Below are 109,599 nucleotides of genomic sequence, written 5' to 3'. Positions count from 1 at the left end.
CGATCAGGATCAGCCCGCCGGCCATGCCGAACAGCCCCGACAAGAACGCGGTGCCGACCATCAGCAATCCAAGGGCAGCGATCATGATGGATGTCACGAGGGGGTTCTCCGGTCGGCAAGTCAGGGACGAAGGCTGTTTCACTCCCTCGCCCCGCTTGCGGGGAGAGGCGAAGGGCACCGCCTCCGCTTCAACAAATCAACTTGGAATTACTCTCATTCTTGTGCCCCGCTTGCCCCACACGCGCAAACTGAGTTATCTTGCCCTGGCATCAGCTTTCCTGAGGGTGGGACATTTGCGGCGGCTGCTGTTTCTCAACGGCATCAAGGCATTCGAGGCGGCGGCGCGGACCGGCAGCTTTGCCGCGGCCGGGCTCGAGCTCAGCGTGTCGGCGGCCGCCGTCAGCCGCATGGTGCATCTGCTGGAAGAGCGGCTCGGCGTCGCGCTGTTCGAGCGCAAGGCCAACAAGCTCGTGTTGACGCAGGCCGGCCGCGCCTATCAGAGCGGGCTGACCCCGATCTTCGATGCGCTGGCGAGCCTCACCGCTCAAGTGACGGCACCCTCCGGCGTCCGCGTACTCACCATCGGCGTCGGACATACGTTTGCGATGCGCTGGCTGATCCCGCGGCTGTCGGAGTTTCGCAGCGAGGAGCCCGACATCGAGGTGCGCTTCACCACCGGCGGCGCGTCGGTGCCGTTCGGCGAGGACTGGAGCTGCGGCATCAAGCTCGGCACCGGCGACTGGCCCGGCCTCGTCGCCGAGCCCCTGTTCGCCGGCGACCTCACGCCGGTCTGCGTGCCCCGCCTCGCCGCCTCGTTGAAGCGCCCGGCCGACCTCAAAGGCCCAAGCCTGATCCGCGTCGAACATTCGCCCGAGGACTGGCCGATCTGGCTGAAGGCGGCGAACCTCCCGCGCATCAATCCGCGCGGGCCCGAGTTCCAGTTCTACGGCCAGGCGCTCCAGGCAGCCGCCGACGGGCTTGGCGTCGCCATGGGCATCCGGCCCTACATCGACGACGATCTCGCCGCCGGGCGGCTGGTTGCCCCGTTCGACCTATCGGTACCCAAGGGCATGCGCTGGTACCTGCTCTATCGCAGTTTTCAGACCGAGCAGCGCGATTTTGCCGCGTTCCGCCGCTGGATCATGCGTGCGGCCTCCGGGCCCGCCGCCCGGCCGGTGAAGCGGACCGGCCGTTCCTCGCCGCGGAACTGAGGGCCAAGAGCCAAAAAAGCCGGCCGCTTGTGAACGGCTTCACATCCAAAAGTCCGCAAACATGGTCCCCTGACCCTCCAACAAGGCGCTCGAGCAAGACACTCGACCAATCCACTCTGGGGACTACCAATGACGACCCTTTACGACGGCTTTGACATCGAATCCTTCGAAGCAGGCAAGGGGCTGTGGCACGCCCGCATCCGGCGCGCCGATTTCAGCCTGGTTGCCATCGACGGCGTGCTGTTTCCGGCCATGGAAGTCGGCTTCGCCTGGCCCGATCCCGACGCCGCGATCGCGGACGCCAAGCACCACATCGATCGCTTCCGGCGGCGGGCGGACGACAGCGACGACGAATAGGCGGATTTCAAACGCACCAGGGACGGCGCGGCGCAAAGGGGAACCGGTCATGTCAGTCATCGAAATCGAAGACACAGCGCGGCCGAGGATTTACGCCCGCACTGTGCTGTCGCAATGCCCGGAATGCGACGGCGATCTCACGGTGCTCCGTGTAATCGGCGGCCGCGCCGGCTGCGAGTACTGGACCATGCGATGCACCGATTGCGGCGGCATCCATCTCGACATCCTCACGCCGCGCGGGACGGCCGAGGACGACGAGGGGCCGCTGCCGGCGGCGTGATGGACGGTGCGAACCGGCGGCTCTACGCCAGATCGAAATTCATGAACCTGGCGAGCGAGGCGAATTCGGTCGCAATCGCAAACCGGCTGCTCTGCGGATCGTCGGCCACCACGCCGCTGTGGATGCCGACGCACAGATTTTGTCCGGCCGTTTGCGTCAGCCAGAGCTTGCCGGAATCGCCGGGCAGGCCGGGTGTGTTGCCGTCCGAACTCTTCACGGTGAAGTTGGCCACCCTCTGCATGCCCGTCGAAGATTGCTGATAGACATAATAAACGTGGGAGATCGTCCCCGTCCGCAGACCCGACTTCCAGGAAAACGACGAGACCTCGAGGCCCATCAGTGAATTGACATAGGCCTTCGTGCTCGACATCGCCGGCTGGAACATCCCCGAGGGTACGCCGAGATTGGGAATGTCCGGACTGAAACGATCCTGGATCGCTTGCGCAATATCGACGAGGGCGCAGTCGACGTCGATATAGGATTGCGGCTGATCGAACACGGGAAGGAAAGTCTCATCGGCCACGAAGCCCACGCTCTTCGATGTCGTTCCCGCGACCGCATCGCTGCTCTGGAAATCGGGGATGGCAAGGACTGTCCCGGGATCGAGCGCGATGTGCCGGTTGGTCAGCAGCGACAGACCGGATCCGTCCCTCCGCCGCACCAGGCACCCGATGGTTCCGGTAAGCTGGAGGTTCGAGACCCGGCCCCCCGCATGATTCACCTGCACCTCCGGCGCTGGATCCGCGACGTCGCCTTCAGCATGACCGCCGACGACCACCACGTCGGTGGCCACCTTCTCGCCCTGAAACTCGATCAGCTTCGGCAGGCGCCTGCGCCCGTCGGCCAGTGTTCGTCGCGCTCCCTTGCGCGCGAGCTTCTTCTTGACGAAGAAGCTCACGGACAGGGGATTGTTGCAGGTTTTCCCAGCCACCTCCTTCGGCCCGAACGCCACGCCAACGATTCCTGACGTCGCCTTGAACCGCTCAAACGCCCTGACAAGCGCGGCGGGGGTCATCCAATACATCCCTTGGAACGGCCCGAAAGACGATCCTGCGTGATGCGCATGGTCACGGGGTCGTAGATGACCATGTAGGTCTCCTGCCCGATCAGCGTCTTGGAAACGCCGCCTGCGGCCCCGTCTCCTTGCTTCTCGAGGAATTTGTCGAGGGTATCGAGGGCACGGCCGAGGGTCTTGTCGTCAACATCCGAGGTCAGCTCGCTCGGATACTGGCCGTTCATCTTCATCGTCGTCTTGGCAGTGCCATAGGCCGGTCGCTTGATATCGAGATTGACGAGTTTGCTCTCCCCAAGTGGGATAGGCGTCTTGTCCACGCTGAATTCGGTCGAATCCGTTGCGACAATGACGGGCTTGTTATCGACCATCCTCGACGTCTCGACCCGATAGCAACTCTTCGTCGCCATGAAGCCGAGCTTTTGCGGCACCGTGACCACGATCGGCACACCCGCAATGGTTTTTGTCGTGAGGTGCCCAGCCTCATCCGTGCCCATATACGTTGTCTCGTAGCTTGAGCACGCAATCACGGACAAACAAATCGCAATGATAAATAGAATACGCATTTGACTCCCCCAAAACGCAACATGTCGGCCCGCTTCGCGCGGCCAACCGAGGGCTCAAATCATCAAAAGTCTTTTTGCGGCAGAACCACCGATTAGAAAAATAAATATCCCAAAGTCGCCCCCGGAACGGAGCGTAGGTTTTACGGTTCCATTTGGCAATCTCAAATTGAAGCAACCAAACCAGACCATGTGCCGCAGGCTGAAGGGCGCGTCCCGCGCCGGCACGGGTGTCCGTTCGCCTGCTGCCAACCTACTGTCAGCAGCCTGAGCATGGACGTACCTTCGCCCTTTTCTGAGGCGCGGACTCGTCCCATATTCGGGGCATGGCGAAGAAATCTGCTCCCCCCAAATCCCCCAAAATCAAGACGCCGAATTCCAAGGCACATCGGCCTGACGTGCAGCCGATCGGGCCGGCGCTGGCTGAACTTCTGAATCCCGCGATCAATCGTGGCGATGCCGGACTCGGATCGGGCACCGGCCTGCAACCGCCGCCGGACAATTCTCGCGACCGCCGCTCCGGGGGCGAGGCCGCCGCGCATCGTGCGCGGGCCTCGACGCCGAAGGAGTTTCCACAAGATAACGCCAAGAATTCGATCACCCCGCCGCTGCGGCCCAATCCGCAGCCGCCGGGGGCGCGGGAGAGCGGCGGCTTCGACGAGGCGCCGCAGGCCAATTACGGCACCGCGGCCACAATCCCGTTCCTCGATCCGGAACTGGCGAAACAGCTTGGGATGCCCACCGAAGAGGACGACGCGGAAGCCCTCGCTCGCCCACCGCGCAACAAGATGGAGGCGCTCGGCGTCAAGGCGACCGCCGACGCCCTGGAATCGCTGATCCGCGAGGGCCGGCCGGAGTTCCGCAAGGACGACGGCTCCACCAAGGTGTGGGCCCCGCACCGGCCGCCGCGCCCGGAAAAGTCCGAAGGCGGCGTGCGCTTCGAGCTCAAGTCCCACTATGAGCCGCGCGGCGACCAGCCGACCGCGATCAAGGAACTGGTCGAGGGCATCCAGCGCAACGACCGCTCGCAGGTGCTGCTCGGCGTCACCGGTTCGGGCAAGACCTACACGATGGCGCAGGTGATCGAGAAGACGCAGCGGCCCGCCATCATCCTGGCGCCGAACAAGACGCTCGCCGCCCAGCTTTATGGCGAGTTCAAGAGCTTCTTCCCCGACAACGCGGTCGAGTATTTCGTCTCGTACTACGATTATTACCAGCCGGAAGCGTATGTCCCGCGCACGGACACCTATATCGAGAAAGACTCCTCGATCAACGAGCAGATCGACCGCATGCGCCACTCGGCGACGCGCGCGCTGCTCGAACGCGACGACGTCATCATCGTCGCGTCGGTGTCCTGCATCTACGGTATCGGTTCGGTCGAGACCTACACCGCGATGACCTTCGCGCTGAAGAAAGGCGAGCGCATCGACCAGCGCCAGCTGATCGCCGACCTCGTCGCGCTCCAGTACAAGCGCACCCAGGCCGATTTTACCCGCGGCACTTTCCGGGTCAGAGGCGACGTCATCGACATCTTCCCGGCGCACTATGAGGACCGGGCCTGGCGCGTGAATTTGTTCGGCGACACCATCGAGACCATCGAGGAATTCGATCCGCTCACCGGCCACAAGCAGGATGAGCTCGAATTCATCAAGATGTACGCCAACTCGCACTATGTGACGCCGCGCCCGACGCTGGTGCAGGCGATCAAGTCGATCAAATCCGAATTGAAGATGCGGCTCGACCAGCTCCACGACCAGGGGCGCCTGCTGGAAGCGCAGCGGCTGGAGCAGCGCACCACCTTCGATCTCGAGATGATGGAGGCCACGGGAAGCTGCGCCGGCATCGAGAACTATTCGCGCTATCTCACCGGGCGCCTGCCCGGCGAGCCGCCGCCGACGCTGTTCGAATACGTCCCCGACAATGCGCTGGTGTTCGCGGACGAAAGCCACGTCACGGTGCCGCAGATCGGCGGCATGTTCCGCGGCGACTTCCGGCGCAAGGCGACGCTGGCCGAATATGGCTTCCGTCTGCCGTCGTGCATGGACAACCGTCCGCTCCGCTTCGAGGAATGGGACATGATGCGGCCGCAGACGGTCGCGGTGTCGGCCACGCCGAGTGCCTGGGAACTGAACGAGAGCGGCGGCGTGTTCGTCGAGCAGGTCATCAGGCCCACCGGACTGATCGATCCGCCCGTCAACATCCGCCCGGCCCGCACCCAGGTCGACGATCTCGTCGGCGAGGTCCGTGCCACAGCCCAAGCCGGCTATCGCTCGCTGATCACGGTGCTGACAAAACGCATGGCGGAGGACCTCACCGAATATCTGCACGAGCAGGGCATCCGCGTCCGCTACATGCACTCTGATATCGACACCATCGAGCGCATCGAGATCATCCGCGACCTCCGTCTCGGCGCCTTCGACGCGCTGGTCGGCATCAATTTGCTGCGCGAAGGCCTCGACATTCCCGAATGCGCGCTCGTCGCCATTCTCGACGCCGACAAGGAAGGCTTTTTGCGCAGCGAGACCTCGCTGATCCAGACCATCGGCCGCGCCGCGCGCAACGTCGACGGCAAGGTAATCCTCTACGCCGACCAGATGACGGGCTCGATGGAGCGCGCCATCGCCGAGACCAACCGCCGCCGCGAAAAGCAGGTCGAGTACAACACCGAGCACGGCATCACGCCGGAGAGCGTGAAGAAGTCGATCGGCGACATCCTCAACTCCGTCTACGAGCGCGACCACGTGCTGGTCGAAATCGGCGGCCACGACATGACCGACGACATCATCTCGATCGGTCACAATTTCGAAGCCGTGCTCGCCGATCTCGAGACAAGGATGCGCGAAGCCGCAGCAGACCTGAACTTCGAGGAAGCCGCCCGCCTCCGCGACGAAGTCAAACGCCTGCGCGCCACCGAGCTCGCGGTCGTCGACGACCCCACCGTCAAGCAGCGCACGGTGCAGGGCAAGGCCGGCGCCTACGCCGGCACCAAGAAGTACGGCGACGCCGCGAATTTGCCGGTCAGCGCCATGAAGAAGAAAACCGTGAGCTCCGCGCTGAAGGCGAGCGGCGGCGGCACCGGCTCGAAGGTGCACAAGCCGCATCTCGACGAGATGCACGGCCCGGAATCCCTGCCCTATCGTGAGAGCACAAGCCTGCCGGCAAAGCCGTTCGGCAGCACCAGCCGGATCATCCAGCCGACGGATTCAAAGCAGTCGGGCCCGGAGTTCGGGCCGTCGCCACGGTCGAGCGGAGGGGCGCCGGGACATCGGGGTGGGTGGAAGAAGAGGTAGGCGACGGAGTATCATCCGCGCTCGTCGTGGCTATGGAGTCCGGGCTCGCCGCTTTGCGGCGCCCCGGAATGACGAAGATTTGTCGTCTACCCCACACTCACCGCCAGCAGCGACAGCAGCAGCACCGACGCCATGAGCTGCATCGATGTCGCGGGCTTGGCGCGCCAGCGGGCGATCTTTTCGGAGAAGGACAGGGTGGCGTTGAAGAACTGGGCCTCGTAGGCATTCCCCGCGACTTTCGGGAATGTCGAGCCGGCCCAGATGGCGAGCAGGCTATAGAAGATCGTCGCCAGACTTACTGTGAGCACGTGGCTGCCCCCGCGAGAGTCGCCCAGCAGCTTCACCATCAGCGAGGCGGCGGCGAAGATCGGTAAGCCTTGCAGGATCGCGGTGAGCGCAAAGCCTTCGAGCCAGTTGAGCGTGCTGGATTTCGGCGCGGTGATCGAGGTCATGGCGCCCTCACCCCACGCTCGCCGTCACCACGGCCATCACCGACAGCAGCAGCACGATGGTCATGAGCTGCAGCGAGGCGACCGGCTGGGTGCGCCATGCCGTGATCTTGTCGGACAGCGACAAATGCGCCTCGAAGAATTTTGGTTCGTAGACGGTCTTGAAGATTGCGGGGAAGCTCGGGCCGACGGTCACCGCGAGCATCGCGTGGGCGAGCGAAGCGACCGCGACGAAGATGGCGACGCCGGGGTCGCCGACGAGGTCCGTGTTGCCGCACAGCTTGAGCAGGAAGGCGGCGGCGGCGAAGGTCGGGAAGCTCTGCATCGTCGTGGTCAGCGCGAGGCCTTCGATCGCGTTGTGCAGGCGGGACTTTCTTGCGGCGGCGATGGAGGTCACGGCACGTCTCCCTGATGGCATGCGAATGAATTTATCCGCGTCGGGAGAGGTGCGATGTGAGCTGGGTCACGTGAATTTCAGTCGGTGGAACAACGGGCGAGATGGGTTCCGTGTCCGCGCTGTCGCGCCCCCAGTTTGACTGCGGGCTCCCCACCGTAAGCCGGTGAGACCGCCTCGCGTGGTGCCCCGCGCGCCACAATTGCACACACGCTTGTGAACCGGCCTTGTGACCTGCCAGCTTGCCGCTGCGGCCGACTTCTCCTAACGATTCAGCATTCAATCAAGAGTTGCTGGGGTGGATATTTTAGAGGAGTGATAGTCATGGCAATCGCAGTGAAACGTGGTGCAATTCCGAGCCCGCGACACGAATTGGCGGCGGCTATGCCGCATGTAGCGCTGGCTCACGTCCCGGACCATCATCTGTTCTTCCCCAAGAAGCTGTCGATCTGGCACAACGACGTCCACGGCGACTGTGTGACCGCCGAGGAAGCTTTCGCCAAGGCCTGCCACAAGCCGGAAATCTTCATCAGTGATGCCGAGGTCGAGAAATGGGCCAAAGCTCACCACGTCTACGAAGGTGCGGTGCTCATCGACGTACTGAAGGCGATGCAGAAGGAAGGCTTCGCTCAGAATGACCACAGCTATGACGACGGCTCGCACACCACGGTCGACTGGACCAACCCGGCCGTGCTGAAGAGCGCGCTTTATAACGGACCGGTCAAGATCGGCGTCGCCGCCGACCAGCTTGAGACCACCTGCCGCGCACACAACTTCAAGACCGGCTGGTTCGCCACCGGCTACAAGCCGGACGCGAATGAAGACCACTGCGTCAGTCTGTGCGGCTACGGTACCATCACTTGGCTCGCGCATCAGCTCGACACGTCCGTGCCGGCAGGCATCGACGGCGCCCAGCCCGGCTATGCAGTGTTCACATGGGGCAGCATCGGCATCATCGACCCATCATCGATGGTGGCAATCACCCACGAAGCCTGGCTGCGAACGCCGACCACGGTCGTCGTCTGATCTGGACCAGACAAATAGCGGCGAAAATTTAGTGACCTGCCAGAGTGGCAGGCCACTAAATAATGCCCGCCGCGGGTTCGATCTGCGGACGCCAGGCAGACAGCAGCAAAGGCGAGGTGTCGAGCCTCACTACAACTTCCCCTGCCCGTTCACCTGGCTCTGCTGCTGCTTTTCCTGCTGCATTTGCTGCTCTTTGGCTTGATGCCGGCCGTAGAGGCAGCCGGCGGCGGCGCCTAATACGCCGTGATGGCCGGCATAGTGGCCGGCGACGCCGCCGACGACGGCGCCCTTGATGCAGCCTTTGGCGTTGGCGGCGGAGGTGGCGCCGAGCATGAGAAGCGCGGCAGTGGCAGCAAGAAGCGGGGATTTCATGGAATGTCTCCGGATGCGGTGTCGGGATATCAACGAGCGCAGGCAGTCCGGGTTCCCTGGCGCGGAGCTTGGCAAGGCGCGCTTGCCGATAGGCACGCAGCGTCATCGCGTGATGCAAAGGCCGCTCGAATTCTTGCAGGCGAACGGGCGCGCAACCCGCAATTGCACCCCATGAACCCGGCATTGCATTCGCGCGTCATACCCTGCAATCACCCTTTGTTTTTGCGGATTGATGGATCCGCACGCCGCACGATAGCGTTTGCAATCCACGGCCAATGAGGGCGGGAGCAGCATGAGTGTCGAATCGCTGAACAGGCAACGCGTGCTGCATCTGCTCGACGCCTTTGCGCGCGGCGATATCGAGGCTGCGCTGTCTTACTGCACCGACGACGTCGACTTCCTCACCCACGCACCGATCGACGTGCTGCCGCATATGGTGCCGCGCCACGGCAAGGCCGAATTGCGGAAACTCTGGCTGACGATCTGGTCGCGCTATTCGGAAGTTCGCTACAAGGCGCCGCACATCGTCGCCGAGGGCGACGCGGTCGCGACCTACATGCACGCCTATTTCAAGAAACGCAGCAACGACCGCATCGTGCAGTTCGACATGGCCGTGTTCTACACCTTCCGCGGCGGGCTGGTGGCTGAGATCCGCGAGATCATCGATTCCTACGACCTGGTGCAGCAGGTGCTGGAACGGGAGATCGGGCCGTTGATTACGGGGGCAAGGGTGGACGGGGGTTAGCCCGGGAGCCGGCAGAATCCCGGGAGACTACGGGGGTCTGTTGTAAATCTCACAAATCGCCATCAATTGTGCATTGCGAAAACGTGAATTGCGTTTTGGCCGAAATCACCTATCTTGTTTGCATACAAATGAGTTGAGCGGCCCCGGGGCACATTGCAGTGCATGGGGTTGTTTTCCGTTTTTTCCGCAAGCCAGCGTCAGGACTGCCCAAAATGACAGAGCACAGCCTCTGGCGTTTCTCGCGCGCGTTGCACCGCGCGATCAACGACCGGCATTTCGAGGATATCGAGGCCCTGATCGACGAGGACGTCGAGTGGGCGCTCTACGGCCCGATCGACATGTTCCCCTTCCTCGGCGCGCGCCAGGGCAAGGAGGCGGTGCTCGACGTCATCCGCCAGCTCGCCGACAATTTTAGGGTCCGCCGCTTCGAACGCGAGAGCATCATGCTGGGCGTCGATTCCGCCGCCTCGATGCTGCGCTATTCGCTGACGGCGCTGGATTCCAACAAGCCGATCAGCTTGCGGGTCGCACAGTTCGCCCAGTTCAGGGCGGGCAAGCTGATCAGCATGCGGGTTCTGATCGACACCTTCGACCTGGTCGAGCAGGCACTCGGCCGCGCCATTCATCTGCCAAAGATGACCAGCGCCGGCTGAGGGGGACACCAACGGGCTCCGCAATTCGGGACCGATCGATTGATGCTCCCGCGACGCGTTCTGGCCGCCAGCCCCGCCGGATGCCGTCGTGGAGATGCTCGTCATCGGGCGCGCGCCTTGCGCGCGGCCCGTTGGTTCGTCATTCTGGGCGCGGCAAGCGCCACAATTTTGCAACGATAGTTCCGCATCCTGGGCGCGAACTGGGCTCGCGGGCAGGGTAATGGAAATCTCGACAGGTTTTGGCTGGACCAGGCTGCCGCTGGCGGTCGCGTTCATCTTCGGCTCGGTGCTGGCGGCCCCGGCGCAGATCATTCCGCCCTTCTCCCCCGCCCCTGCCACAGCAGCAGTGCCCGACGACGAGGCCGAGGAGGCAGCGGAGGCCCCCGACGTCAATGATCCCGACGTGATGAAGGGCATCGACGTCGACAAGCTCGACTGGGGCCAGCTCGCCATCGACGCCGGCACGCTCAACGACATCATCGCCGCCAAGAAGCGCGCCCAGGCCGCTGCCAACAACGGGATGAACTGGTCGTCGAACGCCAACACCAATGGCTCCTCGGCCGTGACGGTGAAGCAGTCAGTCTCCTCGTTCTGGGACGCCCGGATCGGCGCCGACATGACGGTCGCGAACGAGCCGCGGACGATGTCCGAGCTGCTGGCGCAGAAGGCCGCCAATGGCGGCAACCTGCCGCAATCCTCCGGCAGCGCCTGGGCGGCGGCGACCGCGCCGGGCGCGGGCCAGATCTGGGACAAGACCGCGGTCGAAGCCCGCGTCGATCCCGGCTCTGAACAGAGCAAGCTCGGGGCGTCGCTGAGCAAGTCGGTGCCGCTGTCGGGCGACACCTCGCTGACGCTCCAGAACGGCTACAGCGTCAACCAGCAGGGCACGACCGCCGTCCCCGGCGTCGGCGGGCGCATCATCGCGCGCAATTACGAGACCGACCAGACCGCCAAGGTCACCATCACCGACACCGGCACCAGCGTCACCGCCGGCCAGACGATGTCGACCACGGACGACAAATGGCTGCGCAAGGTCGGCGCCGAGCAGAAGCTGTTCGACAACGTCACCGTCTCCGGCTCGGTCGGCGAGACCTCGCAGGGCGCGATCAACAAGAGCGTGACGGCGGGCTTCAAGAAGAGCTGGTAGTTCTTCGCCTCTCCCCACATGCGGGCGAGGGAGACGAACACCGGCGACGGCGTTTACACTCTCCTAACCATACGCCACTGCAAAGCCCCCAATTGGTCCGCCCTTGCCGCAGCTCTGCCAAGTTGCGGTCAAAATCGCACGCCCAGATGCTAAGGCCTTACAGACGTCGTCGTGCGGGGGACACTCGCGCTGCGCTCAACGCGAACAGGGGAACAACGATGAACGCCATGCGTCCGGAAAAGATCGAAGCCACCGAGACCGAGACGGTCGATACCAACCTCGCCGCGGTCACCGAGGTTGAAGCCGGCATCCGCGATTTCGTCCGCAACGACATCGCCTATCTGCGCCGCCCGGCGGCGGGGAGCACCACCGACGCGCCGCCGCTCGATCCGAGCGCGGAAGCCACCGTCAACAACGTCAACTCGCTGATCCAGCGCGTCGCCGGCACCTCGCTCGCCGAGATCGAGAATCTGATCTCCGAGCTCGAGAGCCTGCGCGACCTGCTCCACGCCGAAGGCCAGCGCGTCCAGCGCGAGATCTCCGGCTACGCCCAGCTCAGCCAGGCCGCGATGAAGTCAACCCGCATGATCGCCGACAACGTCTCGCAGTGGAAGCGCGCCGCCGACGGCCTGCGGAATAGCTGATCGCTGGCAAGCATCACCGGCCGCCGCGTTCCGAAAGGGGCGCGGCGGTTTTGATTCTTGCTGGTCTCGTTCCCGGGCACGGTGCGGTGGGTCCCGGCTCTGCGCAGCAGCGTTACACGCTGCAGCGCGTGTCCTGGACCCGAGAGTGCGCTTTGAACCCTCCGCCCCTCCCCGGCGACCAATGCCTAGCGCCCGTCGGTGTTGCGACGGGCCTGGGGACATTTCAGATGGAAAGCATTCGGCCCGACACCACGGACCCGATACCGATGCGGCCCGCGCCGAACCAGTTCGGCACGATCATGCTGCGCTTTGTCGGATTGCTGGCGGTTGCGATCGCGGTGCTGGCGTTCGTCTATAGCCGCTGAGGCTGGACCGGAGGCGGCGCCCCAAGACGTTAACGAATTCTTACCGGGCGGCTTCCACGGTCGAGGCTTCCAGGGTGTAGGCGCCATCGGCATAGCCCTTCACCACCATGCCGGCGACCAGCATCACGGCCAGCGTCGCGGTAGCAAAGATAAATCCAACCAGCTTGAGTGCGCCGCGGTCTGCCATGGTCCTCGTCCCCTGTCCTCTGCCCAGTTCGTTCAAATAGACAGCGACAGGTTCATAATTGGTTAGCAACTCGATGGTTCCGCCAACTGCTTCGCGGGTCAACCATGCTGAGCAGGCTTATGGCAGCCGCCCGGAATCGCGTCCATAGCGCGCGGGCAACACTCGCGCGCTCATTTACCCCGTTCATCCTGGAACAGGTCTAAGCCTTCGCGCGCGTCGGCACAAAGGCTGAGGCGGTGATGGAATAGACCTCTTCGCCGCGCTGATTGGTGCCGGTGGTACGGGCCGTCAGAATGCCCCAGCCGGGGCGCGAGGCGGAGGTGCGCTTGTCAGTGACGACATTGACGTAAGCGACGGTGTCGCCGGCGAGCACCGGCCTGATCCAGCGCAAATCGCGAAAGCCCGGCGACGGGCCCCACACCGCGACCTCCTCGCCGCGCGCTGCGGCCTCACGCGCCAGACGTTGGCCGTCCGCGACAAGCAGGCTCATGCAGGCCGAGCCGACATGCCAGCCCGAAGCCGCGAGCCCGCCGAACAGCGAATTCTTGCCTTCCTCCTCGTCGAGATGAAAGCGCTGCGGATCGAACTTTGCGGCAAAAGTCTTGATCGCTTCCGCCGTGAAATTGTAGGCGCCGATCTCGCGGCGCTGGCCGATCTCGATGTCGTCGAAGAAACGCATCAGGCCGCTCCCTCGCGCCGCTTGATCAGGATCGGCGAGGTCATCTCGCCCAGCGCCTGCCCCGCCGCGTTGCGCACGGTGCATTTGAACTTGACGATGCCAAGCTCAGGCCGGCTCTTCGAGGCGCGCGCTTCCAACACGTCGACATCGAGTGTCAGGTCGTCGCCCGGCCTGAGCGGCGACAGCCAGCGCACCTCGTCGACGCCGGGAGATCCGAGTGACGCGGCGCGGGTGATAAAGCCGTCGGCCATCATCCGCATCATCAGCGAGCAGAGGTGCCAGCCGGAGCCGGACAGGCCCCGCAGCATGCTTTTGCTGGCGGCGTCCTCGTCCAGGTGCATCGGCTGCGGATCGAACTCGGCGGCAAAAGCCAAAATCTCGTCGCGGGTGACATGGCGCGGGCCGAATGTTCCGAAACGGCCGGGCGGGAAATCTTCGAAGGTCAGGGTCATCTTGGGAAAGCTTTGAGGGAATGACAGATTGTGGCCGCAGTTTGCGGCAATCTCAACCCGCCGGCCCGCATGGCTCGTGCTACATTTGGCGAGTCGGGCCCAGCCTCATCGTCAAATTGACGCAGCCGGCGGGCGATTTGCCCGGGGGAGAGCAATGTTTTCATTCAGAGACCTGTTTCAGTGGGACCGCTTCATCACGCCGACGATCATCAAGACCTTCTACTGGCTGGTGATCGCGCTGATCTGCCTGTTCGGCCTCTCCGGCATCTTCTCCGGCCTCGCCGCGATGGCGATCAGCCCGTTCGGCGGTTTCCTGGTGCTGCTGTCGTCGATCGCGAGCGTCGTGGTCGGCATCGTGTTCTCGCGCATCATCGCGGAGCTGATCCTGATCATCTTCCGCATCAACGAGCATCTCGGCGCGATCCGGGATCAGGGCGGCGGGATGCGGTGATCTTCCGTCATTGCGAGGAGCGAAGCGACGAAGCAATCCAGACTGTCACCGCGGAGACAGTCTGGATTGCTTCGCTTCGCTCGCAATGACGAGGAGAAAAGAACTTACGTATTAAACCGGAAATGCATCACGTCGCCGTCGGCGACGACGTATTCCTTGCCTTCGAGACGGAGCTTGCCGGCATCGCGGGCGCCGGCTTCGCCGTTCAGCGCGACGTAGTCCTCATAGGCGATGGTCTCGGCGCGGATAAAACCCTTTTCGAAATCGGTGTGGATCACACCGGCCGCGCCCGGCGCCTTGGTGCCGCGATAGATGGTCCAGGCGCGCGCTTCCTTCGGACCCACCGTGAAATAGGTGATGAGGTCGAGCAGCGTGTAGCCGGCGCGGATCAGGCGATCGAGGCCCGCTTCTTCCAGACCCAGCGTCTCCAGGAAGTCGGCGCGTTCATCGCGCGAGATGGTGGCGATCTCGGATTCGATCTTGGCGGAGATGACGACGGCAATCGCGCCTTCCTTGGCGGCCTGGTCCTGCACCGCCTTCGAGAACGAATTGCCTGTCGCGGCCGAGCTTTCCTCGACGTTACAGACGTAGAGCACGGGCTTCGACGACAACAGGCCGAGCATCCCGAAGGCACGCTCCTCCTCGGCCTTGCGCTCGACGAGGCGCGCGGGCTTGCCCTCGCGCAGCAGCACCAGCGTGCGGTTGACGAGGTCGAGCTGCTCCTTGGCGTCCTTGTCGTTGCCCTTGGCCTTCTTGGTGAGGTTGTCGACGCGCTTCTCGAGGCTGTCGAGGTCGGCGAGCATCAGCTCGGTCTCGATGGTCTCGATGTCGGCGAGCGGGGCGATCTTGCCTTCGACATGGGTGATGTCGGAATCTTCAAAGCAGCGCACGACATGCGCGATGGCGTCGGTCTCGCGGATGTTGGCGAGGAACTGGTTGCCGAGGCCTTCACCCTTGGAGGCGCCGCGCACGAGGCCGGCGATATCGACGAAGGTCAGCCGGGTCGGAATGATCTGCAACGACTTGGCGATCGCACACAGCTTGTCGAGCCGCGGATCGGGCACGGCAACCTCGCCGACATTCGGCTCGATGGTGCAGAACGGATAGTTCGCCGCTTGTGCGGCGGCCGTCTCGGTCAGCGCATTGAACAAGGTCGACTTGCCGACATTGGGCAATCCGACGATCCCGCATTTGAATCCCACGAGCGTTATTCCTTGCCGTTGTCGTCCTTGGTCAAAAATCCCTTCGCCTGCATGGCGAGGTGCACCCTGTTGGCGAAGGTCGCGTCCGTGCCCTTGGCAACCAATGCCGCGTGCTCGGCAACGGCGTCGCAGAGCGTTGCCACCCAGTCGTTGTCGGCCTTGGCAAAGTCCGACAGCACGTGGCCATGCACCAGCTCCTTGACGCCGGGATGACCGATACCGAGCCGCACCCGGCGATACTCGTTGCCGATATGCGCAGAGATCGAGCGCAGGCCGTTGTGGCCGGCGATGCCGCCGCCGATCTTCACCCGCACCTTGCCCGGCGGCAGCTCGAGCTCGTCATGGAACACGGTGACGTCGCCAGCTGCGATCTTGAAGAAGCTTGCGGCGTCCTGAACGCTGCGGCCGGAATCGTTCATGTAGGTCGTGGGCTTGAGCAGGATCACGCGCTCAGTGCCGAGCGTGCCTTCCGAGGTCTCGCCCTGAAAACGACGGCGCCACGGTGCGAAACCATGACGCCGCGCGATCTCGTCCACGGCCATGAAGCCGATATTGTGCCGGTTACGTGCGTATTTCGCGCCGGGATTGCCGAGCCCAACAAACAGTCGCATGACGCGGCGCGCCCCTCGCTCGGCGCGCGATCAAAGACCGCGCGCCAGCTTTGAGAGATTACTTCTTCTTGTCGCCGCCGGGAGCCTTGGCAGCCGCTGCCGGAGCCTTCGCACCCGCCGCCGGAGCCGCAGCACCTGCTGCAGGCGCAGCCGCGCCAGCCGCCGGAGCGGCAGCAGCACCCGGAGCCGCAGCACCAGCCGCAGCAGCCTTCTGCTCTTCAGCGTAACCGGAGGGCGGCACGATGGTGACGAGGGTCGCTTCCGCGGAAGTCAGCGCCTTGACGCCGGCCGGCAGCTTGATGTCCGACAGATGCAGCGAGTGACCGATTTCGAGCGCGCTGACGTCAGCCTCGATGAACTGCGGGATGTTCTCGACACCGCATTCGAGGTCGATCGCGTGGGCGACGATGTTGACGGCGCCGCCGCGCTTCACGCCGGGCGAGCCTTCCGCCTTCACGACATGCAAGGGAACGCTGATGCGGATGGTGGCGCCTTCGCCCAGTCGCATGAAGTCGACATGGATCGGGAAGTCCTTGACCGGATCGAGATGGTAGTCGCGCGGAATCACGCGGTGCTTCTTGCCGTCGAGCTCGACGTCGACCAGCGTGGTCAGGAACCGGCCGGCGAGAATGCGCGTGCGCAGTTCGCGATCGTCAACCGAGATCGGGAGCGGGGGAAGGTTGTTACCATAGATCACTCCGGGCACTCTCCCGGCGCGACGCTCAGCCCGGGCGGCCCCCTTGCCGCTCTTCGGACGTGCGGTCGCCTTCAATTCCTTGACGGTCGTCGCCATGTCGTTAAGTCCTTGTTTTTGCAAAAGTTAATGGGCCGCAACGCGGCCCATCGTGTACGCCGCAGCAAGCCTCCAGGGGTGCGGGGGCCGCGGACGTGGCGGGCTTTTACCCGGAAGATGCGGAAATGACAAGGAAATGCGGGGATTTTTTGCGGGAACCACCGCCATCCTCCCGGCGCCGTCATGGCCGGGCTTGTCCCGGCCATCCACGTGCTGGGCGTCAAAGATAGGCGTGGATGCCCGGGACAAGCCCGGGCATGACGACCTTAATTGGACGCCCCGCCGAGCTTCGCCTCCAGCGCCGTAATCCGCGCCTTCAGCGCCTCGTTCTCCTCGCGCGCCAGGCGGGCCATGTCCTTGACCGCCTCGAACTCCTCGCGCTTGACCAGGTCCATGTCACGCAGGAATTTCTCGGCCTGGGTGCGCAGCACCGTGTCGACCTCGCGCTTGACGCCCTGGGCGGCACCGGCGGCGTCGTTCATCAGGCGGCCGATCTCGTCGAAAAACCGGTTGTTGGTCTGGGTCATGTCGGTCTCCTGGCGGCCTCAGATAAACTTTGCGCGAACACTCCAAAAGACAATGGCAATCCGAGCCGAACGGTTCAAGTGCTGATCGGCGGTATCCTTGTCATGCCCCGGTTTCCTTGCAATCGTATTCAACGTCCCTGCATAACAAGAATCAGAAAGCGCATGAGATGATCGACCAGCAGATCGCGATCCCGACCAAGGATGGCCACACCGCAACGTTCATCACCCACCCCGAACGCGGCGGGCCGTTTCCGGTCGTCCTGTTCTACATGGATGCGCCGGCGATCCGCGAAGAGCTGCGCGACATGGCGCGCCGGCTCGCGACCTCGGGCTATTACGTGATGCTGCCGAACCTCTATTACCGTTCCGGGGTGATGGAGCTCGGCGCGCTGCCGGCCGATCCGAATGCGCCCGAGCGCAAGCGCATGTTCGCACTGATGGGCTCGCTCACGATTTCCATGATCATGGACGACACCAGGGCGCTGCTCGCCTATGCCGAGGGCCAAGCCGCCGCGAACACAAAAATCGTCGGCACCGTCGGCTACTGCATGAGCGGTCGCTACGCCGTCAACGCCGCCACGCATTTCCCCGATCGCGTCAAGGCCGCCGCCTCGGTCTACGGCACGCAGCTCGCAACCGATCAGGACGACAGCCCGCATCTCGCCGCCGCCAAAACCAAGGCCGAGCTCTATTTCGCCTGCGCCGAGACCGACATCTATGCGCCGACCGAGATCGTCGAAAAGGTCAAGCAGGGCATGAGCGGTGCGAAGGCCGAAGTCGAGATCTATCCCGGCACCCATCACGGCTTCGCCTTCCCCAAGCGCCCGGTCTACGATCGCGACGCCGCCGAGCGGCATTGGGAGCGGCTGCTGGCGCTCTATCGCCGCAATCTCGTCTAAACATAGAAGGCCTGATGCCCTTTCTGCTCATCGACTTTCCCGCCTTCAAACCGATCGCGATCGAGATCGGTCCGTTCGCGATCCGCTGGTACGCGCTGGCCTATATCAGCGGCATCGTGTTCGGCTGGCTCTATGCGCGCTCGCTGCTGAAGAAAGAGCGCCTGTGGAGTGGGCCGGCGCCGATGTCGCTGGTGCAGATCGACGACTTCATCCTGTGGGTGACGCTCGGCATCATCCTGGGCGGCCGCACCGGCTACGTGCTGTTCTACAATCTGCCCTTCTTCATCGAGCATCCCGCCGCGATCTTCAAATTGTGGGAGGGCGGCATGTCCTTCCATGGCGGCTTCCTCGGCTGCGTCGTCGCGGTGATGTGGTTTGCCTATCGCAACGGCATTTCGATCCTGTCGCTCGGCGATATCACCACCGCGGTCGCGCCGGTCGGGCTGCTGCTCGGGCGGATCGCGAATTTCATCAATGGCGAATTGTGGGGCCGCGCCACCGACCCGGAATTGCCCTGGGCGATGATCTTCCCCAACGATCCCACCCAGCTGCCGCGCCATCCGAGCCAGCTCTATGAGGCCGGCATGGAGGGCATTTTTCTGTTCACCGTGCTTGCGATCATGATCCGCTTCGGCGCACTGAAGCGGCCGGGCATGATCCTCGGCGCCTTCATCCTGATCTATGGTTTGGCCCGGATCGCCAGCGAGCATTTCCGCGAACCGGACGTCCAGCTCGGCTTCCTCTGGGGCGGATTAACCATGGGCATGTTGTTGTCGATACCGATGCTTATTGTCGGCGGCACACTTATTGTATTGGCGGTGAGGCGCGGTGCGCCGAAGCCGACCGAGGCTATTCGTTAGTTCATTTCGAGAAAGCACGCCGTGACCGAGCAGTCGCTACTCAACGAGATCAAGGCGCTGATCAAATCCTCAGGCCCGATGCCGGTCTGGCGGTACATGGAACTGTGCCTACTGCACCCGCGCTATGGCTATTACGTCTCGCGCGATCCGCTTGGACGCGAAGGCGATTTCACTACCGCGCCCGAGGTCAGCCAGATGTTCGGCGAGCTCTTGGGCTTGTGGACCGCCTCAGTGTGGAAGCAGATGGGCTCGCCGCAATTTTTGCGGCTGATCGAGCTCGGCCCCGGCCGCGGCACCATGATGGCGGATGCGCTGCGTGCGCTGCGCGTGCTGCCGCCGCTCTACCAGGCGCTTCACATCCACCTGGTCGAGGTCAATCCTGTCCTGCGCGAACGCCAGAGTGCGACGCTGTCTGGCGTGCGCAACATCGCCTGGCACGACAGCATCGACGACGTGCCGGAAGGGCCGAGCATCATCCTCGCCAACGAATATTTCGACGTGCTGCCGATCCACCAGATGGTGAAGCGCGAGAACGGCTGGCACGAGCGCGTGATCGAGATCGATCCCAACGGCAAGCTTCAATTCGGCGCGGCTGCCGAGCCGACGCCGCGCTTCGACGTGCTGCTGCCGTCCCTGGTGCGCGCAGCGCCCGTCGGCGCCGTGTTCGAATGGCGGCCGGACAGCGAGATCATGAAGCTCGCCACGCGCGTGCGCGACCAGGACGGCGCCGCGCTCATCGTCGATTACGGCCATCTGCGCAGCGATGCCGGCGACACATTTCAGGCGATCGCGCGTCACACCTTCACCGATCCCCTGAAGGCCCCTGGCCAGGCCGACGTCACCGCCCATGTCGATTTCCAGGCACTCGCGCGTGCGGCCGAGGATGTCGGCGCACACGTGCACGGCCCGGTGACGCAGGGCGATTTCCTCAAGCGCGTCGGCATCGACACGCGTGCTGCCGCCCTGATGCAGAAGGCGACGCCGGAGGTTGCCACCGACATTTCGGTGGCGTTGAAGCGCCTGACCGATACCGGGCGCAGCGGCATGGGCTCGATGTTCAAGGTGCTCGGCATCTCCGAGCCGCGGCTGACCGGCCTTGCCGGCCTCAGCGACCTCGACCGAGCCGGAGGGAATTGATGACCGTCGCTTCCTCGCTGCTGTCGGCGGTGCCCGGCCTGCGCCATTCGTTCTTCACGCGCGAAGGCGGCGTCTCCAATGGCATCTACTCGGCGCTGAATGGCGGACTCGGCTCCAGCGACGATCAGGCTCTCGTCGCCGAAAACCGACGCCGCATGGCCGAGCATGTCGGCGTCGCGCCGGGGCGCTTCCTCAGCCTGCACCAGATCCATTCGCCCGACGTGCTCGTCGCAGATCGCGCATGGCCGAGCGGACCGCGACCTAAGGGCGATGCGCTGGTCACGAGGACGCCCGGCATCGCGCTCGGCGTCTCCACTGCCGATTGCGGGCCGGTGCTGTTCGTCGATCCCAATGCGCGCGTGATCGGCGGCGCCCATGCCGGCTGGAAGGGCGCGCTCACGGGCGTGCTGGAGTCGACGATTTCAGCGATGGAAAAGCTCGGCGCCTCGCGTAGCGGCATTATTGCTGCGATCGGCCCCTTGATCCGGCAGGACAGCTACGAGGTCGGCAACGAGTTCGTGGCCCGCTTCATCGAGGCGGATGCGGAGAACGCGATGTTCTTCATCCCGTCGGTGCGCGAGGGCCACGCGATGTTCGACCTCGCCGGTTTCATCCGCAAACGGCTTGAGGCCGCCGGCATCCTGATAATCGACGACCTTGGTCTGGACACCTACGCCGACGAGCGCTTCTTCAGCTACCGCCGCTCGGTGCATCGCAAGGAGCCGGATTACGGCCGGCACGTGCACGCGATCGCGCTGGAGGCGTGAGCGTCAACAACCGGTTGTACCTGCTGCGCAGATTTTATACACTTAATAGTTGAACTGGATATTAGAACTCTTTCCAATTATGGGATTAGACGACCCATGTCTTCGCCCGCCGACAAGGCGCCAGATTCCCGCGAGTTCTTGAAACTCGTCGAGGCGTGGAAGCGAACGATCGCCTCGCTCGGAACAACGATTGCGAGCGCTGGCGGATCGTTCTTCAAAATTCCGGAACCCGCAAATCAAATCGCTGCGTTTTTGATCGCCGGTGTGGGTCTTTTGATTTCGTTCCTGATCTATCGTCGAGATGCCCGCCAGCATACAGCGGCGAAGCAGAAAAAGACCGAGACATCGACAGCCGCAGGGGCCTTTCGAGGACTACGGCGCTTTCTGAGAGGCGATGAACTCCCGGGATCCGTACGCCGCGTCCAGGCAATACACTTGGCCCGCGAAATCGAACGCCCGGACTTCAAGATTGCTCTGGTTACCGGTGACAGCGGAGTAGGCAAGAGCTCATTGCTTGAATGCGCGCTGGTCAAAAAGCTCGAAGAATTGGGACACTCTGTCGCGATGATATCCAACTCGGCAGAGTTGGGCTTGTCTCACGCCGCCGCGCCCGATCACGTTCCCAGGATTGAAGACGCCATCGCCGAGATCGGCGACAGAATGTCCAACTTCAAACACGACAAGAAGAAGCCGACCATTGTCATTCTGGATCAATTCGAAGAGCTGCTCTCACGATTTCGAAATGCAAGCGACCGAAAACTGCTCAGCGACGGGCTCTGGAAAATCGTAGGTGAAGGCAATCGCATAATTGTCGGCATCCGGAAAGAATACCTTATCGACTTCAAGACCATCTCGCTTGGTCCCGATTACATCGTTTCCTTTAAAGACACGTTCCTGGTGGAGAACCTCGAGACGAACGAGGCTGAAGAGATTATCCGGGAGTGTGCGAAGCAGGATCATCTCGAATTCGATCAGGACTTACCGGAATTGATCGCGAATGACCTTGCGATCGAAGGGAAAGTGAGGCCAGCCGACCTGCAGATCGTATGCACGGCCCTCTCGGGCGACCTCACCGTCGAGCGTTATCGCAGCGCAGGCCGTGCCGCCGGACTGCGCTCGAAGTTCGTGAAAGGCGTTATCGACATCACCGGCGACGCGATTCTGGCGCGGGCCGTATTGCGTCAACTATGCGACATCCCGAACAACAAGAAGGCCGAACCTGCGCGCGCCGAGGAAATCACTGAGAAGGCGAAAGCCGGGGCGGCCGGGGAGCGCGCGACCCTGAAGGCGATCAACTCCATTCTACGCGAGATGGAGCAGGCTCGCGTCCTGACGAGAATCGACAACAAGAATACCGACGACCTTCGCTGGTCGCTGATTCACGACTATCTGGTCGAGCCGATCAAGATCGCGACCGAAGAGCAAAACACGCGTAGCGAGACCGCAGCCGCTCGCCTCGATTACTTCGTGACAAGGGCAAAGATCGCGGGCGGTGTCATCCCTCGACCGGACCTGCATCTCATTCGCCGAGACGCACCTCCGGCGGCGCTGCAGCAGCCTGACGCGCGTATACTCATCCGGCGAAGCCTGATCGTGGGATATGGGGTCCCGGTTGCAGCAATAGGAGGAGCGATCTTTCTGGGCGTCGTCATGGTCATTGCTGCGGCGACCACCCGGGTTTGGCAGATCGTTGATGAAAACAATCATTTCGACCGATCGGCGGCAACGGCAGACTCCTTCCGCTATGTCAAGACGACGACCGCCAATGTCGCCACGCGGCCTGACAGGCGAACAGTTCTTGTTTCGGGCACCGGGATGGAAAGCAGCAGGGTCACTGCCTGGGATTTCAACACCGGCGCCTTTCTTGGCTCAGGCTTCGGCTTCGTTACCGATGACTCGATCTGGAACTACGATCCGGCTACGGGCCACTTGACCCGCCTCAACATCGACGGAACTGCAAGTCTCGACATCACCACCCCGCAAGAAAGCCGGCCCAACAAGACCACGAAGATCTCATCCTTCAAAAACCCATTCGTGAATTTCGAGACGTTCGAAACGTTTGCGATTCTCTTCGACACGAAGAACAAGAAATGGATTTCGATAGACTATGATAACGTGTCTCCGAGCCGTTCAGTCGATACGGAGCGGAGCGATTCCGCTTTCTTAACAGTGGTAACCGGACAGGACAGCGAAACGTCGCGAGTGACTTTGTGGACGACAGGCTTCGGTCAGCGGCTCCTGGACCAGAGATTCAACAGCCCGGTGCGAGATACGCGTCTCATCGAACTCGGAACTCGTACTATTCTGTCGTTCGCTCGCGAGAAAAGCCTCAACACGATAGTCATCGATCGGGCGGCTCCAGGCAACGGCGCGAGCTTCTCCGTCGGTGAAGCGAGGGAGACTCCCTTGCCTGCTGATATGCCCCCAGGACTGTTGAATCAGCCTGCCGAATCACGCGCCCAGACGGTCGTGTTCGGTGATCGAATGATCTTCCCGGACTTGTCACCGACACGCACGATCTTCTGGATCTTCAATCTTCGGACCCTTCAATTCGAGCCTCCCGAGATTGCCGCTCAGACCGCTCGCATTGAAGGCCCCATGGAGGGCTACGCATGGATGCCCGAAGACAGCAAGGGACAGGCCAGGATTTGGGTCGAACAAGACAACGCGCCTCGCCGGATCGAAGGATTGCAGATCCGCTTTAACGATCGGATCCTGATCTCGCGGGATCGACAACGACTGATAGTCATATCCAAAGAAGGTAGTGTCGATTTGTGGAGCATCGATCTTGACGCGCGGAAAGCCCGAATGCTTGCGCGCTTGGAAGGTATCGACAACAGTGATTGGCTCTTTAGCGAGGACGATCATCTGATGATACGGCGCAGACCGGGCGGTATCCATGAGCTTTGGGGAACGAACGGCACCTCGCTTGGACAGTTGGGTCCCTTGGGCAGCCAGATCCAGACGTCGTCATATCAGGCCGACTGCAGGCAGACTTTCGTGTGGACAACGGAAGGCCAGCGCCTCGAATTCCGCAGGGGCTTCAACATACCGCTGATTGGATTTGTCCCCGAGCGAGACTGCCCACTCAAATCGTCCAGTTTGCAGAACGGTCTGGCGAAGATGTTCGCCTATGTCGTCGACTGACGGGTCGCAGGACCCTGATCGAAAATACGGCCGAGGGGTTCTTGATACGTTCAACTTTCCGTTTCTGCCCGCCCTAGACGTTAATGCGTTTTAACGATATCGCTGCCCTCCATAATGAGGGACGCGTCATTCATCCTGGGCCGCGCGGGTTCGCGCGTGCTGGCGGTCATGCTGCTGGCGGCGGCGGCCGCGCTTGGCGGCTGCGCCGGTGGCGGCAATGTCGCCAACTCCTATGCGATGGCGCCGAGCGCCGGCTCCGGGGCAACGATTGCCTTCGAATCGATCGACGGCCCCCCGCCGCAAGTGTTCGACCGCATGGTCGGCGTGCTCGACAGCGAATCCAAGCTGCGCAGCCTGTCCGTGGTCTCCCGCGAGGGAACGGCTGCCTATCGCGTGCGCAGCTATCTCTCCGCCCAGGTGGTCCGCGGCAAGACCGTGATCGCCTGGGTCTGGGACGTCTACGACGCCAACCAGCAGCGGGCGCTGCGCCTCTCCGGCGAGGAACCGACCGCGGCCAAGGGTGGCCGCGACGCGACGCGTGATCCTTGGGCCGCCGCCGACGATTTGGTGCTGCGAAAGATCGCCCAGGCCGGATTCAGCGGCCTTTCCAACATGATCAATGGGACGCCGGACGCGCCAGGAGCTGTTCCGGGCCTGCGGGGACCGGCGGTGGCGAGCGTGATATTGGACGCCCCGGCGCCCGGCATGCCGGCCTCCGCGCTCGGCTATGCCGAGCGATAACCACCGCTAAACCACGGCCCCAACTACCGGCCAAGCCGTTGGCCAGACTCAGGATTTCAGAGGGAAAACGTAGCATCCCGGGTTGCCATCGCAGGCCCCGGCCTGATATTTCCTCGCCCGTCGTAACCGTGCTGTCAGTGGGTATTTTCTGATGTTGAACGTCGTATCCAGCAAAGCGCGGGAGGAAGCGTCCATGTCGGCCAAGAACGGCTCCATCAAGCTCGTCGCCGGCAACTCCAATCCGGCGCTCGCCCAGGCCATCGCGCAGGGCCTCGACCTGCCGCTGACCAAGGCGGTGGTACGGCGCTTCGCCGACATGGAGATCTTCGTCGAGATCCAGGAGAACGTCCGCGGCTCGGATGCCTTCATCATCCAGTCGACCTCGTTCCCGGCCAACGACCATCTGATGGAATTGCTGATCATCACCGACGCGCTGCGCCGCTCCTCCGCGCGCCGCATCACGGCGGTGCTGCCCTATTTCGGCTACGCCCGGCAGGACCGCAAGTCGGGCTCGCGCACGCCGATCTCGGCAAAGCTCGTCGCCAATCTGATCACCCAGGCCGGCGTCGACCGCGTCATGACGCTCGACCTGCACGCCGGCCAGATCCAGGGCTTCTTCGACATCCCGACCGACAATCTCTACGCGGCCCCGCTGATGGTGCGCGACATCAAGGACAAGTTCGACCTCTCCAAGACGATGGTGATCTCGCCCGACGTCGGCGGCGTCGCCCGCGCGCGCGGCCTCGCCAAGCGCATCAACACCCCGCTCGCAATCGTCGACAAGCGCCGCGAACGTGCCGGTGAATCCGAGGTCATGAACGTGATCGGCGACGTCGCCGGCTACACCTGTATCCTGATCGACGACATCGTCGACTCCGGCGGCACGCTGGTGAACGCAGCCGATGCGCTGATCGCCAAGGGCGCCAAGGACGTCTACGCCTACATCACCCACGGCGTGCTCTCCGGCGGCGCGGCCGCCCGTATCGCCGGCTCGAAACTGAAAGAGCTCGTGATCACCGACTCGATCCTGCCGACCGAAGCCGTGACCAAGGCGCCGAACATCCGCACGCTGCCGATCGCCAGCCTGATCTCGGATGCAATCGCGCGCACCGCGGCGGAAGAGTCGGTGTCGAGCCTGTTCGACTGAACACGCTGACTTCGTAGGGTGGGTCAGCCCTGCGGACTGCGCAAAGCGTAGGCCGCTGGGTGTAACCCACCTCTTTTGTTTCCGCGGAGACAGACAGTGGTGGGTTACGCCTTCGGGCTAACCCACCCTGCGATCTCGCATTCTGACGCGCCGCAGCACGCCTCGCATACCCCGCGGGTTGTTGCCGGCTGCCGCCCATGACATCATCCCGATACCCGAGTCATCTCCACCCTCTGGATGCCTAATGCCACGCCGGAAATTTGCCTGGGAGAAGCTGTCGGACGACGAGTTGCTCAAGCAGCGCCTCTCCAGCCTGAGGGTTACGGTCGAAGGCACCTGGCTGGAGGATTGCGTCGGCACGCTCCACGAGGAGCTCGAGGAGCGCGGCATCCGGCTGCGGCCGCACACCTGGATCTCGAGCGAATGGTTTAGCCCGGCAGATGTGCCCGGCATCGCGATTCCCTTCTATCTCGCCCATCCCCGCCTGATGAAGCTCGAGAAGAAGATGATGTTCGACGTCGAGGGCGGAACCTGGCGCGAGTGCATGGCCATCCTCCGTCACGAGGCAGGCCATGCCGTGCAGCACGGCTATCAGTTACAACGCCGCCGGCGCTGGCAGCAGCTGTTCGGCCCGTCGTCGAAACACTACCCGCGCTACTACCGGCCCAATCCGGCCAGCCGGCGTTACGTCCAGCATCTCCGCCTCTGGTACGCGCAGAGCCATCCGGATGAAGACTTCGCCGAAACTTTTGCGGTGTGGCTGCGGCCGCGTTCGAACTGGCGGACGCGATATGCCGGCTGGCCGGCGCTGAAGAAGCTCGAATATGTCGACGAGCTGATGAGCGAGATCGCGGGAGAGCGGGCGCTGATCACGACGCGGGAGCGTGTCGACCCACTGGGCAAGCTCAGCCAGACGCTCGAAGACCACTACAAGAAGAAGCAGGCGTTCTACGCCTTCACGCCACCGAAGACCTACGACCGCGACCTCTCCAGGCTCTTCTCCGCCGATCCACGGCATCACCGATCAAAGCCGGCTTCGGCCCTGATCCGGCGGCACCGCGCCCAGATCAGGCAATTGGTCGCGCGATGGACGGGCGAAAATCAACTCACGCTCGATGCCGTGCTCGACGAGATGATCTCCCGCTGCCGCGAGCTCGATCTGCGCGCCGTCGGCCCCGAGCAGAAGCTCGTTCTCGATTTCACCGTCCTCGTGACCGCCAAGACGATGCACACGATGTTCGGCCCGTCGCGGCGGAAATGGATCGCACTATGAGACGACTCCGTATTCTCGTGCTGATGCATCCGGACTTCCTGCCTCCGGACTCCTCCGACGGATACACCGCGCAGGAAATCAACAACTGGAAAACGGAATACGACGTCGTGAGCACCTTGCGCGCGGCGGGCCATGAGGTTCGCGCCCTCGGCGCGCAGGAGGAAATCAGGCCCATCCGAGAAGCGATCGAGGAGTTCAAGCCGCACGTGGTTTTCACGCTGCTGGAGGAATTCCACAACAACGTCGCCTACGACCAGCACATCGCCAGCTATCTCGAGCTGATGAAGGTGCCTTATACCGGGTGCAATCCGCGCGGCCTGATCCTGGCGCGCGGCAAGGATTTGTCCAAGACGCTGGTGCATCATCGCCGGATCGCGGTGCCGGCCTTCGCCGTTTTCCCGATGCGACGCAAGGTGAAACGTCCGACGCGTCTTGCACTGCCGCTGATCGTCAAGAGCCTGAACATGGATGGATCTGCCGGCATTTCTCAGGCCTCCATCGTCGATACCGACGAAAAGCTCGCAGAGCGCGTCGCCTTCATTCACGATCGGAGCGAAACCGCCGCCATCGCCGAGCAGTTCATCGAGGGGCGAGAGCTTTACGTCGGCGTGCTCGGCAACAACCGCCTGCGCGTTCTGCCGGTTTGGGAGTTGAAATTCGGCAGCATGGGCGGGCGCAGGTCACGCCACATCGCCACGGAGAAGGCCAAGCACGACACCGACTATCAGGAGAAGGTCGGCATCGTCGATGGGCACGCGAAGGATCTCGCGCCCGAAGTCACCGCGCGCATTCAGCGCGCCGCGAAACGCATCTACCGGGCGCTCGGCCTCGATGGATACGCGCGCATCGACTTTCGTCTGGCCGCCGACGGCACGCCGTATTTCATCGAAGCCAACCCCAACCCGGAAATCGCCAAGAGCCAGGAGTTCGCCACCGCGGCTCAGCATGACGGGCTCAAATATCCCGATCTCCTGCAGCGCATCCTGACCCTCGGGATCAGCCGTGCGAAGGCGGGTGTGTCGCTAGGCTGAGGCCTTCGCGCTCGCCACCTCCGCAAACGACTTGAAGAACTCTCCCGCGAGCTTGGTCGCGGTCGAGTTGATCAGCCGCGCGCCGAGCTGGGCGAGCTTGCCGCCGATCTGGGCGTCGACCTCGTAGTGCAGCACCGTAACTTCAGCACTCTCGGATTCCAGCCGCACCAGGGCGCCGCCCTTGGCAAAGCCGGCGACGCCGCCGGAGCCCTCGCCAGAGATGCGGTAGCTGTTGGGCGGGTCGAAATCTGACAACGTTACCTTGCCGCTGAATGTCGCCTTCACCGGACCGACCTTGAAGACCACGGTCGCGGTCATCTCATTCGGTGCAGTCACCTCGAGCGACTGACAGCCGGGGATGCATTGCTTCAGCACAGCGGGATCGTTCAGCGCCGCCCACACCTGTTCGCGCGAGGCCGGGATACGCTGGCTGTCGTTCATCTGCATGGTCGGTGTCTCACTCTCTGCTTGCGACTTGGGTCGCGGCGCGCTGGCCGCGCCGTCGTTCCCTGGTGATCTCGGCGAGGATCGACATCGCGATCTCCTCCGGCGTGATGGCGCCGAGGTCGAGACCGGCCGGCGCCTTGAAATCGTCGATCGCAGCGGCATTGGCGCCTTCCGCAAGAAGCTTGGCGCGCAGCGAGGCCATCTTGCGGCGGCTGCCGACAAAGGCGTGATAGTCGGCCTTGATCGCCACCGCCGCGCGCAGGGCAGCTTCATCACCCTTGCCTTGCGTCGAGACCACGACGAAGCGCTTGGCGTTGCTGAGCTCGCCGAGCAGGTAACCGTCGATCATCGCGTCAGCATCCGGCTGCGCCGTAAGATCGGTCGCGGGCGCCGCGAGCGTGACGTGATAGCCGAGCACGCGCGCTTGCGCCGCAAGCGACAGCGCCACCGGGCTTGCCCCGAGAACAACGAGCGAGGGATGCGGCAGAACCGGCTCCACAAAGATGTCCATCGTGCCCTTGCTCGGGCACATGTTGCTGGCAAAGCGAACGCCGTCGCGGCTCTCGCCCGCGCTGACGCCGAGCTCGGCGAGCAGATTTTCCGGTTGCACCGAGACCATGCGCGGCTCGCCATCGGCCAGCGCTTCGCGCGCCGCCTTCAGCACCGCGCCCTTGGCGCAGCCGCCGCCGATCCATCCTGCGACGATGGTTCCGTCGGCCGCGATGATCGCCTTGGCGCCGGCCTTGGCCGCAGTGACCGAGACCGTACGCACCACCGTCGCCAGCACGAAGGCGCGCTCGGCGGCCTTCATCTGCGCCACGAGATCCAGCACTTCGACATGAGCGGTCATTGGTGCCTCCTCTAGAGCTTCGCCAGATAGGGTTCGAGCGCGCGCAGGCTTTGCAGCGAATTCGCCGGCGCATAGAGATCGACATGCGGCAATGCGGCCTTGATGCCCCTCGCCTCCGGCGTATATCCCTCCCACGCCATCATCGGATTGAGCCAGACGATGCGGCGACAACGCCGGTGTAGCGCCGCCATTTCGCGGCCGAGCAACGCGGCATCACCGGTCTCGTAGCCGTCGGAGACGATCATCACGCAGCTGCGCGAATGGATCACGCGCGCGGCATGCCAGCGATTGAAGGTTTGTAAGGACTCGCCGATCTTCGTGCCGCCGCCCGCGCCCTGCGCCATGATCGAGAGCCGGTCGAGTGCGCGGCCGGCGTCCTTCTCCTTCATCGCATCGGAGACATAGGCGAGGCGCGTGTGAAACAGAAACGCCTCGGCCTCGCGGAACTGGTCCAGCACGCCGTGGATGAAGCGCAGGAATACGGCGGTGTACATGCTCATCGAGCCCGAGGCATCGAGCAGCACGACCAGCCGCAGCGGCTTGTCCTTGCGCTGACGCTGGACCAGGCTGATCGGCACACCGCCATGGCTGATGTTGCGATGGATGGTACGCCGGAGGTCGAGCCGGTAGCCGCGCCGGCGCGCCAGATCCCGCCGGGTCAGCCGCGTGCGCATCGCCCGCGCGAGCTGTGCGGCGGCTTCATGGGCCTGCGCAACCTGATCGGGATCGCTGAGCTTTCGGAAATCGACCTCAGCAAAATTGTCCGCGCGCGAGGCGCCCTCCATACGCCCCTCGCCGGAGCGTGCCTCCGGCGGATCGTCGGAGGACGGAAGCTGGTCGGTGACCGACTGGCCACCGCCCTGCTCTGCCGTTGCATCCTGCAAGGTCTTCAGGGACGGGTTGCTGGCACCGGGCGCCGAGCCGATCGTACGAGAACGCGAACGCAAGCGCTTGCCGAGCCAGAACGCATCGAACAGCCCGTCGAACTTGTCCCAGTCGGACTTGCGCGTGGAAAACAGATGCTTGAACGCCGCGCGCAGCAGGCCCGGCCGCCCCGCATAACCTGATGACATCAACGTCGCGGCATCCTGCCCTTCGGCCAGCCCAACGCGAAAGCCGGCGTCGCGCAGGGTGCGCAGGAACGCCGCGAGCTTCGCAGACACGAGGCGGGAGACCTCATGGAGATCGTCATATCCGGGACTGGAGCCGCAGCAGCTCATGCGACCTTCCCCAGCATGCGCTGCGTCACCTCGGGCGTGACGCGGGCGCGGTCCTCATGGGTCTTCAAGAGACAGATCAGCGTCTCATGCACGGTCTCAGGCGCGTCGTGGAGATCGCTGACGTCGAGGCCGACGAGCGCGGCTGCCCAGTCCAGCGTCTCGGCGACACCAGGCACCTTTCGCAATTCCTCTTTGCGCACGCCCTCGACCATCCGCGCGATCTGGAGCGAGAGCGACGGGCTCGCACCGGTGACACGCGCCAGGATGATTCGGGTCTCACGATCGACATCGGGATAATCGACATAGTGATAGAGACAGCGGCGGCGCAGTGCGTCGGACAGCTCGCGCGTGCCGTTGGAGGTCAGCACCACATGCGGGATCGTGACGGCCGATATTGTCCCAAGTTCGGGGATCGATATCTGGAAATCGGAGAGCAGCTCCAGCAGGAACGCTTCGAACTCGTCATCGGCGCGGTCGATCTCGTCGATCAGCAGCACCGGCGCCTTCGGGCGGCGGATCGCAGCGAGCAAGGGACGCTCCAGCAGGTATTTTTCCGAGAACACCTGATCCTCGATGCTGTCGGTGCCACGATGCGCCTGGATCGCCAGCAATTGGCGCTGGTAGTTCCACTCGTAGAGTGCGGAAGACTGATCGAGCCCCTCGTAGCATTGCAGCCGGATCAGTTCGGTCGCGTGCACTTTTGCCAGCGCCTTCGCCACCTCTGTCTTGCCGACGCCCGCCTCGCCTTCCAGCAATAGCGGACGCCGTAACAATTGCATCAGCGAGATCGCGGTCGCGAGGTCCGCATCCGCGATGTAGCCGGATGCGGCCAGTGCTTGCGCGATTTCGTCACGATTCTTCATTGGTCCTCGACTGAATGCCGTACGTTCCGTGGCCTTCATGGTTCGAGACGCGCGAAGACGCGCTCCTCACCATGAGGGTCTAGGCCTCATCCTGAGGAGCGGCGCGTGCGCCGCGTCTCGAAGGATGAAAGCCCGGCTCTCGCCAATCACGCTACGCAACCGCGCCCAGATCCTTCGCCGCCTTCCAGTTGCGCCAGAAATCGTGCGGCATCTGGATGTGCGTGCTTCCTAAGAACGAGAACGCGTCGTTGACGGCGTTGGAGAACGCCGGCACGCCGCCGACATTCGGGCTCTCGCCGACGCCCTTGGCGCCGATCGGATGATGCGGCGACGGGGTGACGGTGAAGTCGGTCTCCCAATGCGGCGTCTCCACCGCGGTCGGCATGAAGAAATCCATGAACGAGCCGGTGACGACGTTGCCGACCTCGTCGTAGCGGATCTCCTGACCCATCGCGATCGCGAAGGCCTCGGTGAGGCCGCCATGCACCTGGCCCTCGATGATCATCGGGTTGATGCGGGTGCCGCAATCGTCGAGCGCATAGAAGCGCCGGACCTTGTACACGCCGGTATCGACATCGATATCCATCACACAGAGATAGGCGCCGAACGGATAGGTCATGTTGGGCGGATCGTAGTAGCTGACCGCCTCCAGCCCCGGCTCCATGCCCGGCGGCACAGAGTTATACGCCGCCCAGCAGATATCCTTCATCGACATGAACTTCTCAGGCAGGCCTCTGACCCGGAAACCGTCGATGTCGAATTCGAGATCGTCCTCGTGGACCTCGAGCTTGTAGGCCGCGATCATCTGCGCCTTGGCCTTGATCTTTCGCGCGGCCATGGCGATCGCGGCGCCGGCCACCGGCGTCGAGCGCGAGCCGTAGGTGCCGAGCCCGTAAGGCGCGGTGTCGGTGTTGCCCTCTTCCACCATGATGTTGTCGGCGGGAATGCCGATCTCGGTCGCGATGATCTGGGCCCAGGTGGTCTCATGTCCCTGCCCCTGGCTCTTGGAGCCGACCCGCGCGATGCCGGCCCCGGTCGGATGCATGCGGATCTCGCAGGAATCGAACATGGCGATGCCCAGAATGTCGCAATTCTTCGACGGCCCGGCACCGACGATCTCGGTGAAGAAAGAGATGCCGAGGCCCATGATGTCGCGGGTCTCGCCCCGCTTGAAGGCCGCCCGCTTCTCCGCCTGCTCCTTGCGGAGCGCGGCGTAGCCGGTGGTCTCCATCATCTTCCGCATGGCGGTGTGGTAGTCGCCGGAATCGTATTCCCAGCCCAGCGCCGAGTGATACGGAAACTGCTCCGCCTTGATGAAGTTTTTTAGCCTGAGCTCCGCCGGGTCCATGTTGAGCTTCTGCGCCAGAATATCCATGGCACGCTCGATGCAATAGGCGGCCTCGGTGACGCGGAACGAGCAGCGATAGGCAACGCCACCGGGCGCCTTGTTGGTGTAGACGCCGTCCACCGCCAGATGCGCGGTCGGGAAATCATAGGAACCGGTGACGATGTTGAAGAAGCCGGCCGGCCATTTCGACGGGTCGGCGCAGGCATCGAACGCGCCGTGATCGGCGAGCACGTGGACACGAAGACCCGTGACCTTGCCGTCTTTGGTCGCGGCGACTTCCGTGGTCATATGATAGTCGCGCGCGAACGAGGTCGCGGTCAGGTTCTCGATGCGATCCTCGACCCATTTCACCGGCTTGCCTGTGACGATGGAGGCGACGGCCGCGCAGATGTAGCCGGGATAGGCGCCGACCTTGTTGCCGAAACCGCCGCCGATATCAGGCGCGATGACGTGGATCTTGTGCTCCGGAATCTTTGCGATCAGCGCTACCACGGTGCGGATCACATGCGGAGCCTGGAACGTGCCGTAGATCGTCAGCTCGCCCTTGATCTTGTCGAACGAGCAGACGCACTGGCAGGTCTCCAGCGGCGACGGATGGGTGCGGTGATAGGAGATCATCTCCTTGATGGTGACGTCCGCCTTCTTGAAGGCGGCGTCAGTCATTTCTTTGTCGCCGACGGTCCACTCAAAAATGTGGTTGTTGTGCTTGCGTGGCCCGTGCGCGCCAATGGTCTTGCCAACGAGGTCCTCGCGCAGCACTGGCGCGTCGGCATCCATCGCCTTGAAGGGATCGACCAGCGGCGGTAGTGCCTCGTATTCGACGATCACCTTGTTGATGCCGTCATCGGCCTCATAGCGGTCGGTGGCGACCACAAAGGCGACCTCCTGGTTCTGGAACAGCACCTTGCCGTCGGCCAAAACCATCTGCACGTCGCCAGCGAGCGTCGGCATCCAGGCGAGGTTGACGGTCTTCAGCGTCTCGGCGGTGATCACCGCGAGCACGCCCGGGACCTTCAACGCCTCGCTGTCGTCGATCTTCTTCACGCGCGCATGCGGATGCGGTGATCGCACGAAGTCGCCGTGCAGCATGCCGGGCAGCTTGACGTCGTCGACGTAATTGCCTCTTCCTTGCGTGAAGCGGATGTCCTCGACGCGCTTGCGCTTGCAGCCCATGCCTTCGAGTGCGGCGGTGCGTTGTTCCCGCGTGGGAGTGAGGTCATTCATTCCGCAGCCTCCTGAAATTCCACGCCGTTGATCTTGGCGGCGGCGTATTGAATGGCTTTGACGATGTTCTGGTAGCCGGTGCAGCGGCAGATGTTGCCGGAGATGCCCATGCGGATCTCAGGCTCGCTTGGCGAGGGATTTTCCTTCAGCAGCCGATGCGCGCGGACGATCATGCCGGGCGTGCAAAAGCCGCATTGCAGGCCGTGCATCATGCGGAAGCCTTCCTGCAGCGCCGACAGCGTTCCGTCGGCATTGGCCATGCCCTCGACGGTGATGATGTCGCTTCCGTCAGCCTGCACCGCGAACATCGTGCAGGATTTGACCGACATGCCGTCGATATCAATCGTGCAGGCGCCGCAATGCGTGGTCTCGCAGCCGATATGGGTGCCGGTCAGCTGCAAATTCTCGCGGATGAAATGTACCAGCAACGTGCGCGGCTCGACGAGGCCTTCGACCTCGGCGCCGTTCACCTTCATGGTGACGTGTGTTTTGGCCATTGATCCCCTCCTTTATTTCGCAACGGAAGCGGCGCGCTGCAGCGCCCGCGTCACCATGATGCCGCCGACATGTTTTCTGTATTCGACCGGACCGCGGGCATCCGCGGCCGGCGCCATGATCGCTGAGGCTGCCGCAGCCGCCTTCTTCAGCGAGGCAGCGTCGAGGCTCGTCCCGATCACCGCCTTGGCGGCGTCGGTGGCGAGCAGCGGCGTCTCGTGGACGTTGGTGAGGCCGATTGAGCAGGTCGCGACCTTGCCGCTCGCCATGGTGAGTACGACGGCGGCAGCCGCCGTGGCGTAGTCGCCGACCTTGCGCTTCAGCTTCTCGTAGGCGCAGCCGTGGCCGGTAGCTGGCGCAGGGAAAGAGACCGAGGTGAGGATTTCGCCGGGTTCGAGCGCGGTGAAATAGGCGCCCTGGTAGAAGTCAGCAGCTGCCACATCGCGGACGCCGCCGGGGCCTTCGAGACGGTAGGTCGCGCCCAGGGTCATCATCAGTGCCGGCATATCGTTGCCGGGATCGCCATTGGCGACGTTGCCGCCGATCGTGCCGCGGTAGCGGACCTGCGGATCGGCGATCAGCAGCGCCGTCTCGTGCAGGATCGGGGCGGATCTGGCGATCTCTTCGGAAGCCAGCAGATCATGCTGGGTGGTCATCGCGCCGATAACGACGTTACCGCCGTCGCGGCTGATGCCCTTGAGGGCGGTGATGCCATGCAAATCGATCAGATGGGCGGGGGTGGCGAGCCGAAGCTTCATCATCGGCACCAGGCTGTGCCCGCCGGCCAGAGGCCGCGCATCCTCGCCGAGGTTGACCAAGAGTTTGACGGCATCGGCGACACTCGCCGGCCGGTGATAGTTGAATGATCCCGGGATCATCGTGTCCTCCCACATTCGTCCTTGGCGCGTGACGGCGCGGACGTTGGAGGGGACGGTCTCTCCCGGCGGGGTGGCCCGCAATCATTCGGGCACGGAACAGCGGATTTCGCACGAGTTACGGGTGGAGGCGCACGAATTGCGTCAGGGGCAGAGACCCTTCACCTCGCCCCGCTTGCGGCAGGGCTGTCCGGGGCGAGGGAGTGATAGAGCGGTGCCCTATGCCTGCCGCCGGTTTGCCAGCCCCAACCTCGCCCTCACCTCGGCGATCTTGGCCCGGCTGACCGGCACCCGGTGCGGCGATGGGCCGTCGAGCTCGAGCACGGCGCCGTCGCCCTCCTTCCGGACCAAGGCGACATGGGGGATGGCGACGATATGACTGCGGTGCACGCGCAGGAACAGCGAGGGATCGAGCTGCGCCTCAGCTTCCGAAATCGACCAGGGGCACATCCGCTCGCGAGTGCCGTCATGCACCCGGGTGTAATGCGCATCGGCCCGAACGCTGCGCACATTGGCGGTCTCGATGAAATGCGTCCCGTCAGCACTCTCGACCGGCAGCCGGGGAACCGGCGCACGCGGCGGCTGGCCGAGCCCGCCGAGCGGTGCCATTGGCCGCGGAGATGAGGCAGGCGCCGCAATCAGTTCGATGGCGGCCGCCGCGACCGACGATACAACCGGTTCGGTGGCAATAGAGTTCGAACTCTGACGCCGTTGATCGGGAACCAGCGACAGCAAGAAGCCGGCTGCGATGACAAAGCACAGCACCGCAACGACGACCGACAAGATTTGCTGCGACGCGGCAAGACCGCCGCCGACATGGTGGTGCGCCGCACCCGCCAGTGGCTCGAAATGCATGCCCAGCATCGCGGTGTAATGCATGCCGGAGACCGCGACACCGAAGGCCACCGAGCTCACGATCAGGCGAACGCCTTCCTGCTGCGCCAGGAAGGCGCGCAAACCGCCATAGGCGGTGACGATTGCGACGAGGATCGACAGCAGCACCATCGTCTGGTCGTGCACGATGCCGAACGGACCGGCGAGGCCATGGATGCCGACATAATGCATGCTGGCGATGCCGACGCCGAGCAGGACGGCGGACGATGCCACCCGCTTCAGCGAAGGCTCGCCGATCGAGACAAAGAAGAGCGAGATGCCGACCACCAGGGCGCAGATCAGGAACGAGATGATGGTGGGCAGGACGAGATAGACCGTGTCGGGCGGCAACGGCGCGGCCAGCATGCCGACGAAATGCATGGTCCAGATGCCGACGGCCAGAAACGCGGCTGCACCCGCGAGCAGCACGCGGTTACTGACGCCGGGCGTATTGCGGATGCGAGCAGCAAGCGCAAAGCCGGTATAGCCACCCAGACTCGCGATCGCCACCGACAGCGCGACGAGATAGGGATCGTGTCCTTCGAACATGATCTTGTCGGCCGCCCCGTCTCCACGGCACGGCCTCCTCCCGCCGCCGACCTTACAGGGACGGCGGCGGGATTGACAATCAGCGGCGTGTGAGCGGGCCTATTCACAATTCCTGCCGTGGAAGGCTCCTCATTCCCCGACGAGCCATACCTTCCTGCCGGGAAAGGGAATGACATTGCGCGAGTCACTTTTCGCAGCCAGCCATACCTCGGCTCGCGCGCGAAGCTCCGCGATCTCTTGTTGCCAGAGTCTCACCCTGACTTCCTCAGTGCTGCCGGACGCCAACCTTGAAGCCCTTTCCAGATCATTGAGATCGTCCACGGGGTCATTGATGTAGCCGCTCGGCAATTCGTGCTGATTATATTCGACGCCGGATATGATCCAGTCTGTCAGGGTTCGACGTGCAAGCTCACATGATGGGTCGAGCTCGAGCGCCTGTTCCAAGTGGAGCCATGGCTCATCGCACCTCAAAAGTCCGAGCCAGAGGTGCCCCTCTGCTTCACCTGGAGAGGACTCGATCCAACTGCGAAGGGTCGGGATAAGTAGCTTCGTTCGGAGCGGGTGCGGCAGCACGACGCGATCGTCATGAAATTTCCGACTGCGCCACAACACCCATTTCGAGAAGGTCAGGCGCTCGCCCAGCGACCAATCGACAGCACCCTGCAAGAAGCTGCTTAGGTGCTCCATCGCGGCCGCGCGGACACCTTGCGCCCTGAACTTGCAGAAGCGCGAGAACTCAAGCCATGCCTCCTCGTTCTTGGCTTCCGTGGCCAAGAAAGCAAGCTTGTCGATGTCATCGTTGCCGGGCATGCCCCCGGTTATGCCCTCCACCTGAGGGCGATACAAGCTCCGCACTCCCGTCGGAGACTATCCGGCGACGTTTGACGCGGCACGCCCCTCTCCCTTTGCTGAAGGGAGAAGGGAACGCTTGGTTGGCGGGCAGAAAGCGGCAGCCTTCACGCCAACACGGGCACGCGGGTGGACATCGATTACACAATTCCCGCCGCGACCTGGCCGCGCAGGCGCTCCAGGCCGTGCAACGTCTCTGCACAGGCGGCCGCGACCTCGACGCCCTTGATCGCAAAGTGCCTGCGGAAGAAATCGTAGTGCACTTCGGTCTCATGGAATTGCTGCGGCGTCAGCACGGCGGAGAACACCGGCACCTCGGTGCGCAGCTGCACGTCCATCAGCGCCTTGATCACGGTGTCGGCGACGAACTCGTGGCGATAGATGCCGCCATCGACGACGAGGCCGGCCGCGACGATCGCGGTGTAGCGCCGCGTCTTGGCGAGGATCTGCGCATGCAGCGGGATCTCGAACGAGCCCGGCACCTCGAACACGTCGACATGGGTGAGATGACGCGCCTCGGCCTCCTTCACGAAGGCGATGCGGGCTTCCTCGACCACGTCACGGTGCCAGCAGGCCTGTATGAAGGCGACCCGCTGCGGCTTTGCGAAGCGCGGATGTTCGGTCACCGGCGGGTCCACTGGAACCGGCGGCTGTGTCTGGGACGTTTCGGTTTGGGGGTCTTGCAACATCTGATTCATGGCTTTCCTTCTTAAGGACCAGAATCAGGGCACACGGAACGACAAACAGCCGCACCTCGCGATGCGTCTGCCACCGACCGTTCTCTTTCATCCGGACTTTAACCGTCGGCTTCGGAGTTGCACCGAATCTGCTGACCCTTCCCTTCAGGAAAATCCTTGGGGAAGGCGCTCGCGGGCTTGGGCCTTTCGACCCTTACCGCCGGTGGGGACTTTCACCCCGCCCTGAGAACATCGGCCGTCCGGAATGAACGGCCTGAGGGGAAATATGACGCCGGCAGCCCGCCGCAGCAAGCGCGTTCCGCATGAAAAACCGCATGGTCCCATGCCGCCATGACAGTCCGGCCCTCGCGGCGCGGAATTAACGATTGGGACGCAGTCCGGGAGTCCGATTCCGGTTTGTTCTTTTCGTTAATAATTATGGCCATGAGATGAGCTGTGGACGAAGGAGTCATGGCTTGTGGACGGACTCGGCAGCCAGTTGCGCAGATTCCGCAAATCACATCAGTTGATCCGCGACAAGCCCGCGCTGATCCCGGGATCGCAACAGCGACGCCTAGGGATCGCCTTAGCAATATTTAAGGGAGCGCGCGCCGGACCAACCGCGTGCGTATCAAAGACAACAAAAAGGCAAGAGGTCGAGGCGGCATGTCCCTGCTCGAAAGCACTACCGATTCCCGAAATCACCCGCTCGCGGTGGTCGAGGACATCGCTGCCAGCAACAACTGGCCGTTCGAACGCTCCGGCGAAGACGAGCTTACCATTGTCTCGAAGGGACAATGGACCGACTACCAGATCTCCTTCACCTGGATGGGTGAGATCGAGGCGCTGCATCTGGCCTGCGCGTTCGACATGAAGATTCCGGTGGCGCGGCGCGGCGAAGTGCAGCGACTCGTCGCTGCCGTCAACGAGCAATTGTGGGTCGGCCATTTCGATCTGTGGACCAGCACCGGCATGGTGATGCACCGCCAGGCGCTGGTGCTGCCGGGCGGGCTCACCGCCTCGACAGGGCAATGCGAAGCCATGCTCGCCGGCGCCATCCACGCCTGCGAACGTTACTTCCCGGCGTTCCAGTTCGTGGTGTGGGCGGGCAAGAGCACGACAGAAGCCATGAACGCCGCGATGTTCGATACGGTCGGAGAGGCGTAACTCCCTGTCGTCCCGGGGCGCGCGAAGCGCGAGCCCGGGACCCATACCGCGTGATGCCCGCGTTTGGCACACGGCTTGTTGTCAACACCCCCATCCACTAGAACCGCTTGTGGTTATGGGTCCCCGCCTTCGCGAGGACGACACCTTTGCTTGAGTGACGACAGTGGCAAACAACAACACTCTTCAAAACATCACCGGCACCATCCTGCTTGCCGGCGCCGGCAAGATGGGCGGCGCGATGCTGACCGGATGGCTGGCGGGCGGGCTCGATCCGCGCCGCGTCGCGGTGGTCGATCCGCACATCTCGCCCGAGATCACCGCGCTGGCCGCCAAAGGCGTCGCCCTCAATCCTGATGTGACGGCGGCAGGCTTTGTCGAGACCATGGTCGTCGCGGTGAAGCCTCAGATGTTCCGTGAGGCCGGCGCGAAACTGAAATCGTTCGTCTCGGAAAAAACCTCAGTGGTTTCGATCATGGCGGGAACCACGATTGCATCGCTTGAGGATGTCTGCGGCGGCGCCGTGGTGCGCGCGATGCCGAACACGCCGGCCGCGATCGGCCGCGGCATCACCGTGGCCGTCGCGGCGAACAACGTCAGTGGCGGCCAACGCGCCGTGGCCGATGCGCTGCTGCGCGCCACCGGCTCGGTCGAATGGGTCGAGGATGAAAGCCTGATGGATGCGGTGACGGCCGTCTCCGGCTCCGGGCCCGCCTATGTGTTCCTGCTCGCCGAAGAACTCGCGCGCGCTGGTGTCGAAGCGGGATTGCCAGAAGCGCTGGCGACGAAGCTTGCGCGCGAAACGGTCGCAGGCTCCGGCGAGCTGCTGCATCAGTCGGATCTTCCCTCCGCCACGTTGCGCCAGAACGTCACCTCGCCCGGCGGCACCACGGCCGCAGCACTCGGCGTACTGATGGGCGAGCCCGGCCTGCAGGACCTGATGATCCGCGCGATTGCGGCGGCGACGCAGCGGTCGAAGGAATTGGCGAAGTAGCGCGTATCTCCTCATGGTGAGGAGGCGCGAAGCGCCGTCTCGAACCATGCAGGCCCGACTGCCGCCCGCAGCCATCCTTCGAGACGACCGCTGCGCGGTCTCCTCAGGATGAGGTCCGATGATGCGGCGGCGTCTTGGAGCTACGCCCCCAACCGCTTGTTGAACATCGCGACATTAACGAGCCCGCGCGCGTGGCGGCCCTCGCCGAGCCTGCGCGTGCCCTCGAACGCCTCGACCTCGAAGCGGATGACGCGGCGCTCGATCGCGACGACTTTTGCGGTGGTTCGCACCGTCGCGCCGACCAGCGCTGCCGCGAGATGGCGGATATCGACCTCGGTGCCGACCGTGACCCAGCCCGACTGAAGTGCGGCGCGGATGGCGTCACCTGACGTCATCTCCATTTCCAGGATCATCATCGGCGTCGCATAGACAAAAGGCATGCCCGACACGAAATGTCCGACCGTGCGCTCCACTGGGACCACCAGCGTGCGCTCCGCGCTCATGCCGATCGTAATGAAGTCGCGTGCGTCCATGCTCGCTCCTCAACGTCGTCCCGGCAAAAATGCCGGGACGACGGCAATGATTGCGCTTCGAGCCTCCGCTACTTCTTCGCAGCCGCCGCGCGTTCCACAAACGTCTTGCCGCCCTTCATCTTGTGGCGAAGCGGGGCTTCGTTGATCTGGATGACGACGGCATCGGCGTCGACGCCGAGATTCTTCACCAGCGCCTGGGTGATGTCGCGCATCATGCCGGCCTTTTGTTCGTCGGTGCGGCCTTCGGCCATGCTGACGGTGATCTCAGGCATTTTTCTCTCCCTTGCGGCCGAACACCGGCCATTAACGATCGTCATCAAACAAGACGCGGATGCCCGGGACAAGCCCGGGCATGACGGCGCTTGCGAATGGCTATCCCCACTTTACGTCATGGCGGGCCAGGACCTCGCGCACTTTTGCGACGAGGTCGGCTTCGCTGCACGAGAACTGCGCGGGTCGGGTCTCGCGCCATTCCTGGTTGGAGGCGATCGCGGCCGCGGCCTTGGCGCCCTCGATCAGATCCTTGACCTGCACCTCACCGCGCGCCTTTTCATCGGAGCCTTGGATGATCACGCAAGGTGAGTTGCGGCGGTCGGCATATTTGAGCTGGTTGCCCATGTTCTTGGGATTGCCGAGATAGAGCTCCGCGCGGACTCCGGCGGTGCGCAGGCTTGCCACCATCTTCTGGTAGTCGGCGACGCGGTCGCGGTCGAACACTGTGACGACCACGGGTCCGAATTCGGGCCGCGTGTCGAGCTTGCCGAGCAGCGTCAGCGCGGCCTGGAGCCTGGACACGCCGATCGAAAAACCGGTCGCCGGCACCGGCTCGCCGCGGAAGCGCGAGACCAGGCCGTCATAACGTCCGCCGCCGCCGACCGAGCCGAACCGCACCAGGCGGCCCTTCTCGTCCTTGGTCTCGAGCAGGAGTTCGACCTCGTAGACGGGACCGGTGTAGTATTCGAGGCCGCGGACAACAGAGGGATCGATCTTGATGCGGTCCGCCCCGTAGCCCGACGCCGTCACCAGTTTTGCAATTTCTTCCAGCTCGCTCACGCCGGCCTGACCGACCTCGCTCTTGGCGAGATAGGTTTCGGCCGCGGCAATGGCCTCTTTCCAGTCGTCGCGCGGCTTGGTGATGGCGAGAACGACGTCGGCCTCAGCGGCACTGAGGTTGGCCCCCTTCGTGAAGTCGCCTTTGCCTTCTTCGCCGCCGTCCCACCGACCGGGGCCGAGTAGCTTGCGCACTTCGTCGGCGGAAAACTTGTCGAGCTTGTCGATCGCGCGCAGCACCGTCAGCCTGCGGCCTGCGTTCTCGTCACCGCCGAGGCCGATGGCCTCCAGAACGCCGTCGAGCACTTTGCGGTTGTTGACCTTCACGACGTAGGAGCCGCGCGCGATGCCGAGCGCCTCCATCGTATCGGCCGCCATCATGCAGATCTCGGCGTCCGCCGCCGGCGTCGCCGAGCCGACCGTGTCGGCATCGAACTGCATGAACTGGCGGAAGCGGCCGGGGCCGGGCTTCTCGTTGCGGAAGACGTAGCCGACGCGGTAGCTCCGGTAGGGCAAGACCAGGCCATCGGTCCCGTAGCGCTCGCCGACGTAGCGCGCGAGCGGCGCGGTCAAATCGTAGCGGAGCGAAATCCACTGCTCGTCGTCGTCCTGGAACGAGAACACGCCCTCGTTCGGACGATCCTGGTCGGGCAGGAACTTGCCGAGCGCGTCGGTGTATTCCATCGCGGGCGTTTCCACGGGCTCGAAGCCGTAGAGCTCGTAGACGGCGCGGATCTTCTCGACCATCTCGCGCGTCGCCCGGATCGCGGCAGGGTCGCGATCCTCGAGCCCGCGCGGCAGGCGCGCCTTCAGTTTCTGGGGTTTTTTGGGTTTTTCGGCCATGCGGGCGTTTACCAGCCGGGGCGCAAGGCGGCAACCGCCGGCTTACCCTTACGGCTGCTCCATCCGTGCCCGGAGGGCGTCGGCGTCCGCCTTCGGCAGCGACTTCAGCGTCGGCTTGATGGTTTCGCCGCCGACGATCTTGCCGTTGCGCATGAACATCCAGTCGGAGATGTCGGCGTCGCTGAACTTGACCTCGTCGCCGGCCCGCTTGCCGGGCAGATCGCGCGGTTCGTTGGCGAAGAGGCCCGAATAGGTCCCGTTCGGCTGCTTCTTCACGTCGGCGATCCAGATGTGCTCGCCGCCCCGGCGGGTCGAAAAGCGGACTTTCAGGGAATGCCCGGTCTCCGACGGTTTTGGCGCTTCATAGGAAGCCCAGAATGTCGGGAGCGTGCCGCGGGCGCGCGCGATCGCGGTGTTCATCTCGGGATCGGTGGTGCGCACGTCAACGATCGGCGAGCGGTCTTCGGCGGAGACCTCGGGCTTGGGGCCGATGGTCAGGATGCCGAAGACGGTGACGCCGGTGACGACGGCGAGAATGGCCCATTTCAGGGGTTGGGGGAGTTTGGAAGCCATGATCGCGATGCCCGAATGTCTCGATGTCATGGGCTTTGTCGCGCGGCCATCGTGACGCGTTCATGCTATCGGCTGGCGTTCCCCGGATGCTGCGCAACGCGCCGCGCTTGCGGCGTGGTGCGCTGCTGATCCGGGGTCCAGCCATTAGCAGTCTGGGTCCCGGCTCGCGCTTCGCGCGTCCGGGACACGAGAGATCAATCCAGCTTCCTGATCCAGTTGTGCGGATCGTTGGTGCGGCCGTACTGGATGTCGACGAGCTGCTTGCGCAGGCCCATGGCGACGGGGCCGGCGGCGCCGCCGCTGATCTCGAAATCGCCGCTCACCGAGCGGACCTTGCCGATCGGCGAGATCACGGCCGCGGTACCGCAGGCAAACGCTTCCTTCAGTCTGCCGCTGGCCGCATCCTTCCGCCACTGGTCGATCGAATAGGGTTCTTCGCGCACGGTCTTGCCGGCATCTTTCGCCAGCGCGATGATGGAGTCGCGGGTGATGCCGGGCAGGATGGTGCCGAGCGGCGGCGTCGACAGCGAGCCGTCGTCGAACACGAAGAACACGTTCATGCCGCCGAGTTCCTCGACGTAGCGGCGCTCGACCGCGTCGAGGAACACGACCTGATCGCAGCCGTGCTGGATCGCTTCCGCCTGCGCGCGCAGGCTCGCGGCGTAGTTGCCGCCGCACTTGACGGCGCCGGTGCCACCGACGGCGGCGCGCGTGTAATTCTCCGAGACCCAGATCGAGACCGGCGCGGGGCCGCCCTTGAAATACGAGCCGACCGGCGAGGCGATCACTGCAAAGATGTATTCGGACGACGGCTTGACGCCGAGGAAGGTCTCGCTCGCGATCATGAAGGGCCGCAGATAAAGGCTGCCCTCGCCGCCCGGCATCCAGGCGCGGTCGATGCGCACGACCTGCTCGACCGCCTCGATGAAGACGTCCTCGGGGACCTGCGCCATCGCCATGCGGTCTGCGGAGTCCTTGAAGCGCCGCGCATTGGCGTCGGGGCGGAACAGGTTCACGCCGCCATCGTCGCGCTTGTAGGCCTTGAGGCCCTCGAAAATTTCCTGGGCGTAGTGCAGGACGGCACCGGCCGGATCGAGCTGGAAGTTGGCGCGTGCCTCGATCCGCGCCTCATACCAGCCGCCCTTGGCCTGGTTATAGCGGACCACCGCCATGTGATCGGTGAAGACCCGCCCGAAGCCGGGGTCCACCAGCTTGGCGACGCGGTCCTTCTCGGGGACTGGATTTGATGCGGGCTGGATGTCGAATTTCATGCTCATGTCCTTAGGCCTCCCGCTGCCGGTGGCGGCGCTGTTCTGGCGCCTGCCGACCCTGTTTGGGCCCGGCTGGCTTGATGTGGTTTCTGGCCGGACCGCCGCCAGCCTTGTTACGGCCGGTTTCCGTGGCCAGCATGTCAGCCGAGGACATGCTTTTGCGGAAGGCAGAAGTCCAGTATGTTTTGCCGAAATGCCGCTCGACAATCGCACGGTAGATCTGCTTCGGCCGTCGCCGCCTGTCCGGCTTACCCCGGCCGCTCTTAGAACTGCCACCCAAAGCGAAACGATCTAAAGTTTCGTTCGGGCTGATCGTTTTGTAACATTGAACCCAAGATACGTCAATATGCCTGACATAAATTTCGCGACTCCCCCTCAAGACGCTGCCGAGCCTCGGCCGGCCGCAGGCGATGGAGGCAATTTGCGCTGGGATATCATCGAGCTGCTGTTCTTCGCCTATCGCGATTTCGTCGGCGATCCCGACCAGGAGCTGGAGGCATTCGGCTTCGGCCGGGCCCACCACCGGGTCATGCATTTCGTCTATCGCTATCCAGGCCTCAAGGTCGCCGATTTGCTCGACGTCCTGCGCATTACAAAACAGTCGCTCGGCCGGGTGCTCAAGCAGCTCCTGGACGAGGGCTACATCGTGCAGAAGACCGGCGACAATGACCGCCGCCAACGGCTGCTCTACGCGACGCCGAAGGGCGAGGCGCTGGTGCAGAAGCTTGCCGGTCTCCAGACCACGCGGATCACCAAGGCGCTCGCCGAGATGGCTCCGCAGGATGCGGAGACCGTCAAGCGCTTCCTGCGCGCGATGATCGACCGCGAGGACCCGGACAAGGTGCTCGAGACGATCTTCGCCGCCACCGTCAATCAAGACGGAAAGGAGTGACCGTGCCGTTCGCTGCCACGCTCGCCCGCCCACCGGTCGAACCGGCCGACGATGCCCCGCATCTGCTGCTGGTCGACGACGACCGCCGCATCCGCGATCTGTTGTCACGCTTTCTCGCCAGCGAAGGCTATCGCGTCACCACCGCCGCGAGCGCCGGCGATGCGCGCTCGAAGCTGCTGGGACTGCATTTCGATCTTCTGATCCTCGACGTGATGATGCCCGGCGAGACCGGCTTCGATCTCGCCCGCTTCATCCGCACCTCTTCCTCGGTCCCGATCGTGATGCTGACCGCGCGGCACGAAGCGGAAGCCCGCATCGAAGGCTTGCAGATCGGTGCCGACGACTACGTCGCAAAACCGTTCGAGCCGCGCGAGCTTGCGCTCCGCATCAACAACATCCTCAAGCGCGCCGCCCCGCCGCCACAGGCCGCGGCGATCGAGAAAATCGTCTTCGGTCCCTACGTCTACCATCTCGACCGCGGCGAATTGCGCCAGGGCGAGGAGGTCATTCACCTCACCGATCGCGAACGCGAAATGCTGCGGATCCTCTCGGAGACGCCAGGCGAGACCGTGCCGCGCAGCGCGCTGACCGGAAACGGCAGCGTCAACGAGCGCGCCGTTGACGTGCAGATCAACCGCCTCAGGCGCAAGATCGAGACCGATCCCGCCAATCCGCTGTTCCTCCAGGCGGTGCGCGGCATCGGCTATCGCCTGGTGGCCTCGCCATAAATCAGTGAAACGCGACCGATGAGCACGATCGATACCAGCCTGACGCTTCTGAAGAGCGCCGCCGGCCGCGTTTCGCGCGCCAATGGCTGGATGGGCAACGCGTTCAAGGGCTGGATGCCGACCGGCCTCTATGCCCGCGCACTGCTCATCATGATCGTGCCGATGGTGATCCTCCAGTCGGTCGTCGCCTTCGTGTTCATGGAGCGGCACTGGAACACGGTGACGCGCCGCCTGTCGGCCGCGGTGGTGCAGGACATCGCCGCGCTGATCGACGTCTACAAGGGCTATCCACAGGACAAGGATCGCGACCAGATCCGCCGCATCGCGCAGCAGCGGCTCGGCCTCGTCGTCGATTTCCTGCCCGCCGGCGATATGCCGCCACCGGGACCAAAACCGTTCTTCTCGTTGCTCGACCAGACGCTGTCGGTACAGCTCGGCCGCCAGATCGGCCGCTCGTTCTGGATCGACACGGTCGGCCGCTCCAACCTCGTCGAGATCCGCATCCAGCTCGACGACGCCGTGATGCGCGTGTTCGCGCAACGCAGCGCCGCCTATGCCTCGAATTCGGAGATCTTCCTGTTCTGGATGGTCGGCACGTCCTCGATCCTGCTGATCGTCGCAGTGCTGTTCCTGCGCAACCAGATCAAGCCGATCCTGCGGCTAGCGGACGCCGCGGAAAGTTTCGGCAAGGGCCGCGAGGCACCGAACTTCAGGCCGCGCGGCGCGCGCGAGGTGCGGCGCGCCTCGATAGCCTTCCTCGAAATGAAGTCGCGCATCGAGCGCACGATGGAGCAGCGCACCGCGATGCTCGCCGGCGTCAGCCACGATTTGCGCACCATCCTGACCCGCTTCAAGCTCGAGCTGGCGCTGATCGGCGACAACCCCGAGATGGAGGGTATGCGCAAGGACGTCGACGAGATGTCGATGATGCTGGAGGACTACCTTGCCTTCGCCCGCGGCGATTCCGGCGAGCAGTCGCAGCCGACCGACATGTCGCAGGCGCTCGAGGAGCTGCGCAGCGACGCCGAGCGCCACGGCCATACCGCGACCGTGGCATTCCATGGCCTGCCCGTGGTCACCGTGAAGCCGGCCTCGTTCAAGCGCTGCCTCGCCAACCTCGTCACCAACGCGGCGCGCTACGGCAAGACCATCGCCATCACCGGTCATCGCGATCACCGTTATTTGACCGTCACGATCGACGACGACGGCCCCGGCATTCCCGCTCATTTGCGCGAAGAGGTGTTCAAGCCCTTCCTGCGGCTGGACAACGCCCGCAACCAGGACGAAGGCGGCACCGGCCTTGGCCTTGCCATCGCCCGCGACATCGCCCGCTCACACGGCGGCGACATCACCCTCGGCGACAGCCCGATGGGGGGATTAAAGGCGAGCGTGCGGATACCGGTGTAGCCTGGCACTTCACCTCTCCCCGCTTGCGGGGAGAGGTCGGATCGCTCTTGCGATCCGGGTGAGGGGGTACAGGTCCGTCAGCGATCTCATGCGCGGAGAGAGGCCCCTCACCCCAACCCTCTCCCCGTAAGAACGGGGCGAGGGAGCGCACCTTTTTTCGGGCTACGGACTCGCTCTCAGCTACTTCGGCAACAACGCCTTCAGCTTGTCCATGTCGCGCACGTTCATCTTGAAGCCGCCGGGCATCACGATGTCGCCGGGCTTCTGCTCCGGCTTGCAGGCGCCCAGCCACTTCGCTTCAAGGGTCATGGCGGTATCGCGGCCAGCCGCGCCGGCTGCGCCGCCTTGCGCGTGCGACGAGGTCTTCACCGTGTAGGCCGAGTTGAAATCGCCGGTGATCTCGGCGTGCGAGGTCGTGCTGATGCCGGCGATGTTGCATTCGGAATCGCTGATATAGCCGGTCGCGGTCTTCTTGACGTCCTGCTTGGCGCAGATCTGCTTGGCCATCGGGGAGACGTTGTTGCTCATCTCCTTGTCGACGGTCTCGTCGGTGCAGTGCTGCATGGTCATATCAGGCATCGCCGAGCCGCTCCTGACCATCTTCAATTCCCACAGGCCGGCCTTGCGTACCGGCAGATCGTCGGCGCAGGCCGCGCCTGCCGACAACACAAGGCAGAGGGCCGAGCCGAGCAAAGCGAGTTTGCGCGTCATGTGGGAAGCTCCCGGCTGAGAGATTGCGAGGTTACGAAAGTGCCTCAGTATAAAGTGCGGATCGGCTGATCGGCGGCGCCATAGGGCACCCAGCGGCAGGAGAACGAGATATAGCCGCCCTCATAGGCTTGCACCGCGAGGAATTTGGCGACCTTGCCGTAGCGCGCGCAGTGATCGACCGCGACCTGCCGTGCATCGGTCTGGGTCGCCATCGAATAGGCGATGATGCCGCCGGTGTCGTTGCCCTTGAACGGAGGCACCGGAAGGAGATCGGCGCGCGCCGGCTGGCTCGCCGTGATACCCGAGACAACCAGGCCGGCAAGAAGGCCCGCGGCCGCAATGATTCGCATTCCCGTTACTCCAATTGGTTGGGGCCAGTTTACGGTGCCGGGACGGAAGTGGAAAGAACTGAAGCCCTGCCGGCTGCGACGTTATGGTCAACTCCTGGCGAAGTGTTGCCGCGCTGCACTTGACCCCGCCCGGCCTTCGCGGCACCGTCCGACCCTCGCAGATCATGCTGTCTGGATTGCCCATGCGCGCCCTCTCCCTGAAATCGCTCCGCTTTGCTGCCGTGTTCGGCCTCATGTTCGGGGCGCTGTCGCTCAGTGAGGCCAGGGCCGCCAATCCGCTGGAGCTGAACTTCTGGCTGAGTGGGCCGCGCTATGACGGCGCCGTCGCCGATTGCGACAAGGCGCTGCCGACGATCGCGACCCAGTTCTGGGAGAAGGAAAGCTCGTTCTGGAATTCCTCGTTGAAGATCACCGGCTTCGCCGCCGTTCACGAGGTCGCGTTCCGGCCCTGGCAGTCCGACAACATTCCGCGCCGCTTTTGCACCGGCGAGGCCATGCTCACTGACGGCAAGATGCGCAAGGTGCATTTCTCGATCGTCGAGGACGGCGGCTTCGCGGGCTACGGCCAGGGCGTCGAATGGTGCGTGGTCGGCCTCGACCGCAACTGGGCCTACAATCCGGCCTGCCGCGCCGCCAAACCCTGATTCGAAAAGCCCTGATTCGGGCTGATCAAGCGGCCGACAGCCTGCCGCCCGAAATTTGTTCTTGAAATGTTCTTGTTGCCTGCTAGGCTTATTACACAGTCTAGTTGAGGGGCGTTGCCATGTTTCATTTTAGATTGCATTCGTTTTCCCGCCTGATGATCTCGCTGACGCTTGCCCTGCTCCTTGCCGTCGGGCTCGTCGCGCTGGCGGGCGGTGCGAAAGCCCAGGACCGGCGGCAGAACGCCCCCGGCGAATTCGATTTCTATGTCCTGTCGCTGTCGTGGTCGCCCTCGTTCTGCGAAGAGGCGGCCGAGCGCGGCGGCCGCTCCCAGACCCAATGCAGCGGCCGGCCCTACGCTTTCGTGGTGCACGGGCTGTGGCCGCAATATGAGAACGGTTTTCCGGAATATTGCCAGCGGCCATCGCCGCGGCTGAATCGCAGCATCGTCTCCTCGATGCTCGATTTGATGCCGGCGCCGGGCCTGATCTTCAACGAATGGGACAAGCACGGCACCTGCTCCGGGCTGACCGACCGCAATTATTTCGAGACGATCCGGAAAGCCCGCGCCGCGATCAAGATTCCGGCCGAGTATCTCGACCTGTCACAGGCCAAGACCGTGGCGCCTGCAGACGTCGAGGAGGCCTTCATCAAGGCCAATCCGGGCCTGAGCAATGCCGCCGTCTCGGTCACTTGCAACCGGACGCGACTTTCCGAGGTCCGCATCTGCCTGAGCAAGGATTTGCAATTCCGCGCCTGCGAGGAAATCGACCGCCGCGCCTGCCGCCGCGACCAGCTGACGATGCCGCCGATCAGGGGTGGGTAACCACAGCTCTCGTGCCTCTTTGCTCAGGCCGTCACGTGGCGTAGTGCTCTTCCCATGAATTACCGCCACGCCTTCCATGCCGGCAACTTCGCTGATGTCATCAAGCACATCGTGCTGGCGCGCATCATCACCTATCTCCAGGACAAGCCGGGGGCGTTCCGAATCATCGACACTCATGCCGGCGCCGGGCTCTACGATCTCGAAAGCGACGAGGCGCAGCGCAGCGGCGAGTGGCTGACCGGCATTGCACGGCTGATGCAGGCGCGCTTCTCGAACGAGACCGTAGCGCTGACAAAACCCTATCTCGACATCGTCCGCGCCTTCAATCCGAAGGGCGAGCTTAGGGCTTATCCGGGCTCGCCGCTGATCGCGCGCGGCCTGATGCGGCCGCAGGACCGCCTCGTCGCCTGCGAGATCGAGCCGAAGGCGCGGAAAGCGCTGATCGGCTTGCTGCGCCACGACGAACAGGCCCGCGTGGTCGATCTCGACGGCTGGATGGCGCTGCCGGCCTTCGTGCCGCCGAAGGAGCGGCGCGGCCTCGTGCTGATCGACCCACCGTTCGAGGCAAAGGACGAGTTCGAACGGTTGGGCGAGGCTTTCTCGGCCGCCTTCGCCAAATGGCCGACCGGTATCTATGTAATCTGGTATCCCGCCAAAAGTCGCCGCGCCACCGACACGCTGGTGCAAACAGTGGCGCGTCTCGCAGCCGCAGCAAAGCCGGCGGGGAATTGCTTGCGTCTCGAATTCAGTGCCGCGCCGCAAGTCGATGGCGCAGCCCTCACCTCGGCCGGGCTGTTGATCGTCAATCCGCCCTACACGTTGCAGGGCGAGCTGAAGACCATCTTGCCCGAACTGGAAATCCCGCTCGGACAAGGCGGCGCTGCCAGATTCCGATTAGAGGTGCCCAAGCCTTAATACCAAGCCGTAACACTCCGGCATTCTTGGGAAAAATATGCAGTAGCGGTAGTCAATCTGCAACGAACCGTATTATGCTGCTTCCGTGACTGGCTTTACGTTCCGCTTCCGCGAATGGTTGCGGCGGAGTGAAGGCCTAAGAAAGATCCAATCGGGCCGATAAGGCCCGCCCAAGGATGGCCAGCTCTCCCGGGCTTCGTAAGGCCCGGTCATGTCGCGACGTGAGTCTGCGTCGCGACGGAGGAGCAATGAGGGGGAGTTTCCCGATGGCCATGACGGGAACGGTTAAGTTTTTCAACGGCGAACGCGGCTACGGCTTCATCAAACCGGATGACGGTGGTCGCGATGTTTTCGTTCACATTACTGCTGTGGAGCGGGCCGGACTAAAGGACCTTGCCGAAGGACAGCGCATTACATTCGAGGTCGAACCGGACAAGAAGGGGAAGGGGCCGAAGGCTGTGGATCTCGTGATCCTTTCCTAGCGGGCCTCACGCAAAACACCTGGCGCAAAAAAATCCCGGCCGCAAGCGGCCGGGAAGTCGTAGTCCGGTATTTTCTTCTTCAGCTATCAGAAGTGATAGTTCACGCCTGCGCGCACAACGCTGGCGCTATAGCCGTTTGACACGCCTGTAATTGCGAACTGGCTCGTCGACAGATCGATGTAGAGATATTCGAGCTTGGCGCTCCAGTTCTGCGCAAAGCCCACTTCCGCGCCGGCACCGATGGTCCAGCCAGCGCTGGTGTGCGACTCCGTCCAGCCGAAGGTCTGCGAGCGCAGCTCGCCGAAGGCGAGACCGGCAGTGCCATAGACCAACACGTTGCCGACGCTGTAACCCGCGCGGCCGCGCAGGGTGCCGAACCAGGGATTTGAAAATTTCCACGGCGCGAATGTATCGTCGGCGCCAGCGGCCTGGATATCGCCCTCGACGCCGAACACCCATGGGCCGTTCTGGAAATTGTAGCCGGCCTGCACGCCACCGACGAAGCCGGACGGCTTTGCCGGATTGCTGCTGACCGAACCCCACTCATAGCCGAGATTGGCGCCGAGATACGGGCCCGCCCAGCTATAGGCGTTGAGCGGCTGATTGACGGTATAGGGCGCGCGCTGCCCGTAATTCATATCCGCGGCGCCTGCCGAAGCTGTCCAGCCGGCAGCAACCAACGCGGCTGCGCACACAACGAACCTCTTCATCGGTACTCTCCAACGCAACTGCCGTAACCGGGGTGCGATGCCCGCGCCGCCGCGCGAGGCAAAACCGCATGGTTACGGAACCACCACTTTTTCGCGTAAGATTTATCGAGAGTTTTAAGTTAAAGGCCTGTTAAGACCCGTTACCGCGCTGTTAACAGGCTTAAGCAAGCGTTACCGGGAACTGCGCCGCCATCCTGTGCGTGCCGCATCGCCGGAACTTCAAATCGGCACCCCCAGCGCCTAAATTCGCACCATGGTTCACGATTCCACCGACGACCCGGACGACCGCGCGCACAAGGCGCCGCGAACTGCTGCGACCGACGCCCCACCCGAGGGGCTGGCGGCGCCGGACGTCGATCCCGCGGCGGCAGGCGGTGACGACGAGGACGATGCGCTGCTGCCTGACATCCTGGAAGAGAGCGGTGCGATCGGCGAGGAGCCGCTCGCAACCGGCCACGAGGCGATCGAGCGCGCGGTCCGGCTCGCCCCGACCTCGCCCGGCGTCTATCGCATGCTCAGTGCGAACGCCGACGTGCTCTATGTCGGCAAAGCCAAGAACGTCAAAAAGCGGCTGTCCAATTATGCGCGCCAGAGTGCGCCGCAGCCGGCGCGCATCCTGCGCATGATCGCGGCCACGGTGACCGTGGAGATCATCTCGACCAACACCGAGACCGAAGCGCTGCTGCTGGAAGCCAACCTCATCAAGCAGCTGCGGCCGCGCTTCAACGTGCAGCTGCGCGACGACAAATCGTTTCCCTATATCCTGATCACCGGCGACCATTGGGCGCCGCAGATCCTCAAGCACCGTGGCGCGCAGTCGCGGCCCGGGCGCTATTTTGGCCCGTTCGCCTCGGCCGGCGCCGTCAACCGCACCATCACGGCGTTGCAGCGCGCGTTCCTGATCCGCTCCTGCACGGATTCCTTCTTCGAGAGCCGCTCGCGGCCCTGCCTGCTCTACCAGATCCGCCGTTGCGCCGGTCCCTGCACCCGCGAGATCGACTTCCCCGGCTATACGACGCTGGTGCGCGAGGCGAGCGACTTCCTCTCCGGCAAGAGCCAGGCGGTGAAGCAGGAGCTTGCCGGCGAGATGGAGAAGGCGGCGGGCGAGCTCGAATTCGAGACCGCCGCGCTCTACCGCGACCGCCTTGCCGCGCTGTCGGCGATCCAGTCGCAGCAGGGCATCAATCCGCGCACGGTGGAAGAGGCCGACGTGTTCGCGATCCACCAGGAAGGCGGCTTTTCCTGCGTCGAAGTTTTCTTCTTCCGCACTGGCCAGAACTGGGGCAACCGCGCCTATTTCCCGCGCGCGGAGAAGACCTATACGCCGGAGGAAGTGCTAGGATCCTTCCTCGCCCAGTTCTACGACGACAAGCCACCGCCGAAGAACATCCTGCTCTCGCACGAGATCGAGGAGAGCGAACTGCTTGCCAACGCGCTGTCGATCAAGGCCGGCCACAAGATTGAGGTGGCTACGCCCAAGCGCGGCGAGAAGAAGGAGCTCGTCGCCCACGCGCTGACCAATGCGCGCGAGGCGCTCGGCCGCAAGCTCGCCGATACCGCAACGCAAAGCCGCCTGCTCGACGCCATGGCCACGACGCTGAGCCTGCCGCATTCGCCCAAGCGCATCGAAGTCTACGACAACAGCCACATCCAGGGCACCAACGCGGTCGGCGCCATGATCGTCGCCGGCCCTGATGGTTTCGTCAAAAATCAGTACCGCAAGTTCAACATCAAGTCGGAGGGGCTCACGCCCGGCGACGACTACGGCATGATGCGCGAGGTGCTGGAGCGCCGCTTCAAGCGCCTGATCAATCCGCCCGAGGACGCGGCTGGCAAGGCCAAGGACGACGATTTCCCGCAATGGCCCGACCTCGTCATCATCGACGGCGGCCGCGGTCAGCTCAACGCCGTCCGGGAGATCTTTACCAATCTCGGCCTGACCCAGGTGTCGCTGATGTCGGTCGCCAAGGGGCCGGACCGGGATGCCGGCCGGGAGACCCTGTTCATGCCGGAGCGCGAGGCCATCAAGCTTGAGCCGCGCGACCCCGTGCTCTATTTCCTCCAGCGCTTGCGCGACGAGGCCCACCGCTTCGTCATCGGCTCACACCGCAAGCTGCGCAAGAAGGACATCCGCGAGGCCGGTTTGCAGGAGATTCCGGGCATCGGCCCGTCACGCAAACGTGCCTTGCTGCATCATTTCGGAACCTTGAAGGAGATCGAACGGGCCTCGATGGCCGATCTCGGCAAGGTTCCGGGTGTGAGCGCCGAGAGCGCCCGCAGGATTTTCGAATATTTCCATCCCCAGCCGGGGTGAACTTAGGGGACCGTAGTCATATGGTCGTCGCATCCCGCACCCCATTTGGGAGCGGACGGTTGACCTTCAGGCTTGAGCGGTATTGGTAGGACGGATGAACATCGCCACGACACGAGGGACGACCAGCCGCGCGATGTCCCTCCCGAATCTCCTGACCTATGGCCGGATCGCCGCGATCCCGGTCGTGATCGGGTGCATCTATGCACAATCGATTCTGGATCAGCCGCTGTGGTTGCGCTGGGTCGCGGTCGCCATCTTCATCGCGGCGGCAGTGACCGATTACCTCGACGGCTATTACGCGCGAATCTGGAATCAGCAATCGGCGTTCGGCCGGATGCTTGATCCGATCGCCGACAAGCTGCTGGTCGCCTCCTGCCTGCTGATGCTGGCCGCCGACGGCATCATCCATGGCTGGTCGCTGTGGGCCGCCATCGTGATCCTGTGCCGCGAGATCCTGGTCTCGGGCCTGCGCGAATATCTCGCCGCGCTGCGGGTGAGCGTTCCCGTGACCAAGCTCGCCAAGTGGAAGACCACCGTCCAGCTCATCGCCATCGGCTTCCTGCTCGCTGGACCTGCCGGCGACGAGGTGCTGCCCATGGTCTCGATGATCGGACTGGCGCTGCTGTGGGCCTCGGCGATCCTGACCATGTACACCGGCTACGACTATTTCCGCGCCGGCATCCATCACCTCATCAAGGAGGATGAGGGATGAAGGTGAAGTATTTCGCCTGGGTGCGCGAGCGCGTCGGCAAGGCGGAAGAAACCATCGAGCCGCCCGCAACCGTCCGCACCGTGGAGGAGCTGATCGCCTGGCTGTCCGGCCGCAGCGAGGCCTATGCCTACGCCTTCGAGAAGCCGAAGGTCATCCGCACTGCGATCGACCACACACACGTCAAGTCCGACGCCGCCATCGCCGGCGCCCGCGAGATCGCGTTCTTCCCGCCGATGACCGGCGGCTAGGCCATGATCTCCCCTGTCACTGCCTGCTCTGTCACCATCCGCATCCAGCAAGACGATTTCGATATCGCGCGCGAGATCGCGATGCTGACCAAAAGCCGCACCGACATCGGCGCCGTCGTCAGCTTCTCCGGCATCTGCCGCGCGGACGACGACAGCGCGAAGGTTTCTGCGCTCACGCTCGAACATTATCCCGGCATGGCGGAAGACGAGATCAAGCGCCATGCTGACGAAGCCACATCGCGCTGGCCGCTCAACGGCGTCACCATCATCCACCGCGTCGGCCGGTTCATGCCCGGCCAGAACATCGTGCTGGTGCTGACGGCGTCACAGCACCGCCAGGGCGCGTTCCAGGCAGCTGAGTTCCTGATGGATTACCTCAAGACCAGCGCGCCGTTCTGGAAGAAGGAAGAGAGCGCCACCGGCACCGGCTGGGTCGAGGCCCACACCCGTGACGACGAAGCCGCCGCACGCTGGACGAAATCCTGATGGTGAGAGTTTCGAAAAAGACCGTGCGCAGCCGCGCTGCACCAAAGTTCGCCAAAGTCGGCCCCAGCGAGCTTCTCACGCTGCTCGATTTCGTCCGCTATGCGGTGAGCCGCTTTGTCGAGGCCAAGCTCGCCTTTGCCCATGGCACGACCGATCCGGTTTCGGAAGCCGCCTTCCTGATCGGCGAGGCGCTGCATCTCAATCCCGACCAGTTCGAGGGTTTTGCCCATGCCCGCGTCGCAGCCGCGGAAGGCAAGACCATCCTCGACCTGATCCATCAGCGCGTCACCACGCGCAAACCGGCCGCCTATCTCGTCAACAAGATCTACATGCGCGGCCTGCCGTTCTATGTCGACGAGCGCGTCATCGTTCCGCGCTCCTTCATCGGCGAGTTGCTGGAGTCGCATTTCGGCGCCGATAGCGAGGCAGGCTCGCTGATCGACGACCCCACGGCCGTCGAACGCGTGCTCGATCTCTGCACCGGCTCAGGGTGTCTCGCCGTCCTTGCCGCGTACCATTTCCCGAATGCCGCGGTCGACGCCGTCGACATCTCCAAGGGCGCACTCGAAGTCGCCACACGAAATGTCAGCGAACATGGGCTTGATGACCGGATCAGCCTGTATCGCGGCGATCTGTTCGCCCCGCTCGGCGGCAACAAATACGATTTGATCATCACCAACCCGCCCTATGTCGATGCCGAAGGCATGGCCGCGCTGCCGCCGGAATGCCGGGCCGAGCCAAAACTCGCCTTCGACGGCGGCCCGGACGGTCTCGACGTCGTGCGCCGCATCCTGCGCGAGGCGCCCGATTACCTGACGCCGGATGGCGGGCTGATCTGCGAGATCGGCCGCGGCCGCGACCTGGTCGACGAGGCGTTTCCGGAGCTGCCGTTGCTCTGGCTGGACACCGAAGACTCCGAGGGCGAGGTGTTCTGGATTTCGGCCGCGGATCTCGGCTGATCCATCACGACAGCTGCGCTCCGCGCGGAACAAGTCAAATCCCGTCACGTTCATCCCCCGACGAATGTCTTGGAGGATGTCCGCATGCTCGCACCATCGGGCGAATTGCTGCGCGCCGGCATGGCGCTGAAACTCAACCATCTCAAGCGCGCCACGCAATCTTATCTGCGTGACCGCACCAGCCACGCGACCGGCAAGGTAACGTCTTACGCAGTCGCCGGCGGACTGTTCGCGGTGGCGGCCCTGTTCGTTGTCGCGGCTTTTTTCGTCGGCCTGATCGCCCTGTACCGCTGGATCGCGATCACATACGGACAATTCGGGGGTTTTGGTGCCGTTACGGTCGTGCTGTTGGCGATGGCCGCGGCCTGCGCCGGCGTCGCCATGGCCCAGATGAATCGTCGGACCCGACCGATCTTGCCGCTCGCCAGCCGCCTGCGGGTGGCGATCGCCACCCCACGGATCCCGCGTGGGACGGTCAAGCAGGCGGTCAAGGAGGTGGCGACAGCGATTCCTCTGGCACCGCTTGCGGCGGGCGAACGCAGCCAAGAACGCAGCCATGGCGGCAAGGCCTCGTCGGCTCGCCCGAACCGCCCCGTGCAACTTGGTGTGATGCTCGCAGCCGTCGGGCTACTCGGCTTCACCGCCGCGCGACGCAGGCGCCACGGACACGGATTGGACGCCTGACATGCGCGCGCGGCGGACCGAGCAGCTCGACTCGTGGCTGCTGGTTGCCGCCACGGCCGTCTTGGTGCTGACCGCAGAACGCTATTTTCAGGAATCCGGACTCGTCCGCTCCGGGCCACCGCACGACTATCGCAATGGTGAAGCAAATTCACCGGAAACGAGCCCAGTGGGCGCGGCTCTGCAGCCTGGCCACGGCCGCCGCGCCAAAAGTCCGTTCGCGATCCCTTGGGCCGGCTGGAAGGACATTCTCTGGCGCACCTATCAACGTATCGACGAGGATCGCCTGCTCGCAACCGCCGGCGGCGTCGTGTTCTTCGGGCTGCTCGCGATCTTTCCCGCTGTGACCGCACTGGTCTCGTCCTACGGATTGTTCGCCGATCCTTCGACCGTCAGCGACAATCTGCAGACGCTTGCGTTGATGCTGCCGACGGGCACGTTCCAGATCGTCGAGGATCAGGTCGCGCGCGTGGTCTCGAAAGGCAATACCGCACTCGGCGCCACGTTCACGTTCGGCCTCGTGCTCGCGATCTGGAGCGCCAATGCCGGCGTCAAATCGATCTTCGACGCCCTCAACGTCGCCTATGAGGCGCGCGAGAAGCGCAGTTTTATCAAGCTAAACCTGATGTCCCTGACCTTCACGGTCGGTAGCATCGCCGCGCTGCTGCTGATGGTCGGCGCCGTGGTCGCCTTTCCGCTGGCGCTCGATCATCTCGGCATTGCCCCCGAGAGCAAGCTGATCGTCGCGCTTGTGCGATGGCCGCTGCTGCTCGTCATTTTGCTGGGCGCGCTCGCAATCCTTTATCGCTTTGCACCCAGCCGCGACGCGCCGCGCTGGCAATGGTTGAGCATCGGTGCCGTCGCGGCCGCGCTGCTCTGGCTCGTCGGCTCGGCACTGCTGTCCTGGTATCTCTCGGCCTTCGCTAATTACAGCGCGACTTACGGCTCGCTCGGCGCGGCGATCGGCTTGATGACGTGGATGTGGATGTCGGCCATCGTGATCATGTTCGGCGCCGAGCTGAATTCCGAGATCGAGCGGCAGGCCACGATTGCTCCCTGACGGCGGTCGCCAGGCCGGAGTTCCTCCGGCCTGACCGCACTCCGCATCAGCGCTTGGTGATCACCGCTTCCAGATATTCGCTGTGCACGACAATCGTGCCGTCATCGGCATGGTTGAACTCGCCGAGCAGCGCCAGGAGATCGCGCTTCAGCGCGTCCTGACCACGCTCGTCCAGCGCGGCAAACGCCTTCAACGTGGGCCCGTAAAAGGTCTTGAAGATCTCGAGCCAATGCTCCGGCGAGCGATAGCGGAACACGAACATGCGCGGCTCGGCGGCGATCTCGGAAGCCTTGCTGACGAACATCTCCTCGAGCCGGGCCTGCGTGCCCCACAGCGCCGGCGACTTCACGCCGGCCGGCGGCGGCAAATGCTTGCCGATGGTCTTGAAGAGCTGGCCAATAAAACCTTGCGGCGTCCAGTTGGCGAGGCCGATCTTGCCGCCGGATTTGCAGACCCGCGCGAGCTCGGAGGCCGCCTTGTCCTGGTCCGGCGTGAACATGACGCCGAAAGTCGAGACAACGACGTCGTAGCTCGCGTCGGCAAACGGCAGCGCTTCGGCATCAGCCTCGCGGAATTCGACCTTCAGATGGTCCGCCGCCGCACGCTCCTGTCCGCGCTTGAGCAGCTCCGGCACATAGTCGGTGGATGTGACGTCACACCAGCGCCGTGCCGCGGCCAGCGTCGCATTACCGTTGCCGGCGGCAACGTCCAGCACCTTGCTGCCGGCGCGTATGTCGAGTGCCTCACAGAGCTGCTCGCCGACGATCTGCAAGGTGGTGCCGACCACGGCATAGTCGCCGGACGACCAGGCGCCGTGCTGGCGCTGCTTGACGGCGGCGAGATCGGGTGCGGCCGGCTTGAGTACGGCGGATGTCGACATGAGCAATCTCCTGCGGTTGAAAACGCCGGGACGATAGGGCGCGTGCGGTCCGCTGGCCTTGAGAGCGGCGTTATTTTACGCTGAGAGCGCCTTGATTTCCCAGCGGGAGCCGAGGAGGACGAGTGACGTTTCGGTTTGAGGATTTTTTGCTCGACCCCGAGCGCCGCGAATTGCGGCGTGCGGACGCGCTGATCGCGCTCGAGCCCCAGGTGTTCGATCTCCTCATCTACCTCGTTCGTAACCGCGAGCGCGTGGTGACGCGAGACAATCTGCTCGACGCGATCTGGAACGGCCGCGTCGTCTCGGAATCGACGCTGACCAGCCGGATCAACGCCGCGCGACGCGCGGTTGGCGACAATGGCGAGGAGCAGCGCTTGATCCGCACCATCGCACGCAAGGGCGTGCGGTTTGTGGGTGAGGTCACAGAGCTTTCTTCGGCGGCCACGCAAGCTGCACCAGCCGGACCGTCCAACGCCGCATCGGCGGGATTGCCGCTGCCGGATCGTCCGGCGATCGCGGTCCTGCCCTTCACCAACATGAGCGGCGAGGCCGAGCAGGATTATTTCTCCGACGGCATCAGCGAGGACATCATCACCGCGCTATCGAAGCTGCGCTGGTTTTTCGTCATCGCGCGCAACTCTTCCTTCATCTACAAGGGCCGCGCGGTCCATTTGCGGCAGGTCGCGGAAGAACTCGGTGTGCGCTATGTCGTCGAGGGCAGCGTCCGCAAGGACGGCGACCGGGTCCGCATCAATGCGCAGCTCAACGACGTCGCCACCGGCAGCCATCTCTGGGCCGAACGCTACGACCGCGAACTGGCCGACGTCTTCGCCGTGCAGGACGAGATCACCGAGGCGATTGTCGCCGCGATCGAGCCGCAGCTCTACGCGGCGGAGAACTTTCGCGCCCGGCGCAAGCCGCCCGACAGCATGGATGCCTGGGATCTCGTGATGCGCGCGCTCTCCCATTACTGGCGTGTGACGCGGCAGGATCATGTCGTGGCGCAGGCCCTGCTCGAAAAAGCCATCGCGCTCGACCCGAACTATGGCAAGGCGCTCGGCCTGCTCGGCACCAGCTACATGTTTACGGCGCATATGGGCTGGATGGAGATGGCGAGCGCAATAACCCTCGCCGAGCGCGCGGCCAGGGCCGCGATCCGCGCCGACGACGAGGATGCCTGGGCCCATAATGCGCTCGGCCATGTCGACCTGTTCGCGCGGCGGTTCGAGGACTCGCTGGCCGAGTTCGAGACCGCACTGCGGCTCAATCCGAACTTTGCGCTGGCGCAGGGCTATTATGGCCTGACGCTCGGTTATTGCGGCCGCTGGCAGGATGCCGACGAGGCTGCGCGGCGGGCGATCCGCCTCAGCCCACGCGACCCCTATGCTCCGGTCTATTTCGGCATCGCCGCCTTTGCCCGCTACCTCGGCGGCGATTACGAGGAAGCCATCCGGCTCGCCCAGGAGTCCTTGCGCCAGCGTAGCGACTTCGTCGGCGGGCACCGGGTGCTGGCCGCCGCCGCCGGCATGGCCGGACACATGGAGATCGCCCGCGCGGCCGTTGGGGAACTCCGCCGCGCCCAACCGAATGTCTCGCTCGCCTGGATCGCCGAGTTCATGCCGATGAAGCTCGCCTCCGACAGCGAGCACTACCTCGAGGGCTTTCGCCGGGCTGGACTGACATGAGCAGCAAAGAGGCTGCTATCCCCTCGAATCAACAATGATGTTAGGGTCATGCCGGCTGGGGAAGCATGAGGCGCGACGGGGTCACGCAGCGGCCCGTGTTTTCCCGGGTGAGGCAGTCAGCTCTTGAGGCGTAACGCGCGGCATGATTCGCATTTCGACGATCTTCATCGCCATCTGCATGGTTCTGGTCGCGGCCTCGCTCGGGCTTGTGCTCTACGCGGTCGCCGGCATCAGCGGAACCGAATCCGCGATCGTGGCGCTGACGGCGCTGACCTTCTTGATCCTCTACAACGCGGTGTCGATGCGGCTACGCGATCGCAGTGACGTCGGCGGCCAGATCGCCGACCTCTCGCGCGGCACCGCCGACCTCGCCCGCCAGGTTGCCGAGTTCGGCCGCCGGTTAGCTGCGATCGAGGGACGCGTCGCCTCGTCCAATTCGACCAACTCCGACCGCGTTCAATCGGTGATCGGCGAGATCAACGAGCTCGGCGGGCTGGTCAGGCAGCTCGCCACCACCGTATCGACCCATGAGGATCTGCTGGCCGGCGCCGCGCCGGCGCCGACCCCCGCTCCGGTTGCCAGAATAGAGCCGGAGGCGCCGCTCGACCTGGTTGCAACCTTCGAGGAGCGAGTGGCTGCCCCTCCCCCGCTTCCCGCACCGCCGCCACGGCCGGCCGCACCGGTGATCCAGACCCAGGCCGCCAATCCCGTTCAGGTCGCCAATGGGCGCAACCAGCCCCAGATGGTGGCGACGCTGCGCAACGCCATCGACGAGAACCGCATCGACATCTTCCTCCAGCCGATGGTGACGCTGCCGCAGCGCAAGGTACGGTTTTACGAGGCGGTGACGCGCCTGCGCGACGAGCGCGATCAATTGATCGCCGCCGAGGAATTCATCAGCATTGCGGAGGCCTCCGGGCTGATCGGGCGCATCGACAACATGGTGATGCTGCGCTGTGTGCAGGTGCTGCGGCGCCTGATGGTGCGCAACAAGGATGTCGGCGTGTTCTGCAACGTCGCGGCCTCCACGCTCGGCAATTCCACCAGCTTCGCGCAGTGCCTCGACTTCCTCGAGGCCAACCGGGCGCTGGCGCCGTCGCTGGTGCTGGAGTTCAAGCAGTCGACCTTCCGCAATCTCGGTCCGGCCGAGACCGAGAACCTCGCAGCGCTGGCCCAGCGCGGCTTCCGCTTTTCGATGGACCACGTCACGGATCTGCGCATCGAGCCGCGCGAGCTCGCCGATCGCGGCGTACGCTTCATCAAGGTGCCGGCCTCGCTCCTGCTCGACCCCCGGCAGGCCTCGACCTCCGACATCCATCCCTCAGACCTCTCCGACCTGCTCGGCCGCTTCGGCATCGACCTGATCGCCGAACGGATCGAAGGCGAGCGTGCAGTGGTCGACTTGCTCGACTATGACGTGCGGTTCGGCCAGGGGTTCCTGTTCGCGCCGCCCCGGCCATTGCGGCCAGAAGGGGCATCTGCTACCGGCGGGGCCTCGCCGAACCAGGCGCAGGATATTCAGGGATCCAATGGCTCCGCTCCCCCCAGCCAAGGCACGACATCTGGCGCGACGTCAGCCGTGCCTTCGGCACAACGCGTCAGCACCGGCAACGCCGCGCTCGCACGCCGCATCTGATCGGCCGCACGCATCATGACCACGCTGCATTTCGCCGAAAGCCTGCGCGAACTCGTAGGCGGCGTCGATGTCGTGCTCAGCGACATCTGGGGCGTGGTTCACAACGGCCTGGAATCCTTCCCCGAAGCCTGCGAGGCGCTGCACACCTATCGCAGCCGCGGCGGTACGGTGATCCTGATCACCAATGCGCCACGCCCGGCCGACTCCGTACAGCGCCAATTGCGCAAGCTCGGCGTCGCGGATGAGACCTATGACGCGATCGTCTCGTCGGGTGATTTGACGCGGCTCTATGTCGCCGAGCATCCCGGAAGCAAGATGTTCTGGCTCGGCCCCGAGCGCGACAACTCGATCTATCGCGGCCTCGACGCTGTGACCGCGCCGCTCGAAGAGGCCGACTACATCGTCTGCACCGGCCTCTATGACGACGAGACCGAGACGGCGGAAGACTATCGCGGCATGATGCTGAAGGCGCGCGAGCGCAAGCTGACGCTGGTCTGCGCCAACCCCGACATCGTGGTCGAGCGTGGCGACCGGCTGATCTATTGCGCCGGCGCGATCGCGGAGCTGTATCGCGAGCTCGGCGGCGAGGTGATCTTCTACGGCAAGCCGCACCGGCCGATCTACGAGCGCGCCATGCGGCTGGCCGGCGAACGCCAGGGCCATACGATCGACCGGAAGAAGGTGCTGGCGATCGGCGATTCCGTCCGCACTGACTTAACCGGCGCGCGCGAATTCGGCATCGACTGCCTGTTCGTCACCCGCGGCATCCATGCCGAGGAGTTCGAGGGCCTCGACCAGCTCGATCCGAAATCGGTGACGGAATTGTTCGGCCATCCGCCGAAGGCGCTGATGCGCGAATTGAAGTGGTGATGGCCGAGCTCGCGCAGGTGCTGCGGGCTTAGACCAATTGTTGAGAGCTAGATGCCGTCATGGCCGGACTTAGCCGACCGAAGGACGGCGTCGCTTCCGCTCGCCTGCGCTCCGGCCATCCACGTTTTGCTTCGCAGATCCACAAACGTGGATGCCCGGGACAAGCCCGGGCGCGACGTTCCAAATGGAAGATTGTTGATCCGGCGAAGAGCGCGCTTACGCGCTCGCCATGTCCGGGAAGACCGCCTCGATCTTGGTCTTCAAAGTCGCCGCATTGAACGGCTTGACGATGTAGTTGTTCACGCCGGCCTTCTTGGCCGCGATCACGTTCTCGGTCTTCGATTCCGCCGTGATCATGATGAAAGGCGTGGTGGCGAGGTTCGGATCCGCCCGCACTTCGCGCAGCAGATCGTAGCCCGTCATCGGCTCCATGTTCCAGTCGGAAATCACGAGCCCGTATTTCTTGCCGCGCATCTTGTTCAGCGCAGCCGAACCGTCGCTGGCATCATCGATATTCTCGAAACCAAGCTGCTTCAGGAGGTTCCTGATGATACGGATCATGGTGCTGTAGTCGTCAACCACCAGGACCGACATCGACAAATCAACCGCCATCTCGACTCCCCCAACGCAAACCCAGGAAATATTACGATCGGACCTGCCTGGCTCCAGCCCCGCAGTTCCACGTTTCAAGGATTAGCACCAAGGCGTTAAACAGCGCGTTAATCGCGGGCGCCTCCGAAGGACTGAAATCAAGTTCAATGTGGCCGCCCCCCCTGCCGCTTGACTTCGTCCGGCCGGTCAAGCCACGGTCCGAGAGGTCCTGCCGCTTCGAGAATTCCCCTGATGGCCCCGCATTTTACCGTTATCCGCGACTCCACGCCGGATTCCGCGATTTTGAGGGGCTCCGTGGTCGCCATGGGCAATTTCGACGGCGTTCATCTTGGCCATCGCGCGGTGATCGCAGCCGCCCTGGAAATGGGCCGCACGCATGGCCGCCCTGCGCTGGCGTTGACCTTCGAGCCGCATCCGCGGCGTTTTTTCAGCCCGAACACCCCGCAATTTCGCCTGACGGACGAGCCGGCCAAGCTGCGGCTCCTGGCCGGCACCGGGCTCGCCGGCGCCGTGGTCATGACCTTCGACAAATCCCGCGCCGGGACCAGCGCGCAAGACTTCATTCACCATGACCTGATCGGACGCCTCGGCGTCAGCGGAATTGCGGTCGGCTACGACTTCCATTTCGGCAAAGGTCGCGTCGGTTCGCCCGGCCTGCTGGTGAATGAGGCCCCCCGGCTCGGCATCGAGGTCGACGTGCAGCCGCATGTCGATATCGACGAGCGGCCGGTCTCCTCCAGCGCCATCCGGATCGCACTCGCCGAAGGGCAGCTCGACGAGGCCACCACCATGCTGAGTGCGCCCTGGTTCATCACCGGTGAGGTCATCCACGGCGAGAAGCGCGGCCGCGACCTCGGCTACCCCACCGCCAACATCCGCCTCGATGCCAATTGCGGCCTCAAGCACGGCATCTACGCCGTGCGGGTCGGCCGCGGGACCGAGCGGCTGGACGGGGTGGCAAGCTTCGGCCGCCGTCCGACCTTTGATAATGGCGCGCCGCTGCTGGAAATCTTCCTGTTCGACTTCAAGGGCGACCTCTACGGGCAAGCGCTCGACTGCGCCTTTATCGGCTTCATCCGCGAGGAGCTGAAATTCGACAGCCTGGAGCCTCTGATCCGCCAGATGGACGACGATTCCGCCCGCGCCCGCGCCATGCTGGCCGCCGCCCCGGACGCGTTTCCGAGGCTTGGCGTGATCGATTGAGGCCGAAAGCCGGCCCGCCCGACCTTTGCGCTTCCCTTAGCCCCCTGCTATGGAGAGCCCATGCTTGCGCGGCGCATCATAGGGATTAGCGGCCCGGCTTCCGCCTGAGCCTTCGGCTCGGCGCAAGACCGGGATTTGGTCGTTTCACCCCGCGATTCCGCATCGCCATTCGTTCCCGCGCCATTCCGAGCCAGTCAGCCCCATGTCCGAAAAGCCGCAAAAGTCCGACACCAACGACTATTCGAAGACTCTTTATCTGCCGCAGACGGATTTCCCGATGCGCGCCGGCCTGCCGCAGCGCGAGCCGGAGATCCTGAAATACTGGAACGACATCGGCCTCTACGACAGACTGCGTCAGGAAGCCGAGGGCCGCGCCAAATTCGTGCTGCATGACGGCCCGCCCTACGCCAACGGCAACATCCATATCGGGCACGCGCTGAACAAGATCCTCAAGGACGTCGTGACCAAGAGCCAGCAGATGCTCGGCTTCGACTCCAATTACGTACCCGGCTGGGACTGTCACGGCCTGCCGATCGAATGGAAGATCGAGGAGGAGAACTACCGCAAGAAGGGCAAGCAAAAGCCCGACTTCCGCGACTCCGCCGCGATGGTGGCGTTCCGAAAAGAATGCCGCGCCTATGCGACGCACTGGATCAACGTGCAGCGCGAGGAGTTCAAGCGGCTCGGCATCATCGGCGACTGGGACCATCCCTATCAGACCATGAGCTATCCGGCCGAAGCGCAGATCGCCCGCGAGCTGATGAAATTCGCGGCCAACGGTACGCTGTATCGTGGGTCCAAGCCGGTGATGTGGAGCGTGGTCGAGAAGACCGCGCTGGCCGAGGCCGAGGTCGAATACGAGGATTACACTTCCGACATGGTCTGGGTGAAATTCCCGGTCACCTCGCCCGCGCACGGCGCGCTAGCCAGCGCCTCGGTCGTGATCTGGACCACCACGCCCTGGACGCTGCCCGGCAACCGCGCGATCTCTTTCTCGCCGAAGATCGCCTATGGCCTTTATAAGGTGACGGATGCGCCTGCCGACAATTGGGCCAAGACCGGCGATCTCCTGATCCTGGCCGATGCGCTGGCCGCGGAAGTGTTCAAGCAGGCGCGCGTCACGACCTATGAGAAGGTGCGCGACATTCCGGGCGACACCCTGGACGCCGTGGAATGCGCCCATCCCTTGCGCGGGTTCGGCGGCGACTACGAGTTCATCGTGCCGCTGCTCGCCGGCGATCACGTCACCGATGATACCGGTACCGGCTTCGTGCACACCGCGCCGAGCCACGGCCGCGAAGACTTCGACGTCTGGATGGCCAACACCCGCGAGCTCGATGAACGCGGCATCTCGACCGCGATCCCCTACACCGTCGACGAGAACGGCGCCTATACCGCACAGGCTCCCGGCTTCACCGGCAAGCGCGTGCTCAACGACAAGGGCGAGAAGGGCGATGCCAACGAGGCCGTGATCAAAGCGCTGATCGACGCCGGCAAGCTGCTCGCGCGCGGCCGCCTCAAGCACCAATATCCGCATTCCTGGCGCTCGAAGAAGCCGGTGATCTTCCGCAACACGCCGCAATGGTTTATTGCGATGGACAAGGACATCAGCGACGACGGCCATGCGAAGAAGGGCGACACGCTGCGCGCCCGCGCGCTGCACGCGATCTCGGTGACGCAATGGGTGCCGCCGTCGGGCGAGAACCGCATCAACGGCATGATCACCAACCGCCCGGACTGGGTGATCTCGCGCCAGCGCGCCTGGGGCGTGCCGATCGCCGTGTTCGTGCGCGAGAAGAGCGACGGCTCGGCCGAGATCCTGCAGGACGAGATCGTCAATCAGCGCATCAGCGAAGCCTTCATGGAGGAAGGCGCCGACGCCTGGTACATGGACGGCGCCCGCGAGCGCTTCCTTAGGGAACGCGCGAGCGAGGACTGGAAGAAGGTCGACGATATCTGCGACGTCTGGTTCGATTCCGGCTCGACCCACGCCTTCGTGCTGGAAGACCGCCAGAACTTCCCGCAGCTCGGCAACATCGTCCGTAAGATCGACGGTGGCCAGGACACGGTGATGTACCTCGAAGGCAGCGACCAGCATCGCGGCTGGTTTCATTCCTCCCTGCTGGAAAGCGCCGGCACCCGCGGTCGCGCGCCCTATGACATCGTGCTCACCCACGGCTTCACGCTCGACGAGAACGGCCGCAAGATGTCGAAGTCGATCGGCAACACCGTCGAGCCGCAGAAGGTGATCAAGGATTCCGGCGCGGACATCCTGCGCCTGTGGGTCTGCGCCACCGACTATGCCGACGATCAGCGCATCGGCCCGGAGATCCTGAAAAACACCATCGAGACCTACCGCAAGCTGCGCAACACCGTGCGCTGGATGCTTGGGACGCTGCATCACTTCAAGCCGGCCGATGCGGTCGCGCCTGCCGAGATGCCCGAACTCGAGCGGCTGTTGCTGCACGAACTTGCGGTGCGCGCCGACGTGATCCGCAAGGCCTATCAGGAGTTCGACTACAAGACCGTGGTCGCGACCCTCTCCGCCTTCCTGAACAGCGAGCTCTCCGCGTTCTATTTCGACATCCGCAAGGATACGCTTTATTGCGATCCGCCGTCCTCGCTGACACGCAAGGCGGCCTTGACGACCATCGACCTCTTGTGCGCCTCGGTCCTGAAATGGCTGGCGCCGATCCTGAGCTTCACCGCGGAGGAATCCTGGCGGATGTACAGGCCAGACGCCGAACCCTCGGTGCACCTGACGCTGTTCCCGGAGAACCTCGAAAAGCTTCGCGACGACAAGCTTGCCGCGAAATGGGAGACGATCCGCAACGTCCGCCGCGTCGTCACCGGCGCGCTGGAACTCGAACGCGCCGCCAAGAACATCGGCTCGTCGCTGGAGGCCTCGCCGGTGATCTATGTCGCCGACCGCGACATGCTGGCGACGCTGTTCGACACTGATCTCGCCGAGGTCTGCATCACCTCGAACTACGAGGTGCGCGAAAGCGAGGCCCCGGCCGGTGCATTCCGTCTCGATGCGGTGCCCGGCGTTGCCGTCGTGGTCGAGAAGGCGGTCGGCACCAAATGCGCCCGCTCCTGGAAGATCTCGCCGACCGTCGGCGAAGACGCTGAATACCCCGACGTCACCCCGCGCGATGCTCAGGCGCTGCGCGAGTGGAAGGCGTTGGGCGTGGGCGTCTGATCGGACGGCCATGACCCCGCTCCGCGCCGGCATCCTCACGGCTGTGGTCACGCTCGTGGCCGACCAGGCCTCGAAGCTCTGGCTGCTGAACGGGTTCGACCTGGCACGCAAGGGCGTGGTGCAGGTGATGCCGTTCTTCGACCTGGTGCTGGCCTGGAACATCGGCATCAGCTTCGGCTGGCTCCAGAACGACAGCCAGTCGGCCCAAATCGCGCTGATGGCGGTCAAGGCCATCGCCGTGGTCGCCCTGGCGATCTGGATGGCCCGCTCCCACACCTGGCTTGCCACGATCGCGCTCGGGTTGATCATCGGCGGCGCGATCGGCAACGGCATCGACCGCTTCGCCTATGGCGCCGTGGTCGATTTCGCCCTGTTCCACATCGAGATCGCCGGAAATAGCTATAATTGGTACGTGTTTAACCTCGCAGACGTGGCCATCGTTGCTGGCGTGGCGGCCCTATTGTATGATTCCTTCCTGGGGGTACCCGCCGCAAAAGCGCCCTGATCCCGGCCGATATGGGCGGTGAGGTGGAACCTTGCTTTTTTGCGAGGACTGGCCGCGTGCGAGCGGCGATCTGTCACATTATGGAACAGGTACAGTGATGCGCAGCTCCGAGACCAGCGGTTCGATGGTTCGAGACCCCAAATCCGGGTTCTGGCGGGCGTTGAAATTGTCCGCTGTCGCGCTCGGCATCGGTCTCGTCATGTCGACCGGTGCGGCCCGCGCCGGTGACGACGATGAAGAAGATGACGGAATGACCTTCGAAGAGAAGATCATCGACAATCTGATGTCCGGCATCGGCGCCAAGAGCATGGAAAAGCCCGGCATCGAATACCGTGAGCGCTCGCCGCTGGTTGTGCCGCCCAAGCTCGATTTGCCGCCTCCCGCGACCCAGGCCAAGGCCGCTCCGAACTGGCCCAAGGACCCCGAGGAAAAGCGCCGCAAGGAAGCCATCGCCGCACGGAAGAAGGCCACCAAGGCGACCGAGAACTGGCAGGCGGCCCAGCCGCTGACCCCTGCCGAGATGAAGGCCGGCCAGGTCGCCGCGCCCGAGCGCACGAGCAACGATCCCATTCAGCCGGGCACCAACGGTAACCCGTCGATGAGCCCCGCCGAACTGGGTTTTACTGGCGGCCTGTGGAATATGATGAGGGGCGTGGGCGGCAAAGCCGAGAACAAGCAGTTCACCACCGAGCCCCCGCGCCAGTCGCTGGTCGAGCCTCCGCCCGGATACCAGACACCGTCCTCCAGCTACGCCTATGGCGCCGGCACGGACAATACGAAAAAGACCTATTTCGACATCATGTCCGGCAAGGACAAGGAACAATAGCGCCCCTCGTCCGCAGCAATCCGGACAGACGCGAACTCGGCGCCGGCGGCTGATGCACGCCGGACGCGGTCCATAAATTGCTTATCAGTAACTTGCCTAAGCGTTGAGTTCTCTGCTTCGTGACGCGAAGCCTCAGCCGCACGGTGTAGCATGCCGTGCCTCCGAGCCGGACATCCGGACCTCGGCCTTTCACCAGGGATCATGATGTCTGCAAACCGATCGGTTGCCTGCCTTCTTGCCGCGCTGCTTTCGACCAGTGTCCTGACGGCCGGCGCCGCCCTCGCCCAGACCACGGTGACATCGGACCCGCCCGCCAGCTTCACGCTCGCCAACGGCCTCCAGGTCGTGGTGATCCCGGATCATCGCACCCCCGTGGTCACTGAGATGATCTGGTACAAGGTCGGCTCGGCCGACGAGACGCCGGGCAAGTCCGGGCTTGCGCACTTCCTCGAACATTTGATGTTCAAGGGCACGTCGAAGCATCCGGTCGGCGAATTCTCCCAGACCGTGCTCCGCGTCGGAGGCAACGAGAACGCCTCGACCTCGGTCGACTACACCAACTACTACCAGCGTGTGCCGAAAGAGCAGCTGCCGACCATGATGGAATTCGAGGCCGACCGCATGACCGGCCTCATCCTCAAGGACGAGAACGTGCTGCCCGAGCGCGACGTCGTGCTCGAAGAGTACAACATGCGCGTCGCCAACAGCCCTGACGCGCGCCTGAACGAACAGGTCATGGCCGCGCTCTATCTCAATCATCCCTATGGCCGCCCGGTGATCGGCTGGCACCAGGAGATCGAGAAGCTCAACCGCGAGGACGCGCTCGCCTTCTACCGTCGCTTCTACGCGCCGAACAACGCGATCCTGGTGATCGCCGGCGACGTCGAGGCCGCCGACGTGCGCCCGCTGGTGGAGCGCAATTTCGGCCCGATCCCGGCCCAGCCCGCAATCCCGGCACAGCGCGTTCGCCCGCAGGAGCCTGAGCCGGCGGCGCCGCGCACCGTCACGCTGTCCGACCCACGCGTCGAGCAGCCCAGCGTGCGCCGCTATTATCTCGTGCCCTCCGCGACGACGGCTGCGGCCGGTGAAAGCGCGGCCCTCGACGTGCTCGCGCAGCTGATGGGCAGCGGCAGCAATTCCTATCTCTACCGCGCCCTCGTCGTCGACAAGCCGCTCGCGGTCTCCGCCAGCGCCAGCTATTCCAGCATCTCGCTCGACCCGACCCAGTTCGCGGTCGCGGCCTCGCCGAAGCCCGGCGTCAGCTTTGCCGACGTCGAGCAGGTGATTGACGGCGTCATCGCCGATGTCGCGCAGAATCCGATCCGCGCCGAGGACCTCGAGCGGGTCAAGACCCAGCTCATTGCGGAGGCGATTTACGCCCAGGACAATCAGGCCGTGCTGGCGCGCTGGTATGGCGGCGCGCTGACGACGGGCCTGTCGATCGAAGACATCAGGAGTTGGCCTGACCGCATTCGCGCGGTCACCGCCGACCAAGTTCGCACCGTTGCGCAGAAATGGCTCGAGAAGAAGCGCTCGGTGACGGGCTATCTGATCAAGGACACCAGTACCGCCAAGCGCGAGGAGAAGCGTTCGTGACCTATCCCTTGTTTCGACGCGCTGCCTTCTCCCTTGCCACCGGCGCGGCGCTTGCGCTCGCGACCGTCTCGCCGTCGCTAGCCGCGGCAAAGATCCAGCGCCTGATCTCGCCCGGCGGCATCGAGGCCTGGTTCGTGCAAGACGCGACCGTGCCGCTGATCGCCATGGAATATTCCTTTGCCGGCGGCTCGGCCCAGGACCCCAAGGACAAGTCGGGCGTCGCCAATCTGGTCGGCGACCTCCTCGACGAAGGTTCTGGCGATCTCGACTCCAAGACCTTCCACGAGCGGCTCGACCGCCGCGCCATCGAGCTCTCCTTCAGCGCCACCCGCGACACCTTCCGCGGCAGCCTGCGCATGCTCCGCGACAACAAGGACGAGGCCTTCGACCTGCTGCGGAGCGCGCTGACCTCGCCGCATTTCGAAACCGCCGATGTCGAGCGCATCCGCTCGCAGGTCATCTCGGGCCTGCGCCGCGAAAGCACCAACCCCTCGTCGCTGGCGAGCCGCAAATTCCTGGAGGTCACGTTCGGCGATCATCCTTACGGCCGGCAGACCAACGGCACGCTCGACAGCGTGCCGACCGTCACGGTCGCCGACATGAAGGATTATGTCGGCCGCGTGCTCGCCAAGGACACTTTGAAGGTCGCGGTCGTCGGCGACGTCGATCCGGCGACCCTTGGCAAGCTGCTCGACCATACTTTTGGCAGCCTGCCCGCCAAGGCCAATCTGACACCGGTCGCCGACGTCGAGGCCGCCAAGCCGCCGCAGCGCGCCTTCGTGCCGCTCGACGTGCCGCAGACGGTGATCACTTTCGGTGGCCCCGGCGTGAAGCGCAGCGACCCGAGCTTCATGGCGGCCTATGTCGTCAACCACATCCTCGGCGGCGGCGGATTGTCCTCGCGGCTCTATCGTGAAGTCCGCGAAAAGCGCGGGCTGGCCTATTCGGTGTATGAATCGCTGCTCTGGATGGAGCATTCGGCGATCTTCATCGGCAACACCGGCACCCGCGCCGACCGCGCCGGCGACACCATCGACGCCATCGACAAGGAAGTGCGCCGCATCGCCGATGAGGGCCCGACGCAGAAGGAGCTCGACGAGGCCAAGTCCTACCTCAAGGGCTCGCAGATGCTGGCGCTGGATACGTCCTCGAAGCTCGCGCAGGCGCTGCTGCAATACCAGCAGGACAAGCTGCCGATCGACTATATCGAGAAGCGCAACGCCATCGTCGATGCCGTCACCATGGACGACGCCAAGGCGGCCGCCAAGCGCCTCTGGGGCCAGGGCCTCCTGACCGTCGTCGTCGGCCGCGCCCCGCAGGCCGCCGCACAGCCGGTGGCAGTACCGGCGACGAAGTCGAACTGACGTCCCCCAACGCCTCCTGAAATGGCCGGGCTCGTCCCGGCCATTTGCGTTTCCGGATGCACCATTGCCGAACGTGGATGTTCCGCGATATGTCCTGATATCACGAATGGTGCCATCATGCTGCGGATATCCCGCGATCTCGTCATCGACGAGGACGACATCGCGATCGTCTTTGTCCGCGCCTCCGGCCCGGGCGGTCAGAACGTCAACAAATTGTCGACCGCGGCCCAGCTGCGATTCGACACCCGCAAGCTGACGATCCCGGAAGATGCGGCGATCCGGCTTGCCCGCATCGCCGGCCAGCGCATGACGAAGGACGGCGTCATCGTGATCCACGCCCAGCGCTTCCGCACCCAGGAGCGTAACCGCCAGGATGCCATCGACAGGCTCGTCGAGATCCTGACCGAGGCCATGATCCGGCCAAAACCGCGCCGCGCGACGAAGCCGACTTTCGGCTCGAAGCAGCGTCGGCTCGAGGGCAAGAAGCACCGCAGCGACATCAAGTCGAAGCGCGGCGGGAGCTTCGACGACTAGCATCGCGCCGCGTCATTAATCCAAAGCGCATCGCGCGCTTTGTTCTCCTCCGAAACAGCCCGCTACTACCACCGCATCTTTGGCGACGCCTAGAGTTTGCGCACGCTGAATTTGACGTGGATGGGCGAGCTTTTGGCGATGCGCGCGATCGTGCTGGGATTGTGCACCGCGATGGTGCTGGTGGTGCGGGTTGCCGATGCGCAAATGCCCTTGCCGGCCGCAAAGCCGCCGGATGGCCCGACGCTCTTCAAGCAACAATGCGCGGTGTGCCACACCTTGAGCCTGTCGGAATCGATGCGGCAAGGCCCACCGCTGGTGAAGATCGTGGGTCGTCCCGCCGGCAAGGCCGAAGGCTTTAAATACTCAGAGGCGCTGTCGAAAGCCGACTTCACCTGGGACGAGACCAGGCTCGACGCCTGGCTCACAAATCCGCAAGGAGTCGTTCCCGGCGTGACCATGGTCTACCGGCAGGCCAAGCCGGAGACGCGCGCCAGCATCATCACCTACCTGAAGGAGCAGAACTGAATGGCGAAGCCCGTCCATTCCATGATCCGCGTGCGCGACGAGGCACGCTCGCTCGACTTCTACAAGCGCGCCTTTGGCCTCGAAATCGCCGACCACCTGAGGTTTGCGGATTTTGCCCTGATCTATCTGCGTCATCCGTCCTCACCTTTCGAAGTCGAGCTGACGGTCAATTTCGATCGCAAAGAGCCTTACCAGCTCGGCGATGGCTACGGCCATCTCGCCGTCGTGGTCGAGGACCTCGATGCCGAGCACGCTCGCTTCGAGGGCGAGAAGCTCGCACCGGGACCCTTACGCGACTTCAAGCACGACGGCAAAACGCTGGCGCGATTCTTCTTTGTCAGCGATCCCGACGGCTACAAGATCGAGGTGATCCAGCGGGGCGGACGTTTCAACTGATCAAAACGACAAAAATCAAAATCACAAAAATCTATGGAGGAATGCCATGAGAGAAGTCGATCGCCGAAGCAAGCACAGCCGCCGCGTTTTTCTCAAGGGCGCGGCAACCGCCGTGCCGATCGTGGCTGTCGCGACCAGCGTCGCCGTCAGCATCGAGGACGCCTGGGCCGATGACGCGAGCGCACTCTCGCCCGCGACGATGAAGACTCTGCTGAAGGTCGCGCGCGACATCTATCCGCACGACGTGCTCGGCGACAGCTACTACATCACCGCGATCAAGCCATGGGACGGCAAGGCCGCCAAGGACCCCGCCGTCAAGTCGCTGATCGGCGATGGCATCGCGCGGCTCGATCAGAACGCGCGGGATCGTCACAAGGCGGCTTACGCCGAAGTGCCCTGGGAAGCCGACCGCGTGGTGCTGCTCAAGGAGATCGAGCAGAGCGACTTCTTCCAGAAGGTGCGCGGTGACCTCGTCGTGTCGCTCTACAACCAGAAAGAGGTCTGGCCGCGCTTCGGCTACGAGGGCTCCTCCGCCGAGCACGGCGGCTACATCAACCGCGGCTTCGCCGACATCGACTGGCTGCCGAAAGCTTAAAGCCACCCAACGGTTCAGGAGAGAGCATATGGCAAAATTCGATCTGAACGACAGCAGCGTTGCGGTGATCGTCGGCTCCGGTGCCGGCGGCGGCACGCTGGGCAACGAGCTCGCACAAAAGGGCGTCAAGGTCGTCATCCTCGAAGCGGGTCCTCGCATCGAGAACCAGGACTTCGTCAATGACGAGTGGGAGAGCTTTTCCCAGCTCGCCTGGACCGACGCCCGCACCACATCCGGAACATGGCGCGTCGCCAAAGATTTTTCAGGCCTTCCCGCCTGGATCGTCAAGGCGGTCGGCGGCTCGACGACCCATTGGGCCGGCGCATCGCTGCGCTTCGACGAGCACGAGTTCAGGGTGAAGAGCACGTATGGTGGCCTTCCAGGGGCTAACCTGCTGGACTGGCCGGTCACGCTCGCGGAGATGGAGCCGTGGTACGCCAAGGCCGAGAACAAGATGGGCGTGACCCGCACCAACGGCATTCCCGGACTTCCCGGCAACAACAATTTCAGGGTGCTGGAGGCCGGCGCGAAGAAGCTCGGCTACAAGACCGTGCACACCGGCAACATGGCCATCAACAGTCAGCCGCGCGACGGCCGCGGCGCCTGCCAGCAGATCGGCTTCTGCTTCCAGGGCTGCAAATCCGGCGCGAAATGGTCGACGCTCTACACCGAGATCCCCAAGGGCGAGGCGACCGGCAATCTCGAGGTCCGGCCGGGCAGCATGGTGGTCAAGGTCGAGCACGATGCCAGCGGCAAAGTGACCGGTGTCGTCTATGCCGACGAGACCGGCGCGATGCAGCGCCAGAAGGCACGCATCGTTGCGGTCGCGGGCAACTCGATCGAAAGTCCGCGGCTGCTGCTCAACAGCGCCTCGACCATGTTCCCCGACGGCCTCGCCAATTCATCGGGACAAGTCGGCCGCAATTATATGCGTCACATGACCGGCAGCGTCTACGCTGTGTTCGAAAAGTCGGTGCACATGTATCGCGGCACCACCATGGCCGGGATCGTCCGTGATGAGGCCGCCAACAATCCGAAGCGCGGCTTCGTCGGCGGCTACGAGATGGAGACGCTGTCGCTCGGCCTGCCGTTCATGGCGGCGTTCCTCAATCCCGGCGCCTGGGGCCGTCCGTTCACCGCGGCGCTCGACGGCTATCCGAGGATGGCCGGCATGTGGCTGGTCGGCGAGGACATGCCGCAGGAGACCAACCGCATCACGCTCGACCCGGTCGTGAAGGACAAGTTCGGCCAGCCGGTGGCCAGCGTGCATTATGACGACCATCCCAATGACGTTGCGATGCGGGCTCACGCCTACAAGCAGGGCGCCGCGGTCTATGACGCGGTCGGCGCAACCGTCACCTATCCGACGCCGCCCTATCCGAGCACGCACAATCTCGGCTCCAACCGGATGAGCGAGAAGCCGCGCGACGGCGTGGTCAACAAGTTCGGGCAGAGCCACGACGTCAAGAACCTGTTCGTCTCCGACGGCAGCCAGTTCACCAGTGGCGCTGCCTGCAACCCGACGCTGACCATCGTCGCCCTCGCGATCCGGCAGGCGGACTACATTGCAGGTGCGATGCAGAAGAAGGAGATTTGAGGTCCGACACTGCCTGCCCGTCATTGCGAGCGCAGCGAAGCAATCCAGAATCTTTCTGCAGCGGCAGTCTGGATTGCTTCGTCGCAAGTGCTCCTCGCAATGACGGCGGAAGGAGCGTCGTAGCCCGGATGGAGCGAAGCGTAATCCGGGCTACAAGCCTGCAGCTACGCCGTCGCTTCTATTCGGCCGCATCGAGAATGGGCGCCTTGAACTCCTGCACCGATGCCATCGTCCTGGAGCGATAGATCAGACAGGAACAGCGCAGCAGCGAGGCGAAATTGTTGACCTCGCCGTGATGGTCGAGCACCTCGTTGTAAAGCGTGGTCAGGAACTTTCCGACGCTCATGTTCTCCTTGGCCGCGATCTCCTCAAGCGTGTCCCAGAACGCCATCTCCAGCCGGATCGAGGTGCAGTGTCCGCCGATCCTTAAAGATCGAGTCTGGGATTCATAGTCGCGTTGGGGCTGGTGCGCGAAGAGATGGCACATGGCGTCCTCCCGTCCTGTTGCCGTTTTTTCACGATGCTACACCGCTGTCCGGCACCCCACAATCAGGACCGGACAAGAAGATCGGCCTTTGGCCAGTGCGCAATTTTCGCGAACGTCCAATGTCTTCAATGTGATAGATAGCCCTCTTCCCCAGGGCGACACGTTCCTGTTGCCCAACACATGCTTTTGACGCAACACGGCCTAGAATAGCGCCGTCAGCGAATCCAGATTCGAGCCTCATGCCCGTCCGCCAATTGCCAGAGCAAGTCGTCAACCGCATCGCCGCTGGCGAGGTGGTCGAGCGGCCGGCGAGCGTGGTCAAGGAACTGGTCGAGAACGCCATCGACGCCGGCGCGAGCCGGATCGACGTCTTCACCGATGGCGGCGGGCGGCGCCGGATCGGCATCACCGACGACGGCAGCGGCATGACCGCGAAAGACCTCGCGCTCGCGGTCGAGCGCCATGCGACGTCAAAACTCGACGACGAGGATCTGCTCCAGATCCGCACCCTCGGGTTCCGCGGCGAGGCGCTGCCCTCGATCGGCTCCGTCGCGCGTCTCTCGATCACCACACGGCATGCCAGCGAGCCCCATGCCTGGGCGCTGTCCGTCGAGGGCGGCGAGAAATCCGAAATCATGCCGGCGGCACTGGCCCATGGCACGCGCGTCGAGGTCAACGACCTCTTCTACGCGACCCCTGCCCGGCTGAAGTTTCTCAAGACCGACCGCACCGAGGCGGAGGCGATCCGCGAGGTGGTGCGGCGCCTCGCGATGGCGCGGCCCGAAATCGCCTTCACGTTGGCTGGCGAGGAGCGCGCGCCAGTGACCTGGGCTGCCGCCCTGCCCGGCGCAGCCGGGCGCCTGACGCGGCTCGGCGATATCCTGGGCGCAGAGTTCCGCAGCCATGCCTTCGAGGTCCATGCCGAGCGCGAGGGCGTCGTCGTCTCCGGCTATGCCGCAGCGCCGGCACTGACCAAAGCCAACGCGCTCGGGCAATATCTCTTCGTCAACGGCCGCCCGGTCCGCGACAAGCTGATCCTCGGCGCGGTGCGCGGAGCCTATGCCGATTATCTGCCGCGCGACCGTCATCCGGTGCTGGCACTGTTCGTCGCGCTCGATCCGCGCGAGGTCGATGCCAACGTCCATCCCGCCAAGACCGAGGTGCGCTTCCGCAATGCCGGCCTCGTGCGTGCACTGATCGTGCACGGGCTGAAGGAAGGTCTCGCGCGTGAAGGCCGCCGTACCGCTGCCAACAGCGGCGAGAGCGCCTTGTCATCGTTCCGTCCCGCATTCACGCCGCCGCGTCCGGCAAGCTGGGACTGGCGCGCCTCGCCGTCGGCCCCGGTCGCACCTATGCCGTCATTCGACGGATCGGCGGCACCGGCCTTCGCCGAGCGTGCGCAGGCCGCCTTCGACGTCGGCGCGCCGAGCGCAGACGTGCGGTTCGAGACGCAACCGGCGGCTGACCTCGTCGACCGCCCGCTTGGCGCGGCGCGCACACAGATCCACGAGACCTACATCGTCGCGCAGACCCGCGACGGCCTCATCATCGTCGACCAGCACGCCGCGCATGAGCGCATCGTCTATGAGCGACTGAAGGCCTCGCTCGCCGCGAACGGCGTGCAGCGGCAGATCCTGCTGATCCCCGAGATCGTCGAGATGGACGAGGCGACGGTGGAACGCCTGCTCGATCGCAGCGAAGAGCTCGCGTCATTTGGCCTTGCGATCGAATCCTTCGGCCCCGGCGCGGTCGCGGTGCGCGAGACGCCGTCGCTGCTCGGCAAGACCAATGCCGGCGGCCTTTTGCGCGATCTCTCCGAGCACATGGCCGAATGGGACGAGGCGCTTCCTCTGGAACGCCGCCTGATGCACGTCGCCGCCACCATGGCGTGCCACGGCTCGGTGCGCGCCGGCCGCCGCTTGCGGCCGGAGGAGATGAACGCCCTGCTCCGCGAGATGGAGGACACCCCGAACTCCGGCCAGTGCAACCACGGCCGGCCGACCTATGTCGAGCTGAAGCTGAGCGATGTAGAGAAGCTGTTCGGGCGGAGGTGACTTACGCGTTGCGCTTCAAAAACACGAACTCCGTGTCGTCATACGCCCGCCGCTCCAGCTCCTCGTAACCTTCCGGCGTCACGAACTGCGCGGCCTTCGCCTCTTCCACCACGAGCAGCGCGCCGGGCGTCAGCCAGCCGCCATCGCGCAAGCTCGCGAGTGCCTTCTCCGCGAGGCCTTGGCCATAGGGCGGATCGAGGAACACCAGCGAGAACGGCTCGACCGGATGCGCGGGGCCCAGATCAGTCGCATCGCGGCGATAGACTTTTGTCACTCCGCCGAGACCGAGCGTCTCGACATTGTTGCGCAACAGCGCCCGCGCCTCCGCGCCGTTGTCCACGAACAGCGTGAACTTTGCGCCGCGCGAGGACGCCTCGATGCCGAGCGCGCCGGTGCCGGCGAAGAGATCGAGCACGCGCGCATCTTGAAGCGGATCGTCATAGGCGTGCACGAGAATGTTGAACACGGACTCGCGCAAGCGGTCCGCCGTAGGGCGGATGTCGCGCGAGGACGGTGAGGCGAGATTGCGCCCCTTCAAACGACCGCCGACGACGCGCAACCCTAGTCCTCCTTCGGCGTCAGATCGCGCTTGCCGTGATAGCCGCGCTTGGGACGACGCGGCGGCCCGTAGCCGTTGGCCTCGGACTCGTTGCGCTCGCGCGCCTCCTCGCTACCGGTGCGCTGCACCAGCACGCGGCGGCCCTTGCGATCGTTGATCACGTCGCGCTTGCTGACCGGCTTCTTCTCGCGCGGCGCATCGCCGTCGCTCGACGATGCTTTCTTCGGCACGTCGAACTGCGCGCCCGACTTCTCGATCACCTTGTCGCCGAGCTGATCGCGCAGCACGCGCGACTTGATCTCCTCGACCTGACCTTCGGGGACCTCGCCGAGCTGGAACGGGCCGTAGGAGACGCGGATCAGCCGGTTCACCTCGAGCCCGAGATGGGCGCAGACGTTGCGCACCTCGCGGTTCTTGCCTTCGCGGATCGCGAACACCAGCCAGACATTGGCGCCCTGGTCGCGCTCCAGTGTCGCGTCGATCGGGCCGTATTTGACGCCCTCGACTTCGATGCCGTTCTTGAGCTCGTCGAGCTGCGCCTGCGTGACGTCACCATGGGCGCGGACGCGGTAACGGCGCAGCCAGCCGGTGTCGGGCAGTTCGAGCGTGCGCGCGAGGCCGCCGTCATTGGTGAGCAGCAGCAGGCCTTCGGTGTTGAAGTCGAGCCGGCCGATCGAGATCAGCCGCGGCAGGCCTTCGGGCAAATTGTCGAACACGGTCGGGCGACCCTCGGGGTCGTCATGCGTCGTCATCAGGCCGCGTGGCTTGTGATAGATAAACAGCCGCGTGCGCTCGCGCTCCGGCAACGGCTTGCCGTCGACCAGCACGACGTCGTTCGGGGTGATGTCGAGCGCGGGCGAGTTGATGATACGACCGTTGACGGTGACGCGGCCCTGCGTGACCATCTCTTCGGCGTCGCGGCGCGAGGCAAGGCCCACGCGTGCCAGCGCCTTGGCGATGCGCTCGCCGGCCTTCTTCGGCTTGGCCTCTTCTTCCCGACGCGGCCGCCCCTCGAAATCACGATCGCGCTGACGATAAGCGCCGCGGCCGCCGAAGGCAGGACGCTTCTCGAAGATCCTGCTCTCATCCTCGTTTTCACGGCGCGGACGATCGCCAGAACTGCCTTCGCTGCGCGGATGCTCGTGCCAGTCGGAGCGCTCGCGCGGCCGGGCGAATGTCGGCCGGTCACCGCCGCGCTCACCGCGCTCGCCATCCCCGTCACGGCGGGGCCGATCAAACTTGGGACGGTCCTCGCGCGGGCGATCGAACTTGGGTCGATCAAACTTGGGCCGCTCACGGAACGGACGATCGCCCGACGGACGATCGTCGCGCGGACGCGAGAAACGCGGACGGTCGTCGCCGCCGCCGCCGCCTTCGCGCTTCTGCCAGGGCTTGTCGGCACCGCGGTCGCGGCCGCCGAAATCCTTGCCAAAATCCTTGCGCGGCCCGCGATCCGGGGCGCCCCGCGAAAATTTCCGCTCGCCGTCGAATTTGCGTTCGGGGCGGTCGCCACGCGGCGCGCGATCACCGCGATCGAAATTCGGGCGGTCGCCACGCGGCTTGAAGCTGCGCTCGCCACGATCCTCGCGCGGCCCGCGATCCGGCCCGCCCCGCGAAAACTTCCGCTCACCATCGAACTTGCGTTCCGGGCGGTCACCACGCGGCGCGTAGGGCTTCTTGTCGCCAAACTTTCTATCACTGGTCCGGGCTGCGGGACGGGAGTCGTCGCGATCCCGGCGCGGCGGACGGTCGTCACGGCCAAAGGACGGGCGATCACCGCGCGGCTTGAACGGCCGCTTCTCGCCATCGCGCGAGGAGCGGTCGGAGAATGGACGGTCGCCACGCGGTTTGAAGGGACGCTTCTCGCCGTCGCGCGACGGACGCTCGGAGAACGGACGGTCCTCACGCGGCTTGAAGGGACGGTCGCCACGCGGCTTGAAGCTGCGCTCGCCACGATCCTCGCCGCGCGGCCGGTCTTCGCGATTGAACTTCGGACGGTCGCTGAAGTCGCGGCGCGGGGCATCGCCCTCGGCGCGGGGGCGGAACGGACGGTCGCCGCGGGGCGGGCGGCTGTCGCTCTTGCCCTCGCCGCCGCGCTTGGCGAACTTCTTGTCGGGACCACGCGGCTTGCCGGAGCGGCCCTTCGGCGGTCCCTTTGACGCTCCCCTGGGGGGGCCTCGCCGGCCACGGGAATCGTTGTCTTTGTCGCTGTCGCGAGGCATGAATAATCTCACTCAGGGGGTGGCCAGAAAGCATTGTGCGCGCTCATTCGGAGCCGCATGCTCAGGCAATATCGGTAAGCACTTCTGCTGAAGGCGCAGCTACTAGCAGGTTTCTTCGGATGATACGAGGCTTGAAAGCCCCCTCTTTCATGGATTTGGCGCTCAAAACCGCCGAAAATGCCGGAAAGGCGGGCGAAGTTCCGATCGGATGCGTGGTGGTCCGGGGTTACGAGGTCATCGCCACCGCCGGCAATCGGACGCTGACCGACCATGACCCCACCGCTCATGCCGAGCTTGTCGCGCTGCGCGAGGCCGCGAAAAAGATCGGCAGCGAGCGGCTGGTGGACTGCGACCTCTACGTGACGCTGGAGCCTTGCACCATGTGTGCGGGTGCCATCTCGTTTGCAAGGGTCAGGCGGCTCTATTACGGCGCGGCCGATCCCAAGGGCGGCGCCGTCGAGTCCGGCGTGCGGTTCTTTGCTTCGCCAACCTGCCACCACGCACCGGACGTCTATTCCGGGGTCGGCGAGAGCGAGTCGGCCCGGCTGCTCAAGGAGTTCTTTCGGGAGCGGCGCTAAGGCGCGAGGAAGAACTCGCGCAGCGCCTTCGCGGTCACATCCGGATTCTCTTCCGTCAGGAAGTGCCCGGAATCCACCGGCATGCCGTCCACGTTCGTGGCCCATTGCTTCCAGGTGTCGAGCGGCGTCGCCGCCGCCTGGGCAATGCCGACGCCACCCCACAGGGCCAGCATCGGCACCGTGATCTTCTTGCCGGCTTCGAAATCGGCCTTGTCGAGGTCGTAGTCGAAATACGCGCCGGCGCGGTAGTCCTCGCACATCGCGTGCACGCGGGCGGGATCGCGGAACGGGGCGATGTAGTGTTCGAGCGCGCGCGGGTCGATCGCATCGAGCGTCTTCGACTTGGTCTGGCTCGCCATCTTGAAGCGCAGGAAGAACTCGCCATTGCCTGAGATCAACGTCTCCGGCAGCGGCGCGGGCTGGGCGAGAAACGTCCAGTGATAGATTTTTAGCGCATAGGCGCGGTTCATCCGTTCCCAGTAATTATAGGTCGGCAGGATATCGAGCACGGCAAGTTTTGATAGCCGGCCGGGATGATCGAGCGCCAGACGATAGGAGACGCGGCCGCCGCGGTCGTGGCCGGCGAGCGCGAAGTGGACGTGGCCGAGTTGCTCCATCGCCTCGACCATGGCCTTGGCCATCGCGCGCTTGCTGTAGGGGATGTGCTGCGCATCGCTGTCGGGCATGTCGGACCAGCCATAGCCCGGCAAATCGGCGATGATCAGCGTGAACTTGTCGGCCAGTTGCGGCGCCACGCGATGCCACATCACGTTGGTCTCGGAGAAGCCGTGCAGCAGCAGCAGCGGCGGGCCATTGCCGCCGACGCGGGCGAAGATGCGGCCGAAGGAGGTGTTGATCCATTCCGAGGCGAAGCCCGGATAGAGGTCGGCGAGATCGGACATGGTTCCTCCTACGTGAGGGTGCCGCAACGACGAATGTCGAAACAACCCCATGCACAGTAGCTAAGTTCAAGCCCCGCTTGAAGAATCCCAAAATGCCGGCGGGGCCGCCGCCCCCTTGCGCCCGCAGCCGGAAAAACCCTGTCAGCCCCGCGCCTTCTCGGCTTCCACCGCCTGCCAGCCGATATCGCGGCGGCAAAAACCCTCCGGCCAGCTGATCCGGTCGACGGCCTGATAGGCGCGCGCCTGCGCCTCCGTCACTGTCTTGCCGAGCGCGCAGACATTGAGCACGCGGCCGCCATTGGCGAGGGTGGCACCATCCTTCGCAACCGTGCCGGCATGGAAGATCTCGACGGTGTCGACCCCAGCGGCGTCATCGAGCCCCTCGATCCGCGTGCCCTTCTGGTAGTCGCCGGGATAGCCTTTTGCTGCCATCACCACGGTCAGCGCGGATTCCGGATACCAGCGAAGGTCAAAGTTCTTCAGCTGCCCGTCGCAGGAGGCGAGGAACGCCGGCACGATGTCCGACATCATGCGCAGCATCAGCACCTGGCACTCGGGATCGCCGAAGCGGACGTTGAACTCGAACAGTTTTGGGCCCTGCGTGGTCAGCATGATGCCGGCGTAGAGAATGCCGCGGAACGGCGTGCCGCGCTGCTTCATGCCTGATACCGTCGGCAGAATGATTTTTGCCATGATCGTGTCGTGGATCGCCGGCGTCACCAGCGGCGTCGGCGAATAGGCGCCCATGCCGCCGGTGTTCGGGCCGACATCGTGGTCGAACACGCGCTTGTGGTCCTGCGCGGACGCCAGCGGAATCGCGGTCTCGCCGTCGCACAGCGCGAAGAAGCTGATCTCGCGGCCCGGCAGAAATTCCTCGATCACGACCTCGGCGCCGGCCTCGCCAAAGGCGCCCTCGAACATCATGGCGATGGCGTCCTCGGCCTCGCGCACGGTCTTGGCAACGACGACGCCTTTGCCGGCGGCGAGGCCATCGGCCTTCACCACGATCGGCGCGCCCTGGCTCTGCACGTAAGCACGCGCATCATCGGCGTTGGTGAAGCGCTTGTAGGCGCCGGTCGGAATGCCGAATTCGGTGCACAGCGCCTTGGTAAACCCCTTGGAGCTTTCGAGCTGGGCGGGAATTTTGTTTGGCCCGAACGCCTTGATGCCGGCGGCGGTGAGATCATCGACGATGCCGGCCGCCAGCGGCGTCTCCGGACCGACCACGACGAGCTCGACCGCGTTCTGCTTGCAGAAGTCGATCACGGCAGCATGGTCGGCGACATCGAGCGCCACGCACTCCGCCTCGCGGGCGATCCCGACATTGCCCGGCGCGCACCAGAGTTTGGTCACCAGGGGAGAGGCTGCGATCTTCCACGCCAGGGCATGTTCGCGGCCGCCGGAACCAAGCAGGAGAATGTGCATCGAAGGCTCGAAATGAGGGGTTTGCTGGGGCGGAGGTCGCATGAATCGGGGTGGGGCTCAAGGGGAAACGGCCTCCATTCCCTGTCATTCCGGGGCGCGGCGCTTAGGCGCGAGCCAGGAATTCGTTTGGCCGCACCATGCGCAGCACGGTTGGCGACGCTCCGGAATTTATCTCCGCTTTCGCCGAATTAGCGAACATTGCCGAAGCTACCAGCGTCCCCACCCAATCACGAATGACCAAAGGGCGGTCGCCCAAAGCGAAGACGCTCGGTATCAAATTACAGCGCTTCCCCAAGCCCTAATCAACCACATGCGTTCAGTTCCAGAGTGCAAGCGGTGCTGTGGAGAATTGCCTATGATCTGTAAAATAAAGCACTTGACCAACAAGCAAGCGGATTCGCAGTTGATTCTGCGGTTCTCTAGTTCTCAGAAGTTCGCGAATCTGATCCTATCCCCAAGTTATACGCGTGTTGAGTTGGTTCCGAACCTATGGGGCCTGCTTGATGGGAATGATTTCCAACGTCGCGGAGAAGGCGAAGGACATCGCATTCTTTCGTGAACTTGCTGCCCGGTTGCAGCAACTCCCCGACAACGACTGGACAGATTGGGAATGGGAATGGCTTGGGGCGATGGCCCGCAAGTCAGATGCCTATGCGCCAAGTGAAAGAGAGCGCCTAAAGCTCGCTGAGATTGATTCTTACTCGGAATCTTTCGCCGGGTACGACGGTCTGAGCGTGGTGACGATGGTTTGCATTTGCCATCATTATCACCTCGACTTCCCCGAGGAAGATAGCGATTTCGTCGTTGATCTACATTGTCGTCAAGCTCGAACCGTACGCAAGCGTCAGTTGCGCCGCCTCGTCAAGCTGTGCGCTGAGAGCGGCGAGGGTACCACGTCGGCTTGGACTTACCTCAACGCGGAGCCTGCATGAACATGGAGTATTTCGATAGCAGCGATACTGACGAACTGACCGCGACAGGCTTCAAGCCGTTCTCAGCGTGTCTTGCTGAAGCTGTCGATTTTGCAGCCATGGCACGAGAGATTGGGCCGGGTTGCGATTCCCCAATTGAGGTCTCGCTTGGTGTGAGGATCAGGAAGGCGTTGCGGGTCGTGGGGGACGAAACTTTGACATGCCAGCCTCGGTACTTTTTGGATCGGTATATCTACGATCTAGCGATTTCCCGCAAAGGGCGGCCGTTTCCCATGATCATCGTCGAGTGTGACGGTAAGGACTTCCATAGCAGCCCTGAGCAGCGTCAGAATGATGCCAAGAAGAGCAAGCTGGCTGCATCGAAGGGGATCGTGCTACTTCGTTTTATCGGCTCTGAAATACATTGTGCGCCAGACGATTGCCTCGCGAAGATATTGCAGACGATGCGCTTTATGCGACCAGCCCAGCTGACGCAGGCACAATGCGACTTGCTCGACGCCGCAGGCATCAAACGGCATCCTCCCCTTCGTAGCTATGAACCCGATTGGTAGGCTTGAGAAAATACAAAGGGCTGATCCAAAGAAAAAATTACGATGACAGTGCACTAAATTCCAAAGCCAAAGCATCAGTTTGCCCCCGTTTGTTGCACTATCACCGCAATTCGCGTTCCGTCCTGTTAAACTGCCAGTCTATTCGCGGCGGTCAATCCGATGAAGCATTACAACCGACCCGAATGGCGTGCGTTTCGGACTGAAGTCATTCGCCTCCATGATGGCGTCTGCAATCGGTGCCAACGAGGTCCCGATGATGGAGTGACGATTCAGGTTCATCACAACATCTACCTACCGAATCGCCTGCCTTGGCAGTACCCACACGAAGCATGTGAGGCCCTCTGCAAAGGCTGTCACGCGCAAGAGCATGGAAAGATCATGCCGCCATCCGGATGGGAGCATTTCGGTGACTACAATGATCTTGGCGGTCTCGACGGCGAGTGCGAGCTATGTGGGACTGCAATTCGCTACGTCTTCCCCGTCTATCACGCGAGGTGGGGAACAATGGAGGTCGGGGAAGTCTGCTGTGACCATCTGACCTCCAGTGATTTTGCGACCAACCAAATGAGACACGTCAAGCGTCGCACTCGCTTCCTTTTCTCCAATCGGTAGTCTGCGGGCAAGTCCGGCTCGGCATCAATCGTTCAAAAAGGCGTTGCGCTTTCCATCGTTCCCGATGGGACAAACTACAAGCTTCGTATGAACGGCACTGTTGGGAAACTCCAGTTCGGATCAGTGCTCGAAGCAAAAATGAAGGCGTTCGATCTAATCGATTCCGGTGCGGCTCATGCATACTTCTTGAAAAGGAGACTGCGCTCCGAGCATCAGAGACACAGACATGCACAACAATACTGATCGCATCGACGGGTGGGTGTGCCCACGTTGCTCTCGCAAGAATCCCTTGGATGCTGATGGTCGCTGCCAGACGCCCGGCTGCGATGGCGTGCACCCTGTCCTTCGGAGGCGGGCAGAAGAATATCCGCCAGACGCCTAAGGCGCGACGGATTTAGACCGCCTGTGTTGGGCTTTGACGCTGAGCTCCGGACACGCCGGAGATAGACGTAAGCAAGAATCCCCTGCGAATCTTGCGCCTTGATCCAAAAGATCGTGACGGCGGATGCCATGCGTTCCTATTGCTCTTCCTCGAGCACGCCGGACTGACTGTTGTCCGCCAGATTGTCGTCAATCAGCTCAGGCAGCCACATGGAAACATCCTCGATCACCACCGCATCCTTGTGGTCGGCGTAGTATTCGTGCACACGCGTGTAGCGGTCGCCAAAGCGCGCGCGAAACTGATCGCGGACCGCCTCGTTCTTGCTGAGCACGCTTGTGATGGCACGCTTCGCCCGAAAGAATTTCAGCGGGTATTCGGTGCCGAGCACATATAGGCATTTGCGCTTGGGCGTTAGATGGTCCGACAGCAGAAAAAAGTCCTTGAAGACCGAATTCTGCCGAATTGTCTCGGCGGTGCCTTGCCAGTGAATGAATTTGAACTCGGCGACGCGGAGGTTGGTCTCAAGGTCGAACGGCCTTCCGGTATTGCCCGCGCCGAGCGACACGTACTCGACGATCTCTCCGTCCTCCAGAATGTGCGGAAGGCAGAGCATGATCCCCAGCGCATGGATCGCCGTGTTCACCTGGCCTGCCACCCGCTTGAGCGAGGCGGCCGCGGCGAGCGCCTGCTTCTCATCGCCGGACGAGGAGAGGGCGGCGAGGGATGCCGCCCGGGTCGCGCCTTTCAGTTCGTCCTCGATCCGTGCGAGTGCCCCTGTGAGGCCGCTCCCGCTGAATTTCTGCAAGGCCGCGGCTGCGGCAGCGATATCCATCTCTCAAGCCTGCTTCATGGGTGCTTCGGGATCGGCTTCGGGCCAGCTAGGAATGATCTCGTTTTTGACGATGGCGTCGATCAGGGACGCGCCATTGGCCGTCACGCGCTTCTTGTCACCCGACTCTCGGAACGCGACGCCGTACAGCTTCTTGTTGACGGCGACGACCTTGCCCGCGAGGTCCAACTCCACATGCAGCTCCCACAAGGCTCCGCCGCTCACTCCGCCATAGCTTTTCGGGACCCGAGGACCGGTTTCATAGCTGACCTCGATCTCGACAAGATCCTTGCCGTCCTCCTTGAATGGCCGGACGGTCTTGGCGGAGCCGAAGAGGCCGCCGACGTCGATCTTTTTTCCTTTGAGGAAGGCCGCTGCGCCGTCCTCGGTCCATTCGCCAACAACGCCGACGAGCGCATAGCATGTGCCCATGCGATGCCCTTCGGTCCCGGCCTTGAATTCGCGCGGCAGGCCAAGGTTGTAGAAGATGCCCCCCTTGGCCTCGAGATCACGTGCGTCGACCTCAGGTAGGGACACGAAAGCGAGGTCGGGCGCGTCGCATTCCTTTCCGTTCCAGTCCACTACGCGTTTGGTGTGGGCGAGGTTCAGCCGCCGGTTCTGTAGCGCGGGCTGTATGCTCGGAAAACGCACAAGGCCGACCGTTTCATTCGGCTCAAGCTCTTTCAGGACATGGCCCGCGGTTAGGATGCCGTACAGCTTGCCGAGCTTGACGAAGGTGCCGGTGCCCATGGGTGTCGCGGTCTCATGATTGCCCTGGCGTCCGAACTTCAGGAAGCCCACGCTGTAGTCGCATACGGGACCGGTGAATGAATCATCGATCTTGATCGTGACTTCCTGGGACAACGCCGGGGCTCCGCTAAAAATCGGGGACGCACCAGGGGTCCCGCGCAAGAGGGCGGAAGATAACAGCTTCCAGTTGCGCTTTCGAGTTGAGTAGGGGCGAGGCAGGCCACTGCGAAGACCCGCCCCCTCGAAATGGTTCAGCGTGCTTACGGTTCCCATAGTAGTTTCGGACGATTTTCGTCCAACAAAAACATCCAACATCGTGTGCAACAGCCCAGAATTTTCGTCTCGGCGGAGCGGATATGGAAGGAGCAACAAATATTTGGCAAGAAAATCGCTTGTAAGTGGATCGGCGGATAACTGTCCCAGAGGCTCCAAGGGGGCCGCCATTTCTTGAATGGTGGTCGCTTGCACCAGTCTCGCCAACGGGCCTAAACTTGCTTCCCCGCAATGATCTCCTGCAACGTCGCGACATGCCGCGCGAAGGCGCCGCGGCCGGCCGCCGTCGCAGTGACCGTAGTCTGCGGCTTCTTGCCGACGAAGGCCTTGTCCACCGAGACGTAGCCGGCCTTGGCCAAGGTCTCGATATGCGCACCGAGATTGCCGTCGGTGGCGCCGGTGAGCTTCTTCAGTCGCGAGAACTCCAGGCCAGCGGAGACCGGCAACGCATTCAGCGCCGCCATGATCTTCAGCCGCAGCGGCTGGTGGATGATGTCGTCGAGCTCGGCCATCAGATCCGCCGCATCCAGAGGCCGCCGACGATCAGGCCGCCGCCGTTGACGAAGGCCATCCAGAGCGGGAATGCCTCGCCGATGGTGAAGAAACCGATCAGCGTCAGTGCTGTGATGCCGAGCCCGATTGCCACGAACGCGTAGCCGAACCAAAGACCGGCCAGCGCATAAAACAGCATGAAGTAGATCGGCCAGAATGCGCCGAGCTGGCGCGGGCCGAAATGACCGAGAACGTTGGTGCAGAGGTAGCCGAACGCGAAGAACAGGACGAACACCAGGAGCAGCCTGACATCGAAGCCGGCCCCATGGGGGTGATGCGGCGGATTGAGCAGGCGGAGCGCAACCAGACCGGCGACACCGAGAACGTCCACGGCCACCCAGGCGTAGACCGCGTAGATCGGCCAGAGCCAGGTCACGAGATTGCCTGCGAACACCACGATGCCCCACCAGACGGCCGCGAGGCTCGCCAGCTCGTAGAGCTGCGATTGCTTCACGCGCTGGACGATGTCGTCGATATCGGCCAGCGCTGCGGACGCCTCCTTGCTGTCGATCATGTCATCCCTTTCTTCCCAGGGCTAACGCGCATGATGCTCGGTGACACCTGAGCGCACGCCTCGTCCTTCGAGACGACCGCTTCGCGGTCTCCTCAGGATGAGGCTCAGCTGCACCAGTCCCCGTTGAAGCGACCGCCGCAAACTCCGCCCTCATCCTGAGGGTCCGCCGCAGGCGGGCGTCTCGAAGGATGGCCGCGGGGAAGCCGCTCCCATATACGCTGGCCTTGCCCTCAGCGGATCGCATCATGATTGCCCTGCCCCGCGCGTTGCCACGTCCTCGGCGATGACCGAGATCGCCTTCGGGTTGGTGACGATGCCCATGTGGTTGATGCCGTCGATGATCTTGACGTCGACCGACGGTTTGATCGCCTGCACGGTCTCCGCATATTTATCCGAGATCATCATCTCGTCCTCGGCGGCGCCGAAGATCGTGATGGGGCGGGTCGTGGCCGGAAAATCGATGCGATAGCCGCGCGTCGCGAAATTGCGCATCAGGCGGTCGGAATAAATGGAGACGAGGATCTTTTCGAAATTCGGCGGCACCGCCAAAGCGAGCACCGGAAGCTGCGCGCAGCAGTCGATGCCGAGCTTGCGCAGTGCGGCGAGGCCGAGGAAGCGCGGAATGTCGGCATTGGCCCAGCCGCCGGAATGCGGCCTGTTGGTCGGCGCGTCATAGCCGAGATAGGGCGCGAGCAGCACGGTGCGCACGAACATGTCCTGCATGATCGGCGTCGCGGCGACGCGCAGCGAGAAGCCGGCACCGGCGGAATGGCCGATCAAAGTGAGCGGCAAATCCGGCGCGGTCTTGCGGATTTGAGCGACGAAATCGACGAGGTCGTCTTCGAGCTGGCCGACATAACCGATGTCGCCGCGCGTGCCGGAGCCACCGTGGCCGCGCATGTCGAGCGCCCAGATCTCGACACCACGCGCGGCGATCGCATGGGTCAGCGCGTGGTTGACGGTGCCGCTGGAGCCGGAGGAGCCATGGATGAAAACCGCGCCGCGGCCGGTTGCGGCGCCGTTCGCGGCGTAATGCCGGAAACCGATCCAGCTGCCGTCGCGGGCCTGGAAGCGCTCGAGCGGCGGCAGCGTGGACCAGTCGATACCCTTGGCGGACTCCGACACCGAGCGCATCTCAGGCGGCCGCTCCAGCGGGGTTGCGATCATCGCTGCCAGGATCAGCGCCACGCCGCCGACCGCACACAGGGCCCATTTCAGTCCGTTCAACACGCCGCGCAGCAGCCGAATCGCCATGACATACTCCAGTCAGATCGAACATCAATAGAGAACTCTATATAACAGAGTACTCTTCCAATCAACCCGGGGATTGGCGCCGGGCGGCGAAAATCCTTAACGTCGGGTCCAACCCCAAAATGCCGAATCGTGTGCCGATGCCGCCTGCGGAACAACTGAACAACGCCCCCGAATTCACCGTCTCCGAACTCTCGCAGTCCCTGAAGCGGACGGTGGAGGACACTTTTGGCCATGTCCGGGTCCGCGGCGAAATCTCCGGCTTTCGCGGCGCCCATTCCTCCGGCCATTGCTATTTCGCGCTCAAGGACGAGAGCGCCAAGATCGAGGCGGTGATCTGGAAGGGCGTGCACGGGCGGATGCGCTTCAAGCCCCAGGAGGGGCTCGAGGTCATCGCCACCGGCAAGCTGACGACCTATCCGGGCTCCTCGAAATACCAGATCGTGATCGAGGCGCTGGAGCCGGCCGGCATCGGCGCCCTGATGGCGCTGATGGAGGAGCGCAAGAAGAAGCTCGCCGCCGAAGGTCTGTTCGACGAGGCACGAAAACAGCTGCTGCCCTGGCTGCCGGAGGTGATCGGCGTCGTGACCTCGCCGACCGGCGCTGTTATCCGCGACATCCTGCACCGGCTCGAGGACCGCTTCCCCCGCCATGTGCTGGTGTGGCCGGTGAAGGTTCAGGGCGAAGGTTCGGCCGAGCAGGTTGCGGCCGCGATCCGCGGCTTCAACGCGCTGCCGGAAGGCGGCAAGATTCCGCGGCCCGACGTGCTGATCGTCGCGCGCGGCGGCGGCTCGCTGGAGGATCTCTGGTCGTTCAACGAGGAGATCGTGGTGCGCGCGGCGGCCGAGAGCATGATCCCGCTGATCTCCGCGGTCGGCCACGAGACCGACATCACGCTGATCGATTTCGTCGCCGACAAGCGCGCGCCGACGCCGACGGCCGCAGCCGAAATGGCGGTGCCGGTGCGCAGTGATTTGTTTGTCGAGGTCGCCGATCTCGGACGGCGCACGCACGCCTATTGGCGGCGTGCCCACGAAAGCCGCCGCAACGAGCTGCGTGCCGCTGCGCGCGCGCTGCCGGCGGCCGGCGATCTGCTGGCGATTCCGCGGCAGCGGCTGGATTCGGCGGGCGCGTCCCTGCCCCGCGGCCTCAAGGCCAACACGCATGCGCATTTCCGCAGGTTTACCGCGGCGAGCGCAAAGCTGACGCTGCGGGTGCTGCACGGCCAAATCTCGCAGGCCGATCACCGGCTCACCGTGTGCGGCGAGCGGCTTGGCCTGTCCGCACGCTCGCTGCTGCGGCGGCGGCGCGATCGTTTTGCCGGGCTCGAGGTTCGGCTGCGCGCCTCAAAACTTTCGAATGCACAGGCGCAGCGCAACGCCATCGCCCGCCAGCGCGAGCGCACGCATCGTCTGGCGGAGCGGGCCAACCGCGCGCTGGTCACGCTGCTGCAACGGCTCGATGCCCGCGTCGGCAACAGCGGCAAGCTGCTTTCGGCACTGTCCTATCGCGGCGTGCTCGCGCGCGGCTTTGCCTTGGTGCGGGATGAAGCCGGACACCCGCTGCATGCGGCGGATGCGATCGGACCCGGCGCACGCGTCGAGATCGAGTTTGCGGATGGACGTGTCGGCGCGACCGCGGATTCGGATCGTGCAGCTCCGACGGCAAAGCGTGCGCCGGCGCAGCCAAAGCCGGACGCGCAAGACGCCAAGCCCGCACCGAAGCGCGTGGCCAAGCCGGTGGATCAGGGTAATTTGTTCTGAGTTAATTAGGCGGGCGCGTCGCCTCAATCCCGTCACTGCGAGCACAGCGACGATGTGGAGGCGGTGCGTAGCCCGCATGAGCGAAGCGATATGCGGGAACGGTCGCCCCGGATATCGCTTCGCTCATCCGGGCTACAAGACCGTCGTCGTTTACCGGCAGGTCAATCCCGCGTCGATCGTGGTCCAGAAGCCGCAATGGTCCGGCGCGACCATGGGGGCGCCGGCTTGGGCTTCGAACAGGAAGACCGCGACGGTGAAGATGATCAGTGCGGAGGAGAACAGGACGAAGCGGTTGCGCATGTCCGATGCGTTGAATCGACATCATGGTCGAATGATGGCGCCGCCACAGGCTGAAACCGCATTCGCATGCGATCCGTAGATTCCCGGTCGGCCATCATAGCCGTGCAGGGCGGTGGTCGATGCGGGGCTGTCCGCTGTTGTTCCTCGGGCGGCCCCGCTTTGCCAACGAACCGTAGCCCGCATGAGCGAAGCGACATGCGGGAACGGTCGCCCCGGATATCGCTTCGCTCATCCGAGCTACGATACCACCATCATCGCGCCAGCCACTCCGCCACGTCCTTCTGCGACTCCGCGCGCGCTTCCGCATCGGTGCCGAGATGACCGTGCTCGGGCGCTGTGGCATCGCTGCTGGCGCTCGCCGCGTGCAGCGGCGTGTTGGCGCGGTCGAAATCGTGATAGGCGCCGGGATAGACGACAATGCGCGTGAGCGCGCTGCGGCCGTGGGCGCCGTCGACCATCTGGCGGCAGGCCGGCGGCGACGACACGTCGTCATTGGCGCCGATCAGTACCAGGGTCGGCACCCGCGCGCTCCAGCCGAGGCCGGCGGAGATCCGGCAATCCGGATAGAATGCGATCGCTGCGCGAAAATCCGGGCTGGTGTCGCGCGCCGCACTCTGCGGACGCACCGCCCAGAGCAGCGCGCTGGCGCCGTTGGCCCAGCCGATCAGGCTGACACGGTCGCGCGCCACCCAATTCTGCTTCATCAGCCAGGCGCGCGAGGCCGCGATGTCGGCGACGCGCTCGCGCCGCGCCTTGATGTGCATCTCCTTGACGCGGCATTGCGGCCCGAGCTCGCGCGACCCGTAGCTGTCAGGCAGCAGCACAGCGTTACCGGCCTTGAGCAGCCGCTCGGTCCAGTCGCGATAGCGCGCCAGCACCGGATCGGCATGGCCGCCGAGTCCACCGCAGCCATGCAGCGCGATCACGGTCGGGAACGGCCCCTCGCCCTCGGGCTTGAACAGCTGCGCATGCAGGATTCCGCCAGCGAGCGGAATCTCGACCTGATGCGGCGCCGTCTCCGGCGCGGCACGCGCGGCGGACATCAGCAGCATCAGGAACAGGGCGGTCAATCGAAGGCGCATCGGTCTCTGCGTCAATATCCCAAGGTTGATATCCCAAGGCTGAGCACTATCACGCGGATGCGGCGCCAAAACATCACAAACCGGTGGGTTTACCGGGCGGACAAGCCACCCTATCTATGCTACATTCCGTCCAACACATCGTGCCCTCCAGGGTCTTCCTGGAAGCGGCCTTCCACGGAGACTTTCGACCGTGCTGAACAAGTTCGGCCCCTCGGGCAATGGCGAAGCGCAGGTGCAATATCTCGACGGCGATTTCCGCGTGATCTCGCCGGGCACCTTTGTTCGCTGCGCGATATCAGACACGCGGATTCCGCTCGACGAACTGAAGTACTGGAGCGTGGATTTGCAGGAAGCCTACGCTACGCCGGCCGCCGTGCTGCAGCGGCACTTTCCCGGTGAGCTGAAGCAGCCGTAAGGCTGCGTCCGCGCTTCTATTGCTGCTCGGTGCCATCGCCGCCCACGCAGGTCTTGATAAAACTCTTCCTGGGTTCGCCAGCGATCTTCTGATCGATCGCCTGCTTCAGGCAATCGACTCGCGCCTGCGCCAGGCAGAGCTGCATCTGGTCGCGCCTGTCCTGCCCCTTCAGGCTTGCCGTGGTGGCAAGACACGTCACGCGCTTGGTCGCAGGAACCGGCACTGTGGCGGGCGCAGCGGACGGCGTCGTTTGTGCAAGCACAGGCGCAACAATCAGACACACAAGGCAGGCGGCGACGGCCGCAAACGGAAATTTCATCGCATTCTCCTGATCGTTTGAAAACGATAGGAGCTTGCGATGAACGCCGCCTGAATGGCGGTGCCGTAGGGTGGGTTAGCCCGGCAACTGCGCTCCGCGCAGTCGCAGGGCTAACCCACCCTACGGGATCACCGCGTGTTGAACCTTCGCTCGCGCGCCTTGTAGAGATGATCGCTGATCAGCTGCCGCAGCTTCGCCGGATCGTCGAATTCGAGCTGGACGGCGAACGGCACGATGTTATCGGGCACATCGTCACGGCCGCGCAGGCGTGAAAAATCCTTTTCCGTGGTCACCAGCGTGAGTTGCTCTCGCGCCGCGTCCGCCGCCATCGCGGCAATCTCCTCGCGCGAGAACATGTGATGATCGGCGAACGGGCGCGTGCGTGCGACCTCGATACCGCCGGTGCGCAGGGTGCGGAAGAAGCGCTCGGGATCGCCGATGCCGGCGAAGGCGAAAACCGGTTTGCCGAACAGCTGCGCGAGCGAGGCCGCATCCGGCTTCAACCGCGCGCGCAGCTCCGGCTTGTTGCGCTTGGCAAGCTCGGCCGCGACACCGTCCGCGGCGTGCCCATTGCCGATCAGCACCAGCGCGTCGGTGCGCGCGAGCTGTGCCCTCAAGGGCGCGCGCAGGGGACCTGCCGGGAACACCTTGCCGTTGCCGATGCCGCGCTCGCTGTCGATCACGATCAGCGAGGCGTCCTTCAGCAGGCGCGGGTTCTGGAAACCGTCGTCCATCAGGATCACGGTGGCGGCTTGCGACTTCGCGAGCGCGACGCCTTCGAGGCGGTCGCGCGCCACGGCGACAGGGACGTCGCGCGCCATCATCAGCGGCTCGTCGCCGATGTCGGCGGCGGTGTGACGCGCGCGGTCGACCATGACGGGGCCGCGCAAGCGCCCGCCATAGCCGCGGCTGAGCACCACCGGCGTCTCGCCGAGATCGCGCAGGAGTTTTGTCAGCGCCAGCACGGTCGGTGTCTTGCCGGCGCCGCCGACATGATAATTGCCGACGCAGATCACGGGGATGCCGGCGTCAAAGCCCGGGAGCGCCATCCGGCGCGCGGTGATGGCGCCGTAGAGTGCGCCCAGCGGACTGAGGAGATGCGACTTCGGGGAACGCGGCCGGTACCAGAAGGCCGGCTCACGCATTGGCGGCTCCCATCTCGATCCGCAGTTGCAGCAGATAGGGCTCGAGCGCGGCCATGGTGCGATTGAGCGCCCCGCCGAGCTGCTCGACAACGCCGCGACCTGCCTGCTGCATCTTGTCGCGCACGGCAGGATCGGCCAGCAGCTGGCCGAGCTGCTTGACCAGGATCTCCGGCGTGTCGGCCTGGCGCGCGCCGCCGCTTGCATCGAGCGCCTCGTAGACTTCGGCGAAGTTGAAGACGTGCGGACCATGGACGATGGCGGCGCCGAGCTTGATCGCCTCGATCGGGTTCTGGCCGCCATGGTGGATCAGCGATCCGCCCATGAACACGATCGGCGAGAGGCGGTAGAACAGGCCAAGCTCGCCCATGGTGTCGGCGACATAGACGTCGGTCGTGGCCGAGAGCTGCTCGTCGCGCGAGCGTAAGGCGGGCTTCAGGCCGGACGCCGTGATCATGCCCGATATCTGGGAGCCGCGATCCGGATGCCGCGGCACGATCACGGTGAGGAGCTGCGGGAAGAAACCGACGAGGCTGCGATGCGCCGCGACCAGCATCTCGTCCTCGCCCGGATGGGTCGAGGCCGCGACGATGATCGGACGGCCGCGCGTCACCGCCATCAGCCGTTCGAGCTTTGCAGGGTCCGCCGGCGGTGCCGGCACGTCGAGCTTGAGATTGCCCGTGGTGACGACGTCGCGGCCGCCGAGCGCGGCGTAGCGCTCCGCGTCCGTCTTCGACTGCGCCAGACAAATATCGAACCGCGACAGCAGCGCCGAGATGGTGCCGTACATGCGCCGCCAGCGCGGGAACGAACGTGGCGACATCCGTCCGTTGATCAGCACCATCGGCACGCGCCGCGCCGCGCCCGCCAGGATCAGGTTCGGCCAGAGGTCGGATTCGATGAACAGCGCCAGCGACGGCTTCCAATGGTCGAGGAAGCGCGCGACGTAGCGCGGGGAATCATACGGCACGTATTGATGGATGACGTCGGGCGGAAAGCGCTTGGCAACGACGGCCGCCGAGGTGACGGTGCCTGACGTGAGCAGGATGCGCAGGTTCAGATCGCGCAGCCGCTCGATCAGCGCGGCGGCGGCGAGCACCTCGCCGACGCTGGCGCCGTGGATCCAGACCAGCGGGCCATGCGGCCGCACGTCCAGGGACAGGCCGCGCCGCTCGCCGACCCGTGCGGGATCTTCCTTGCCCTGCTGCAGCCGCCGCTTGATCAGCACAGGCGCCAGCGGCACCAGGCCGGCGGAGAGGTGCTGGTACATCCGCAGCGTGATCGGCAGCGCATTGGGCAGCGTGTTAGCCATCTTCGGGTCCCGGACGGCCGAGCTGCGCATAGGCGCGGCGGGTCGCCTCGTTCAACGTATCTTCCAGCTCCTGCCGCAGCGCTTCCATCATGGCAGCGTCTGCGTCCGGCGGCACGCTGATTTCCTTGATGCCGACCAGGGCGCCCCGCCCGAACGGCAAATTGATGGTGGTGCGGTCCCAGTTCTTGAGCCGGATGAAGCGGCTGGTCGCCATCGCGAAAGGCATGATCGGTCGCCCCGATTCCCGTGCCAGCATGATGATGCCGAGGCCTGCCACGCGCGAGCGCTTGGGGACATCGGCGGTCAGCGCGACATTACAACCGTCCTGCAGCGTCCGCACCATTTCCTTGAAGGCGCCGACCCCACCTTTGCGGTGGAAGGCGCCGCCATGGTCGCCGGATCCCCGGATCGTGCCGATGCCGAGCCGCTCGGCGGCAATGGCGTTGAACTCGCCGTCGCGGTGCCGCGAGATCAGGACCCTGGCCTTGTAGGAGTCCTTGTTCTTGATGAAGGGGGTGAGGAAGTGCTGGCCGTGCCAGAAGGCGAAGATCGCCGGGATCTGCGGCTCGACGATGTCATAGACCTCGGGCGGATCGAATTTGAATTTGTTGGTCCGCCAGACCAGGCGCAGATATTCGGCCGCCAGGACCCCGACGGCACGCTGAACGAAGCTGCTTCGTAGCGTATTGCGAAGCAGCTTTTTCAACGCGCCGGTTCTTGATTGGGGTCGAGCAGACGGTGGAGATGGACGATGAAATAGCGCATCTGCGCATTGTCGACCGTGCTCTGCGCCTTCGCCCGCCAGGCGGTGTGGGCGGTCGCATAGTTCGGATAGAGGCCGACGATTTCGACGTCGTCCAGGTTCTTGAAGGTGTTGTGCTCGAGATCGAGCAGCTCGCCACCAATCACAAGATGAAGCAGTTGTTGCGGGGCACTATCTGGCATGGGTTCTGTTCCTAACGGGCTGCCCGGCAAAGCAGTGTTCGAGAAGCACGACAACGGCGCTCACGGCAAGGGACGATTTCGAAAATGCGCGACAATGCCCGCATGACGATCGCGCCCCGCTGCCACCAGCACCCCGTGCGTGACTTCCCGGCGGTTATAGAGGATGGGATCTCCGGAGAGGTCGCTCATCCTACCACCCGCTTCCTGCACGATCAAATCGGCCGCCGCAAGGTCCCAATCATGGCTGTTGCCCCCCGCAAAAGCCGCATCCAGCCCGCCGTGAGCGACCCGGCAGAGCCGGAGCGCGAGCGAACCGATTCGCGGGTGCAGCTTGATGTCGCCGGCTGAGCTGTTCAGGCGCTCGACCATCGGCTTCGGGCCGGACATGCGAGAGAAGTCGAGCGTGGATCCGGACGTCGCCCGCACGGCCGCATCGTTGAGCAGCGTGCCCTGCCCGCGGGCCGCGAAGAAGAACTCGTTGCTAACAGGCGCAAACACCGCACCCAGCACCGGCGCGGCATCCTCGACCAGCGCGACGCTGACGCACCATTCGTCATGACCGTTGAGATAGTTGCGGGTGCCGTCGATGGGATCGACGATCCAGGTCAGCCGCCGCGACAGCCGCGCCTTGTCGTCGGCGCTTTCCTCGGACAGCCAGCCATAATCGGGCGTGGCACCGCGCAGGCGCGCTTCGAGCAGATCATTGACGGCGATGTCGGCCTCCGACACCGGCGAGGACGCGCCCTTGGTCCACTTCTTCAGCTCGGTGCGGAACATCGACTGCGCGAGGCTGCCTGCCTCCCGCACCGTGTCCCTCAACAACGCTGCATCACGAGTCAAAATGGTTTCGAGGGAGTGCGCGTCAACGTCCGCCAAGCGTCAAACCCTCGATGCGCACCGTCGGCGCATTGACGCCGTAGCGGAATTCGAGATTGTTCGCCGGCTGCATCGACTTGAAGATCTCGAACAGGTGGCCTGCGATGGTGACTTCGCTGACGGCATAGGTGAGCTCGCCGTTCTCGATCCAGAAGCCGGAGGCGCCGCGGCTGTAATCGCCGGTGACGCCGTTGACGCCCGAACCGATCAGATCGGTGACGTAAAAGCCCTGCTTGATGTCGGAGATCAGCTCGGCCGGGCTCAGTGTGCCGGGTTCGAGATGCAGATTGTACGGCCCGGGCGAGGGCGAGGACGAGACGCCGCGATGAGCGTGGCCGGTGGTGGCAAGGCCGAGCTCGCGCGCGGTAGCGCAGTCGAGCAGCCAGGTCGTCAGCACGCCCTCGTCGATCAGCGCGGTCTTCTTCACGGCGACGCCCTCGGCGTCAAAGGTCTGCGAGCGCAGACCGCGCTTGCGCAGGGGGTCGTCGATGATGCGGATGTTCTTCGAAAACAGCTGCTGGCCGAGCTTGTCCTTGAGGAAGCTGGTCTTGCGCGCGATCGAGGCGCCGTTGATGGCGCCGACGACATGGCCGACCAGCGAGCCGGCGACGCGGGGATCGAATACGACCGGCACCTTGCAGGTCTCGACCTTGCGCGGATTGGCGCGCGCCACGGTGCGCTCGCCGGCGGAGCGGCCGACGATTTCGGGCGAGAGCAGATCGCTGCCATGCGGCGCCGAGGTGAAATCGTAATCGCGCTCCATGCCGGTGCCTTCGCCGACAATGGCGGTGGCCGAGATGCCCTGGCTGGAGCGCAGATAGGAGCCGTGGAAGCCGGTCGAGGTGACGAGCACCATGCCGCCCATGCCAGCGGAGGCCGAGGCGCCGCCGGATTTGCTCACGCCCTTGACGGCGAGCGCGGCCGCTTCGGCCTCGAGCGCGCGGCGCTCGAGCTCGCTGGTTGCGGGAATATTGGGATCGAGCAGGTCGAGATCGGGGAAATCGCGTGCGAGCAGCGATGGGTCCGCGAGGCCGACATATTTGTCGTCGGGCGCGACGCGCGCCATCGCCACCGCGCGCTCGGCGAGCTTGGTGACGGCATCGCCGCTGGCGTCGTTGGTCGAGACCACGGCCTGGCGCCGACCGACCAGCACGCGCAGGCCGACATCGTCGCCCTCGGAGCGCTCGGATTCCTCGACACGGCCGTCGCGCACCTCGACGCCTTGCGAGATGCCGCGCACCGCGACTGCATCGGCCGCATCGGCGCCGGCGCGCTTTGCCGCCTCCACCAGCCGCTGCGCGAGATCGGACAGCGCGGACTGATCGAACAGGTCGGACTTGGCTTTTGGCGAAAGCGTCGAGCTTGGTGAAGGGTTCACAAACGAAATCCTGTTGGGGCGGGGTTCGGGACCGGAACCCACAGATGTGCCCTGATGGTGCGGACTTCAAGCATTTTCAGCCTGTCAAAAGCTCAGATTCGCGGGACCTGCGCAACGTCTCGTCAATCATGCGCGCCAAGCTCTTGTCAATCATGACCGCCGGTGACGCTGGGTTAACCAGCCTTTTTAAGCGGTTTCCGAAAGCCGCGCGCTAAGGTCCTCGCATCGACCGGGAACATAATCCTGGCGGGGAGAACTAAAGCCGTGAGGCGTCAAACATCAACATGCGGGGCCAACCCCGCCGGGTCGAGCCGCTCCCTGCGGCTCGACCCCCTTTCCCTTCCGGTCCGCTTCGATGCGCATGATCCGCGCGCCGACGGCTACACCAGGCAGATCGAGCTTCATCGCGAGCGCGTCGTGCTGCGCCGTGCCGTCCGCGGCATGCGCATGGCAATCAACGTCCGCGTCAGCGACTTCACCGGCGTCGCGCTGCGCGGCAATGACGAGGACCAGACCCTCGTCCTCGTGCACCGCGATCCCTCGCTCTCCGTTCCGCTGCTGGTCAGCGCCGACGGCGACGAGCTCGCCGAGGCCTGGGCTGTCTGGAGCGAGCTCTTCGCGCTTCCGCAGCTGGACGAAGGTGCGCGCAAGCCCGCAGCCCGCCGTCGCCGCGCCAATGCAATCCGCGACCGCCGTCCGAAATTTTTGATGCGCCGCCGCGCCGGTGTCGCACGCGAGCTGTCGGTTCACCGCGAACGCGAGATCATCGCGCGGAATTGAGCGGGCAGCTACGCCGCCCGCGTCACCGCGTCCACCAGCAATCCCGCAAACAGCAGCGCCCCCGCATATTTGTTCGAATAGAACAGGCGCTTGCACAGATCTGGATCGTCGATCCTCAAGCGCACGATCTGCGAGGCCAGATGCGCGGCGAAGGCCGCAAGCCCGAGCCAGGCCGGCCAGCGTACATCGCTTGACGCCAGCGCGACGCCGATCAGCATCACCGCCAAGCCATAGAACAGGATCAGCGCCTGGTGCGTATGCGCGCCGAACAGGCGCGCGGTGGACTTGACGCCGATCAGCGCGTCGTCTTCGGCGTCCTGGTGCGCGTAGATGGTGTCATAGCCAATCACCCAGGCGATCGACCCGGCATAGAGCACCAGCGCTGTGACGTCGATCCGGCCGAAGGTGACGGCAAAGCCCATCAGCGCGCCCCATGAGAAGGCAAGCCCGAGGAAGACCTGCGGCCACCAGGTGACGCGCTTCATGAAGGGATAGATCGCGACGACCACGAGCGAGGCGACGCCGGTCACGACGGCAAAGCGGTTGAACTGGAGCAGCACGACGAGGCCGGCCAGCGCCAGCGCGACCAGGAAGGCCAGCGCCTGCGTCACGCTGATCTGCCCCGCGGGCAGCGGCCGCGAGCGGGTGCGCTCGACCTTGGCGTCGAGGTCGCGATCGGTGATGTCGTTCCAGGCGCAGCCTGCCCCGCGCATCGCGAAGGCGCCGATGAAGAACAGGATGATGGTGAGCGGCAGGCGGCTCGTGTCATGCGCGATGCCGGCAGCAAGCGCCGCCGACCACCAGCATGGCATCAGGAGCAGCCATGAGCCGATCGGACGATCGAAGCGCGACAATCGCAGATAAGGCCGCGCCCATTGCGGCGCGAGCGTATCGACCCAGTTGCCGGTGGAATCGGCAACGCGGGCGCTGGCGTCGCTCATCGGGTGAGGACGTTGCCGTTGAGCGTGTCGAAGGTGCTGCCACCCTTCTTGCCGGCATTGGCCTCAGGCGCCGAGCCCGAACCGAGAACCTCGCTCAGCGACGGGCCGGCCGGACCGCGCGGCTGCTGCTGCATCTGCTGCGCAACGTTGCAGACCTTGGCCTGCGTGGCCTCGGTGTTCTTGTGGCTGGCCTGCAGCTGGTCGCCAACCTGTGGCGGGATTCCGCATTTGGCGGAATTGGCCTGGACGTATTTCATCATCTTGAATTCGGCCTGGCTGTAATTCTTGAACAGCTTGCAGGCTTCGTCCGGCGTCGCGTGACGATCGCTCGCGGCCTTGATCATCTTGCCGCGTTTTTCGGCCTCTTCGCGCAGCGGCACGAACGCCTTCGTGCAGTCCTCGCCGGGACCGGCTTGCGTCGGGGGAGCCGCACTGAAAGCGCCGGCGCCGCCCATGGGCGCGGCGCCATTCACGGGGAAGGACCCTTGCGGGGCCGTACCGACCGAGGCGCTCGGCGCCGAACCGTTCACGGGCGGGAACGCGGAACTGGGTGCGGCTTGGCCCGGCAGCGGCGCAGGGAAACCCTGGGCATAGGCGCCCACAGCACCCATGGTGACCATGGCGGCGGTGATTGGAACCATCAAATGACGGATCATCAAGATAGTCTCTCCGGCAGGAGCTTACGGGGCTCGGCGCCTTCCCAATTGAAGCGCAACCAGCGTGTTCGCGTTTTTACGATTCCCGCCGGCGCTTAACAACCCGTCGAATAGGGCAAGAGCGCGGCGCACGGACGCACCAATTCGGCGATATTTACCCCCAAAAGTACCGGTTTGGGTTAAGAACGGCCGCAAATTGGACCTTTGGACGATGCCCTCCCACGATTTTCGCGCCCCCCGGCTGTTTATCGATGCCCCCCTGGCCCAAGACGCCAGGATCCCGCTCGACCGTGACCAGAGCAATTATCTCGGCAATGTGCTGCGGCTTGCCGCCGGGGCCGAGGTTTTGGCGTTCAACGGCCGCGACGGAGAGTGGCAAGCCGCCATCGAGGGCCGCAAGCGGCCGGACGGGCTCCTCATCCTCCAGCAGACCCGGCCCCAGGACCGGCTCCCCGACCTCGCCTACGTCTTTGCCCCGCTCAAGCACGCCCGGCTGGATTACATGGTCCAAAAGGCCATCGAGATGGGCGCCGCTGCGCTTCAGCCGGTCCTCACGCGGTTCACCCAGGCTTCCCGGGTCAACACCGAGCGGATGCGCGCCAATGTGGTCGAGGCGGCGGAGCAATGCGGCATCCTCAGCATCGCCGCTGTGGCCGAGCCGGTGCCGCTGGAGCGCTACCTCAGCCAGCGCGCCGCAGGGCGGTTGCTGATCTTCTGCGATGAGGCGGCGGAGGTCCAAAACCCCATTCAGAGCCTGCAAGACGCCCGCGAGGCCGGGCATGACCAAGGCAGAATTGGTATCGACGTGCTGATCGGCCCCGAAGGCGGCTTTGCCGAGGAAGAGCGGGCGCTGTTGCTGCGGCAGCCGAAAATCCTGCGGCTGGCCCTCGGCCCCCGGATCATGCGCGCCGATACGGCCGCGGTGGCGGCGCTGGCACTGGTGCAGGCGGTGCTGGGCGATTGGGGAGGCGGGAGCGGCTAGAGCATGATCCGGAAAAGTGCGAAGCGGTTTTCCGAAAAGATCATGCGCAAACAACAACCTAAAGCGCGATGACGATTCATCCCAATCTCATCGCGCTTTAGGCTGCTCTCCCCCCTTGCCTACTCCCCTCGCATCGATCGATGCATGGTCTCGGACGGCAGCTCTCCGAAAGCCGTCCTGTAGCTCGCCGCGAACTCGCTCAAATGCCAAAAGCCGTGCGCAATCGCGCAGGACTTTACACTACGTCTTGCCGGGCCGATCCGCAGCTGCTTGCGCACCGACCAAAGGCGCAGGACCCGGCTGTAGCGATGCGGGCTCATGCCGCAGATCGCCTGCGTCGCACTCTGGAGAGTCCGAACCGACACTCCCGTCTGCTCCGCCAGTTCTGTCGTCTTGTGCCAGATCATCAGATCGCGCCGGATCAATCTTTCCATGTTCAGAACGATCCGCCGATAGCCATCCGTCGCAGGCGGCGCAGGTCTGCTCTTCACGCTGCTACGAAGTGCTGCATCCATTCTGCCAAGCAGGGCCTGTTCAACGAGCCCTTGCGAAGCCGGTCCATTCAGGAAGCCCGGGTCATTTGCTGCCGTTTCAAGCGTCGTTGAGATCAAGCCGCACAGCGAGACGAGCGCGTCAGCTGCCGGGTTCAGCAAATGATAGCCATCACTCAGCTGAGCCCAGGGTTCGCGCGCGGGCGGACTGAAATAGACAACGGCCATCAGACGACCCACCGGCTCATACACCAGGCAATCGGAAGCGCCCGTGAGAATGACAATGGAACTGCCAATGGATTGCCCGTTGATACGGGAAGAGGTCACATGATCCATTGGCACCACCACGGCGGCGGCATTCGTCAACTGATAGCCGCGAACGATCCGCGGGAAGGTTTTCAGCAGAGACAGGGTCAAGGTCGGCAGGTTGAGCCGTGCGCGCATGCTCGCAGTCGCTCCGGCAGACAGTGGCATGCTGGATGCGCCGGCATATCTCTCACTCTCGTCGAAATGATCGACGTCATACGATTCGAGTTCGAGGGCTGGGGACGGCTTGAGACGTTGGAATGACATTCAGCAGTCCAGCCCTGTCCTGAAATTGTGCCGCTTACTTCGCTTTTCGCGGCGATGCGGCGCCCTTGGAAGTTTCCTTGGAAGCTCGCAGATCATCCGGCCCATTGATGCCGGAGCGCTTGAGGTCGCGGAGGAGTTTTGTCAGCAGCAGCATGTTCGTCTTCTGAAGTTCGTGGTTGTTTCCAAACCTGAATAAGTTCTGCTCGGTCACGATCAGCCCGGCCTTGGTCTCGGCGAGAATCTTTCGCCGTTTGAGTCCCGCCACGCGACGGCGCACTGTCTCGAGCGGCAGGCTGAGAAAGCGAGAGAGTGCTGCCCGGGACACCCCCTGCTTGATCACATCCGGCTCGACCGCATGGATGCTGGAGAATTGCTCGTCCAGCGACGGATCGTTCATCACATTGATGACGTTCGCGTTGAGAATCGCATGAACGATCAGAAGGTCCAGCGGGTCGAATTCGTCGTAGTGCCGGAACATCTCGCTGATCGAGAACAGCATATAGGCCAGCGTATGTCGCGAGACCGTCCGGATAACATCTGAATCATTGCGCATGAATCGAAACCAACATTCACAGTGTAAACGAAGGCAGCAGCGAACGGATTATCCGCCATACCCAGAATGAGTATGCGACGACTTGCCTATCGTCCTCAATTTCTCATTGTGACGTGGGGCCTGTTGTTGCAGGTGCGTCGAGGCGCGTGCGTCAAAACAATTTGCGATCGGCCGCCGAAACTTTAATCCGCGACGACCGTATCTAGCGGCTTCGAAGAAGCCGGCTCCTTGCAGCCGGCCATCGCGCAGGATGCCATGGTCATGGACGGCAAATTTGTATCGGACGTGCGGCAACGCGAGGAACTGGAGCTCATCAAAGCATTTCTCGGCATCACCGACCCAGGCAGAAGGCAGAGAATTCTCGAACTGGCAGAGCAACTCGCGAATGAGGCTGCGTCCGATGCCGCAGAGCTCGCCTTCATCTCAACCGATGCCTCAGTTGGAGAAGCGCCCGGAGACGTCCGTGGCCGAACTGAATAAAAGCGAAGCACCTCTTCTCATCATGCCTCGATCCGTCCGGGTTGTGTGTCGAGCGCGCTTCTTATGGTAATTAAATACCTCAAGCGCTTTTGACGGGGTCGATGCTCCCTGACTTCCAAAGCCGTTAAGCGATTGATCCTTTGGAGGTCGAAACCGCTTTCCGGCCATGCTAAGGGCTGCGCCAATTCGCTCGCCTCCCCTTGCCCTTTCCCTGCCCGGTTCCACCGGGACGATGGACCCCTGTGATGACCGCGACTGCCACCTCAAATGCTGCCGGCTCCGCCGCCTGGGCGGATACGCTGCTGTTGTCGTTCGCGCAGGCCGGCTATGTCAGGGCCGAGCCCGCGATCCTGCAACCGGCCGAGCCGTTCCTGGACCTCTCGGGCGAGGACATCCGCAAGAGCCTGTATCTGACCACGGACCTCTCCGGCGACGAGCTCTGCCTGCGCCCGGACCTGACCATCCCGGTGGCGCGTGATTACCTCGCCTCGGGCCGCGCCGGCCTGCCGGCCGGGTTCAGCTATTTGGGCCCGGTGTTCCGATACCGCAGCGGCCAAGCCAGCGAGTTCCTTCAGGCCGGCATCGAGTCCTTCGGTCGTCAGGACCGCGCCGCGGCCGATGCCGAGATGCTGGCGCTGGCGCTGGAGGCGACCGCGGCCTTCGGTGTCCGCGACGTCGAGATCCGCACCGGCGACGTGGCGCTGTTCAATGCGCTGCTCGACGCACTCAATCTCTATCCGGTCTGGCGCCGCCGCCTGGTCAAGGATTTCAACCGCAAGATCAGCCTGGAGCAGGATCTGGAGCGGCTCGCGGCCGCGACCACCGCGACCCGCAGCGAATATGAGGGCGTGCTGGCGGCACTCGCCGGCTCCGACCGCAAGGCGGCGCTCGCCTTCGTCACAGATCTGATGTCGATCGCCGGGACCACCAATGTCGGCGGCCGCACCACGGCCGAGATCGCCGACCGCTTTCTCGAGCAGTCGACGCTGAAGGGCGGCGCGCTGCCGCGCGAGGCGATCGACGTGCTCAAGCGCTTCCTGTCAATTGCAGGCAACCCGGACGACGCCATCGCCGAGCTGCGCGCACTCACCAATGACGCAAAACTCGACCTCGCTGCTGCCATCGACCAGTTCGAGAGCCGGGTCGGCTTCATGGCGGCGCGCGGCGTCGATGTGAAGCAGACGCGCTTTTCGACCGCGTTCGGGCGCGGCCTCGACTATTACACCGGCTTCGAATTCGAGCTGCATCACCGCGGCAACGGCGCCGAGCCGCTGGTCGCCGGCGGCCGCTACGATGGGCTGATGACCCAGCTCGGTTCAGTCGAGCCGATCCCGGCGGTCGGCTTCTCGGTCTGGGTGGACGCGCTGACCCGGATCGGCCGCAAGGTGGGAGCTTAAGTCATGAGCGCGCCGTTCGTTCTGGCCGTTCCCTCCAAGGGCCGCCTCCAGGAAAACACCGAAGCCTTCTTCGCCCGGGCCGGGCTGAAGCTGTCGAAAGCCGGCGGCGCCCGCGACTATCGCGGCACGCTCGCAGGCTTCGACAATGTCGAGGTCGCCTATCTCTCGGCCAGCGAGATCGCCTCGCAACTGTCCCGCGGGCTCGCGCATCTCGGCGTCACCGGCGAGGACCTGGTGCGCGAGAACATCGCGGATGCCGACAAGCGCGTGTCGCTGATCGAAGGGCTCGGCTTCGGCTATGCCGACGTCGTCGTCGCGGTGCCGCAGGCGTGGATCGATGTCCGCGCCATGGCCGATCTCGACGACGTCACCACCGGCTTCCGCGAGCAGCACCACACGCGGATGCGGGTCGCGACCAAGTTCATCAACCTGACCCGCGCCTTCTTCCAGAGCCAGGGCATCACCGATTACCGCATCGTCGAAAGCACGGGCGCGACCGAAGGGGCGCCGGCCGCAGGCGCCGCCGAGTTGATCGTGGACATCACCACCACAGGCGCGACGCTCGCCGCCAACGGCCTCCGGGTGCTCGACGACGGCGTGATCCTGCGCAGCCAGGCCAATCTGGTCGCCTCGAAAGACGCCGACTGGTCGCCGCAGGCGCGCGAGACCGCGCGAATTATCCTCGACCACATCGCAGCACGCGCGCGGGCCAACAAATACCGTGAGGTCCGGACCCGCTTCCGGCAGTGCGATGCGGCGCTGCTCACTGAGGCCCACAGCCGTTTCGGCGTCGAGACCCCGTTCGGCGGGCCGACCTCGTCGGGCATGCTGACGCTGCACTGCCCGCCGGGCCAGCTCTACGCGCTGGCGAGCTTCCTGCGCGAGCACGGCGCCGAAACCGTCTCGGTGGTTTCGCTCGACTACGTGTTCGACCGGGAGAACCCGCTGTTCGCCAGGCTCGAGGCGTTCCTGCGGCAGTGAGCCCAAAGTCTGTTGAGCGGCCCGTTCAGCGTAGCGACAGCAAACGGCAGCTACCATATGCTGTTGAGATGACCTCGAACGCCCTCTGGAACTTGATCGAT

118 protein-coding genes and 1 riboswitch (2 of these 119 cut by a window edge) are annotated in these 109,599 nt (G+C 64.1%); of the genes, 62 read left to right on the top strand and 56 right to left on the bottom strand.

The genetic code is table 11. The features are described from left to right. Nucleotides 1-97, bottom strand: the start of a protein-coding gene (locus BMW89_RS24295) for a sulfite exporter TauE/SafE family protein (protein WP_092029549.1). 683 nt of this gene lie to the left of the window's left edge; 97 of the gene's 780 nt are visible here — the first part of the coding sequence; its start codon is at nucleotides 95-97; its stop codon lies beyond the left edge, outside the window. Nucleotides 98-293: 196 nt separating this feature from the next. Here BMW89_RS24295 and BMW89_RS24290 point away from each other — a divergent pair, with 196 nt between their 5' ends. From BMW89_RS24290 to BMW89_RS24280, 3 genes are all read left to right on the top strand, one after another. Then, a complete protein-coding gene (locus tag BMW89_RS24290; protein ID WP_092029548.1) occupies nucleotides 294-1,211 on the top strand; it encodes a LysR substrate-binding domain-containing protein in 918 nt (305 codons plus the stop codon). Between the two features lie 129 nt (nucleotides 1,212-1,340). Further along, entirely contained in the window at nucleotides 1,341-1,568 is a 228-nt protein-coding gene (locus tag BMW89_RS24285) for a hypothetical protein (protein WP_092029547.1), read from the top strand. A 49-nt stretch (nucleotides 1,569-1,617) separates the two neighbouring features. Then, nucleotides 1,618-1,848, top strand: a complete 231-nt coding sequence (locus tag BMW89_RS24280; protein ID WP_092029546.1) for a hypothetical protein — start codon at nucleotides 1,618-1,620, stop codon at nucleotides 1,846-1,848. A 22-nt stretch (nucleotides 1,849-1,870) separates the two neighbouring features. On the opposite strand, the gene BMW89_RS24275 is transcribed toward BMW89_RS24280, so the two are convergent. After that, complete coding sequence (locus BMW89_RS24275) at nucleotides 1,871-2,863, bottom strand: Nal1-like putative serine protease (RefSeq protein ID WP_092029545.1); 993 nt, start codon at nucleotides 2,861-2,863, stop codon at nucleotides 1,871-1,873. After that, nucleotides 2,860-3,357 carry a hypothetical protein gene (locus BMW89_RS24270; RefSeq protein ID WP_092029544.1) on the bottom strand — a complete coding sequence of 166 codons (498 nt, stop codon included), beginning with the start codon at nucleotides 3,355-3,357 and terminating at the stop codon, nucleotides 2,860-2,862. Before BMW89_RS24270 ends, BMW89_RS24275 begins: the two co-directional genes overlap by 4 nt. Nucleotides 3,358-3,749: 392 nt before the next feature. On the opposite strand from BMW89_RS24270, the gene uvrB reads away from it, so the two are divergent. Beyond that, on the top strand, nucleotides 3,750-6,713 hold the full coding sequence (gene uvrB, locus BMW89_RS24265; RefSeq protein ID WP_092029543.1) for an excinuclease ABC subunit UvrB: 2,964 nt from the start codon (nucleotides 3,750-3,752) through the stop codon (nucleotides 6,711-6,713). Between the two features lie 86 nt (nucleotides 6,714-6,799). Here uvrB and BMW89_RS24260 read toward each other — a convergent pair whose 3' ends face one another. Together BMW89_RS24260 and BMW89_RS24255 are read right to left on the bottom strand one after the other, a co-directional pair. Then, nucleotides 6,800-7,165, bottom strand: a complete 366-nt coding sequence (locus BMW89_RS24260) for a hypothetical protein (protein ID WP_092029542.1) — start codon at nucleotides 7,163-7,165, stop codon at nucleotides 6,800-6,802. 7 nt (nucleotides 7,166-7,172) lie between these two features. Then, nucleotides 7,173-7,559, bottom strand: coding sequence for a hypothetical protein (locus BMW89_RS24255; RefSeq protein WP_092029541.1), 387 nt, complete (start codon nucleotides 7,557-7,559; stop codon nucleotides 7,173-7,175). Nucleotides 7,560-7,880: 321 nt separating this feature from the next. Here BMW89_RS24255 and BMW89_RS24250 point away from each other — a divergent pair, with 321 nt between their 5' ends. Further along, nucleotides 7,881-8,582 (top strand): hypothetical protein, encoded by a 702-nt coding sequence (locus BMW89_RS24250; RefSeq protein WP_143062812.1) that lies wholly within the window; start codon nucleotides 7,881-7,883, stop codon nucleotides 8,580-8,582. Nucleotides 8,583-8,711: 129 nt separating this feature from the next. On the opposite strand, the gene BMW89_RS24245 is transcribed toward BMW89_RS24250, so the two are convergent. Beyond that, nucleotides 8,712-8,954 carry a hypothetical protein gene (locus BMW89_RS24245; RefSeq protein WP_092029539.1) on the bottom strand — a complete coding sequence of 81 codons (243 nt, stop codon included), beginning with the start codon at nucleotides 8,952-8,954 and terminating at the stop codon, nucleotides 8,712-8,714. Between the two features lie 292 nt (nucleotides 8,955-9,246). Between BMW89_RS24245 and BMW89_RS24240 the strand changes: the two genes are divergently transcribed. The 5 genes from BMW89_RS24240 to BMW89_RS38005 all read left to right on the top strand — a co-directional run bounded on the left by BMW89_RS24240 (nucleotide 9,247) and on the right by BMW89_RS38005 (nucleotide 12,508). After that, on the top strand, nucleotides 9,247-9,699 hold the full coding sequence (locus tag BMW89_RS24240) for a nuclear transport factor 2 family protein (protein WP_092029538.1): 453 nt from the start codon (nucleotides 9,247-9,249) through the stop codon (nucleotides 9,697-9,699). Nucleotides 9,700-9,911: 212 nt separating this feature from the next. Then, a complete protein-coding gene (locus BMW89_RS24235) occupies nucleotides 9,912-10,352 on the top strand; it encodes a nuclear transport factor 2 family protein (protein ID WP_092029537.1) in 441 nt (146 codons plus the stop codon). Nucleotides 10,353-10,572: 220 nt separating this feature from the next. Next, on the top strand, nucleotides 10,573-11,499 hold the full coding sequence (locus BMW89_RS24230; RefSeq protein ID WP_092029536.1) for a hypothetical protein: 927 nt from the start codon (nucleotides 10,573-10,575) through the stop codon (nucleotides 11,497-11,499). Between the two features lie 218 nt (nucleotides 11,500-11,717). Further along, complete coding sequence (locus BMW89_RS24225) at nucleotides 11,718-12,143, top strand: hypothetical protein (RefSeq protein ID WP_092029535.1); 426 nt, start codon at nucleotides 11,718-11,720, stop codon at nucleotides 12,141-12,143. Between the two features lie 227 nt (nucleotides 12,144-12,370). Further along, nucleotides 12,371-12,508 (top strand): hypothetical protein, encoded by a 138-nt coding sequence (locus BMW89_RS38005; protein WP_164987744.1) that lies wholly within the window; start codon nucleotides 12,371-12,373, stop codon nucleotides 12,506-12,508. Between the two features lie 40 nt (nucleotides 12,509-12,548). Here BMW89_RS38005 and BMW89_RS38000 read toward each other — a convergent pair whose 3' ends face one another. The 3 genes from BMW89_RS38000 to BMW89_RS24215 form a co-directional block, all read right to left on the bottom strand. Then, nucleotides 12,549-12,695 carry a hypothetical protein gene (locus tag BMW89_RS38000; protein ID WP_007596790.1) on the bottom strand — a complete coding sequence of 49 codons (147 nt, stop codon included), beginning with the start codon at nucleotides 12,693-12,695 and terminating at the stop codon, nucleotides 12,549-12,551. 199 nt (nucleotides 12,696-12,894) lie between these two features. Next, a complete protein-coding gene (locus tag BMW89_RS24220) occupies nucleotides 12,895-13,374 on the bottom strand; it encodes a MaoC family dehydratase (RefSeq protein ID WP_092029534.1) in 480 nt (159 codons plus the stop codon). Next, entirely contained in the window at nucleotides 13,374-13,826 is a 453-nt protein-coding gene (locus tag BMW89_RS24215; protein ID WP_092029533.1) for a MaoC family dehydratase, read from the bottom strand. The genes BMW89_RS24220 and BMW89_RS24215 overlap by 1 nt, the downstream gene beginning before the upstream one ends. Before the next feature lie 154 nt (nucleotides 13,827-13,980). Between BMW89_RS24215 and BMW89_RS24210 the strand changes: the two genes are divergently transcribed. After that, entirely contained in the window at nucleotides 13,981-14,277 is a 297-nt protein-coding gene (locus BMW89_RS24210; protein ID WP_092029532.1) for a DUF4282 domain-containing protein, read from the top strand. Between the two features lie 104 nt (nucleotides 14,278-14,381). Here the strand turns inward: BMW89_RS24210 and ychF are convergent, their stop codons facing one another. The 4 genes from ychF to BMW89_RS24190 all read right to left on the bottom strand — a co-directional run bounded on the left by ychF (nucleotide 14,382) and on the right by BMW89_RS24190 (nucleotide 17,410). After that, nucleotides 14,382-15,479, bottom strand: coding sequence for a redox-regulated ATPase YchF (ychF, locus tag BMW89_RS24205; protein ID WP_092029531.1), 1,098 nt, complete (start codon nucleotides 15,477-15,479; stop codon nucleotides 14,382-14,384). Nucleotides 15,480-15,484: 5 nt separating this feature from the next. Then, the gene (pth, locus tag BMW89_RS24200; RefSeq protein WP_092029530.1) at nucleotides 15,485-16,090 is read right to left on the bottom strand and encodes an aminoacyl-tRNA hydrolase; all 606 of its coding nucleotides are present in this window, start codon (nucleotides 16,088-16,090) and stop codon (nucleotides 15,485-15,487) included. A 58-nt stretch (nucleotides 16,091-16,148) separates the two neighbouring features. After that, nucleotides 16,149-16,883 carry a 50S ribosomal protein L25/general stress protein Ctc gene (locus tag BMW89_RS24195; protein WP_092029529.1) on the bottom strand — a complete coding sequence of 245 codons (735 nt, stop codon included), beginning with the start codon at nucleotides 16,881-16,883 and terminating at the stop codon, nucleotides 16,149-16,151. A gap of 266 nt (nucleotides 16,884-17,149) precedes the next feature. Further along, complete coding sequence (locus BMW89_RS24190; protein WP_092029528.1) at nucleotides 17,150-17,410, bottom strand: accessory factor UbiK family protein; 261 nt, start codon at nucleotides 17,408-17,410, stop codon at nucleotides 17,150-17,152. A 167-nt stretch (nucleotides 17,411-17,577) separates the two neighbouring features. Between BMW89_RS24190 and BMW89_RS24185 the strand changes: the two genes are divergently transcribed. The 9 genes from BMW89_RS24185 (at nucleotide 17,578) to BMW89_RS24145 (ending at nucleotide 28,412) form a co-directional block, all read left to right on the top strand. Then, nucleotides 17,578-18,309, top strand: coding sequence for a dienelactone hydrolase family protein (locus BMW89_RS24185; protein WP_092029527.1), 732 nt, complete (start codon nucleotides 17,578-17,580; stop codon nucleotides 18,307-18,309). Nucleotides 18,310-18,323: 14 nt separating this feature from the next. Beyond that, the gene (lgt, locus tag BMW89_RS24180) at nucleotides 18,324-19,169 is read left to right on the top strand and encodes a prolipoprotein diacylglyceryl transferase (protein ID WP_177196276.1); all 846 of its coding nucleotides are present in this window, start codon (nucleotides 18,324-18,326) and stop codon (nucleotides 19,167-19,169) included. Nucleotides 19,170-19,190: 21 nt separating this feature from the next. Continuing rightward, nucleotides 19,191-20,306, top strand: a complete 1,116-nt coding sequence (locus BMW89_RS24175; RefSeq protein WP_092029526.1) for a class I SAM-dependent methyltransferase — start codon at nucleotides 19,191-19,193, stop codon at nucleotides 20,304-20,306. Beyond that, nucleotides 20,306-21,073, top strand: a complete 768-nt coding sequence (gene pgeF / locus BMW89_RS24170) for a peptidoglycan editing factor PgeF (protein ID WP_092029525.1) — start codon at nucleotides 20,306-20,308, stop codon at nucleotides 21,071-21,073. The genes BMW89_RS24175 and pgeF overlap by 1 nt, the downstream gene beginning before the upstream one ends. Nucleotides 21,074-21,169: 96 nt before the next feature. Further along, nucleotides 21,170-24,220, top strand: a complete 3,051-nt coding sequence (locus BMW89_RS24165) for an ATP-binding protein (protein ID WP_092029524.1) — start codon at nucleotides 21,170-21,172, stop codon at nucleotides 24,218-24,220. A 114-nt stretch (nucleotides 24,221-24,334) separates the two neighbouring features. Next, nucleotides 24,335-24,961 carry a hypothetical protein gene (locus tag BMW89_RS24160; protein ID WP_092029523.1) on the top strand — a complete coding sequence of 209 codons (627 nt, stop codon included), beginning with the start codon at nucleotides 24,335-24,337 and terminating at the stop codon, nucleotides 24,959-24,961. 193 nt (nucleotides 24,962-25,154) lie between these two features. After that, a complete protein-coding gene (locus BMW89_RS24155; protein ID WP_177196275.1) occupies nucleotides 25,155-26,108 on the top strand; it encodes a ribose-phosphate pyrophosphokinase in 954 nt (317 codons plus the stop codon). 244 nt (nucleotides 26,109-26,352) lie between these two features. Continuing rightward, the gene (locus BMW89_RS24150; RefSeq protein WP_092029521.1) at nucleotides 26,353-27,381 is read left to right on the top strand and encodes a putative zinc-binding metallopeptidase; all 1,029 of its coding nucleotides are present in this window, start codon (nucleotides 26,353-26,355) and stop codon (nucleotides 27,379-27,381) included. Beyond that, entirely contained in the window at nucleotides 27,378-28,412 is a 1,035-nt protein-coding gene (locus tag BMW89_RS24145; protein WP_177196274.1) for a D-alanine--D-alanine ligase family protein, read from the top strand. The genes BMW89_RS24150 and BMW89_RS24145 overlap by 4 nt, the downstream gene beginning before the upstream one ends. Here the strand turns inward: BMW89_RS24145 and BMW89_RS24140 are convergent. The 10 genes from BMW89_RS24140 to BMW89_RS24095 all read right to left on the bottom strand — a co-directional run bounded on the left by BMW89_RS24140 (nucleotide 28,404) and on the right by BMW89_RS24095 (nucleotide 38,703). Next, nucleotides 28,404-28,859, bottom strand: coding sequence for an SRPBCC family protein (locus BMW89_RS24140; RefSeq protein WP_092029519.1), 456 nt, complete (start codon nucleotides 28,857-28,859; stop codon nucleotides 28,404-28,406). The genes BMW89_RS24145 and BMW89_RS24140 overlap by 9 nt on opposite strands. 10 nt (nucleotides 28,860-28,869) lie before the next feature. Beyond that, nucleotides 28,870-29,709 (bottom strand): XdhC family protein, encoded by an 840-nt coding sequence (locus tag BMW89_RS24135; protein WP_092029518.1) that lies wholly within the window; start codon nucleotides 29,707-29,709, stop codon nucleotides 28,870-28,872. Between the two features lie 11 nt (nucleotides 29,710-29,720). Then, nucleotides 29,721-30,929 (bottom strand): vWA domain-containing protein, encoded by a 1,209-nt coding sequence (locus tag BMW89_RS24130; protein ID WP_092029517.1) that lies wholly within the window; start codon nucleotides 30,927-30,929, stop codon nucleotides 29,721-29,723. After that, nucleotides 30,926-31,792 carry an AAA family ATPase gene (locus BMW89_RS24125; RefSeq protein WP_092029516.1) on the bottom strand — a complete coding sequence of 289 codons (867 nt, stop codon included), beginning with the start codon at nucleotides 31,790-31,792 and terminating at the stop codon, nucleotides 30,926-30,928. The genes BMW89_RS24130 and BMW89_RS24125 overlap by 4 nt, the downstream gene beginning before the upstream one ends. 151 nt (nucleotides 31,793-31,943) lie before the next feature. Beyond that, entirely contained in the window at nucleotides 31,944-34,364 is a 2,421-nt protein-coding gene (locus BMW89_RS24120; RefSeq protein ID WP_092029515.1) for an aerobic carbon-monoxide dehydrogenase large subunit, read from the bottom strand. Next, nucleotides 34,361-34,861, bottom strand: a complete 501-nt coding sequence (locus BMW89_RS24115) for a (2Fe-2S)-binding protein (protein WP_092029514.1) — start codon at nucleotides 34,859-34,861, stop codon at nucleotides 34,361-34,363. Before BMW89_RS24115 ends, BMW89_RS24120 begins: the two co-directional genes overlap by 4 nt. A gap of 12 nt (nucleotides 34,862-34,873) precedes the next feature. Further along, on the bottom strand, nucleotides 34,874-35,737 hold the full coding sequence (locus tag BMW89_RS24110) for an FAD binding domain-containing protein (protein WP_092029769.1): 864 nt from the start codon (nucleotides 35,735-35,737) through the stop codon (nucleotides 34,874-34,876). Between the two features lie 216 nt (nucleotides 35,738-35,953). Further along, nucleotides 35,954-37,156 (bottom strand): MHYT domain-containing protein, encoded by a 1,203-nt coding sequence (locus BMW89_RS24105; protein WP_092029513.1) that lies wholly within the window; start codon nucleotides 37,154-37,156, stop codon nucleotides 35,954-35,956. Between the two features lie 129 nt (nucleotides 37,157-37,285). After that, the gene (locus BMW89_RS24100) at nucleotides 37,286-37,966 is read right to left on the bottom strand and encodes a hypothetical protein (protein ID WP_092029512.1); all 681 of its coding nucleotides are present in this window, start codon (nucleotides 37,964-37,966) and stop codon (nucleotides 37,286-37,288) included. 179 nt (nucleotides 37,967-38,145) lie between these two features. Beyond that, the gene (locus tag BMW89_RS24095) at nucleotides 38,146-38,703 is read right to left on the bottom strand and encodes a 6,7-dimethyl-8-ribityllumazine synthase (protein WP_092029511.1); all 558 of its coding nucleotides are present in this window, start codon (nucleotides 38,701-38,703) and stop codon (nucleotides 38,146-38,148) included. A 75-nt stretch (nucleotides 38,704-38,778) separates the two neighbouring features. Further along, a riboswitch (FMN riboswitch) is annotated at nucleotides 38,779-38,937 on the bottom strand. Between the two features lie 411 nt (nucleotides 38,938-39,348). Here BMW89_RS24095 and BMW89_RS24090 point away from each other — a divergent pair. Together BMW89_RS24090 and proC are read left to right on the top strand one after the other, a co-directional pair. Beyond that, a complete protein-coding gene (locus BMW89_RS24090) occupies nucleotides 39,349-39,849 on the top strand; it encodes a type III secretion system chaperone family protein (RefSeq protein WP_092029510.1) in 501 nt (166 codons plus the stop codon). A gap of 154 nt (nucleotides 39,850-40,003) precedes the next feature. Further along, nucleotides 40,004-40,840 (top strand): pyrroline-5-carboxylate reductase, encoded by an 837-nt coding sequence (gene proC, locus BMW89_RS24085; protein ID WP_092029509.1) that lies wholly within the window; start codon nucleotides 40,004-40,006, stop codon nucleotides 40,838-40,840. 140 nt (nucleotides 40,841-40,980) lie between these two features. Here the strand turns inward: proC and BMW89_RS24080 are convergent, their stop codons facing one another. From BMW89_RS24080 to BMW89_RS24060, 5 genes are all read right to left on the bottom strand, one after another. Continuing rightward, a complete protein-coding gene (locus tag BMW89_RS24080; RefSeq protein ID WP_092029508.1) occupies nucleotides 40,981-41,373 on the bottom strand; it encodes a thioesterase family protein in 393 nt (130 codons plus the stop codon). A gap of 68 nt (nucleotides 41,374-41,441) precedes the next feature. Then, nucleotides 41,442-41,690, bottom strand: coding sequence for a tautomerase family protein (locus BMW89_RS24075; RefSeq protein WP_092029507.1), 249 nt, complete (start codon nucleotides 41,688-41,690; stop codon nucleotides 41,442-41,444). Between the two features lie 55 nt (nucleotides 41,691-41,745). Then, nucleotides 41,746-43,266, bottom strand: a complete 1,521-nt coding sequence (gene hisS / locus BMW89_RS24070; RefSeq protein ID WP_092029506.1) for a histidine--tRNA ligase — start codon at nucleotides 43,264-43,266, stop codon at nucleotides 41,746-41,748. A gap of 48 nt (nucleotides 43,267-43,314) precedes the next feature. Next, complete coding sequence (locus BMW89_RS24065) at nucleotides 43,315-43,839, bottom strand: YegJ family protein (protein WP_092029766.1); 525 nt, start codon at nucleotides 43,837-43,839, stop codon at nucleotides 43,315-43,317. Nucleotides 43,840-44,033: 194 nt separating this feature from the next. Beyond that, nucleotides 44,034-45,116: a branched-chain amino acid aminotransferase gene (locus BMW89_RS24060; RefSeq protein ID WP_092029505.1), complete on the bottom strand. Its 1,083-nt coding sequence runs from the start codon at nucleotides 45,114-45,116 to the stop codon at nucleotides 44,034-44,036. A gap of 340 nt (nucleotides 45,117-45,456) precedes the next feature. On the opposite strand from BMW89_RS24060, the gene BMW89_RS24055 reads away from it, so the two are divergent. The 3 genes from BMW89_RS24055 to BMW89_RS24045 are packed head-to-tail and all read left to right on the top strand — an operon-like array spanning nucleotide 45,457 to nucleotide 48,137. After that, the gene (locus BMW89_RS24055) at nucleotides 45,457-46,002 is read left to right on the top strand and encodes a MarR family winged helix-turn-helix transcriptional regulator (RefSeq protein ID WP_092029504.1); all 546 of its coding nucleotides are present in this window, start codon (nucleotides 45,457-45,459) and stop codon (nucleotides 46,000-46,002) included. Next, nucleotides 45,999-46,730 carry a response regulator gene (locus BMW89_RS24050; protein ID WP_092029503.1) on the top strand — a complete coding sequence of 244 codons (732 nt, stop codon included), beginning with the start codon at nucleotides 45,999-46,001 and terminating at the stop codon, nucleotides 46,728-46,730. Before BMW89_RS24055 ends, BMW89_RS24050 begins: the two co-directional genes overlap by 4 nt. An 18-nt stretch (nucleotides 46,731-46,748) precedes the next feature. Next, entirely contained in the window at nucleotides 46,749-48,137 is a 1,389-nt protein-coding gene (locus tag BMW89_RS24045) for an ATP-binding protein (RefSeq protein ID WP_092029502.1), read from the top strand. Between the two features lie 180 nt (nucleotides 48,138-48,317). Here BMW89_RS24045 and BMW89_RS24040 read toward each other — a convergent pair whose 3' ends face one another. Both BMW89_RS24040 and BMW89_RS24035 read right to left on the bottom strand, forming a co-directional pair. Beyond that, entirely contained in the window at nucleotides 48,318-48,848 is a 531-nt protein-coding gene (locus BMW89_RS24040) for a DUF3617 domain-containing protein (protein ID WP_092029501.1), read from the bottom strand. 44 nt (nucleotides 48,849-48,892) lie between these two features. Next, entirely contained in the window at nucleotides 48,893-49,198 is a 306-nt protein-coding gene (locus BMW89_RS24035) for a hypothetical protein (protein ID WP_092029500.1), read from the bottom strand. 182 nt (nucleotides 49,199-49,380) lie between these two features. On the opposite strand from BMW89_RS24035, the gene BMW89_RS24030 reads away from it, so the two are divergent. The 4 genes from BMW89_RS24030 (at nucleotide 49,381) to BMW89_RS24015 (ending at nucleotide 52,063) form a co-directional block, all read left to right on the top strand. Further along, on the top strand, nucleotides 49,381-49,842 hold the full coding sequence (locus BMW89_RS24030) for a hypothetical protein (protein WP_092029499.1): 462 nt from the start codon (nucleotides 49,381-49,383) through the stop codon (nucleotides 49,840-49,842). Between the two features lie 119 nt (nucleotides 49,843-49,961). Next, nucleotides 49,962-50,666, top strand: coding sequence for a ribonuclease T2 family protein (locus tag BMW89_RS24025; protein WP_092029498.1), 705 nt, complete (start codon nucleotides 49,962-49,964; stop codon nucleotides 50,664-50,666). A 54-nt stretch (nucleotides 50,667-50,720) separates the two neighbouring features. Beyond that, on the top strand, nucleotides 50,721-51,581 hold the full coding sequence (locus BMW89_RS24020) for a 23S rRNA (adenine(2030)-N(6))-methyltransferase RlmJ (protein WP_092029497.1): 861 nt from the start codon (nucleotides 50,721-50,723) through the stop codon (nucleotides 51,579-51,581). Nucleotides 51,582-51,847: 266 nt separating this feature from the next. Continuing rightward, entirely contained in the window at nucleotides 51,848-52,063 is a 216-nt protein-coding gene (locus BMW89_RS24015) for a cold-shock protein (RefSeq protein ID WP_092029496.1), read from the top strand. Between the two features lie 86 nt (nucleotides 52,064-52,149). On the opposite strand, the gene BMW89_RS24010 is transcribed toward BMW89_RS24015, so the two are convergent. Next, nucleotides 52,150-52,773 (bottom strand): outer membrane protein, encoded by a 624-nt coding sequence (locus BMW89_RS24010; RefSeq protein WP_092029495.1) that lies wholly within the window; start codon nucleotides 52,771-52,773, stop codon nucleotides 52,150-52,152. Between the two features lie 253 nt (nucleotides 52,774-53,026). On the opposite strand from BMW89_RS24010, the gene uvrC reads away from it, so the two are divergent. The 7 genes from uvrC to BMW89_RS23975 all read left to right on the top strand — a co-directional run bounded on the left by uvrC (nucleotide 53,027) and on the right by BMW89_RS23975 (nucleotide 59,233). Continuing rightward, on the top strand, nucleotides 53,027-55,087 hold the full coding sequence (gene uvrC, locus BMW89_RS24005) for an excinuclease ABC subunit UvrC (protein ID WP_092029494.1): 2,061 nt from the start codon (nucleotides 53,027-53,029) through the stop codon (nucleotides 55,085-55,087). Between the two features lie 94 nt (nucleotides 55,088-55,181). Further along, a complete protein-coding gene (gene pgsA, locus BMW89_RS24000) occupies nucleotides 55,182-55,799 on the top strand; it encodes a CDP-diacylglycerol--glycerol-3-phosphate 3-phosphatidyltransferase (RefSeq protein ID WP_092029493.1) in 618 nt (205 codons plus the stop codon). Next, entirely contained in the window at nucleotides 55,796-56,047 is a 252-nt protein-coding gene (gene moaD / locus BMW89_RS23995; protein ID WP_092029492.1) for a molybdopterin converting factor subunit 1, read from the top strand. The genes pgsA and moaD overlap by 4 nt, the downstream gene beginning before the upstream one ends. A gap of 3 nt (nucleotides 56,048-56,050) precedes the next feature. Then, nucleotides 56,051-56,533 carry a molybdenum cofactor biosynthesis protein MoaE gene (locus tag BMW89_RS23990; protein WP_092029491.1) on the top strand — a complete coding sequence of 161 codons (483 nt, stop codon included), beginning with the start codon at nucleotides 56,051-56,053 and terminating at the stop codon, nucleotides 56,531-56,533. Then, nucleotides 56,533-57,492 (top strand): 50S ribosomal protein L3 N(5)-glutamine methyltransferase, encoded by a 960-nt coding sequence (gene prmB, locus BMW89_RS23985; RefSeq protein WP_092029490.1) that lies wholly within the window; start codon nucleotides 56,533-56,535, stop codon nucleotides 57,490-57,492. The genes BMW89_RS23990 and prmB overlap by 1 nt, the downstream gene beginning before the upstream one ends. Before the next feature lie 84 nt (nucleotides 57,493-57,576). Next, nucleotides 57,577-58,176, top strand: a complete 600-nt coding sequence (locus BMW89_RS23980) for a hypothetical protein (protein WP_092029764.1) — start codon at nucleotides 57,577-57,579, stop codon at nucleotides 58,174-58,176. Between the two features lies 1 nt (nucleotide 58,177). Continuing rightward, nucleotides 58,178-59,233 carry a YihY/virulence factor BrkB family protein gene (locus BMW89_RS23975; protein WP_092029489.1) on the top strand — a complete coding sequence of 352 codons (1,056 nt, stop codon included), beginning with the start codon at nucleotides 58,178-58,180 and terminating at the stop codon, nucleotides 59,231-59,233. Between the two features lie 46 nt (nucleotides 59,234-59,279). On the opposite strand, the gene BMW89_RS23970 is transcribed toward BMW89_RS23975, so the two are convergent. Next, the gene (locus tag BMW89_RS23970; protein WP_092029488.1) at nucleotides 59,280-60,113 is read right to left on the bottom strand and encodes a class I SAM-dependent methyltransferase; all 834 of its coding nucleotides are present in this window, start codon (nucleotides 60,111-60,113) and stop codon (nucleotides 59,280-59,282) included. A 122-nt stretch (nucleotides 60,114-60,235) separates the two neighbouring features. Between BMW89_RS23970 and BMW89_RS23965 the strand changes: the two genes are divergently transcribed. The 3 genes from BMW89_RS23965 to BMW89_RS23955 all read left to right on the top strand — a co-directional run bounded on the left by BMW89_RS23965 (nucleotide 60,236) and on the right by BMW89_RS23955 (nucleotide 64,304). Then, entirely contained in the window at nucleotides 60,236-61,798 is a 1,563-nt protein-coding gene (locus BMW89_RS23965) for a winged helix-turn-helix domain-containing tetratricopeptide repeat protein (RefSeq protein WP_177196273.1), read from the top strand. Between the two features lie 142 nt (nucleotides 61,799-61,940). Continuing rightward, the gene (locus tag BMW89_RS23960) at nucleotides 61,941-63,434 is read left to right on the top strand and encodes an EAL domain-containing protein (RefSeq protein WP_092029487.1); all 1,494 of its coding nucleotides are present in this window, start codon (nucleotides 61,941-61,943) and stop codon (nucleotides 63,432-63,434) included. A gap of 15 nt (nucleotides 63,435-63,449) precedes the next feature. Then, the gene (locus BMW89_RS23955; protein WP_092029486.1) at nucleotides 63,450-64,304 is read left to right on the top strand and encodes a TIGR01459 family HAD-type hydrolase; all 855 of its coding nucleotides are present in this window, start codon (nucleotides 63,450-63,452) and stop codon (nucleotides 64,302-64,304) included. Nucleotides 64,305-64,520: 216 nt separating this feature from the next. Here BMW89_RS23955 and BMW89_RS23950 read toward each other — a convergent pair whose 3' ends face one another. Continuing rightward, complete coding sequence (locus tag BMW89_RS23950; protein ID WP_007596883.1) at nucleotides 64,521-64,916, bottom strand: response regulator; 396 nt, start codon at nucleotides 64,914-64,916, stop codon at nucleotides 64,521-64,523. A 231-nt stretch (nucleotides 64,917-65,147) separates the two neighbouring features. On the opposite strand from BMW89_RS23950, the gene BMW89_RS23945 reads away from it, so the two are divergent. The 11 genes from BMW89_RS23945 to BMW89_RS23895 all read left to right on the top strand — a co-directional run bounded on the left by BMW89_RS23945 (nucleotide 65,148) and on the right by BMW89_RS23895 (nucleotide 77,259). Further along, the gene (locus tag BMW89_RS23945; protein ID WP_092029485.1) at nucleotides 65,148-66,119 is read left to right on the top strand and encodes a bifunctional riboflavin kinase/FAD synthetase; all 972 of its coding nucleotides are present in this window, start codon (nucleotides 65,148-65,150) and stop codon (nucleotides 66,117-66,119) included. A gap of 202 nt (nucleotides 66,120-66,321) precedes the next feature. Continuing rightward, nucleotides 66,322-69,321, top strand: a complete 3,000-nt coding sequence (ileS, locus tag BMW89_RS23940; protein ID WP_092029484.1) for an isoleucine--tRNA ligase — start codon at nucleotides 66,322-66,324, stop codon at nucleotides 69,319-69,321. A 10-nt stretch (nucleotides 69,322-69,331) separates the two neighbouring features. Then, a complete protein-coding gene (gene lspA / locus BMW89_RS23935) occupies nucleotides 69,332-69,826 on the top strand; it encodes a signal peptidase II (protein ID WP_177196272.1) in 495 nt (164 codons plus the stop codon). A 97-nt stretch (nucleotides 69,827-69,923) separates the two neighbouring features. Continuing rightward, complete coding sequence (locus tag BMW89_RS23930; protein WP_177196301.1) at nucleotides 69,924-70,652, top strand: hypothetical protein; 729 nt, start codon at nucleotides 69,924-69,926, stop codon at nucleotides 70,650-70,652. 201 nt (nucleotides 70,653-70,853) lie between these two features. Next, on the top strand, nucleotides 70,854-72,248 hold the full coding sequence (locus BMW89_RS23925; RefSeq protein WP_502686403.1) for a M16 family metallopeptidase: 1,395 nt from the start codon (nucleotides 70,854-70,856) through the stop codon (nucleotides 72,246-72,248). Beyond that, complete coding sequence (locus tag BMW89_RS23920) at nucleotides 72,245-73,612, top strand: M16 family metallopeptidase (protein WP_177196271.1); 1,368 nt, start codon at nucleotides 72,245-72,247, stop codon at nucleotides 73,610-73,612. Before BMW89_RS23925 ends, BMW89_RS23920 begins: the two co-directional genes overlap by 4 nt. Nucleotides 73,613-73,729: 117 nt before the next feature. Continuing rightward, nucleotides 73,730-74,146 (top strand): alternative ribosome rescue aminoacyl-tRNA hydrolase ArfB, encoded by a 417-nt coding sequence (gene arfB / locus BMW89_RS23915; RefSeq protein ID WP_092029480.1) that lies wholly within the window; start codon nucleotides 73,730-73,732, stop codon nucleotides 74,144-74,146. A 138-nt stretch (nucleotides 74,147-74,284) separates the two neighbouring features. Beyond that, nucleotides 74,285-74,671, top strand: a complete 387-nt coding sequence (locus tag BMW89_RS23910) for a c-type cytochrome (protein ID WP_177196300.1) — start codon at nucleotides 74,285-74,287, stop codon at nucleotides 74,669-74,671. Then, nucleotides 74,672-75,067 carry a VOC family protein gene (locus BMW89_RS23905; protein WP_092029478.1) on the top strand — a complete coding sequence of 132 codons (396 nt, stop codon included), beginning with the start codon at nucleotides 74,672-74,674 and terminating at the stop codon, nucleotides 75,065-75,067. It abuts the gene before it with no gap. Between the two features lie 46 nt (nucleotides 75,068-75,113). Next, entirely contained in the window at nucleotides 75,114-75,662 is a 549-nt protein-coding gene (locus BMW89_RS23900; protein ID WP_092029477.1) for a Twin-arginine translocation pathway signal, read from the top strand. A 28-nt stretch (nucleotides 75,663-75,690) separates the two neighbouring features. Next, the gene (locus tag BMW89_RS23895) at nucleotides 75,691-77,259 is read left to right on the top strand and encodes a GMC family oxidoreductase (protein ID WP_092029476.1); all 1,569 of its coding nucleotides are present in this window, start codon (nucleotides 75,691-75,693) and stop codon (nucleotides 77,257-77,259) included. A 178-nt stretch (nucleotides 77,260-77,437) separates the two neighbouring features. Here BMW89_RS23895 and BMW89_RS23890 read toward each other — a convergent pair whose 3' ends face one another. Beyond that, on the bottom strand, nucleotides 77,438-77,746 hold the full coding sequence (locus BMW89_RS23890; protein ID WP_092029475.1) for a ribbon-helix-helix domain-containing protein: 309 nt from the start codon (nucleotides 77,744-77,746) through the stop codon (nucleotides 77,438-77,440). 239 nt (nucleotides 77,747-77,985) lie between these two features. Between BMW89_RS23890 and mutL the strand changes: the two genes are divergently transcribed. Next, the gene (gene mutL, locus BMW89_RS23885; RefSeq protein ID WP_092029474.1) at nucleotides 77,986-79,800 is read left to right on the top strand and encodes a DNA mismatch repair endonuclease MutL; all 1,815 of its coding nucleotides are present in this window, start codon (nucleotides 77,986-77,988) and stop codon (nucleotides 79,798-79,800) included. A gap of 1 nt (nucleotide 79,801) precedes the next feature. On the opposite strand, the gene rsmD is transcribed toward mutL, so the two are convergent. Then, the gene (rsmD, locus tag BMW89_RS23880; protein ID WP_092029473.1) at nucleotides 79,802-80,359 is read right to left on the bottom strand and encodes a 16S rRNA (guanine(966)-N(2))-methyltransferase RsmD; all 558 of its coding nucleotides are present in this window, start codon (nucleotides 80,357-80,359) and stop codon (nucleotides 79,802-79,804) included. A 2-nt stretch (nucleotides 80,360-80,361) separates the two neighbouring features. Continuing rightward, a complete protein-coding gene (locus tag BMW89_RS23875) occupies nucleotides 80,362-82,581 on the bottom strand; it encodes a pseudouridine synthase (RefSeq protein WP_177196270.1) in 2,220 nt (739 codons plus the stop codon). A 119-nt stretch (nucleotides 82,582-82,700) separates the two neighbouring features. Here BMW89_RS23875 and BMW89_RS23870 point away from each other — a divergent pair, with 119 nt between their 5' ends. Further along, nucleotides 82,701-83,159 (top strand): nucleoside deaminase, encoded by a 459-nt coding sequence (locus BMW89_RS23870; protein WP_092029471.1) that lies wholly within the window; start codon nucleotides 82,701-82,703, stop codon nucleotides 83,157-83,159. Here BMW89_RS23870 and BMW89_RS23865 read toward each other — a convergent pair. Together BMW89_RS23865 and purD are read right to left on the bottom strand one after the other, a co-directional pair. Next, the gene (locus BMW89_RS23865) at nucleotides 83,156-84,061 is read right to left on the bottom strand and encodes an alpha/beta fold hydrolase (RefSeq protein ID WP_092029470.1); all 906 of its coding nucleotides are present in this window, start codon (nucleotides 84,059-84,061) and stop codon (nucleotides 83,156-83,158) included. The genes BMW89_RS23870 and BMW89_RS23865 overlap by 4 nt on opposite strands. Before the next feature lie 141 nt (nucleotides 84,062-84,202). After that, nucleotides 84,203-85,486: a phosphoribosylamine--glycine ligase gene (gene purD / locus BMW89_RS23860; RefSeq protein ID WP_092029469.1), complete on the bottom strand. Its 1,284-nt coding sequence runs from the start codon at nucleotides 85,484-85,486 to the stop codon at nucleotides 84,203-84,205. 503 nt (nucleotides 85,487-85,989) lie between these two features. Here purD and BMW89_RS23855 point away from each other — a divergent pair. Then, the gene (locus BMW89_RS23855) at nucleotides 85,990-86,418 is read left to right on the top strand and encodes a hypothetical protein (protein WP_092029468.1); all 429 of its coding nucleotides are present in this window, start codon (nucleotides 85,990-85,992) and stop codon (nucleotides 86,416-86,418) included. Next, nucleotides 86,415-86,969, top strand: coding sequence for an endonuclease domain-containing protein (locus tag BMW89_RS23850; protein ID WP_092029467.1), 555 nt, complete (start codon nucleotides 86,415-86,417; stop codon nucleotides 86,967-86,969). Before BMW89_RS23855 ends, BMW89_RS23850 begins: the two co-directional genes overlap by 4 nt. Before the next feature lie 1,130 nt (nucleotides 86,970-88,099). Here BMW89_RS23850 and BMW89_RS23845 read toward each other — a convergent pair. From BMW89_RS23845 to BMW89_RS23825, 5 genes are all read right to left on the bottom strand, one after another. Continuing rightward, nucleotides 88,100-88,795, bottom strand: a complete 696-nt coding sequence (locus BMW89_RS23845; protein ID WP_092029466.1) for a hypothetical protein — start codon at nucleotides 88,793-88,795, stop codon at nucleotides 88,100-88,102. 3 nt (nucleotides 88,796-88,798) lie between these two features. After that, complete coding sequence (locus BMW89_RS23840; RefSeq protein ID WP_092029465.1) at nucleotides 88,799-89,656, bottom strand: hypothetical protein; 858 nt, start codon at nucleotides 89,654-89,656, stop codon at nucleotides 88,799-88,801. A 371-nt stretch (nucleotides 89,657-90,027) separates the two neighbouring features. Next, the gene (locus BMW89_RS23835) at nucleotides 90,028-90,327 is read right to left on the bottom strand and encodes a winged helix-turn-helix domain-containing protein (RefSeq protein ID WP_071909521.1); all 300 of its coding nucleotides are present in this window, start codon (nucleotides 90,325-90,327) and stop codon (nucleotides 90,028-90,030) included. Further along, a complete protein-coding gene (locus BMW89_RS23830) occupies nucleotides 90,327-90,881 on the bottom strand; it encodes a hypothetical protein (protein ID WP_092029464.1) in 555 nt (184 codons plus the stop codon). The genes BMW89_RS23835 and BMW89_RS23830 overlap by 1 nt, the downstream gene beginning before the upstream one ends. Nucleotides 90,882-91,124: 243 nt before the next feature. Beyond that, nucleotides 91,125-92,135: an alpha/beta hydrolase gene (locus tag BMW89_RS23825; protein ID WP_177196269.1), complete on the bottom strand. Its 1,011-nt coding sequence runs from the start codon at nucleotides 92,133-92,135 to the stop codon at nucleotides 91,125-91,127. A 137-nt stretch (nucleotides 92,136-92,272) separates the two neighbouring features. On the opposite strand from BMW89_RS23825, the gene xseA reads away from it, so the two are divergent. Beyond that, nucleotides 92,273-93,895: an exodeoxyribonuclease VII large subunit gene (gene xseA / locus BMW89_RS23820; RefSeq protein ID WP_177196299.1), complete on the top strand. Its 1,623-nt coding sequence runs from the start codon at nucleotides 92,273-92,275 to the stop codon at nucleotides 93,893-93,895. Between the two features lie 150 nt (nucleotides 93,896-94,045). Here xseA and BMW89_RS37430 read toward each other — a convergent pair whose 3' ends face one another. Together BMW89_RS37430 and BMW89_RS23815 are read right to left on the bottom strand one after the other, a co-directional pair. Beyond that, the gene (locus BMW89_RS37430; protein WP_143062810.1) at nucleotides 94,046-94,195 is read right to left on the bottom strand and encodes a hypothetical protein; all 150 of its coding nucleotides are present in this window, start codon (nucleotides 94,193-94,195) and stop codon (nucleotides 94,046-94,048) included. A gap of 251 nt (nucleotides 94,196-94,446) precedes the next feature. Next, the gene (locus tag BMW89_RS23815; RefSeq protein WP_092029462.1) at nucleotides 94,447-95,277 is read right to left on the bottom strand and encodes a dienelactone hydrolase family protein; all 831 of its coding nucleotides are present in this window, start codon (nucleotides 95,275-95,277) and stop codon (nucleotides 94,447-94,449) included. A gap of 190 nt (nucleotides 95,278-95,467) precedes the next feature. On the opposite strand from BMW89_RS23815, the gene BMW89_RS23810 reads away from it, so the two are divergent. Then, entirely contained in the window at nucleotides 95,468-95,692 is a 225-nt protein-coding gene (locus tag BMW89_RS23810) for a DUF2093 domain-containing protein (RefSeq protein WP_092029461.1), read from the top strand. Between the two features lie 16 nt (nucleotides 95,693-95,708). Here the strand turns inward: BMW89_RS23810 and BMW89_RS23805 are convergent, their stop codons facing one another. The 7 genes from BMW89_RS23805 to BMW89_RS23775 all read right to left on the bottom strand — a co-directional run bounded on the left by BMW89_RS23805 (nucleotide 95,709) and on the right by BMW89_RS23775 (nucleotide 101,664). Beyond that, nucleotides 95,709-96,011: a hypothetical protein gene (locus BMW89_RS23805; protein ID WP_092029460.1), complete on the bottom strand. Its 303-nt coding sequence runs from the start codon at nucleotides 96,009-96,011 to the stop codon at nucleotides 95,709-95,711. 128 nt (nucleotides 96,012-96,139) lie between these two features. After that, entirely contained in the window at nucleotides 96,140-97,156 is a 1,017-nt protein-coding gene (gene lpxK, locus BMW89_RS23800; RefSeq protein ID WP_092029459.1) for a tetraacyldisaccharide 4'-kinase, read from the bottom strand. After that, nucleotides 97,149-98,495 carry a 3-deoxy-D-manno-octulosonic acid transferase gene (locus tag BMW89_RS23795; protein WP_092029458.1) on the bottom strand — a complete coding sequence of 449 codons (1,347 nt, stop codon included), beginning with the start codon at nucleotides 98,493-98,495 and terminating at the stop codon, nucleotides 97,149-97,151. Before BMW89_RS23795 ends, lpxK begins: the two co-directional genes overlap by 8 nt. After that, on the bottom strand, nucleotides 98,458-99,171 hold the full coding sequence (locus tag BMW89_RS23790; RefSeq protein WP_092029457.1) for a lysophospholipid acyltransferase family protein: 714 nt from the start codon (nucleotides 99,169-99,171) through the stop codon (nucleotides 98,458-98,460). The genes BMW89_RS23795 and BMW89_RS23790 overlap by 38 nt, the downstream gene beginning before the upstream one ends. Then, complete coding sequence (locus BMW89_RS23785; RefSeq protein ID WP_092029456.1) at nucleotides 99,168-99,410, bottom strand: DUF4170 domain-containing protein; 243 nt, start codon at nucleotides 99,408-99,410, stop codon at nucleotides 99,168-99,170. The genes BMW89_RS23790 and BMW89_RS23785 overlap by 4 nt, the downstream gene beginning before the upstream one ends. Nucleotides 99,411-99,470: 60 nt before the next feature. Continuing rightward, entirely contained in the window at nucleotides 99,471-100,286 is an 816-nt protein-coding gene (locus tag BMW89_RS23780; protein WP_092029455.1) for a 3'(2'),5'-bisphosphate nucleotidase CysQ, read from the bottom strand. Beyond that, nucleotides 100,273-101,664: a TldD/PmbA family protein gene (locus tag BMW89_RS23775; RefSeq protein WP_177196268.1), complete on the bottom strand. Its 1,392-nt coding sequence runs from the start codon at nucleotides 101,662-101,664 to the stop codon at nucleotides 100,273-100,275. The genes BMW89_RS23780 and BMW89_RS23775 overlap by 14 nt, the downstream gene beginning before the upstream one ends. 264 nt (nucleotides 101,665-101,928) lie before the next feature. Here BMW89_RS23775 and BMW89_RS23770 point away from each other — a divergent pair, with 264 nt between their 5' ends. Further along, complete coding sequence (locus tag BMW89_RS23770) at nucleotides 101,929-102,444, top strand: DUF6101 family protein (protein WP_092029453.1); 516 nt, start codon at nucleotides 101,929-101,931, stop codon at nucleotides 102,442-102,444. 8 nt (nucleotides 102,445-102,452) lie between these two features. Here BMW89_RS23770 and ubiA read toward each other — a convergent pair whose 3' ends face one another. Next, nucleotides 102,453-103,385 carry a 4-hydroxybenzoate octaprenyltransferase gene (gene ubiA, locus BMW89_RS23765; RefSeq protein ID WP_092029452.1) on the bottom strand — a complete coding sequence of 311 codons (933 nt, stop codon included), beginning with the start codon at nucleotides 103,383-103,385 and terminating at the stop codon, nucleotides 102,453-102,455. Continuing rightward, nucleotides 103,382-104,041 (bottom strand): hypothetical protein, encoded by a 660-nt coding sequence (locus BMW89_RS23760; RefSeq protein WP_092029451.1) that lies wholly within the window; start codon nucleotides 104,039-104,041, stop codon nucleotides 103,382-103,384. Before BMW89_RS23760 ends, ubiA begins: the two co-directional genes overlap by 4 nt. A 211-nt stretch (nucleotides 104,042-104,252) precedes the next feature. Here BMW89_RS23760 and BMW89_RS23755 point away from each other — a divergent pair, with 211 nt between their 5' ends. After that, nucleotides 104,253-105,023 carry a 16S rRNA (uracil(1498)-N(3))-methyltransferase gene (locus BMW89_RS23755; RefSeq protein WP_092029450.1) on the top strand — a complete coding sequence of 257 codons (771 nt, stop codon included), beginning with the start codon at nucleotides 104,253-104,255 and terminating at the stop codon, nucleotides 105,021-105,023. Between the two features lie 119 nt (nucleotides 105,024-105,142). Here BMW89_RS23755 and BMW89_RS23750 read toward each other — a convergent pair whose 3' ends face one another. Both BMW89_RS23750 and BMW89_RS23745 read right to left on the bottom strand, forming a co-directional pair. Next, a complete protein-coding gene (locus tag BMW89_RS23750; protein WP_092029449.1) occupies nucleotides 105,143-106,087 on the bottom strand; it encodes a helix-turn-helix domain-containing protein in 945 nt (314 codons plus the stop codon). A gap of 34 nt (nucleotides 106,088-106,121) precedes the next feature. Beyond that, nucleotides 106,122-106,586 (bottom strand): hypothetical protein, encoded by a 465-nt coding sequence (locus BMW89_RS23745; protein ID WP_244547668.1) that lies wholly within the window; start codon nucleotides 106,584-106,586, stop codon nucleotides 106,122-106,124. 282 nt (nucleotides 106,587-106,868) lie between these two features. Between BMW89_RS23745 and BMW89_RS23740 the strand changes: the two genes are divergently transcribed. The 4 genes from BMW89_RS23740 to BMW89_RS23725 form a co-directional block, all read left to right on the top strand. Next, nucleotides 106,869-107,120, top strand: coding sequence for a hypothetical protein (locus tag BMW89_RS23740; protein WP_244547667.1), 252 nt, complete (start codon nucleotides 106,869-106,871; stop codon nucleotides 107,118-107,120). A 245-nt stretch (nucleotides 107,121-107,365) separates the two neighbouring features. Beyond that, nucleotides 107,366-108,517: an ATP phosphoribosyltransferase regulatory subunit gene (locus BMW89_RS23735; RefSeq protein ID WP_092029447.1), complete on the top strand. Its 1,152-nt coding sequence runs from the start codon at nucleotides 107,366-107,368 to the stop codon at nucleotides 108,515-108,517. 3 nt (nucleotides 108,518-108,520) lie between these two features. After that, complete coding sequence (gene hisG / locus BMW89_RS23730) at nucleotides 108,521-109,498, top strand: ATP phosphoribosyltransferase (RefSeq protein ID WP_092029446.1); 978 nt, start codon at nucleotides 108,521-108,523, stop codon at nucleotides 109,496-109,498. A 99-nt stretch (nucleotides 109,499-109,597) separates the two neighbouring features. Beyond that, on the top strand, nucleotides 109,598-109,599 hold a 2-nt sliver of the coding sequence (locus tag BMW89_RS23725) for a glycosyltransferase family 2 protein (RefSeq protein ID WP_092029445.1). Its footprint extends 1,045 nt past the window's final position; a 2-nt sliver of its 1,047-nt coding sequence is all that appears in the window; its start codon straddles the right edge of the window (only 2 of its three bases are visible, at nucleotides 109,598-109,599); its stop codon lies beyond the right edge, outside the window.

Origin of the sequence: Bradyrhizobium sp. OK095 (assembly GCF_900109945.1) — a bacterium.
Classification (GTDB): Bacteria; Pseudomonadota; Alphaproteobacteria; order Rhizobiales; family Xanthobacteraceae; genus Bradyrhizobium.
Note: the sequence above shows the minus strand (reverse complement) of the source record. Positions and strands in the feature narration are given on the sequence as shown.

Excerpts from the sequence above, each read along its gene's own strand:
- BMW89_RS38005 (WP_164987744.1), top strand. The coding sequence starts at position 12,371 with ATGGAAAGCATTCGGCCCGACACCACGGACCCGATACCGATGCGGCCC.
- BMW89_RS24190 (WP_092029528.1), bottom strand. The coding sequence starts at position 17,410 with ATGACCCAGACCAACAACCGGTTTTTCGACGAGATCGGCCGCCTGATG.
- BMW89_RS23895 (WP_092029476.1), top strand. The coding sequence starts at position 75,691 with ATGGCAAAATTCGATCTGAACGACAGCAGCGTTGCGGTGATCGTCGGC.
- BMW89_RS23795 (WP_092029458.1), bottom strand. The coding sequence starts at position 98,495 with ATGCGCAGCTCGGCCGTCCGGGACCCGAAGATGGCTAACACGCTGCCC.
- BMW89_RS24030 (WP_092029499.1), top strand. The coding sequence starts at position 49,381 with ATGCGCGCCCTCTCCCTGAAATCGCTCCGCTTTGCTGCCGTGTTCGGC.
- BMW89_RS23785 (WP_092029456.1), bottom strand. The coding sequence starts at position 99,410 with ATGCCAGATAGTGCCCCGCAACAACTGCTTCATCTTGTGATTGGTGGC.
- hisS (WP_092029506.1), bottom strand. The coding sequence starts at position 43,266 with ATGGCCGAAAAACCCAAAAAACCCCAGAAACTGAAGGCGCGCCTGCCG.
- BMW89_RS23980 (WP_092029764.1), top strand. The coding sequence starts at position 57,577 with ATGCTCGCACCATCGGGCGAATTGCTGCGCGCCGGCATGGCGCTGAAA.
- mutL (WP_092029474.1), top strand. The coding sequence starts at position 77,986 with ATGCCCGTCCGCCAATTGCCAGAGCAAGTCGTCAACCGCATCGCCGCT.
- BMW89_RS23960 (WP_092029487.1), top strand. The coding sequence starts at position 61,941 with ATGATTCGCATTTCGACGATCTTCATCGCCATCTGCATGGTTCTGGTC.
- BMW89_RS23805 (WP_092029460.1), bottom strand. The coding sequence starts at position 96,011 with ATGAAATTTCCGTTTGCGGCCGTCGCCGCCTGCCTTGTGTGTCTGATT.
- BMW89_RS24130 (WP_092029517.1), bottom strand. The coding sequence starts at position 30,929 with ATGAGCTGCTGCGGCTCCAGTCCCGGATATGACGATCTCCATGAGGTC.
- uvrC (WP_092029494.1), top strand. The coding sequence starts at position 53,027 with ATGGTTCACGATTCCACCGACGACCCGGACGACCGCGCGCACAAGGCG.
- BMW89_RS24055 (WP_092029504.1), top strand. The coding sequence starts at position 45,457 with ATGCCTGACATAAATTTCGCGACTCCCCCTCAAGACGCTGCCGAGCCT.
- BMW89_RS24280 (WP_092029546.1), top strand. The coding sequence starts at position 1,618 with ATGTCAGTCATCGAAATCGAAGACACAGCGCGGCCGAGGATTTACGCC.
- hisG (WP_092029446.1), top strand. The coding sequence starts at position 108,521 with ATGAGCGCGCCGTTCGTTCTGGCCGTTCCCTCCAAGGGCCGCCTCCAG.
- BMW89_RS24185 (WP_092029527.1), top strand. The coding sequence starts at position 17,578 with ATGATCGACCAGCAGATCGCGATCCCGACCAAGGATGGCCACACCGCA.
- BMW89_RS23850 (WP_092029467.1), top strand. The coding sequence starts at position 86,415 with ATGAACATGGAGTATTTCGATAGCAGCGATACTGACGAACTGACCGCG.
- purD (WP_092029469.1), bottom strand. The coding sequence starts at position 85,486 with ATGCACATTCTCCTGCTTGGTTCCGGCGGCCGCGAACATGCCCTGGCG.
- BMW89_RS23830 (WP_092029464.1), bottom strand. The coding sequence starts at position 90,881 with ATGATCGACAGCAAGGAGGCGTCCGCAGCGCTGGCCGATATCGACGAC.
- lspA (WP_177196272.1), top strand. The coding sequence starts at position 69,332 with ATGACCCCGCTCCGCGCCGGCATCCTCACGGCTGTGGTCACGCTCGTG.
- BMW89_RS24235 (WP_092029537.1), top strand. The coding sequence starts at position 9,912 with ATGACAGAGCACAGCCTCTGGCGTTTCTCGCGCGCGTTGCACCGCGCG.
- BMW89_RS23900 (WP_092029477.1), top strand. The coding sequence starts at position 75,114 with ATGAGAGAAGTCGATCGCCGAAGCAAGCACAGCCGCCGCGTTTTTCTC.
- lgt (WP_177196276.1), top strand. The coding sequence starts at position 18,324 with ATGCCCTTTCTGCTCATCGACTTTCCCGCCTTCAAACCGATCGCGATC.
- BMW89_RS24045 (WP_092029502.1), top strand. The coding sequence starts at position 46,749 with ATGAGCACGATCGATACCAGCCTGACGCTTCTGAAGAGCGCCGCCGGC.
- BMW89_RS23825 (WP_177196269.1), bottom strand. The coding sequence starts at position 92,135 with ATGGCGATTCGGCTGCTGCGCGGCGTGTTGAACGGACTGAAATGGGCC.
- BMW89_RS24100 (WP_092029512.1), bottom strand. The coding sequence starts at position 37,966 with ATGCCCGGCAACGATGACATCGACAAGCTTGCTTTCTTGGCCACGGAA.
- uvrB (WP_092029543.1), top strand. The coding sequence starts at position 3,750 with ATGGCGAAGAAATCTGCTCCCCCCAAATCCCCCAAAATCAAGACGCCG.
- ileS (WP_092029484.1), top strand. The coding sequence starts at position 66,322 with ATGTCCGAAAAGCCGCAAAAGTCCGACACCAACGACTATTCGAAGACT.
- BMW89_RS24075 (WP_092029507.1), bottom strand. The coding sequence starts at position 41,690 with ATGACGATCGTTAATGGCCGGTGTTCGGCCGCAAGGGAGAGAAAAATG.
- pth (WP_092029530.1), bottom strand. The coding sequence starts at position 16,090 with ATGCGACTGTTTGTTGGGCTCGGCAATCCCGGCGCGAAATACGCACGT.
- BMW89_RS24145 (WP_177196274.1), top strand. The coding sequence starts at position 27,378 with ATGAGACGACTCCGTATTCTCGTGCTGATGCATCCGGACTTCCTGCCT.
- BMW89_RS24095 (WP_092029511.1), bottom strand. The coding sequence starts at position 38,703 with ATGAATCAGATGTTGCAAGACCCCCAAACCGAAACGTCCCAGACACAG.
- BMW89_RS24125 (WP_092029516.1), bottom strand. The coding sequence starts at position 31,792 with ATGAAGAATCGTGACGAAATCGCGCAAGCACTGGCCGCATCCGGCTAC.
- BMW89_RS38000 (WP_007596790.1), bottom strand. The coding sequence starts at position 12,695 with ATGGCAGACCGCGGCGCACTCAAGCTGGTTGGATTTATCTTTGCTACC.
- BMW89_RS23735 (WP_092029447.1), top strand. The coding sequence starts at position 107,366 with ATGACCGCGACTGCCACCTCAAATGCTGCCGGCTCCGCCGCCTGGGCG.
- BMW89_RS23870 (WP_092029471.1), top strand. The coding sequence starts at position 82,701 with ATGATACGAGGCTTGAAAGCCCCCTCTTTCATGGATTTGGCGCTCAAA.
- BMW89_RS24140 (WP_092029519.1), bottom strand. The coding sequence starts at position 28,859 with ATGCAGATGAACGACAGCCAGCGTATCCCGGCCTCGCGCGAACAGGTG.
- BMW89_RS23865 (WP_092029470.1), bottom strand. The coding sequence starts at position 84,061 with ATGTCCGATCTCGCCGACCTCTATCCGGGCTTCGCCTCGGAATGGATC.
- moaD (WP_092029492.1), top strand. The coding sequence starts at position 55,796 with ATGAAGGTGAAGTATTTCGCCTGGGTGCGCGAGCGCGTCGGCAAGGCG.
- BMW89_RS24105 (WP_092029513.1), bottom strand. The coding sequence starts at position 37,156 with ATGTTCGAAGGACACGATCCCTATCTCGTCGCGCTGTCGGTGGCGATC.
- BMW89_RS24090 (WP_092029510.1), top strand. The coding sequence starts at position 39,349 with ATGTCCCTGCTCGAAAGCACTACCGATTCCCGAAATCACCCGCTCGCG.
- BMW89_RS24215 (WP_092029533.1), bottom strand. The coding sequence starts at position 13,826 with ATGACCCTGACCTTCGAAGATTTCCCGCCCGGCCGTTTCGGAACATTC.
- BMW89_RS24015 (WP_092029496.1), top strand. The coding sequence starts at position 51,848 with ATGGCCATGACGGGAACGGTTAAGTTTTTCAACGGCGAACGCGGCTAC.
- BMW89_RS23745 (WP_244547668.1), bottom strand. The coding sequence starts at position 106,586 with ATGCTGTTCTCGATCAGCGAGATGTTCCGGCACTACGACGAATTCGAC.
- BMW89_RS23930 (WP_177196301.1), top strand. The coding sequence starts at position 69,924 with ATGCGCAGCTCCGAGACCAGCGGTTCGATGGTTCGAGACCCCAAATCC.
- BMW89_RS23910 (WP_177196300.1), top strand. The coding sequence starts at position 74,285 with ATGCGCGCGATCGTGCTGGGATTGTGCACCGCGATGGTGCTGGTGGTG.
- lpxK (WP_092029459.1), bottom strand. The coding sequence starts at position 97,156 with ATGCGTGAGCCGGCCTTCTGGTACCGGCCGCGTTCCCCGAAGTCGCAT.
- BMW89_RS23990 (WP_092029491.1), top strand. The coding sequence starts at position 56,051 with ATGATCTCCCCTGTCACTGCCTGCTCTGTCACCATCCGCATCCAGCAA.
- BMW89_RS24110 (WP_092029769.1), bottom strand. The coding sequence starts at position 35,737 with ATGATCCCGGGATCATTCAACTATCACCGGCCGGCGAGTGTCGCCGAT.
- BMW89_RS24025 (WP_092029498.1), top strand. The coding sequence starts at position 49,962 with ATGTTTCATTTTAGATTGCATTCGTTTTCCCGCCTGATGATCTCGCTG.
- BMW89_RS23760 (WP_092029451.1), bottom strand. The coding sequence starts at position 104,041 with ATGATCCGTCATTTGATGGTTCCAATCACCGCCGCCATGGTCACCATG.
- BMW89_RS23950 (WP_007596883.1), bottom strand. The coding sequence starts at position 64,916 with ATGGCGGTTGATTTGTCGATGTCGGTCCTGGTGGTTGACGACTACAGC.
- BMW89_RS24245 (WP_092029539.1), bottom strand. The coding sequence starts at position 8,954 with ATGAAATCCCCGCTTCTTGCTGCCACTGCCGCGCTTCTCATGCTCGGC.
- BMW89_RS23750 (WP_092029449.1), bottom strand. The coding sequence starts at position 106,087 with ATGTCATTCCAACGTCTCAAGCCGTCCCCAGCCCTCGAACTCGAATCG.
- BMW89_RS24120 (WP_092029515.1), bottom strand. The coding sequence starts at position 34,364 with ATGAATGACCTCACTCCCACGCGGGAACAACGCACCGCCGCACTCGAA.
- BMW89_RS24260 (WP_092029542.1), bottom strand. The coding sequence starts at position 7,165 with ATGACCTCGATCACCGCGCCGAAATCCAGCACGCTCAACTGGCTCGAA.
- BMW89_RS23905 (WP_092029478.1), top strand. The coding sequence starts at position 74,672 with ATGGCGAAGCCCGTCCATTCCATGATCCGCGTGCGCGACGAGGCACGC.
- BMW89_RS24225 (WP_092029535.1), top strand. The coding sequence starts at position 11,718 with ATGAACGCCATGCGTCCGGAAAAGATCGAAGCCACCGAGACCGAGACG.
- BMW89_RS24230 (WP_092029536.1), top strand. The coding sequence starts at position 10,573 with ATGGAAATCTCGACAGGTTTTGGCTGGACCAGGCTGCCGCTGGCGGTC.
- xseA (WP_177196299.1), top strand. The coding sequence starts at position 92,273 with ATGCCGCCTGCGGAACAACTGAACAACGCCCCCGAATTCACCGTCTCC.
- BMW89_RS23925 (WP_502686403.1), top strand. The coding sequence starts at position 70,854 with ATGATGTCTGCAAACCGATCGGTTGCCTGCCTTCTTGCCGCGCTGCTT.
- BMW89_RS24035 (WP_092029500.1), bottom strand. The coding sequence starts at position 49,198 with ATGCGAATCATTGCGGCCGCGGGCCTTCTTGCCGGCCTGGTTGTCTCG.
- BMW89_RS24285 (WP_092029547.1), top strand. The coding sequence starts at position 1,341 with ATGACGACCCTTTACGACGGCTTTGACATCGAATCCTTCGAAGCAGGC.
- BMW89_RS24250 (WP_143062812.1), top strand. The coding sequence starts at position 7,881 with ATGGCAATCGCAGTGAAACGTGGTGCAATTCCGAGCCCGCGACACGAA.
- BMW89_RS24115 (WP_092029514.1), bottom strand. The coding sequence starts at position 34,861 with ATGGCCAAAACACACGTCACCATGAAGGTGAACGGCGCCGAGGTCGAA.
- BMW89_RS23970 (WP_092029488.1), bottom strand. The coding sequence starts at position 60,113 with ATGTCGACATCCGCCGTACTCAAGCCGGCCGCACCCGATCTCGCCGCC.
- BMW89_RS23955 (WP_092029486.1), top strand. The coding sequence starts at position 63,450 with ATGACCACGCTGCATTTCGCCGAAAGCCTGCGCGAACTCGTAGGCGGC.
- BMW89_RS23890 (WP_092029475.1), bottom strand. The coding sequence starts at position 77,746 with ATGTGCCATCTCTTCGCGCACCAGCCCCAACGCGACTATGAATCCCAG.
- BMW89_RS24160 (WP_092029523.1), top strand. The coding sequence starts at position 24,335 with ATGAGGGACGCGTCATTCATCCTGGGCCGCGCGGGTTCGCGCGTGCTG.
- BMW89_RS24135 (WP_092029518.1), bottom strand. The coding sequence starts at position 29,709 with ATGACCGCTCATGTCGAAGTGCTGGATCTCGTGGCGCAGATGAAGGCC.
- BMW89_RS24220 (WP_092029534.1), bottom strand. The coding sequence starts at position 13,374 with ATGCGTTTCTTCGACGACATCGAGATCGGCCAGCGCCGCGAGATCGGC.
- BMW89_RS23755 (WP_092029450.1), top strand. The coding sequence starts at position 104,253 with ATGCCCTCCCACGATTTTCGCGCCCCCCGGCTGTTTATCGATGCCCCC.
- pgeF (WP_092029525.1), top strand. The coding sequence starts at position 20,306 with ATGACCGTCGCTTCCTCGCTGCTGTCGGCGGTGCCCGGCCTGCGCCAT.
- BMW89_RS24150 (WP_092029521.1), top strand. The coding sequence starts at position 26,353 with ATGCCACGCCGGAAATTTGCCTGGGAGAAGCTGTCGGACGACGAGTTG.
- BMW89_RS23975 (WP_092029489.1), top strand. The coding sequence starts at position 58,178 with ATGCGCGCGCGGCGGACCGAGCAGCTCGACTCGTGGCTGCTGGTTGCC.
- BMW89_RS24275 (WP_092029545.1), bottom strand. The coding sequence starts at position 2,863 with ATGACCCCCGCCGCGCTTGTCAGGGCGTTTGAGCGGTTCAAGGCGACG.
- BMW89_RS23815 (WP_092029462.1), bottom strand. The coding sequence starts at position 95,277 with ATGCGCCTTCGATTGACCGCCCTGTTCCTGATGCTGCTGATGTCCGCC.
- BMW89_RS24270 (WP_092029544.1), bottom strand. The coding sequence starts at position 3,357 with ATGGGCACGGATGAGGCTGGGCACCTCACGACAAAAACCATTGCGGGT.
- BMW89_RS23875 (WP_177196270.1), bottom strand. The coding sequence starts at position 82,581 with ATGCCTCGCGACAGCGACAAAGACAACGATTCCCGTGGCCGGCGAGGC.
- BMW89_RS23855 (WP_092029468.1), top strand. The coding sequence starts at position 85,990 with ATGGGAATGATTTCCAACGTCGCGGAGAAGGCGAAGGACATCGCATTC.
- pgsA (WP_092029493.1), top strand. The coding sequence starts at position 55,182 with ATGAACATCGCCACGACACGAGGGACGACCAGCCGCGCGATGTCCCTC.
- BMW89_RS24165 (WP_092029524.1), top strand. The coding sequence starts at position 21,170 with ATGTCTTCGCCCGCCGACAAGGCGCCAGATTCCCGCGAGTTCTTGAAA.
- BMW89_RS24040 (WP_092029501.1), bottom strand. The coding sequence starts at position 48,848 with ATGACGCGCAAACTCGCTTTGCTCGGCTCGGCCCTCTGCCTTGTGTTG.
- BMW89_RS23845 (WP_092029466.1), bottom strand. The coding sequence starts at position 88,795 with ATGGATATCGCTGCCGCAGCCGCGGCCTTGCAGAAATTCAGCGGGAGC.
- prmB (WP_092029490.1), top strand. The coding sequence starts at position 56,533 with ATGGTGAGAGTTTCGAAAAAGACCGTGCGCAGCCGCGCTGCACCAAAG.
- BMW89_RS24240 (WP_092029538.1), top strand. The coding sequence starts at position 9,247 with ATGAGTGTCGAATCGCTGAACAGGCAACGCGTGCTGCATCTGCTCGAC.
- BMW89_RS24195 (WP_092029529.1), bottom strand. The coding sequence starts at position 16,883 with ATGGCGACGACCGTCAAGGAATTGAAGGCGACCGCACGTCCGAAGAGC.
- BMW89_RS37430 (WP_143062810.1), bottom strand. The coding sequence starts at position 94,195 with ATGCGCAACCGCTTCGTCCTGTTCTCCTCCGCACTGATCATCTTCACC.
- ubiA (WP_092029452.1), bottom strand. The coding sequence starts at position 103,385 with ATGAGCGACGCCAGCGCCCGCGTTGCCGATTCCACCGGCAACTGGGTC.
- BMW89_RS23835 (WP_071909521.1), bottom strand. The coding sequence starts at position 90,327 with ATGGCCGAGCTCGACGACATCATCCACCAGCCGCTGCGGCTGAAGATC.
- BMW89_RS24210 (WP_092029532.1), top strand. The coding sequence starts at position 13,981 with ATGTTTTCATTCAGAGACCTGTTTCAGTGGGACCGCTTCATCACGCCG.
- BMW89_RS24065 (WP_092029766.1), bottom strand. The coding sequence starts at position 43,839 with ATGGCTTCCAAACTCCCCCAACCCCTGAAATGGGCCATTCTCGCCGTC.
- BMW89_RS24010 (WP_092029495.1), bottom strand. The coding sequence starts at position 52,773 with ATGAAGAGGTTCGTTGTGTGCGCAGCCGCGTTGGTTGCTGCCGGCTGG.
- BMW89_RS23945 (WP_092029485.1), top strand. The coding sequence starts at position 65,148 with ATGGCCCCGCATTTTACCGTTATCCGCGACTCCACGCCGGATTCCGCG.
- BMW89_RS24060 (WP_092029505.1), bottom strand. The coding sequence starts at position 45,116 with ATGAGCATGAAATTCGACATCCAGCCCGCATCAAATCCAGTCCCCGAG.
- BMW89_RS24080 (WP_092029508.1), bottom strand. The coding sequence starts at position 41,373 with ATGGACGCACGCGACTTCATTACGATCGGCATGAGCGCGGAGCGCACG.
- BMW89_RS24020 (WP_092029497.1), top strand. The coding sequence starts at position 50,721 with ATGAATTACCGCCACGCCTTCCATGCCGGCAACTTCGCTGATGTCATC.
- BMW89_RS24155 (WP_177196275.1), top strand. The coding sequence starts at position 25,155 with ATGTCGGCCAAGAACGGCTCCATCAAGCTCGTCGCCGGCAACTCCAAT.
- arfB (WP_092029480.1), top strand. The coding sequence starts at position 73,730 with ATGCTGCGGATATCCCGCGATCTCGTCATCGACGAGGACGACATCGCG.